Annotated in this window: 109 protein-coding genes and 2 tRNA genes (1 of these 111 only partly in view); 42 read left to right on the top strand and 69 right to left on the bottom strand. The window is 55.0% G+C overall.

From position 1 onward, the window contains the following. A protein-coding gene (locus PHA01_RS01120) for a beta-ketoacyl-ACP synthase III (protein WP_271892788.1) crosses the window boundary here: on the bottom strand, positions 1–937 show its 5' portion. Its footprint begins 188 nt before the window's first position; the window shows 937 of its 1125 coding nt (coding positions 1–937); its start codon is at positions 935–937; the stop codon falls past the left edge of the window. A 200-nt stretch (positions 938–1137) separates the two neighbouring features. On the opposite strand from PHA01_RS01120, the gene PHA01_RS01115 reads away from it, so the two are divergent. After that, positions 1138–2739, top strand: a complete 1602-nt coding sequence (locus tag PHA01_RS01115) for an inorganic phosphate transporter (protein WP_271892787.1) — start codon at positions 1138–1140, stop codon at positions 2737–2739. A gap of 97 nt (positions 2740–2836) precedes the next feature. Here the strand turns inward: PHA01_RS01115 and PHA01_RS01110 are convergent, their stop codons facing one another. From PHA01_RS01110 to PHA01_RS01100, 3 genes are all read right to left on the bottom strand, one after another. Then, on the bottom strand, positions 2837–3679 hold the full coding sequence (locus PHA01_RS01110) for an oxidoreductase (protein WP_271892786.1): 843 nt from the start codon (positions 3677–3679) through the stop codon (positions 2837–2839). 224 nt (positions 3680–3903) lie between these two features. Continuing rightward, positions 3904–4653, bottom strand: a complete 750-nt coding sequence (locus PHA01_RS01105; RefSeq protein WP_271892785.1) for an SDR family oxidoreductase — start codon at positions 4651–4653, stop codon at positions 3904–3906. A 36-nt stretch (positions 4654–4689) separates the two neighbouring features. Further along, positions 4690–6165, bottom strand: coding sequence for an aldehyde dehydrogenase family protein (locus PHA01_RS01100; RefSeq protein WP_271892784.1), 1476 nt, complete (start codon positions 6163–6165; stop codon positions 4690–4692). Between the two features lie 155 nt (positions 6166–6320). On the opposite strand from PHA01_RS01100, the gene zwf reads away from it, so the two are divergent. The 5 genes from zwf to PHA01_RS01075 all read left to right on the top strand — a co-directional run bounded on the left by zwf (position 6321) and on the right by PHA01_RS01075 (position 11133). Next, the gene (zwf, locus tag PHA01_RS01095; protein ID WP_271892782.1) at positions 6321–7793 is read left to right on the top strand and encodes a glucose-6-phosphate dehydrogenase; all 1473 of its coding nucleotides are present in this window, start codon (positions 6321–6323) and stop codon (positions 7791–7793) included. Positions 7794–7802: 9 nt separating this feature from the next. Continuing rightward, on the top strand, positions 7803–8507 hold the full coding sequence (pgl, locus tag PHA01_RS01090; protein WP_271892780.1) for a 6-phosphogluconolactonase: 705 nt from the start codon (positions 7803–7805) through the stop codon (positions 8505–8507). Positions 8508–8574: 67 nt separating this feature from the next. Further along, positions 8575–10401, top strand: a complete 1827-nt coding sequence (edd, locus tag PHA01_RS01085) for a phosphogluconate dehydratase (protein ID WP_271892778.1) — start codon at positions 8575–8577, stop codon at positions 10399–10401. A gap of 58 nt (positions 10402–10459) precedes the next feature. Then, positions 10460–10702, top strand: a complete 243-nt coding sequence (locus PHA01_RS01080; RefSeq protein WP_271892776.1) for a type II toxin-antitoxin system VapB family antitoxin — start codon at positions 10460–10462, stop codon at positions 10700–10702. Continuing rightward, complete coding sequence (locus tag PHA01_RS01075) at positions 10702–11133, top strand: type II toxin-antitoxin system VapC family toxin (RefSeq protein WP_271892773.1); 432 nt, start codon at positions 10702–10704, stop codon at positions 11131–11133. Before PHA01_RS01080 ends, PHA01_RS01075 begins: the two co-directional genes overlap by 1 nt. Here the strand turns inward: PHA01_RS01075 and PHA01_RS01070 are convergent. Both PHA01_RS01070 and folD read right to left on the bottom strand, forming a co-directional pair. Continuing rightward, positions 11127–12089 (bottom strand): GlxA family transcriptional regulator, encoded by a 963-nt coding sequence (locus PHA01_RS01070; protein WP_271892771.1) that lies wholly within the window; start codon positions 12087–12089, stop codon positions 11127–11129. The two genes, PHA01_RS01075 and PHA01_RS01070, sit on opposite strands and share 7 nt — an antisense overlap. A gap of 38 nt (positions 12090–12127) precedes the next feature. Continuing rightward, positions 12128–13027 (bottom strand): bifunctional methylenetetrahydrofolate dehydrogenase/methenyltetrahydrofolate cyclohydrolase FolD, encoded by a 900-nt coding sequence (folD, locus tag PHA01_RS01065; protein WP_271893897.1) that lies wholly within the window; start codon positions 13025–13027, stop codon positions 12128–12130. A 340-nt stretch (positions 13028–13367) separates the two neighbouring features. On the opposite strand from folD, the gene PHA01_RS01060 reads away from it, so the two are divergent. Further along, positions 13368–14624: a sarcosine oxidase subunit beta family protein gene (locus tag PHA01_RS01060; protein WP_271893896.1), complete on the top strand. Its 1257-nt coding sequence runs from the start codon at positions 13368–13370 to the stop codon at positions 14622–14624. A 208-nt stretch (positions 14625–14832) separates the two neighbouring features. Here PHA01_RS01060 and PHA01_RS01055 read toward each other — a convergent pair whose 3' ends face one another. The 3 genes from PHA01_RS01055 to PHA01_RS01045 all read right to left on the bottom strand — a co-directional run bounded on the left by PHA01_RS01055 (position 14833) and on the right by PHA01_RS01045 (position 17843). Next, complete coding sequence (locus tag PHA01_RS01055) at positions 14833–17124, bottom strand: Wzz/FepE/Etk N-terminal domain-containing protein (RefSeq protein WP_271892769.1); 2292 nt, start codon at positions 17122–17124, stop codon at positions 14833–14835. Between the two features lie 117 nt (positions 17125–17241). Further along, positions 17242–17520, bottom strand: coding sequence for a helix-turn-helix domain-containing protein (locus PHA01_RS01050; protein ID WP_271892768.1), 279 nt, complete (start codon positions 17518–17520; stop codon positions 17242–17244). Further along, positions 17517–17843, bottom strand: coding sequence for a type II toxin-antitoxin system RelE/ParE family toxin (locus PHA01_RS01045; protein WP_271892766.1), 327 nt, complete (start codon positions 17841–17843; stop codon positions 17517–17519). Before PHA01_RS01045 ends, PHA01_RS01050 begins: the two co-directional genes overlap by 4 nt. Before the next feature lie 209 nt (positions 17844–18052). On the opposite strand from PHA01_RS01045, the gene PHA01_RS01040 reads away from it, so the two are divergent. After that, positions 18053–19306 (top strand): lipopolysaccharide biosynthesis protein, encoded by a 1254-nt coding sequence (locus tag PHA01_RS01040; RefSeq protein ID WP_271892765.1) that lies wholly within the window; start codon positions 18053–18055, stop codon positions 19304–19306. A gap of 131 nt (positions 19307–19437) precedes the next feature. On the opposite strand, the gene PHA01_RS01035 is transcribed toward PHA01_RS01040, so the two are convergent. From PHA01_RS01035 to PHA01_RS01025, 3 genes are read right to left on the bottom strand one after another with little or no spacing between them, the layout of a single operon-like run. Beyond that, entirely contained in the window at positions 19438–20301 is an 864-nt protein-coding gene (locus PHA01_RS01035; protein ID WP_271892764.1) for a DUF6492 family protein, read from the bottom strand. Further along, positions 20298–21062 carry a WecB/TagA/CpsF family glycosyltransferase gene (locus PHA01_RS01030; protein WP_271892762.1) on the bottom strand — a complete coding sequence of 255 codons (765 nt, stop codon included), beginning with the start codon at positions 21060–21062 and terminating at the stop codon, positions 20298–20300. Before PHA01_RS01030 ends, PHA01_RS01035 begins: the two co-directional genes overlap by 4 nt. Beyond that, entirely contained in the window at positions 21059–22249 is a 1191-nt protein-coding gene (locus PHA01_RS01025; RefSeq protein WP_271893895.1) for a glycosyltransferase family 4 protein, read from the bottom strand. The genes PHA01_RS01030 and PHA01_RS01025 overlap by 4 nt, the downstream gene beginning before the upstream one ends. Before the next feature lie 123 nt (positions 22250–22372). Between PHA01_RS01025 and PHA01_RS01020 the strand changes: the two genes are divergently transcribed. From PHA01_RS01020 to PHA01_RS00995, 6 genes are read left to right on the top strand one after another with little or no spacing between them, the layout of a single operon-like run. Next, positions 22373–23368: a glycosyltransferase family 2 protein gene (locus PHA01_RS01020; RefSeq protein WP_271892760.1), complete on the top strand. Its 996-nt coding sequence runs from the start codon at positions 22373–22375 to the stop codon at positions 23366–23368. After that, entirely contained in the window at positions 23337–24662 is a 1326-nt protein-coding gene (locus tag PHA01_RS01015) for an O-antigen ligase family protein (protein ID WP_271892758.1), read from the top strand. The genes PHA01_RS01020 and PHA01_RS01015 overlap by 32 nt, the downstream gene beginning before the upstream one ends. Positions 24663–24713: 51 nt before the next feature. Next, the gene (proC, locus tag PHA01_RS01010; protein WP_271892757.1) at positions 24714–25526 is read left to right on the top strand and encodes a pyrroline-5-carboxylate reductase; all 813 of its coding nucleotides are present in this window, start codon (positions 24714–24716) and stop codon (positions 25524–25526) included. A 37-nt stretch (positions 25527–25563) separates the two neighbouring features. Further along, complete coding sequence (locus PHA01_RS01005) at positions 25564–26397, top strand: urease accessory protein UreD (RefSeq protein ID WP_271892756.1); 834 nt, start codon at positions 25564–25566, stop codon at positions 26395–26397. Positions 26398–26428: 31 nt separating this feature from the next. Then, positions 26429–26731, top strand: a complete 303-nt coding sequence (locus tag PHA01_RS01000; protein ID WP_106715462.1) for an urease subunit gamma — start codon at positions 26429–26431, stop codon at positions 26729–26731. Positions 26732–26741: 10 nt separating this feature from the next. Next, positions 26742–27047, top strand: coding sequence for an urease subunit beta (locus PHA01_RS00995; protein WP_271892754.1), 306 nt, complete (start codon positions 26742–26744; stop codon positions 27045–27047). Positions 27048–27142: 95 nt separating this feature from the next. Here the strand turns inward: PHA01_RS00995 and PHA01_RS00990 are convergent, their stop codons facing one another. Then, a complete protein-coding gene (locus tag PHA01_RS00990; RefSeq protein WP_112526131.1) occupies positions 27143–27526 on the bottom strand; it encodes a hypothetical protein in 384 nt (127 codons plus the stop codon). Positions 27527–27704: 178 nt separating this feature from the next. On the opposite strand from PHA01_RS00990, the gene ureC reads away from it, so the two are divergent. From ureC to ureG, 5 genes are read left to right on the top strand one after another with little or no spacing between them, the layout of a single operon-like run. Then, positions 27705–29417, top strand: a complete 1713-nt coding sequence (gene ureC, locus PHA01_RS00985) for an urease subunit alpha (RefSeq protein ID WP_271892751.1) — start codon at positions 27705–27707, stop codon at positions 29415–29417. Between the two features lie 13 nt (positions 29418–29430). Continuing rightward, positions 29431–29943, top strand: a complete 513-nt coding sequence (locus PHA01_RS00980) for a DinB family protein (protein WP_271892750.1) — start codon at positions 29431–29433, stop codon at positions 29941–29943. Beyond that, positions 29943–30440 carry an urease accessory protein UreE gene (gene ureE, locus PHA01_RS00975; RefSeq protein ID WP_271893893.1) on the top strand — a complete coding sequence of 166 codons (498 nt, stop codon included), beginning with the start codon at positions 29943–29945 and terminating at the stop codon, positions 30438–30440. Before PHA01_RS00980 ends, ureE begins: the two co-directional genes overlap by 1 nt. Further along, entirely contained in the window at positions 30376–31095 is a 720-nt protein-coding gene (locus tag PHA01_RS00970; protein WP_417020885.1) for an urease accessory protein UreF, read from the top strand. Before ureE ends, PHA01_RS00970 begins: the two co-directional genes overlap by 65 nt. Continuing rightward, the gene (gene ureG, locus PHA01_RS00965) at positions 31092–31715 is read left to right on the top strand and encodes an urease accessory protein UreG (protein WP_224512159.1); all 624 of its coding nucleotides are present in this window, start codon (positions 31092–31094) and stop codon (positions 31713–31715) included. Before PHA01_RS00970 ends, ureG begins: the two co-directional genes overlap by 4 nt. Here ureG and PHA01_RS00960 read toward each other — a convergent pair. The 7 genes from PHA01_RS00960 to PHA01_RS00930 form a co-directional block, all read right to left on the bottom strand. After that, entirely contained in the window at positions 31698–32717 is a 1020-nt protein-coding gene (locus tag PHA01_RS00960) for an LLM class flavin-dependent oxidoreductase (RefSeq protein WP_271893891.1), read from the bottom strand. The genes ureG and PHA01_RS00960 overlap by 18 nt on opposite strands. A 95-nt stretch (positions 32718–32812) precedes the next feature. Then, positions 32813–33016 carry a hypothetical protein gene (locus tag PHA01_RS00955; protein ID WP_112526143.1) on the bottom strand — a complete coding sequence of 68 codons (204 nt, stop codon included), beginning with the start codon at positions 33014–33016 and terminating at the stop codon, positions 32813–32815. A gap of 343 nt (positions 33017–33359) precedes the next feature. Next, the gene (locus PHA01_RS00950; protein WP_271892748.1) at positions 33360–33716 is read right to left on the bottom strand and encodes a hypothetical protein; all 357 of its coding nucleotides are present in this window, start codon (positions 33714–33716) and stop codon (positions 33360–33362) included. A gap of 448 nt (positions 33717–34164) precedes the next feature. Continuing rightward, entirely contained in the window at positions 34165–34383 is a 219-nt protein-coding gene (locus tag PHA01_RS00945; RefSeq protein WP_271892746.1) for a hypothetical protein, read from the bottom strand. Between the two features lie 133 nt (positions 34384–34516). Further along, a complete protein-coding gene (locus PHA01_RS00940) occupies positions 34517–35788 on the bottom strand; it encodes a glycerate kinase type-2 family protein (RefSeq protein WP_417020884.1) in 1272 nt (423 codons plus the stop codon). 5 nt (positions 35789–35793) lie between these two features. Further along, positions 35794–36105, bottom strand: coding sequence for a Dabb family protein (locus PHA01_RS00935; RefSeq protein ID WP_271892744.1), 312 nt, complete (start codon positions 36103–36105; stop codon positions 35794–35796). Positions 36106–36218: 113 nt separating this feature from the next. After that, on the bottom strand, positions 36219–37517 hold the full coding sequence (locus tag PHA01_RS00930) for an amidase (RefSeq protein WP_271892742.1): 1299 nt from the start codon (positions 37515–37517) through the stop codon (positions 36219–36221). A gap of 220 nt (positions 37518–37737) precedes the next feature. On the opposite strand from PHA01_RS00930, the gene PHA01_RS00925 reads away from it, so the two are divergent. Further along, the gene (locus tag PHA01_RS00925) at positions 37738–37881 is read left to right on the top strand and encodes a DUF1127 domain-containing protein (protein WP_112526153.1); all 144 of its coding nucleotides are present in this window, start codon (positions 37738–37740) and stop codon (positions 37879–37881) included. A 68-nt stretch (positions 37882–37949) separates the two neighbouring features. Here the strand turns inward: PHA01_RS00925 and PHA01_RS00920 are convergent, their stop codons facing one another. From PHA01_RS00920 to PHA01_RS00905, 4 genes are all read right to left on the bottom strand, one after another. Beyond that, positions 37950–39284 carry an HlyD family type I secretion periplasmic adaptor subunit gene (locus PHA01_RS00920; RefSeq protein WP_271892740.1) on the bottom strand — a complete coding sequence of 445 codons (1335 nt, stop codon included), beginning with the start codon at positions 39282–39284 and terminating at the stop codon, positions 37950–37952. A 21-nt stretch (positions 39285–39305) separates the two neighbouring features. Continuing rightward, positions 39306–41462, bottom strand: a complete 2157-nt coding sequence (locus tag PHA01_RS00915) for a type I secretion system permease/ATPase (protein WP_271892739.1) — start codon at positions 41460–41462, stop codon at positions 39306–39308. A 30-nt stretch (positions 41463–41492) separates the two neighbouring features. Beyond that, a complete protein-coding gene (locus PHA01_RS00910; RefSeq protein ID WP_271892738.1) occupies positions 41493–43499 on the bottom strand; it encodes a hypothetical protein in 2007 nt (668 codons plus the stop codon). A gap of 105 nt (positions 43500–43604) precedes the next feature. Continuing rightward, entirely contained in the window at positions 43605–44528 is a 924-nt protein-coding gene (locus PHA01_RS00905) for a hypothetical protein (RefSeq protein ID WP_271892737.1), read from the bottom strand. Positions 44529–45193: 665 nt separating this feature from the next. On the opposite strand from PHA01_RS00905, the gene PHA01_RS00900 reads away from it, so the two are divergent. From PHA01_RS00900 to PHA01_RS00890, 3 genes are all read left to right on the top strand, one after another. Beyond that, on the top strand, positions 45194–46003 hold the full coding sequence (locus PHA01_RS00900) for a helix-turn-helix transcriptional regulator (protein WP_271892736.1): 810 nt from the start codon (positions 45194–45196) through the stop codon (positions 46001–46003). Between the two features lie 6 nt (positions 46004–46009). Beyond that, a complete protein-coding gene (locus PHA01_RS00895) occupies positions 46010–46492 on the top strand; it encodes a hypothetical protein (protein ID WP_271892734.1) in 483 nt (160 codons plus the stop codon). Between the two features lie 676 nt (positions 46493–47168). Further along, positions 47169–47429 (top strand): hypothetical protein, encoded by a 261-nt coding sequence (locus PHA01_RS00890; RefSeq protein ID WP_271892732.1) that lies wholly within the window; start codon positions 47169–47171, stop codon positions 47427–47429. Positions 47430–47815: 386 nt separating this feature from the next. On the opposite strand, the gene PHA01_RS00885 is transcribed toward PHA01_RS00890, so the two are convergent. From PHA01_RS00885 to PHA01_RS00860, 6 genes are all read right to left on the bottom strand, one after another. Continuing rightward, a complete protein-coding gene (locus tag PHA01_RS00885) occupies positions 47816–48556 on the bottom strand; it encodes a TfuA-like protein (protein ID WP_271892730.1) in 741 nt (246 codons plus the stop codon). A 9-nt stretch (positions 48557–48565) separates the two neighbouring features. Next, positions 48566–49822, bottom strand: coding sequence for a YcaO-like family protein (locus PHA01_RS00880; protein ID WP_271892728.1), 1257 nt, complete (start codon positions 49820–49822; stop codon positions 48566–48568). A gap of 778 nt (positions 49823–50600) precedes the next feature. Then, a complete protein-coding gene (locus tag PHA01_RS00875) occupies positions 50601–50843 on the bottom strand; it encodes a hypothetical protein (protein ID WP_112526165.1) in 243 nt (80 codons plus the stop codon). Positions 50844–50880: 37 nt separating this feature from the next. After that, positions 50881–52905 (bottom strand): BTAD domain-containing putative transcriptional regulator, encoded by a 2025-nt coding sequence (locus PHA01_RS00870; RefSeq protein WP_112526167.1) that lies wholly within the window; start codon positions 52903–52905, stop codon positions 50881–50883. Positions 52906–53321: 416 nt separating this feature from the next. Continuing rightward, positions 53322–53570, bottom strand: coding sequence for a hypothetical protein (locus PHA01_RS00865; protein WP_112526170.1), 249 nt, complete (start codon positions 53568–53570; stop codon positions 53322–53324). 89 nt (positions 53571–53659) lie between these two features. Then, complete coding sequence (locus PHA01_RS00860) at positions 53660–54442, bottom strand: helix-turn-helix domain-containing protein (RefSeq protein WP_271892727.1); 783 nt, start codon at positions 54440–54442, stop codon at positions 53660–53662. A 392-nt stretch (positions 54443–54834) separates the two neighbouring features. Here PHA01_RS00860 and PHA01_RS00855 point away from each other — a divergent pair, with 392 nt between their 5' ends. Genes PHA01_RS00855 through PHA01_RS00835 form a run of 5 tightly spaced genes read left to right on the top strand, consistent with a single transcriptional unit; the run spans position 54835 to position 59437 of the window. Beyond that, the gene (locus PHA01_RS00855) at positions 54835–56010 is read left to right on the top strand and encodes an MraY family glycosyltransferase (RefSeq protein ID WP_271892725.1); all 1176 of its coding nucleotides are present in this window, start codon (positions 54835–54837) and stop codon (positions 56008–56010) included. A 26-nt stretch (positions 56011–56036) separates the two neighbouring features. Next, entirely contained in the window at positions 56037–56870 is an 834-nt protein-coding gene (locus PHA01_RS00850) for a glycosyltransferase family 2 protein (protein ID WP_334311988.1), read from the top strand. Next, entirely contained in the window at positions 56867–57541 is a 675-nt protein-coding gene (locus PHA01_RS00845; RefSeq protein WP_271892723.1) for a YdcF family protein, read from the top strand. Before PHA01_RS00850 ends, PHA01_RS00845 begins: the two co-directional genes overlap by 4 nt. Continuing rightward, positions 57538–58830 carry a hypothetical protein gene (locus PHA01_RS00840; protein ID WP_271892721.1) on the top strand — a complete coding sequence of 431 codons (1293 nt, stop codon included), beginning with the start codon at positions 57538–57540 and terminating at the stop codon, positions 58828–58830. The genes PHA01_RS00845 and PHA01_RS00840 overlap by 4 nt, the downstream gene beginning before the upstream one ends. Positions 58831–58843: 13 nt before the next feature. Next, positions 58844–59437: an LbetaH domain-containing protein gene (locus PHA01_RS00835; RefSeq protein WP_271892719.1), complete on the top strand. Its 594-nt coding sequence runs from the start codon at positions 58844–58846 to the stop codon at positions 59435–59437. On the opposite strand, the gene PHA01_RS00830 is transcribed toward PHA01_RS00835, so the two are convergent. From PHA01_RS00830 to PHA01_RS00820, 3 genes are read right to left on the bottom strand one after another with little or no spacing between them, the layout of a single operon-like run. Further along, a complete protein-coding gene (locus tag PHA01_RS00830) occupies positions 59431–60639 on the bottom strand; it encodes a glycosyltransferase (RefSeq protein WP_271892717.1) in 1209 nt (402 codons plus the stop codon). The two genes, PHA01_RS00835 and PHA01_RS00830, sit on opposite strands and share 7 nt — an antisense overlap. After that, positions 60636–61883: a glycosyltransferase family 4 protein gene (locus tag PHA01_RS00825; protein ID WP_271892715.1), complete on the bottom strand. Its 1248-nt coding sequence runs from the start codon at positions 61881–61883 to the stop codon at positions 60636–60638. Before PHA01_RS00825 ends, PHA01_RS00830 begins: the two co-directional genes overlap by 4 nt. Continuing rightward, entirely contained in the window at positions 61880–63139 is a 1260-nt protein-coding gene (locus PHA01_RS00820; protein WP_271892713.1) for a glycosyltransferase family 4 protein, read from the bottom strand. Before PHA01_RS00820 ends, PHA01_RS00825 begins: the two co-directional genes overlap by 4 nt. A 384-nt stretch (positions 63140–63523) precedes the next feature. On the opposite strand from PHA01_RS00820, the gene PHA01_RS00815 reads away from it, so the two are divergent. Further along, positions 63524–64525 (top strand): GDP-L-fucose synthase family protein, encoded by a 1002-nt coding sequence (locus tag PHA01_RS00815; protein ID WP_271892710.1) that lies wholly within the window; start codon positions 63524–63526, stop codon positions 64523–64525. A gap of 79 nt (positions 64526–64604) precedes the next feature. On the opposite strand, the gene PHA01_RS00810 is transcribed toward PHA01_RS00815, so the two are convergent. The 6 genes from PHA01_RS00810 to PHA01_RS00785 form a co-directional block, all read right to left on the bottom strand. Next, positions 64605–65879: a polysaccharide biosynthesis/export family protein gene (locus PHA01_RS00810; protein ID WP_271892708.1), complete on the bottom strand. Its 1275-nt coding sequence runs from the start codon at positions 65877–65879 to the stop codon at positions 64605–64607. Positions 65880–65887: 8 nt separating this feature from the next. Beyond that, positions 65888–68056, bottom strand: a complete 2169-nt coding sequence (locus PHA01_RS00805) for a GumC family protein (protein ID WP_271892705.1) — start codon at positions 68054–68056, stop codon at positions 65888–65890. A gap of 45 nt (positions 68057–68101) precedes the next feature. Next, positions 68102–68893 carry a response regulator transcription factor gene (locus tag PHA01_RS00800; RefSeq protein WP_112526193.1) on the bottom strand — a complete coding sequence of 264 codons (792 nt, stop codon included), beginning with the start codon at positions 68891–68893 and terminating at the stop codon, positions 68102–68104. 423 nt (positions 68894–69316) lie between these two features. Next, on the bottom strand, positions 69317–69976 hold the full coding sequence (locus tag PHA01_RS00795; RefSeq protein WP_271892701.1) for a PIG-L deacetylase family protein: 660 nt from the start codon (positions 69974–69976) through the stop codon (positions 69317–69319). After that, positions 69973–70785: a sugar phosphate nucleotidyltransferase gene (locus PHA01_RS00790; protein WP_112526197.1), complete on the bottom strand. Its 813-nt coding sequence runs from the start codon at positions 70783–70785 to the stop codon at positions 69973–69975. Before PHA01_RS00790 ends, PHA01_RS00795 begins: the two co-directional genes overlap by 4 nt. Then, the gene (locus tag PHA01_RS00785; RefSeq protein ID WP_271892697.1) at positions 70782–72077 is read right to left on the bottom strand and encodes a class I SAM-dependent methyltransferase; all 1296 of its coding nucleotides are present in this window, start codon (positions 72075–72077) and stop codon (positions 70782–70784) included. Before PHA01_RS00785 ends, PHA01_RS00790 begins: the two co-directional genes overlap by 4 nt. Before the next feature lie 317 nt (positions 72078–72394). Here PHA01_RS00785 and rfbC point away from each other — a divergent pair, with 317 nt between their 5' ends. Beyond that, positions 72395–72934 carry a dTDP-4-dehydrorhamnose 3,5-epimerase gene (gene rfbC, locus PHA01_RS00780; protein WP_271892694.1) on the top strand — a complete coding sequence of 180 codons (540 nt, stop codon included), beginning with the start codon at positions 72395–72397 and terminating at the stop codon, positions 72932–72934. On the opposite strand, the gene PHA01_RS00775 is transcribed toward rfbC, so the two are convergent. The 5 genes from PHA01_RS00775 to PHA01_RS00755 form a co-directional block, all read right to left on the bottom strand. Then, positions 72898–74259, bottom strand: coding sequence for a DUF4910 domain-containing protein (locus PHA01_RS00775; protein WP_271893890.1), 1362 nt, complete (start codon positions 74257–74259; stop codon positions 72898–72900). The two genes, rfbC and PHA01_RS00775, sit on opposite strands and share 37 nt — an antisense overlap. A 27-nt stretch (positions 74260–74286) precedes the next feature. Next, positions 74287–75357 (bottom strand): NAD-dependent epimerase/dehydratase family protein, encoded by a 1071-nt coding sequence (locus PHA01_RS00770; RefSeq protein ID WP_114428215.1) that lies wholly within the window; start codon positions 75355–75357, stop codon positions 74287–74289. Positions 75358–75520: 163 nt separating this feature from the next. Then, positions 75521–76858 (bottom strand): glycoside hydrolase family 140 protein, encoded by a 1338-nt coding sequence (locus PHA01_RS00765; RefSeq protein ID WP_271892690.1) that lies wholly within the window; start codon positions 76856–76858, stop codon positions 75521–75523. After that, positions 76851–78221: a glutamate-1-semialdehyde 2,1-aminomutase gene (locus tag PHA01_RS00760; RefSeq protein ID WP_271892688.1), complete on the bottom strand. Its 1371-nt coding sequence runs from the start codon at positions 78219–78221 to the stop codon at positions 76851–76853. Before PHA01_RS00760 ends, PHA01_RS00765 begins: the two co-directional genes overlap by 8 nt. A 99-nt stretch (positions 78222–78320) precedes the next feature. Further along, the gene (locus PHA01_RS00755; RefSeq protein WP_271892685.1) at positions 78321–79535 is read right to left on the bottom strand and encodes a glycosyltransferase family 4 protein; all 1215 of its coding nucleotides are present in this window, start codon (positions 79533–79535) and stop codon (positions 78321–78323) included. 113 nt (positions 79536–79648) lie between these two features. On the opposite strand from PHA01_RS00755, the gene PHA01_RS00750 reads away from it, so the two are divergent. Continuing rightward, positions 79649–81088 (top strand): polysaccharide pyruvyl transferase family protein, encoded by a 1440-nt coding sequence (locus PHA01_RS00750; RefSeq protein WP_271892683.1) that lies wholly within the window; start codon positions 79649–79651, stop codon positions 81086–81088. Here PHA01_RS00750 and PHA01_RS00745 read toward each other — a convergent pair. After that, positions 81057–82070, bottom strand: a complete 1014-nt coding sequence (locus PHA01_RS00745; protein ID WP_271892681.1) for a glycosyltransferase family 2 protein — start codon at positions 82068–82070, stop codon at positions 81057–81059. The two genes, PHA01_RS00750 and PHA01_RS00745, sit on opposite strands and share 32 nt — an antisense overlap. A 37-nt stretch (positions 82071–82107) precedes the next feature. Beyond that, complete coding sequence (locus PHA01_RS00740) at positions 82108–83553, bottom strand: oligosaccharide flippase family protein (protein WP_271892680.1); 1446 nt, start codon at positions 83551–83553, stop codon at positions 82108–82110. 426 nt (positions 83554–83979) lie between these two features. Between PHA01_RS00740 and PHA01_RS00735 the strand changes: the two genes are divergently transcribed. Both PHA01_RS00735 and PHA01_RS00730 read left to right on the top strand, forming a co-directional pair. Next, positions 83980–84276, top strand: coding sequence for a hypothetical protein (locus tag PHA01_RS00735; protein WP_271892677.1), 297 nt, complete (start codon positions 83980–83982; stop codon positions 84274–84276). A gap of 3 nt (positions 84277–84279) precedes the next feature. Then, positions 84280–85386, top strand: a complete 1107-nt coding sequence (locus PHA01_RS00730; protein ID WP_271892674.1) for an NAD(P)/FAD-dependent oxidoreductase — start codon at positions 84280–84282, stop codon at positions 85384–85386. A gap of 193 nt (positions 85387–85579) precedes the next feature. Here the strand turns inward: PHA01_RS00730 and PHA01_RS00725 are convergent, their stop codons facing one another. Both PHA01_RS00725 and PHA01_RS00720 read right to left on the bottom strand, forming a co-directional pair. Next, the gene (locus tag PHA01_RS00725) at positions 85580–86695 is read right to left on the bottom strand and encodes a porin (RefSeq protein WP_271892672.1); all 1116 of its coding nucleotides are present in this window, start codon (positions 86693–86695) and stop codon (positions 85580–85582) included. A gap of 558 nt (positions 86696–87253) precedes the next feature. Continuing rightward, a tRNA-Phe gene (locus tag PHA01_RS00720) sits at positions 87254–87329 on the bottom strand. Positions 87330–87518: 189 nt separating this feature from the next. Between PHA01_RS00720 and PHA01_RS00715 the strand changes: the two genes are divergently transcribed. Beyond that, positions 87519–88604, top strand: coding sequence for a Gfo/Idh/MocA family protein (locus PHA01_RS00715; RefSeq protein ID WP_271892669.1), 1086 nt, complete (start codon positions 87519–87521; stop codon positions 88602–88604). Here PHA01_RS00715 and PHA01_RS00710 read toward each other — a convergent pair. From PHA01_RS00710 to PHA01_RS00665, 10 genes are all read right to left on the bottom strand, one after another. Next, on the bottom strand, positions 88601–89740 hold the full coding sequence (locus tag PHA01_RS00710) for a Gfo/Idh/MocA family protein (protein WP_271892666.1): 1140 nt from the start codon (positions 89738–89740) through the stop codon (positions 88601–88603). The two genes, PHA01_RS00715 and PHA01_RS00710, sit on opposite strands and share 4 nt — an antisense overlap. A 68-nt stretch (positions 89741–89808) precedes the next feature. Next, positions 89809–90015, bottom strand: a complete 207-nt coding sequence (gene yacG, locus PHA01_RS00705) for a DNA gyrase inhibitor YacG (protein ID WP_224511991.1) — start codon at positions 90013–90015, stop codon at positions 89809–89811. 14 nt (positions 90016–90029) lie between these two features. Beyond that, complete coding sequence (locus PHA01_RS00700; RefSeq protein WP_271892663.1) at positions 90030–90656, bottom strand: Maf-like protein; 627 nt, start codon at positions 90654–90656, stop codon at positions 90030–90032. A 32-nt stretch (positions 90657–90688) separates the two neighbouring features. Further along, positions 90689–90907 (bottom strand): translation initiation factor IF-1, encoded by a 219-nt coding sequence (gene infA, locus PHA01_RS00695; protein WP_008122731.1) that lies wholly within the window; start codon positions 90905–90907, stop codon positions 90689–90691. Between the two features lie 127 nt (positions 90908–91034). Next, positions 91035–91511: an arsenate-mycothiol transferase ArsC gene (locus PHA01_RS00690; RefSeq protein WP_271892651.1), complete on the bottom strand. Its 477-nt coding sequence runs from the start codon at positions 91509–91511 to the stop codon at positions 91035–91037. An 8-nt stretch (positions 91512–91519) separates the two neighbouring features. Then, positions 91520–91999, bottom strand: a complete 480-nt coding sequence (locus PHA01_RS00685; RefSeq protein WP_271892649.1) for a UPF0262 family protein — start codon at positions 91997–91999, stop codon at positions 91520–91522. A gap of 7 nt (positions 92000–92006) precedes the next feature. Next, on the bottom strand, positions 92007–93299 hold the full coding sequence (gene hisD, locus PHA01_RS00680) for a histidinol dehydrogenase (protein ID WP_271892646.1): 1293 nt from the start codon (positions 93297–93299) through the stop codon (positions 92007–92009). A 12-nt stretch (positions 93300–93311) separates the two neighbouring features. Further along, positions 93312–93749 (bottom strand): DUF2948 family protein, encoded by a 438-nt coding sequence (locus PHA01_RS00675; protein ID WP_271892644.1) that lies wholly within the window; start codon positions 93747–93749, stop codon positions 93312–93314. A gap of 132 nt (positions 93750–93881) precedes the next feature. Continuing rightward, positions 93882–95171: a UDP-N-acetylglucosamine 1-carboxyvinyltransferase gene (murA, locus tag PHA01_RS00670; RefSeq protein ID WP_271892641.1), complete on the bottom strand. Its 1290-nt coding sequence runs from the start codon at positions 95169–95171 to the stop codon at positions 93882–93884. 119 nt (positions 95172–95290) lie between these two features. Beyond that, complete coding sequence (locus PHA01_RS00665) at positions 95291–95485, bottom strand: hypothetical protein (RefSeq protein WP_271892638.1); 195 nt, start codon at positions 95483–95485, stop codon at positions 95291–95293. A 236-nt stretch (positions 95486–95721) separates the two neighbouring features. Here PHA01_RS00665 and PHA01_RS00660 point away from each other — a divergent pair. Continuing rightward, positions 95722–95796 (top strand) — tRNA-Thr (locus PHA01_RS00660). Between the two features lie 5 nt (positions 95797–95801). On the opposite strand, the gene PHA01_RS00655 is transcribed toward PHA01_RS00660, so the two are convergent. From PHA01_RS00655 to PHA01_RS00640, 4 genes are all read right to left on the bottom strand, one after another. Continuing rightward, the gene (locus PHA01_RS00655; RefSeq protein WP_271892635.1) at positions 95802–96719 is read right to left on the bottom strand and encodes a ribokinase; all 918 of its coding nucleotides are present in this window, start codon (positions 96717–96719) and stop codon (positions 95802–95804) included. Between the two features lie 4 nt (positions 96720–96723). Further along, positions 96724–97575 (bottom strand): BtpA/SgcQ family protein, encoded by an 852-nt coding sequence (locus PHA01_RS00650; RefSeq protein WP_271892631.1) that lies wholly within the window; start codon positions 97573–97575, stop codon positions 96724–96726. A gap of 49 nt (positions 97576–97624) precedes the next feature. Beyond that, positions 97625–98335, bottom strand: a complete 711-nt coding sequence (locus PHA01_RS00645; RefSeq protein WP_271892628.1) for a GntR family transcriptional regulator — start codon at positions 98333–98335, stop codon at positions 97625–97627. An 87-nt stretch (positions 98336–98422) separates the two neighbouring features. Beyond that, positions 98423–99325: a LysR family transcriptional regulator gene (locus PHA01_RS00640; RefSeq protein ID WP_271892625.1), complete on the bottom strand. Its 903-nt coding sequence runs from the start codon at positions 99323–99325 to the stop codon at positions 98423–98425. A 129-nt stretch (positions 99326–99454) separates the two neighbouring features. Here PHA01_RS00640 and PHA01_RS00635 point away from each other — a divergent pair, with 129 nt between their 5' ends. After that, complete coding sequence (locus tag PHA01_RS00635; RefSeq protein WP_271892622.1) at positions 99455–100072, top strand: FMN-dependent NADH-azoreductase; 618 nt, start codon at positions 99455–99457, stop codon at positions 100070–100072. A gap of 433 nt (positions 100073–100505) precedes the next feature. Here PHA01_RS00635 and galE read toward each other — a convergent pair whose 3' ends face one another. Next, positions 100506–101498, bottom strand: coding sequence for a UDP-glucose 4-epimerase GalE (gene galE / locus PHA01_RS00630; RefSeq protein ID WP_271892620.1), 993 nt, complete (start codon positions 101496–101498; stop codon positions 100506–100508). 124 nt (positions 101499–101622) lie between these two features. Between galE and alc the strand changes: the two genes are divergently transcribed. Together alc and hemA are read left to right on the top strand one after the other, a co-directional pair. Beyond that, positions 101623–102633, top strand: coding sequence for an allantoicase (alc, locus tag PHA01_RS00625; protein ID WP_271892617.1), 1011 nt, complete (start codon positions 101623–101625; stop codon positions 102631–102633). Positions 102634–102759: 126 nt separating this feature from the next. Continuing rightward, positions 102760–104037, top strand: coding sequence for a 5-aminolevulinate synthase (gene hemA, locus PHA01_RS00620; protein WP_271892615.1), 1278 nt, complete (start codon positions 102760–102762; stop codon positions 104035–104037). A gap of 8 nt (positions 104038–104045) precedes the next feature. Here hemA and PHA01_RS00615 read toward each other — a convergent pair whose 3' ends face one another. Beyond that, entirely contained in the window at positions 104046–105212 is a 1167-nt protein-coding gene (locus PHA01_RS00615; RefSeq protein ID WP_271892612.1) for a pyridoxal phosphate-dependent aminotransferase, read from the bottom strand. A gap of 116 nt (positions 105213–105328) precedes the next feature. Then, complete coding sequence (gene mscL, locus PHA01_RS00610) at positions 105329–105742, bottom strand: large conductance mechanosensitive channel protein MscL (RefSeq protein WP_271892610.1); 414 nt, start codon at positions 105740–105742, stop codon at positions 105329–105331. Positions 105743–105965: 223 nt separating this feature from the next. Between mscL and PHA01_RS00605 the strand changes: the two genes are divergently transcribed. Beyond that, positions 105966–109457 carry a hybrid sensor histidine kinase/response regulator gene (locus PHA01_RS00605; protein ID WP_271892609.1) on the top strand — a complete coding sequence of 1164 codons (3492 nt, stop codon included), beginning with the start codon at positions 105966–105968 and terminating at the stop codon, positions 109455–109457. A gap of 12 nt (positions 109458–109469) precedes the next feature. Here PHA01_RS00605 and PHA01_RS00600 read toward each other — a convergent pair whose 3' ends face one another. Continuing rightward, complete coding sequence (locus tag PHA01_RS00600; protein WP_271892607.1) at positions 109470–110141, bottom strand: response regulator transcription factor; 672 nt, start codon at positions 110139–110141, stop codon at positions 109470–109472. A 226-nt stretch (positions 110142–110367) separates the two neighbouring features. Between PHA01_RS00600 and pip the strand changes: the two genes are divergently transcribed. Then, on the top strand, positions 110368–111318 hold the full coding sequence (gene pip / locus PHA01_RS00595; protein ID WP_271892604.1) for a prolyl aminopeptidase: 951 nt from the start codon (positions 110368–110370) through the stop codon (positions 111316–111318). Between the two features lie 41 nt (positions 111319–111359). Here pip and PHA01_RS00590 read toward each other — a convergent pair whose 3' ends face one another. Together PHA01_RS00590 and PHA01_RS00585 are read right to left on the bottom strand one after the other, a co-directional pair. After that, the gene (locus PHA01_RS00590; protein WP_112526297.1) at positions 111360–111803 is read right to left on the bottom strand and encodes a VOC family protein; all 444 of its coding nucleotides are present in this window, start codon (positions 111801–111803) and stop codon (positions 111360–111362) included. 116 nt (positions 111804–111919) lie between these two features. After that, a complete protein-coding gene (locus PHA01_RS00585) occupies positions 111920–112351 on the bottom strand; it encodes a hypothetical protein (RefSeq protein WP_271892601.1) in 432 nt (143 codons plus the stop codon). Positions 112352–112486: 135 nt separating this feature from the next. On the opposite strand from PHA01_RS00585, the gene PHA01_RS00580 reads away from it, so the two are divergent. Next, positions 112487–112834 (top strand): DUF952 domain-containing protein, encoded by a 348-nt coding sequence (locus PHA01_RS00580; protein WP_271892599.1) that lies wholly within the window; start codon positions 112487–112489, stop codon positions 112832–112834. Continuing rightward, positions 112831–113919 carry a quinone-dependent dihydroorotate dehydrogenase gene (locus tag PHA01_RS00575; protein ID WP_271892597.1) on the top strand — a complete coding sequence of 363 codons (1089 nt, stop codon included), beginning with the start codon at positions 112831–112833 and terminating at the stop codon, positions 113917–113919. The genes PHA01_RS00580 and PHA01_RS00575 overlap by 4 nt, the downstream gene beginning before the upstream one ends. Here PHA01_RS00575 and PHA01_RS00570 read toward each other — a convergent pair. Further along, positions 113916–115271, bottom strand: a complete 1356-nt coding sequence (locus tag PHA01_RS00570; RefSeq protein WP_271892594.1) for an MATE family efflux transporter — start codon at positions 115269–115271, stop codon at positions 113916–113918. The two genes, PHA01_RS00575 and PHA01_RS00570, sit on opposite strands and share 4 nt — an antisense overlap. Between the last annotated feature and the right edge of the window lie 72 nt (positions 115272–115343).

Raw genomic sequence — 115343 nt, 5'->3', positions numbered from 1 at the left:
CCTTGACGCCGATCAGGTCATTCATGCCCTTGTTGGCCTGGTGCAGCCAGAGCCGCGACAGGTGCGCGGGCGCGATGTTTTCGTCGGCGAGATGGGTGAGGATCAGATCGGAGACGATCGGCACCACCTGCTTGAATACCTTGCGCCCTTCCTGCTTGAACAGCATGTCGCGCCGGTCGGTCATGTGGCCTTCTCGCGTGCGGCGCAGGAAGCCATTATTGTTGCGGATGTTGTTGGAGAACTGCGTCAGGCAGCGGGTCGAGACGATCTCGAAGCGGTCCTTGGCGGTGGCCAGATCATCGCGCTCGAGCAGCACGGCGGTGCAGACATCGCCAAAGATGAAATGACAGTCGCGGTCACGCCATTCGAGATGCGCCGAGCAAATCTCCGGGTTGACCATGAGGATCGCGCGGGCCGAACCGGAACGGATCATGTCAGCGGCCGCCTGGATACCGAAGGTGGCCGACGAGCAGGCGACATTCATGTCAAAGCCGAAGCCTTCTATGCCCAGCGCCTGCTGCACCTCGATGGCAATGGCCGGATAGGGGCGTTCGTGATTGGAAGCGGCGCAGATCACCGCATCGACGTCCGACACATCCCGCCCGGCTTTGGCGAGGGCAAGACTGGCGGCATGTACGGCGATCTGTGCCATGACAGACAGATCCTCGTCTGCGCGCTCGGGCAGGACCGGGTGCATGATCTCCGGATCGAGGATGCCGGATTTATTGAGGACATAGCGGTTTTCGATACCGGACGCGCGGACGATGAAATCCTCCGCTGACATGGTTATCGGCGCGCGTGTTCCTGCGGTGATCTCGTCGGCGTAGAGCTCATTCTGCCGCGTGGCATAGGTGTTGAACGCCTCCACCAGTTCGGCATTGCTGATCGACTGTTCCGGCGTGAAAACGCCCGTACCGCTGATGACGACTTTATGCATGGCGCTTCCAAAATTTTGTGTTTGAAAAGCGATAGTGTTTCCGGGCGTTTCGCGCAAGTTGTCATAGCGCTCCCCCTCTCCGTCATGACGGAGGAGTAGGCGGTCTACAACGAAGGTAGTCCGAATTGAGCCTCGTCTTGTCATCAAGGGTTCACGTGAGGGTCATAGCCTTTCGTCATTAACCATTTGGGGATCTGGTCATGACGGTAAGTAACGCAACTGATGCCGGTCTGCGCGCTGAGCATCCACTCGACAAACCAAGCAGTCTCGGTCAATGGCCGAATTATGCTGTAGTTGCCATCCTCCTCGCCGGGCTTGTCTATGTCGGTTATTCCCTCACCAATGAGTTGACGAGCTCGGTTGCGGTGCCGTGGATACTTCTCGGTCTGGCGCTGCTCATCGCGCTCGGCTTCGAGTTCGTCAACGGCTTCCACGATACGGCAAACGCCGTGGCGACGGTGATTTACACCAATTCGCTGCCCGCCGAACTTGCTGTGATCTGGTCTGGTTTCTTCAATTTCCTCGGCGTGATGACGGCGAGCGGCGCTGTCGCTTTCGGTATCATTTCGCTGCTGCCGGTGGAACTGATCATGCAGGTCGGCTCCAGCGCCGGTCTCGCGATGGTGTTCTCGCTGCTGATCGCTGCGATCCTGTGGAACCTCGGCACCTGGTATCTGGGCATTCCTTCTTCAAGCTCGCACACCCTGGTCGGATCCATCGTCGGCGTGGGTCTTGCCAACCAGTTTCTGGCTCCGGCTGGCACCGTGACGAGCGGCGTCGACTGGTCCAAGGCGACCGAAGTCGGCATGTCTCTTTTGATATCACCGCTCGTTGGCTTTGGCGTCGCCGCGCTGCTTCTGCTGGTGATGAAGGTCCTCGTCAAGAGCAAGGCGCTTTATGAGGCGCCGAAGGGCAACACCCCGCCGCCCCTGTGGATCCGGGCTCTGCTCATCTTCACCTGCACAGGCGTTTCCTTTGCCCATGGCTCGAACGACGGCCAGAAGGGCATGGGGCTGATCATGCTGATCCTGATCGGCGTCGTTCCGACCGCCTTTGCCCTGAACCGCACGCCGGACGTCAATTATCTTGAAGCCTATAAGGCCGCTTCCACAGCGGCGAGCACGGCGTTACACAAGTACGCCAAGCCGGAAATTGCAGTGACCGATGCCCGAGAGGTGGTCAACAATGCGGTTCGCACCAAGACATGGAGCGACGAGATGTCCGCCGCATTGCCGCGCTTCATCGATGAGACGAGCGCGTCGATCTCGCCCTACGGTTCGGCCGCCAACGTGCCAAACGGCATGGTCAGCAACACGCGCAATGACATGTACCTGATCGGCGAGGCGCTGAAACTGGTCGAGAAACAGAAGCCCCTGCCGCTGCAGGATGCAGAAATGACGGCCGTGAAGTCCTATCACAAGGCCATCGACAACGCGACGAAGTTCATTCCGACATGGGTGAAGGTTGCCGTGGCGCTAGCTCTCGGTCTTGGCACCATGGTCGGCTGGAAGCGCATCGTCGTCACTGTCGGTGAAAAGATCGGCAAGACGCACCTGACCTATGGGCAAGGCGCATCGGCAGAACTCGTGGCGATGGGGACGATCTTTACCGCGGATAGTCTGGGCTTGCCGGTGAGTACGACACACATCCTGTCGTCGGGCGTTGCCGGTACGATGGTCGCCAATGGTTCAGGGTTGCAGATGTCAACCGTGCGAAACCTGGCGATGGCGTGGATCTTGACCTTGCCGGTCTCGATCGCGCTGTCGTTCACGCTGTTCCTGATTTTGCGGCATCTAATCTAGGCTCGCGCTGACAGGAGTTTCAACACACCCAAGAAGCAGGCATTAAAACAAACTGGCCGGCTTTCGCCGGCCATTTTTTTGCCTACCCGGTCGTGGCTCAAGCGTCCGGATAATCCGCACCCAAGGTCACCTTTTCCCAAGCGCCGAAATCCTTCTGAAGGTCGGCAATCTTGGCATGGGCGTTCTGGAAAGCCTGTTTGCCGAGCAGCAGGCGCAACGGCGGATCCTTGGCTTCGACCGCCTGGACGATCGCCTTGGCTGCACGGACCGGATCACCCGGCTGATTGCCGCTGATGTTGCGGATCATCTCGGCACGCTGACCGGAGGTGGCGCGATAATCTTCAATCGTGTGTTTGGCTTCATTGGCGGAGCGGCCGGCCCAATCGGTGCGGAATGGACCTGGCTCGACGATAAGCACCTTGAGCCCGAGGGGCGCGATTTCCTTTGAAAGAGCTTCCGACAGAGCTTCTACGGCGAATTTGGTCGCAGTGTAGAAGCTGACAGCTGGGTTGGCCACCAACCCGCCTTGCGAAGAGATATTCACGACAGTGCCCGAGCGCTGTTTGCGCAGGGTCGGCAGGACTGCTCGCGTCATGTTGGCAAGACCCCAGACGTTGATCTCGAACATCTGACGCACTTCTTCCATCTCGCTCTCCTCGAAGGAGGCAAAATAGCCGATGCCCGCATTGTTGACGAGCACGTCGATGCGGCCAAAACGCTCTGTCGCGGCCTTGACGGCGTTTTCAATATCCTCAGGCTTGGTCACGTCGAGCTTCAGCAACAGCGCGTTGTCCTCATGGCCTTTGGCAATGTCTTCGATCTGTGAAACGTTGCGGGCGGTGACAACGGTCGGATAACCAAGCTCAAGCGTATGGCGCGCAAGTTCGCGGCCAAAGCCGGTTGAACAGCCAGTGATGAACCAGACAGGTTTCGATGTCATGTTGATGTCCTTGAAAGATGGAAGCGCCACGGGGGTCCGAGGGGGCCAGGGCAGCACAGGGGGAAATTCGGCTACACTGGAGCAATTTCGTTTTTCTTCGAAACACGGAATTGCTCTAGTCCTTTGTTTTGCGCAATTCCGGACGGAAAACCGCTTCGCACTTTTCCTGGACTTGCTTTGATAATGTAGCCCACCTAGCCCATGTTTCAAGGTTTATCGTTCGATCAGATGCAGCGCCCGCCATCAACTTCCAGTGCAACACCGGTAATAAAGTCTGCCTCGCTCGAGGCAAGCCACAATGCGGCATTGGCGACGTCGAGCGGGGTGGACAGGCGGCCAAGCGGAACCGTCGCCTTGAACTGCGCACGCTTTTCCGGCGTGTCTTCACCCATGAACAGGCCGAGCATCGGGGTTTCGCCCGCGACCGGGCAGAGGCAATTGACCCGGATATTCTTCGGTGCAAGTTCGATCGCCATGGATTTGGTGGCGCTGATCGCCCAGCCCTTCGACGCATTGTACCAGGTGAGACCAGGACGCGGGCGCAGGCCCGCTGTCGAGGCGGTCGTGATGATAGAGCCACCGCCCTGCCTTTCCATGATAGGCACCACGGCGAGCGCCGCGTAGTAAATCGCTTTCATATTGACACCGGTGATGAGATCGAACGTTGCCTCGTCGACGCCGAGCATCGAGCCATTGCGATGGGTGAAGCCGGCATTGTTCACCATAATGTCGATCCGGCCAAACGCGTCCATCGCGGCATTTACCATGGTGTCCACCTCTTCCTTGCGCGTCACGTCGGCATGAACGGCAACGGAGGTCTTGCCGATATCCGCGGCGACCTTTTCGGCACCCACAAGGTTCAGATCAGCAACAACGACATTGGCCCCTTCCCCGGCAAAGCGCTTGGCCATTGCCTCGCCAAAGCCGGATGCTCCTCCGGTGATGATTGCTGTCTTGCCTGCCAAACGCTTCATGTCTTCTCCTCATACATGCTTCATAGGTGGATTTGATCAATCGTGACGGAAGATGATCGTCTTGGTCGCGGACATGTCGTAGAGGGCCTCGAAACCCTTTTCTCGACCATGACCGGATTTCTTGAAGCCGCCAAATGGTAGTTCGACGCCACCGCCCGCGCCGTAGGCATTGACGAAGACCTGACCCGCACGCACGCGCTTGGCAACGCGATGCTGGCGCGCGCCATCCTTGGTCCAGATTCCGGCGACGAGGCCATAGTCCGTGTGGTTGGCGAGCCTTATGGCCTCCTGCTCGTCGTCAAACGCGAACAGCGTGAGCACCGGGCCGAAAACCTCCTCCTGGGCGATAATGGCCGTCGGATCGACGGCACCGAACAGTACTGGTGCCACATAGTAGCCCGTTGCCGGGGCGTGGACGTCGATAGAACCTTGCGCAATGACATCGATGCCTGCTTCGGCAGCCGACGTGACGTAATTTTCAACCCTGCGTTTCTGTGCCGGATTGATCATCGCCCCAAGGTCGAGATCGGCATCGTGCGGGCCGGCAACGAGCCTGCCGAAACGCTCGCCCAGCGCTGCGGCGACCTGATCATAGATCGGACGCTCGATAAGAATGCGGCTACCGGCCGAACAGGTCTGCCCACCGTTCTGGATGATTGCATTGACGAGAACCGGGAGCGCCTTTTCAATATCCGCGTCGGCAAAGACAATCTGCGGTGACTTGCCGCCAAGTTCCATCGTAATGCCGCGATTGTTCGCGGCAGCGGCCTGCTGGATGGCTGTGCCAGTTGCGGGAGAACCGGTGAATGTCACATAGTCAACATCGGGATGTGCTGAAAGAGCTGCACCGGCTTCGCGGCCATAGCCGGTGATGACATTGAGGACGCCATCCGGGAAACCCGCCTCGATGGCAAGTTCGCCGATACGGATCGTCGAGAGCGATGCGTCTTCGGCTGGCTTGATGACCAGCGTGTTGCCCATGGCAAGCGCCGCGCCAACCACCCGTGCCATGATCTGCATCGGATAGTTCCACGGAATGATCCCGGCAACGACGCCGTGCGGTTCGCGCAGGGTCAGCGCCGTGTAGCCATCGAGAAACGGGATCGTATCGCCATGGATCTTGTCGGCCGCACCGCCATAGAATTCATAGTAACGCATGGCAGCAGCAACATCGGCTTTGCCTTGGCGAATTGGCTTGCCGGTATCGCGCGATTCGAGCGCGGCAAGTTCATCACCGTGCTGTTCGATCAACTGTCCAAGCCTGGTCAAAAGCCTGCCGCGCTCGAAGGCTGGCATCCTTGACCAGGGACCATGATCGAAGGCCTCGCGCGCGGCGCGTACGGCACGATCCACATCCTCGGCATCGTCAGCCGGGATGGTCGCGAAGGGCAAGCCATCGGACGGACACAAAACAGTGATTGTTTCCTGGCTTAATGCGGCGACAGGTCTGCCATTTATGATATTCAGGAAGGTCTTATCCTGTGCGACAACTCTGGATAGATTATGTACCATGATGACATCCCATTCGTTGCAAGACTATTGGAAAGGACACGAATTGGAAATGCATTTTGACGCAGTTTGTGCTTCAGGACTGGTCATTTTAAATCGATTAGATTATACAACCCGCATTTACGAATGCGCAAAGTCAGGCATAGCGAGACTCTCCCATGACAAGTCAGATCATCCCGGTTGACCCCTTTGATTGCATCGTGTTCGGAGGTACCGGCGACCTTGCCGAGCGCAAGCTGATCCCGGCGCTTTATCAACGCCAGCGCGGTGGCCAGCTTTCAGAACCGACCCGCATCATCGGCGCCTCCCGTTCGCCCATGTCAGACGACGACTACCGCAAGTTCGCGGAAAACGCGATCAAGGAATTCGTGAAGCCGACCGAATTCGACCAGAAGCAGGTCGATCAGTTCCTGGCACGCTTGTCGTATGTCGCGGTCGATGCCACTTCCGACAATGGCTGGGAAGAGCTGAAGACTGAAATCGGCAATGATACCAAACGCGTCCGCGCCTTTTATCTTGCCGTCAGCCCATCCCTCTTCGCCGATATCTCGAGCCGCCTGAAAAGCTACAAGCTGGTCCATGACCATACGCGTATTATCGTCGAGAAGCCGATTGGCCGCGACCTTCAGTCAGCCATCGCACTCAATGATACGATCGGCCACGTTTTTCACGAACAGCAGATTTTCCGCATCGATCATTATCTCGGCAAGGAGACCGTGCAGAACCTGATGGCGCTGCGTTTTGCCAATGCGCTGTATGAACCTCTTTGGAATTCCGCTCATATCGACCACGTGCAGATTACCGTTGCTGAATCTGTCGGGCTGGAAAATCGTGCTGGCTATTACGATACGGCGGGTGCACTTCGCGACATGGTGCAAAATCACATCATGCAGCTGCTCTGCCTCGTAGCGATGGAGCCGCCGGCATCTATGGATGCGGATGCGGTGCGCGATGAAAAGTTGAAGGTGCTGCGTTCGCTGAGCCCGATAACGTCGAAGAACGCCGACGAGCTTACTGTCCGCGGCCAATATCGCGCTGGCGCTTCTTCCGGCGGCGCGGTGAAGGGCTACATACAAGAGCTGGAACACCCCAGCAACACCGAAACATTTGTCGCCATCAAGGCCGAAATCGCCAACTGGCGCTGGGCCGGGGTGCCGTTTTATCTGCGTACGGGCAAGCGCCTGGCATCACGTGCTTCCGAAATCGTCGTGTCGTTCAAGCCAATCCCGCATTCGATCTTCGGTGAGGGTGCCGGCCGCGTTGTCGCCAACCAGCTCGTCATCCGCTTGCAGCCGGACGAGGGCGTCAAGCAGTGGATGATGATCAAGGACCCTGGTCCGGGTGGCATGCGCCTGCGTCACGTTCCTCTGGACATGACCTTTGCCGAATCCTTCACCGCGCGTAGCCCCGATGCCTATGAACGGCTGATCATGGACGTGGTGCGCGGCAACCAGACACTGTTCATGCGGCGCGACGAAGTGGTCGCGGCGTGGCAATGGGTCGACCCGATCCTGAAGGCGTGGGCCGAAACCGAACAGCCGCCGGCAGGCTATACCGCCGGCACATGGGGCCCATCGGCGGCCATCGCTCTAATCGAACGCGACAATCGCACATGGCATGAACCTGAGTAAAATGATTCAATGACAGCAGATCCGCGACTGAACAGTTTTGCCGATGGCAATGCGCTTGCCGAAGCCCTCGCTTCGACCGTCGCGGCACGGCTGGTGGACGCAGTGGAAGCGCGCGGCAAGGCTGTGCTGGCCGTATCGGGCGGCACAACCCCTGCCCGCTTTTTCAAGGCGCTGTCACTCAAGGATTTGCGGTGGGACAAGATCACGATCACGCTGGTGGACGAGCGCTTCGTACCGCCGACCAGCGACCGTTCAAACCAGAAGCTCGTGACCGAAATGCTTCTGCAAAACAAAGCCGCCCAGGCGAATTTCACCAGTCTCTACAATGAGGCGCCGGATGCCGAAGAAGGTGCTAAAATAGCAGCAGAGGCGATCGCCAAGCTTGGACAGCCATTCGATGTCGTCATTCTCGGCATGGGTGGCGATGGTCACACCGCGTCGTTCTTTCCTGGTGGAGACCAGTTGAGCGACGCGATTTCGCCGGATCAGCCGGCGCTGGTGCTGCCGATGCATGCGGAAGGCGCAGGCGAGCCAAGGCTGACGCTGACGCTACCGGTGATCGTCAATGCACGCTTCGTGGCGCTGCATATTGAAGGTGCGGGCAAGCGTACGACCCTTGAGGCGGCTCTCGGACGTGGCGCGACAACCGATATGCCGATACGTGCGATATTGCGATACGAGCCGATCGAGCTCGAGATTTTCTGGGCTCCCTGAGGCTCGGAGCGTGTGATTGCCGGGAAGGCTCCCAAACTTCCTGGCAAACGCCATAAGGAGACATGATATGACCGTTCTTCAGCGGGTGAAAAGCATTACCAACCGCATTTGTGAGCAGTCGAGGCCGACGCGTGATGTCTATCTCGATCATCTTCGCGAAGCTGCATCGCGCAAGCCAAAGCGTTCGGCACTCGCCTGCGCCAATCTCGCCCATGGGTTTGCGGCCTGCAGCCCTTCCGACAAGGCGGCGCTCGCTGGCGATGTAATAGCCAATCTTGGCATCATCACCTCCTATAATGACATGCTCTCGGCGCATCAGCCGTTTGAGACCTATCCCAACCTGATCAAGGCCGCAGCGAAGGAAGCTGGCGGCGTAGCGCAGGTTGCGGGCGGCGTTCCCGCCATGTGCGATGGCGTGACGCAAGGCCAGCCTGGCATGGAGCTGTCGCTGTTCTCACGCGATGTCATCGCCATGGCAACCGCCATTGGACTGTCGCACGACATGTTTGACGCGGCGGTCTATCTCGGCGTCTGCGACAAGATCGTGCCGGGCCTCGTGATCGGTGCGCTGACGTTCGGCCATCTGCCAGCAGTGTTCATTCCTGCAGGCCCGATGACCACCGGCCTCCCCAATGACGAGAAGGCCAAGACGCGCCAGCTCTATGCGGAAGGCAAGGTCGGCCGCGAAGAGCTGCTCGAATCCGAATCCAAGTCCTATCATGGACCCGGCACCTGCACGTTTTACGGCACAGCCAATTCCAACCAGATGCTGATGGAGATCATGGGCCTGCATATGCCGGGTTCGTCCTTCATCAATCCAGGCACGCCCTTGCGCGACGCACTGACGCGTGAAGCCGCAAAGCGGGCACTTGCGATCACGGCGCTTGGCAATGAATACACGCCGGTCGGTGAAATGATCGATGAGCGCAGTATCGTCAATGGCGTTGTCGGTCTGCACGCCACGGGTGGCTCGACCAATCATACGATGCATCTTGTCGCCATGGCTGCCGCTGCCGGCATCAAGCTGACCTGGCAGGACATTTCCGACCTTTCCGACGTTGTGCCGTTGCTGGCGCGCGTTTATCCCAATGGTTTGGCCGACGTGAACCATTTTCATGCCGCCGGTGGCATGGGTTATATCATACGTGAGTTGCTTGATGGCGGCCTCTTGCACGAGGACGTCAAGACGGTCTGGGGCGGAACAGAGGGTTTGCGCGCCTATACGATCGAGCCGAAGCTCGGTGAAAACGGTACGGTCGTGCGCGAGCCGGTCGCCGCGGAAAGCGCCGACAAAAAAGTGCTGTCGACCTGCAAGCAGCCGTTCCAGGTTACGGGTGGTCTCAAGATGCTCAAGGGCAACCTCGGCACGGCGGTGATAAAGACCTCCGCCGTCAAAGCCGACCGGCACATCATTGAAGCGCCAGCAATCGTCTTCGATAGCCAGGCAGCGCTGCAGGATGCCTTCAAGGCCGGGAAGCTCGACCGCGATTTCGTTGCGATCGTGCGGTTCCAGGGGCCTCGCGCCAATGGCATGCCTGAACTGCACAAGCTCACCCCTGCCCTCGGCGTGCTGCAGGATCGCGGCCATATGGTTGCCCTGGTGACGGACGGACGCATGTCCGGCGCATCCGGCAAGGTTCCGGCGGCAATTCATGTGACGCCTGAAGCGCTCGATGGCGGCATCATCGGCAAGATCCGGGATGGCGATGTTGTTCGGCTCGATGCGGAAATCGGTACGCTCGACGTGCTGGAGGATCCGGAGGTCCTCGCAGCGCGCCCGACGCCGGACGTTGATATCAGCCACAACAGCTACGGCATGGGGCGCGAGTTATTCGCAGCCTTCCGCAATGTTGTTGGAAAGGCGGAAAACGGCGCTTCGGTGTTTGGCCTTTAGTCGTATTGTACTCGTGTGTAGACGCTCCTATATTGCTGTCTACACACGAGGGTTTGTCATGCCATTGAATATTCGCAACGAAGAGGTGAACCAGCTTGCGGCAAAGCTCGCGGCCCGTAAGCACATCACCAAAACCGAAGCCGTGAAGCTCGCGCTGGAAAGGGAACTGCGGCTTACCGACAAGGAAGTTCCGCTTTTGGAGCGTATAAAAGTAATACAAGACAAGATAGCGGCCTACCCTGACAGGGATGGGGTTGTCATCGACAAGGCATTTTTTGACGAACTCAGCGGCGATTATTAATGTTTGTCGATGCATCGGTTATGGTCGCTATCTTGCTGAACGAGCCGGGGGCGGAAACGTATACGGGACGTCTTAAAGATACAGACTCACAGCTCATCACATCGGTTATAGCGGTGTGGGAAACCACTGCTGCCCTCTTCGGCAAGAAGGGCATCGCCATGTCGCAAGCTCAATCGCTGGTAACAGTATTTATCAATGAAACGAACATCGAGGTTGTTGCTGTCTCAAATGACGACTTGTCATCCGCGTTACAAGCATTCGAGCGTTATGGGCGACACCATAACCCAGCCACCAATCGCAACAGCGCGTTGAACCTTGCCGATTGCTTCCATTATGCATCTGCAAAATCGCATCGTGCGCCGATCCTGACAAAGGATGCCGGCTTTGCCCTCACCGATCTCGAAGCCATCGGCCCCGCCAAGGATCAATAGGTTGTGCGGCGCTCGTCCGAGGGTGAGCGGCCGAATTGTGCCCGGTAGCTTTGGGCAAAATAGGAATGCGACGTGAAGCCCGTCGCCAGCGCCACATCCAGGATAGGCGAATGGGTCTGGCGCAACAGTTCGCGCGCCCGCTCGAGGCGCAGGCTCATATAGTAGCGCCCCGGCGTCATGTTGAGATGGCGCAGGAACAACCGCTCCACCTGCCGGACCGACAGGCCAACAGCCTTGGCAAGACGCACAGCTGATTTCGGTTGTTCGAGATTGTCCGCCATGAGTTCGACGATCTTGCGCAGCTTTTCCGACTTGCCGGTGAGATCACGTTCGGGGCCGACGCGCTGGCGGTCGGTCTGCGAGCGAATGCGTTCATGATGGAACTGGTTCGCCACTTCATTGGCAAGAGCCGGGCTGAAGTCCTGCTTGATGATCTCCAGCATCAAATCTATCGAAGTCGTGCCTCCGGCGCAGGTGTAGCGCTTTCGATCGATTTCGAAGACATTACCGGTGCACTCGATCTGCGGAAATCGCTCCTGAAAACCAGCGCGATTTTCCCAGTGTATGGTGCAGCGATGCCCTTCCAACTGCCCCGCCTCCGCCAGAATGTAGCTACCTACATTCAGTCCGCCGAGCACGGCACCGCGACGTCCCAGAGTGCGCAAGGTGGCGATGACCTTGGCCTTGTCGTCAAACTCGGTCGTCAGCCCGGCACAAATGAAGGTGATGTCGGCGCTGGGCAAATCCGCCAGCGCATATTGCACATTGATCTGCAGTCCGTTCGAAGCGGTCACCGCTGCACCATTGGCGGAGACGGTAGTCCAGGAATAGAACGCCTCCTCCGACATGCGATTGGCCGTGCGCATGGTATCGATGGCCGCTGCAAGGCTGAACATCGGGAATCTGTCGACGAGCAGAAAGGCAAAGGTTCTGGTGACTTTGAGGGCTTCTGGCATGCGTTGTTCTAACCGGATTCCCTGTAAGAGCAAATGGATCAGAAGCGCGGCGGCACTTCGCCGACCGAGCGATAGGCGGCGACAAGCGTGTTGGCCATCAACATGGCGATAGTCATAGGCCCGACACCGCCCGGAACTGGCGTAACAGCACCAGCGACCGTTGACACGTCGGCAAAGTCCACATCACCAACGAGGCGGGTCTTGCCCTCGCCTTTTTCGGGGGCTGGAATGCGGTTGATACCGACGTCGATGACTGTTGCGCCGGGCTTGACCCAATCGGCCTTGACCATTTGCGGCCTGCCGACGGCAGCAACCAGAATATCGGCAGTGCGGCAAAGGGCGGCCAGATCCTCGGTCTTGCTATGGGCAATGGTCACGGTGGCATTATGGGCGAGCAAAAGGTTGAACATCGGCTTGCCGACGATGTTGGAACGGCCGATGACCACCGCATTGAGGCCGGAAAGATCGCGTCCCAGGATACGCTCGATCAACAGCATCGATCCGGCGGGGGTGCAGGGAACGAAAGCCGTCTCGATTTCGCCGGTGCCCAGCTTGCCGACGTTGACGAAATGGAAGCCGTCAACATCCTTGTCTGGCGAGATGGTCTGGATGATACGGCCGGAATCGATATGTTTCGGCAAAGGAAGCTGGACGAGGATGCCATGAATCAACTGGTCGGCATTGAGCTTTTCAACCAGCGCGACGAGCTCGTCCTCTGAAGTATCTTCCGACAAAGTGTATTGAACGGAGTGAAAACCGCATTCACGCGCCTTCCTGCCCTTTGACGCAACATAGACCTGACTGGCCGGGTCCTCGCCAACGATAACAACGGCGATGCCGGGTGTGATCCCGCTGGTTTCGATCAGATCGGCGGCAGAAGCTTTGACCTTCGAAACCACGTCCTCGGCAATTTCCTTGCCATTGATCGTCACTGCCATGTGCTGCTCCTGGAAGTTCACGGTTTTGAGCGCCATTCTGTTGATTTTACGCGCCAACAATACCGTCATAACGGCGTTCACTGACGCAATAGCGAAAGCGTCTCTATAGAGCAATGCGATGATACGACGCTCGGAGCCCATGTGGAAAATCTACTGCGGCGGTCATCTGATGTGATTTTCTGCGCTTCCGGTGCTCACGTACCTTAACGTACGCTGCGCTCCGGTTCTCGAAAACCACGCCATGTGCCTCGCCGCAGCGACTTTCCAAACGGGCTCTTAGGGCTTGGCGAACGCGATGAATCCGAGCATGATCGCGAAATCTTATTCGAATCCGGAATTCATGATGCGCTATTCAGCTTTCAGCCTTTTGAAAAATGCCCTCAACGGCAACAAGGACTGGAAACCCGCCTGGCGCAAGCCCGAGCCGAAACCAGCCTATGACGTGGTGATCATCGGGGGCGGCCATGGGCTTGCTACCGCCTACTATTTGGCCAAGGAACACGGCATGCGCAATATCGCCGTCGTTGAAAAGGGTTGGCTCGGATCCGGAAATATCGGCCGTAACACCACGGCCATCCGTTCCAACTATCTTCTTTCAGAGAACCAGCATTTCTACGAAGCGTCGATGAAACTATGGGAAACCATGTCGCACGACCTCAACTACAATGTGATGTTCTCGCAGCGCGGCGTGGTGAATCTCGCCCACACACTGCCGCAGCTCGATGTCTACGCACGGCGCGGCAACCAGATGCGGCTCAACGGCATCGATTGCGAATTGATGAATCCGGCGCAAATCAAGAAGCTTATCCCCGGACTGGACATCAGCAGCAACGTGCGCTTCCCCATTCTTGGCGGATTGATGCAGCGTAGTGCCGGAACTGCACGGCACGATGCGGTCGTATGGGGTTACGCGCGCGCCGCTGACCAGCTCGGCGTCGACATCATCGAGAATTGCGAGGTCACAAGCTTCCTGAAGGACGGCGATACGGTCACAGGCGTCATGACAACACGCGGGCCGATCAATGCCAAGAAGGTTGGGTGTGCCGTCGCCGGGCATACCAGCGAGCTCATGCGGCGCGCTGGTGTCGACCGCCTGCCACTTGAATCGCATGTGCTGCAGGCTTTCGTCTCGGAAGCGCTGAAGCCTGTGGTCGATACAGTGGCGACGTTCGGTGGGGGTCATCTCTATTTCAGCCAGTCGGACAAGGGTGGCCTTGTCTTTGGCGGCGACATCGACGGCTATAATTCCTACGCGCAGCGCGGCAACCTGCCGGTGGTGGAGGATGTGATGAGCGAGTTCGTTGCCCTTATCCCGGCGCTGGCGCGCGTCAAGCTGCTACGCTCATGGGGCGGGATCATGGACATGACCATGGACGGCTCGCCCATCATCACGACGGGCCCGCTGCCGGGCATGTATCTCAACACCGGCTGGTGCTACGGCGGCTTCAAGGCGACGCCGATCTCAGGAAAATGCTTCGCCTGGACAATCGCCAAGGATGAGCCGCATCCGCTGTCTGCACCCTTTACGCTGGACCGGTTTTATCGCGGCTATGTCATTGATGACAAAGGGCAAGGCCCGACACCAAGATTGCATTAAGTAATGCGCAACGGCTGATGGCGATTATCTCTCCCCTTGTGGGAGAGAAAGGATTTTCCTGGATTTAGCCTCTTCGCTAAATCCTTGGAAAATCCAAGTGAGGGGGTAGTTCAGTGAAGCAAATCCCCTCTCTTGCGATTTCTAGCACTTAGCAAAGAGGCTAAGATGCTGAAATCGCTTTCTCCCCCGCAAGGGGGGAGATAAGAACTCAGCCGGCACGTCGATTCAGGACTTCGCGCAACTTGGCGATCTCGGCCAACATTTCCTCGATGTTCGAATTGTCATGATGGCGTGGCTCGGTCAGCGCGTCAGCATGTTCGTAGAGAAACTCGGCAATTGCCGCCTCGTCATCAGCGGAATGCGCTGAATTCTCGATTTCGGATTTATCCGACATCATGGACCGTGTTTGTGCGCGCCGGATTGCTGCGCCAAGCCGCGATTCAGCAGGCACTGCGGACACAGGACCGGCGCTTTCCGGCGAAACGGTACGCTTCGTACCGGATGGCGGCACCGGATCGACTGGCGGTTCATCTTCGACATAAACAGGCGTGCGATTTCCGGCACGGAAGCTTTCGATCATGCCGAGCAACACGGCGATACCGAGACCGGCCAAAAGTCCGCCGAGCAGGCCGCCAATTGCAACGAGCTTGCGCGAACCGCCTGTGCTTTCAAGCGCCGGACGCGCCGGGGAAATGACGCGGATATTGGTGGTGTTCATGCCTTCGAGTTCGCCAGTTTCTTTTGCGCGCAACAGGAAGGCTTCATAGACTTCGCGCTTGGCGGTAACTTCCCGTTCGAGCTCGCGCAGCTTGACCATGTCTTCGTTGTTGGTGGCGGTACGCGTTTTCAGCTGCGCCAGCCGTGACGACAGGTCCTGTTCCTGCTGGGTGGCACGCTGTAGTTCCACCTGCACCGAAGATGCAATACGGCCAAGCTCGTGACGGATTTCGTTGCGAACACCGGTCGCTTGGGACTGGGCCTGAATGAGTTGCGGATGGCGCGGTCCAAGCTTGGTGGCGAGGCCATCCGCCTGTTGCTTCAGTGCGCCATATTGCGAGCGAAGGGCGACGATGACACCGGAGCGGAATTCTTCCGGCAGTGTGTTGCCGAGGACGCCTTCGACGGAAGTATTGCGGATAGAGTCGGCCTGCGCCTTAAGGCGGATTGTCTGGTTGCGCGCCTGCGTGAGTTCGTCATTTGTGCGCGTGATTTCATCATCGCTGATCAACCTGCCCTGTACGTCGACAAGGTCATTTTCCGCCTTGAACTTCTGCACGGCATTCTCGGCATCCTGAACGCCTGCGCGCAGATCGTTGAGGCGCGCTGTCAGCGACTCAGTGGCCTGCCGTGCAGTATCGGACTGAATGTTGCCCTGCTCTTCGCGGAAAACATCGGATACGGTATTGGCAATCAAGGCCGCCTTTTGCGGATCCCTTGATTTCACAGTGATATTGAAGATGAAATTTTTGGTGCTTCGCTCCACCTCAAGATGGTCGTAGAGATTGCGCAGGAGAACGGTTTCACGCGTTGTCTCATCTGGCGTGCTATCGGTAGAAAAAAGCTCCTGGATCGACGCAAAAAGGCCTCGCTCCTTGAGGTCACCATTGAATTCCGGATCTTTGGCAAGTCCTGTGCGATCGATCACCTTGGTCAACACACTGCTCGACTGAATGACGCGCAATTGGCTTTCGGCGATAGCCAGCGAAGCGTCGACGGGCAGCTGGCTCGACGAAATTTCCTTGTCGACGATCTTGAGATCCCGCGGATCGACAAGCACTTCAACGGTCGACGCGTAAAGCTTCGGCAATGTCATCGCATAGCCAACGCCAAGGAGCGTACCGATGATTGTGGTTGCGATAATCAGTCCCTTGGAACGGCCAACGCGATTGAGAACGATACGCGGGTCAACGAGTGGCCGCCATTCATCGCTTTGATATTCGACCGACTGTACTTTGCGCGGAGCAGGCCGGTGCACCGGCGTCGGTATGACAGCAGGTTCAGGGTCCGGCTCCACCTCTTTGTTTTTACGCAATTCCGGACGGAAAACCGGTTCCAATTCTTCTTGAAACTGCTCTATCGGCTCGGGTTCAGATCGTGCTGTGGCGATTGGAGTTTCCAGCTCGGCACGGACTGGTTCTTCAACCAACGGCAAAGATTCTTCGCGCTGGGGCGTAATTTGCTCGGCCGCATCGACGCGGCGGTTGAGCTCTGCCTTGATCGCGGCCATGTCGGCACGCATGCGATTAACGGCATCTTGCTCGGCTTCTTCGGAACTGAGGTCCTCCGTAATATCACTCAATGATGGTTGCGAGATTTCGCTGCCGGCTGCCAGGCGCAAAGCGCGCATGCGATGATAGTGATCGAGATTGTCTTCGCCGCGAATGGATGTGATTAAGGGTTCGGGATCGACATGAGTCTCTCCCGCCGATTCCGGCTGACTGGCAAACGAGAGAAGCGAGCGCCGCGGCCGCTTTGCCGTCTCGTTTTCGCGATTACTCATTCCCACTTCAACTCCACGATCGCCCAACCAACGCGATTCAATTGCGGCACCACACCCACAGTTAATTCAACCTAAAGTTCTATGGAAAATAAAACGTTAATTATCAGAGCCATGCCCTTACATCCGTGTAATCTCAACATGCAGTCTCGACCCGGTCGCTTCCGCATAGCGTCGCAATGTAGCAATTGAGGGTGAAACCTTACCACCTTCTAGTCGCGCTATAGCGGATTGTGTAGTATTCATTCGCTTCGCAAGCTCTTCTTGTGACATTTTTGCTTGGGTACGGGCACGTATCAAGAGTTCAATTATCGAATATTCCAGATCCGCTTTATCATACTCTTTGCGGAATTCCGGATCGTTCATGTATTTCTTTTTCAGTTCTGCAAGCTTGGTCATAAGATCACTCTTTTCATTCGTTCCTGTGCCATGGCAAGCGCTTTGGTTGGTATTTTTTGTGACTTTTTAACGAAAACATGGTGGATAACGACTTTCCTCCCCTTTACCGTCACATACAGACCTCGAGCGATGCCCTCCGACGCTTTCACCCGCAACTCCCACAATTTACCACTCAAGTGTTTGACGTGCGGCTCCCGCAACCTTTCAAGACCAACGTTTTCGATTGTTTCCATGAGACGAACGAGCCTTGATCGTAGTGCTGGAGGCAATTCCTCAATCTCGGCATCGACAGTTGTATCAAGCGTTTCCACCATCCAATTCATATAAATATAGCCTAAATGATATAATTTGAAAATACGATTCTGTGAAATGCAATGATTGTTAGAAGTCGTGCAATGAAGTCCTTCATAGCACGCCCTCGACCTGAGAATACAAGCCGTTAAGTCTTTTGATGTAGAAATCCGGCGAAGTCACGCTTGAGACAGTGCTTTCCCCGCAGCCTTGATTCAGGCATATCCGGCAGGACATGGAATTGGTTGCACGCCATCTGAAAGCCAATGCGGGGCTTATCCGCGATTATTTCTCCGTGATCAGTGGATCGGCGGGACGGCTCGTCATTTCGCTCGCCTATTTCGTGGCCCTTGCCAATACACTTTCGATTGCGGAGTTCGGTCTGTTTGCCACGGCATCAGCAACCGGTGTCGTGCTATCACGCCTCGTCTCCTTCGGCTTTGTTTCACCGCTTTACCGGATTTCCACCGTGAAGCCGCAATTGATTGGCGCCTATACGGGTGGCTTTCTCGCGGCGGTCGTCGTGTCGTTGCCGATCTTCATTCTTGCGGCCTATCTGATGCATCTGGTCTTCTTCGGTGCAGATCTCGCGCTTGGCACCTTTGCAGTGATCGTTGCAGCGGAAGCATTGCTTTGGCGGTCGCTGGAAGTCGTGGTCATCGTCAATAACGGCATGAACCGCTTTGGTCGGGCAGCATTGCTGGTCATTATCGGTACGGCATTGCGGGCAGCAGCGGCAGTGCTGTTCGCGTTCTCAAGCGTGACCAACCTCGCAATATGGAGCTGGTGGTATGCGGGGGCGAACGGCGTTGCGCTTCTTGTCGCAATCATCTTCTTCTACCCGCGCGTGCGGCTGCGGCTTATTCCCAAACTCTACCGTCGCAGGCTGGCGGATTCCTTTGCCGTCACAGGTGCCGAGGTACTGTTCTACGTCCAGTCCGAAATGGACAAGCTGCTGGTGCTTGCAGTCGGCGGACCACAGACGGCGGGTGTCTATGCGATCATCATGCGGCTCGTCGATTTGACCGCCCTCCCCGTCCGCTCATTCAACATGATGCTGGTACAAAAGTTGATGCGAACACCGGACATGCTGAAATCGCTCAAAATACGGGGCGGCCTGGAGCTTGGAGTATTTTTGGTTTCGACACTCGGTCTGGCGGCGCTTGCAATCTTCCTTGCCATTTTCCCGCGAGCGCTTGGAGCGAATGTTGCCTCGGTCGTTTCGCTGCTGCCCTTGGTCCTGCTCGTACCGGGACTGCGCAATCTCATCGAGTATCAGGCGGAAATCCTTTATGCGCGTGGCCAATCTGGCTTGCGTGCGCTTAATCTCGCGTTGCTCGGCATCGCCAAGGCTGCACTGCTTTCGTGGATTCTTGTCGTGTTTCTCGATACCCACGACTGGATGATCTGGCTGAATGCCATGTTCGCCGTGCTGTATCTGCTATCGGCATACCTGACCTATCGAGCCATCAAGAAGCCGGCCCGACGCGTCTGAGAATTGATCCTGATGGCTATCTGATGCGACTTTCTGCGCTTCCGGTGCTCATGGACGAAAATGTCCACTGCGCTCCGGTTCTCGAAAGCCCCACCATATCCCTCATCAGGATCAGTTCTTCCAGAGACCTTCTACGTCAATAATTTCCGGATGCGGGCCGTATCGTCGCCGATGAAGGATTGCATGCCGATCGCGATCTGTTCCGGTGTCATCGCTTCAACGAACGCAAGGAACTCCGCGTCCGTTGGCGCAGGCGCAAACCAGTAGACCCGGCAGAATTCAGCGGCGTCATGATAGTGCCCTTCGGCCATCAGCACTTCATCGGCATAGCGGCCGTAGATCATGCATTCGGAAAACCGGCGCGACCGCCCGATCGCCGCGATCCAATGGCGGCCGGTGATCCTCTCGATGTGGTTGCACATGGTCAGCAAGGCTTCCCGCCGCCAGGCGATCAAAGTGCCGATATAGTCGTGTCCTGCTAGGCTCACCGGGATAAGCCCGAGAACCTGGCCCGCATGTTCAGACCAGATGAGTTGATCACCGGGCACAGGACGCAACAGATCGCCATCGCGGCGGAACAGCCTCAGATCTTTGCCACGCCATACCGAGGCACAATCGAAAGGCTTCAGGAAAGCGACATCGGAATCGATGTAGAAGAAAGCGTCCTCATCCGTGTGTGCTGCAATGGCGATACGGCGAAACTGCTGCACGTGCCAGCCGCGCAATGGCATCGTCCTCGGCGATAGCCAAATGCGGCGGCGACCGAAATTGCTCGGATCGGGAAACGGCCTGATCCAGCGGGGCAATAGATCGTTCTCGTCGATCACAATACGACGCGGGTTTTCCAGCTGCTTGAACAGTGCAACGTCGCGGTGCTCGACCAAAATATAGTGTCTGGTGTAGCCGGTGACGAAACGATCAATTGTTTCGCAGAGCAATCTGCAGCGCTCAAAATCGGGCGCATAACTCGCCGTAACGAGTGCCGTTTTCGTCATGCGCCCCCGCCGACTTTGAATTTCGCCCGTATGACGCGTAGCAGAAAAAGTGGATTGCCGACAATGTACCGATACCACAACCGGCCGGGTTCTTGAGCAAGGCGATAGAGCCATTCAAAGCGCAGCTTCTGCACGATCAAGGGAGCCCGTGGCACAGCACCAGCCATGAAATCAAACAGCGCGCCAACGCCAAAGGCCAAGGTGCAATGTTCGGCCGTCAAGTTCTTCGCCATGAACATCTCCTGCCGCGGTACACCCATAGCGACGAGCAGGATATGCGGATGATATTCTTTCAAGACACGCAGAATGTATGGCTGATGCTCGCTTTTAAAGAAGCCATCACTGATCACGCGGATTTCATGCTGGGGCGTAAGTTGCCTGAAGCTCTCCGCAGCCTTTTCGACCACTTCACGGCGGGCGCCAATGAGGCCGACACGCAGAGGGTTGGTTTCTGCCTCAAGTAGGGCGGGCGTGAAATCCGTACCGTTGAGATTCGCCGGAAAAGGTGCGCCATGCAGGAGTTTCGAGGCAATATCGACCCCGAAGCCATCGGGGAGAACGAGGAATTGGTTCAAAGCCTGACGGAAATCAACATTCTCCTGCGCAAGATTGGCGTTGTGGGCATTGAGCCAGGTGACCAGCGCGAAGCGTTGCTGTGCGATACGCTCCCGCATGACTTCGATGGCGTCCGCCCAAGGCAACGCGACAACGTCTACACCAAGGATAGAACGACGTGGAATATCCGTTTCGCCCAAACTCATGCGGCTTCGCGCCCATTCGCAATCCGGGTTTCAAGCCGGTCCAGTCCCAATCTTATCTGCTGGTCGAAGCGTGCCAACTGCGCGGCGCGGAAGGCGTCCCCCTCGCGTGTCAAATCCTCACCTGCGCGCACGCGTGGCACCATGGCGTTTACCGCCTTGGCAAAGCCGACGGGATCATCGGTGACAATGCAATTATCCGGAATATCTGCGATGCCCCGTACAGAAAGCGCGGTGGCGACGCTAGGCAGACCCAATTCGAATGTTTCGATCGTCTTGAGCTGGACGCCGCTCCCGGCGCGGCTGATCAACGGGATCACGGCACAGCCGCAGACGAAATCCGTAGCGTCCGCCACACGACCGGCGAAATTAACATCAGGCCATGCAGCTTTGAGATCGGCCGGGGTACTTCCAGCAACGGTAACGCCGATGTCTTCGTCAAGGTGCGGTGCGACCTCGCGAAGGAACCATTCAAGGCCAATACGGTTCGGCTGCCATGTCCAAGTCCCTATCAAGCCAAGATCGCGTTCTATCTTGCGTCCTTTGCTCTTCGCCGTATCGGCGCCGGTCACGAGAGGAAGTGCCGCGGCACGTCCGGTTCCGGATAGACCCAGCGCATCGATATCATCATCGGCGAGCGCGAAGACGAACGATGCCCGGCCGCACAGTCGCTTCTCAAGGCCCATCAGAAGCCGGGACTCCCGGCTGAACAGATATTTTTGTACCGGACTAGTGGCCGCTTCGGCATTCTCGCGCGCCGAGCGATGTTCGACATTGTGTGCGATGAAGATTTGCGGCTTGTCGTCGAAACAGTCCTCAAATGCCCCGGGCAGTGGCACGCCGTTCAGCACGTAAGCGTCGAAGGGCTCCACCGAGGCGATTGCGGTACGGAACGTTTCCTTCGTGACGACGCGCAGCTTTACTGAGGAAACCGTGAGGCCCGACATCATTGCTTTGCCGAACCAAAGCAACTTCTGCGCAAAGTTCGCGGTGTCGTTGCGCACATCTACTTCACCGAGGACGATTGTGTTGTCCGGATCGAGCGGCTTGCTCCCGGGCCAGACAAATCCGATCACGGTGACGCGGGCGCCGGCACGCACAAGGCCATCGATGATCGCTTTGTTGGCAATCTCATAGCCGGTCGTCGGCTTACCATCCGGTACCAGCGATGTTACGAACAGCAGATGCAAAGGCTTGAAGCTCTCCACGACGATTTATTTCTCAATATTTGATTTGATCGCAGAATGTAATGAAATGTTGAATAACCAACTCTTATAAGTTGTCACCATGGATAACGGATAAATACTCCGGCAATGAATCTTGACCTTCCAGAAAATATCACCGTTGCGGCGCAGTCGCCCGGCCTCAAGCCGGAAACGATCGATGTCGTGGTGACGTTGCCGACGTTCAAACGTCCGGAACATCTGTTGAAAACCCTGCTGTCGCTCAAAGCCCAGGTGACCGCGCGGCGCTTTGCCATCGTCGTCATGGAGAACGAAACCGAAAAACGTGAGGGAGCGGAAGCAGCAAAACCGCTGTTCGAGAGTGGCGAACTTCCGGGCCTGCTGATCATCGCGCATGATCGCGGCAATTGTAATGCCTACAACGCAGGATGGCTGACCGCGCTGAAGGCCTTTCCAAATTTCACGTCACTGCTGGTTATCGACGATGATGAGATCGCCGATCCGAATTGGCTGGAGAACATGTGCAAGACGCGCGAGGCCTATGGTGTCGATTTTGTCGGCGGGCCGCAACTTCCGGTCTTCGCCAAGCCGGAACACACGAAATGGTCGACACACCCGGTTTTCAGCCCCCATCATACCCGCACAGGTCGCGTGCCGATCATTTATTCGTCCGGAAATCTGCTGGTCGGGCGCAACGTGCTTGAGACCATGCCGTTTCCGTTTCTCGATCTCGCTTTCAACTTCATGGGCGGCGGAGATTCGGATTTCATCAGCCGTAGTGTGGTCAAAGGCTTCACCATCGCCTGGTGCGCGGAAGCACCCGTTTACGAAACCATCCCGGCGAGGCGCGTCGAGGCTGACTGGATCCGGGCACGGGCACTGCGCAATGGCGTGATCTCTACCTTGATTGAAAAGCGCAAGCGTGGCGGTGAACCTTTTGGCGCAGCGAAGACAGTCCTGAAGAGTCTGGCACTTCTCGCCGTCTCGCCGCTACGGGCCGTGATCAAGGTGATGCAGACAGGCTCTCTGTCCATCGGCACTTATCAGATCTATGTTGGTGTTGGCCGCATTCTGGCGGAATTCGGATATTCGAATGAGCAGTATCGACAACCTGAAAAGAACTGACGCGGTATCCGCGATCCCAATGCGACTGGTCGCCGGTCTTGTTGCGGCGATCATCCTTTGCGTGCTGCTGATCTCGTTTCGCCCATTCCAACCGGCGAGCACAGCAATCGCCGGGAGCGGCGGCGATCTCGTCAATCAGCTCGGTTTCGGTGCCTTGGGCGGCATCTCTGTGCTTGCGATGATAGTGCTTGCCAACCCGCGTACGCTTGTTGCCCTCATCAGCCCGATGTGGATCGTCATGTTCGGCTTTCTTTTCCTGTCGACATTTGTTGCCATCGATCCCGGAGCCGCTCAACGCGCTGTACTCTTCACTGTGATCGCCGCGATATGCATGATCGCGGTGCTGGCGCTGCCACGCGATGCCGATGGATTTTCGCTGGCGCTGGTGATCGCAGCTTTTGCCGTGCTGACACTCTCCTATGCCGGTCTGGTTCTCGTTCCGGACCTTGCCAAGCATACCGCCAATGAGATCGAAGCCGAACATGCGGGACTTTGGCGCGGTATCTTCGCGCATAAGAATATTGCCGGACCGGTCATGGCGGCGTTCTCTTTCGGCGGTATCTACCTGATCCGTCGCGGCTGGCGCGGGACCGGCATTGTTCTGCTGGTGCTCGCGCTCTGGTTCGTTGCGCACACAGGTTCGAAGACCGCGACGGCGCTGGTGCCAATCGTGATTTTCCTCGTCATGTTCCCCGGAATCTTCGGCTTTCGTATAGTGACTGCCGTGCTGATCGCCGCAGCTTTGATCGGATTCTTTTTCTTTACCATAGGAACACTCTTCTTCCCGGCAACGCACGATCTCCTCGTTCAGCTCAGTGCGGACACCACGTTTACCGGCCGCACATCCATCTGGCAGTTCGGGCTGGAAAAGCTCGCCGCAACACCGTGGCGCGGATATGGTTTTGAAAGTTTCTGGGAAGCGCCGGTCGTGCGGCAGGCGGAAAATCCGAGCTACTACCTCGACTGGGACGTACGCGGCATTGTGCATGCGCATAACGGCTATCTCGATATCGCCATCGCCATGGGTTATCCCGCTATGATCTGCGCGCTCATCGTCTTGATCGTACTGCCACTTGTCGACTATGCGCGCTGCCTGAAAAAGCGCGAGAACGTGTTCATGGCCGACTTTTTCATGATGTGCCTGACATTTTCGCTGATGAACGCTTTTCTTGAGAGCTTCTTCTTCCGGCGTGCAGATCCCGTGTGGCTGCTCGTGGTCATGGCATGTTTCGGTCTACGCATGACCGCCCGCGTTCCCATGCTCACGCGCATAAATTCCCACAAGACCAGTTGACCGGGCGCACCGGGCCAGATCAAAGTGCCGCGACATTAGCGGGAGAATGAAATGGATAACGTGGTTCTGGTCGGTTGCGGCAATATGGGCTTTGCCATGCTCAAGGGCTGGCTGGACGCAGGAATATTGCAGCCGGATCAGGTCACGGTGGTCGAGCCAACCGATGCGCTGCGTGAACGGGCGGCAACGCTTGGTGTTCATGCGCATGCCAATGCAAGCCGGCTCGAAGACGATCTGTCGCCGCGCATTATCCTCATCGCGGTCAAGCCGCAGGTGATGCGCGACGTGCTGCCCGCCTATGAGCGGTTCGCCGCCGGGTCAACGTTCGTCAGTGTCGCCGCCGGCGTCAAGGTCGCGTTGTTCGAGGAATTCTTAGGTGAAAAGACCGCGATTATCCGCACCATCCCGAATACGCCTGCAGCGATCGGTAAAGGCATGATCGTCACATTCCGCAATTCGAACGTGAGCGACGAGGACGCCGAATTTGTCGATACCTTGTTGAAAACCAGCGGAAAAGTTGCAGCCGTAGACGATGAAAAACTGATCGACGTGGCAACCGCGGTTTCGGGATCCGGACCTGCCTATGTTTTCCATTTCATCGAGTGCCTGACCGAAGCGGCTGTTGTGGCTGGCCTCGAACGAAAGACCGCGGAGCTGCTGGCAATGCAGACCGTCTACGGCGCTGGCGTCCTCGCCGCTTCGAGCGAAGACACGCCAACGACGCTGCGCGAACAGGTGACGAGCCCGAAGGGTACCACCGCCGCCGCGCTCGACGTGTTGATGGGCCATGACAAACTCAAGCGGCTTATGATCCGGGCTGTTTTCAAGGCACACCAGCGCGCTATAGAACTTGGCACCTATTGAGCTTCCGCAAGCTGGATCATTGCGATAGCGTGCCGCAATGAGCGTGCCCCCATCTTCTGATCGAGCCGTCGAAGCAAAACCGCAACGTGCCTTTGGCTCGGCGCATCTCGCTGTAAAAACCGGCAATGGCCGTACGCGTATCGACACACTCTATCAGGAAGGCTGCGCCAAGATTCTGTTGCCCGAGATTGATGATCGGTCGCTTGAGGCGGTGATGATCAACACATCAGGTGGACTGACGGGGGGCGACGAGATGCGCTGGAGGTTTGACGTCGCGGACGACTGCCGGGCGCAGGTCACCACTCAGGCATGCGAGCGCATCTACAAGGCGTCTGCCGGCACCGCTGACGTAGCAAGCATCTTGGAGGTGGGGGAGCGGGCCTCGCTCGCATGGTTGCCGCAGGAGACGATTTTGTTCGAGGGCTCGGCACTGAAGCGAACCCTTACCGTCGATCTTGCCGAGACTAGCCGTGCCTTGATCGTGGAGCCAGTCGTGTTCGGTCGCAAAGCGATGGGTGAGGACGTGCAGAACTGTCTGTTCCGGGATCGCTGGCGCATTCGCCGCGAAGGCAGACTGATCCATGCGGAAGATTTCACAATCGGACCCGACACGGCATCGATGCTGAGCCGCCCTGCACTGCTCGGAGGGATGCGCACCATGGCCACTGTCCTACTGCTCGATGCCGACGCCGAACGTCATCTTGAGCCGAGCCGAGAAATAGTTGGCACAAAAGGGGGTGTTTCCTTCTGGTCTGGCAAGCTTCTTGCGAGGCTCGTCGATGGCGACGCCTATTCATTGAGGAAACGGCTGGTGCCATTGATAGAACTGCTCAATGAAAAGGCAGGCGTGCCTAAAGTCTGGTCAATCTAGACGCAAAACTGAGTATGACTGAAGGAAAAGCATGAACCTGACACCACGCGAGAAGGACAAACTTCTCATCTCTATGGCGGCGATGGTCGCCCGCCGCCGACTCGAACGCGGCGTCAAGCTCAATCATCCGGAAGCCATTGCATTGATTAGCGATTTCGTCGTCGAGGGCGCCCGTGACGGCCGGTCAGTCGCCGATCTGATGCAGGCAGGGGCACATGTCATCACCCGGGAACAGGTGATGGAAGGCATTCCAGAGATGATCCACGACATACAAGTCGAGGCGACATTTCCGGACGGCACAAAGCTCGTTACCGTGCACGAACCGATAAGATAGGAAACCGCAGATGATCCCCGGCGAAATCATTACGGCCAAAGGCGAAATCGAACTGAATGCCGGTGCCATCAACATTATGCTGAAGGTGGCAAATACCGGCGACCGTCCGGTGCAGGTCGGGTCGCACTATCATTTCTTCGAAGCCAACTCGGCGCTGGTATTCGACCGCGATCAAGCGCGCGGCATGCGTCTCGATATTGCTGCCGGAACGGCGGTCCGGTTCGAGCCAGGGCAGGAGCGTGATATTACGCTCGTGCCGCTCAGCGGGAACCGGACCGTTTACGGGTTTCAGCAGAAGATCATGGGAAAGCTGTGACCGCTCCGCTTGACCTCATTTCCACGACAACAAGCGACCGGAGAAACACCGATCGCTGCGCATATCCCAGATATGGGTCAGGTAGGGCTTGCCTGTCAGCTTGGCTTCTTGGTCACGAGGGTCAGCAGGCCTTTGGAATCGAGACTGGCAATGACCACCGCTGCGGATGTCAGCCCCTTTTCCTTCAGGGCGGCGGAGACTTGTGGCGACTTGTCGATCGACGTGCGCAATTTCTGCATGTCGGCGTCGCTACGCTTGGCAAGGGCGTCGTTGACTTGAGTCTTGGTCGCATCCGGCAGTTCGTTGATATCCACGATATTGATGGTGGTAATGGCCGTGGCACCAGGCTTGGCTGGAGTCTCGCTCTTTGGAGCGGGCTGCTCGGCGCTCGGAGTCTGCGGCGCCGCGGACTGCGCATAGGCAGCCGAAGTCGCAAGCGGGAATGCCGCACAGAGCGCGAGGGCTATCATCTTTCGCATCGTTTTTCCTTTCACGAGATTGGCGAACGATCATCTACTGATGACGCGCGCACTTCACATGCGGAATTCGATCTCAAGCGGTCGCTGATCGGGTTTTTCCAAGGCAATATCGCGGCAGAAATGTGGCAGCAGGCACCCGCTGTCGCCTATTCGACTATTCATACAAGAGGGAAATTCCATGCCCGCTAAAATCACCCGCGCGGCCTATGCCCGCATGTTCGGGCCAACGACCGGCGACAAGGTGCGCCTGGCCGACACCGAACTCTTCATCGAGGTGGAGAAGGACTTCACCATCTATGGCGAAGAGGTGAAATTCGGCGGGGGCAAGGTCATTCGCGACGGTATGGGCCAGAGCCAGATTGCCCGTGCAGATGGTGCCGTCGACACGGTGATCACCAATGCGCTGGTTGTTGACCACAGTGGTATTTATAAAGCCGATGTCGGTTTGAAGGATGGGCTGATTGCTGAAATCGGCAAGGCCGGCAATCCCGATACGCAATCCGGCGTGACGATCATCATTGGTCCTGGCACGGAAATCATCGCGGGCGAAGGCAAAATCCTGACGGCCGGCGGTATGGATGCCCATATCCATTTCATCTGCCCGCAGCAGATCGAGGAAGCGCTGATGTCAGGCGTTACAACAATGTTTGGCGGCGGCACAGGACCAGCCCATGGGACACTGGCGACCACCTGTACGCCAGGGCCATGGCACTTGGGCCGGATGATTCAGTCTTTCGACGCCATACCCATGAACATCGGCCTTTCAGGCAAGGGCAACACATCGCTGCCGAAAGCTCTGGAGGAGATGATCCTTGGCGGGGCGTGCTCGCTGAAACTGCATGAGGATTGGGGTACGACACCGGCGACGATCGACAATTGCCTCTCGGTTGCCGATCAGTACGATGTGCAGGTGATGATCCACACCGACACGCTGAACGAGAGCGGCTTTGTCGAGGACACGGTCGCCGCCTTCAAGGGTCGCACAGTTCACGCTTTTCATACGGAAGGCGCTGGCGGTGGACACGCCCCGGACATCATCAAGATTTGCGGGCTTCCCAACGTTATTCCATCTTCGACCAATCCGACGCGGCCCTATACGAAAAATACCATAGCCGAACATCTCGATATGCTGATGGTGTGCCATCATCTCTCATCATCGATCCCGGAAGATGTGGCGTTTGCCGAAAGCCGTATCCGCAAGGAAACGATCGCGGCGGAAGATATTCTGCATGATATCGGCGCGTTTTCGATCATTTCCTCGGACAGCCAGGCCATGGGCCGTGTTGGCGAAGTGCTGATACGCACCTGGCAGACCGCCGATAAAATGAAGCGCCAGCGCGGGAGCCTGCCGCAGGAGACCGGCGACAACGATAATTTTCGCGTCAAACGCTACATCGCGAAATATACGATCAACCCGGCGATTGCACAGGGTGTTTCCCGGCACGTGGGGTCAATCGAGGTAGGCAAGCGTGCCGATCTCGTTCTGTGGAACCCGGCCTTCTTCGGCGTCAAGCCTGACATGGTCCTGCTTGGCGGCTCGATTGTTGCCGCACCGATGGGCGATCCCAATGCCTCGATCCCGACACCGCAGCCGGTCCATTATCGCTATATGTTCGGCGGCTATGGCAAGAATGTCAGCAACTCGTCGGTCGTGTTTGCCAGCAAGGCTTCGGTCGAGGCAGGCTTGCGCCAGTCGCTCGGTATCGACAAACAACTGGTCGCCGTCGAAAACACACGCAGCGGCATTTCCAAGGCTTCCATGATCCACAATGATGCCACACCGCATGTGGAGGTCGATCCGGAGACCTATGAGGTTCGGGCGGATGGCGAATTGTTGACGTGCGAGCCGGCAACGCTGCTACCGATGGCACAGCGCTACTTTCTGTTCTGAGGGGGAGAACACGATGAAGGATCAATTCAGGCGGCTCGCCCATTACAACAAATGGGCCAATGGGCGGATTTACGCGGCAGCCGGCGCCCTCGACCGCGAAGACTATTTCGCAGACAGACGTGCGTTCTTCAAATCGGTGCATGGGACACTCAACCATATCCTGGCTATCGACAAGCTATGGTTCGGTCGCTTCACGGGGAACCTTTATGCCATCCCTTCCCTGGATGTCGTTCTGCACGATAATTTCAATGACTTGCACACAGCGCGCACCGCCCTGGACGATCACATTATCGATGTGGTCAACAATATGGATGAAGCATCGATCAATGGCGTCCTTCACTGGATCACCACCGAAGGCCAGCCATATACCTCGACCTTGGATCGTGCTTTGACGCAAATCTTCAACCACCAGACGCATCATCGTGGTCAGGTACATACGCTGCTTTCGCAAATGACCGGCGACGCGCCGCCGATCGACTTCTTCCTGTGCATGAACGATGATTTTCATGAGAAAGGCCAAGCGTGATGAAGCGTGTTACCAACCACAACCACGCCGGGCATTATCATGGCACGCCGTTCGATCGCATTGTACTGGCCCATGACGAACGGCATTTGCGGCGCAAAGTGCTGACACTAGAGCAGGGTGAACAAATCCTTGTCGATCTGCCCGAGGCTATCGCGTTCGAGCATGGCGACGTGCTTATTCTTGAGGATGGGAGGATGGCCGAGATCGTTGCTGCGGATGAAGCGCTCTACGCGATCACGCCACGGGATCGCCCGCATCTGTCGGAACTCGCCTGGCATCTTGGCAATCGTCATTTGCCGGCGCAACTCGAAGAAAGCCGCATCGTCATCCTGCGCGATCACGTGATCAAGGCGATGTTGCAAGGTCTTGGGGCGAAGGTTACCGAGATCACTGCGCCGTTCCATCCATTGCACGGCGCGTATCATAGCGGACATGGCCATTCGCACGCGCATGACCATGGCCATGATCATCAACACCTCGATCACGCCCATGGCTGACCTTGCCCCAAACACCGCGCTTGTGCGCCTAATGACATGGCTTTCTCCTGCTTTTCCTGTCGGGGCGTTTTCCTACAGTCATGGCATCGAGCGGGCCGTGCATGATGGTTTGATCAACGACAAGACGTCATTGCAGGACTGGCTTGTTGATCTCATGAACCACGGTTCGGTCTGGAACGATGCGGTTTTATTTGCCGCAAGCTGGAGGGATACGGGCGGCAGATGCGTGGAAGAATCAGAGCTCGGAGAGGCGATGGCAGGTTCGAAAGAGCGGCACATGGAAACCATGCTGCAAGGCAATGCTTTCCTGCAGGCCGTTGAACATTGGAGCAACGCAGAATCAAGCGTGGCGAGAGAAATGCCCTATCCTGTCGCCGTCGCCATGGTTGCGGCCCGGAACAAGGTTGCATGTGAGCCAGCGCTTGCCGCCTATCTTCACGCCGTCGTTTCCAACCTCATTCAAGGCGCCGTCCGGTTGGTACCGCTCGGACAGAGCCATGGCGTATCGTTGATGGCGGCAATGGAAACGCAAATCCTGGCGGTCACCGAGCGTGCCGCGCGTTCCAGCCTTGATGATCTGGGCTCGGCTGCCATCATGTCCGACATCATGGCCATGCAACATGAAACACAATATTCGAGGGTATTTCGCTCATGATTTCGCAAAACGGACCGCTTCGCATCGGGATTGGCGGGCCGGTTGGCTCCGGCAAGACCACCGTCACCGAAATGCTGTGCAAAGCGCTGCGTCACCGCTATTCCATCGCTGTGGTCACCAATGATATCTACACGAAGGAAGACGCGCTGATACTCAACCGGCTGCAAGCCCTGCCCGAAGACCGGATCATGGGTGTCGAGACAGGCGGTTGCCCGCACACGGCCATCCGTGAAGACGCGACAATCAATCTGCAAGCCATCGCCGAGATGAACAAGCGCCATCCCGATCTCGACATCGTCTTTATCGAGTCTGGCGGGGACAATCTGGCCGCGACTTTCTCACCTGATCTCGCCGACCTGACCATCTACGTGATTTCGGTTTGCCAAGGGGAAAAAATACCGCGCAAGGGCGGGCCGGGCATCACGCGCTCGGATTTGCTGATCATCAACAAAAAGGACCTTGCTCCCTATGTCGGCGCTGATCTCGATGTGATGGATGCGGATACCAAGGTTCAGCGTGGAGCCAAACCCTATGTGTTCACGGACATGCTGCGTAGAAACGGCCTCGACGACGTGATCGCCTTTATCGAAGCCGCAGGCGGTCTACGCGAGGCGGCTTAGCCGCGCAGCTTCAGGTCGCTTGATCATGGTTCCAGCGAGAATCTCGTAAGAGCGGATTCTCGCTGGATGATCGAAGATCTGGCCTGTCACCATAATCTCATCTGCGCCCGTGCGCACAATGAAATCCTGAACGCCGGCTTTGACGGTCTCCGGCGACCCGACGACCGAGCAGGATAGAGCCTGACGCAAAATCGCCTTCGCGTGGAGGTCGAGCGTTTCCTCATAGCCTCGTACTGGCGCGGGCAATGGTCCGGGATTACCGGTACGTAGATTGACGAAGGCCTGCTGCTGTGAGGTTTGCAGAAGCTTTGCCTCGTCATCGGTTTCTGCGGCGAAAACATTGAGGCCCAGCATCACATAAGGTTTGTCGAGATATTCGGATGGTTCGAACCGGGCGCGATAGATCTCGATCGCCCGCTCCATTTCAGCCGGTGCAAAATGCGATGCGAAAGCGTAGGGCAGGCCGAGTGCCGCCGCGAGCTGCGCGCCGAAGAGGCTGGAGCCCAAAATCCACACAGGCACTTTCGTCCCAGCGCCCGGAACAGCTATGACGCGCTGGCCCGGCTCGGGATCGCGGAAATATCCCATCAACTCAACCACATCCTGTGGAAAGCCGTTTATGTCCTGATCAAGATTGCGGCGCAATGCCTGGGCGGTAATCTGATCCGTGCCCGGTGCACGGCCGACGCCGAGATCGATACGGCCCGGATGCAAGGAAGCCAGCGTGCCGAAGGCTTCTGCCACCATCAAAGGTGAGTGGTTCGGCAGCATGATACCACCGGCGCCAAGCCGGATTTTCGACGTGCCAGCCGCAACATGCGCGATGACAACGGCTGTCGCCGCGCTGGCAATACCGCGCATGCTATGATGCTCGGCAAGCCAAAGGCGGTTATAGCCTAGTCGCTCGGCGTTTTGCGCAAGATCCAGCGAATTGCGAAGGGACTGTGCGGCATCGCTGCCGGCGACAATCGGTGAAAGGTCAAGGACAGATAGCGGGGTCATTGCCTTCATATAGGCGATCGGCGAAAGCGCACAATAACAGGGTGCGATTTCGTGATTCACAAAAATTGAAGCTTGATTGAATAAGGGGGTGAGATTCAGAGGTGGCGGGAGCGGGACGATTCCAGGCGTAGTTCCATGCCGACCACGGCGCGGGTTTCCTGCGACAACTGCTCATCGGATTCACGGATCGCAGTTTCGATGAAATAGGCAATCATCTCGAAACCTGCATTGTCCGCCAAGGTGCACAATTTTGAGAGTTCTGTTTTTAATACTTCGAGTGTTTGTGCTCTCTTGTTCATGCTGTTCTCTCCATATCCCGTGAACCGCAATAGTGAGTTGTATCCCACTAAAATCTTCTCGCATTAGTGCAAGGACAAAAGCCATGCGACCAATGTGCTTATCAACAAATTCCCCGATACTTCCGAAGAAATTTCCAGCGATGGTTAATTGTGTTTGTTGATTCCACCAAGACTGCGCTAATGACATTAATCTCAAAATACGCGAATTGAAAAGCCCTTTAATTACTACAAATATTCGTGAATAAATGGCGTTAATCTATAAATTTATTCTAAAATTTTACCGATCGATTTACAAGCAAATGAATGCATTGAGCTATTTTATTCGACCACCAAATAATCTCGGCTAAAAACCAGAAAGTTGCACTTTGGCTTTGCCGCATATTTCTTTCGATCCGGACTCTTCTGCCTTGTCGATGTGGCCAGAAGCGAGATCAGAAACGATTTCGACCGCTATATCTTCCGGCAGTCCGGTTTCCCGCATCCCTGCTTTCATCGCCGCTTCGCTGGCTTCGTCGGTTCCGCAAATATACGCTCTGGCCTCAAGCAAGGCAGCCCGTTCGAATTGTCTGTTGCTGACCTCGCTAACATCCTCCGGCACTTCTGTCTGATTTTTGATATTGAACGCATTGGCCGGCAATACGGCAGCCGACGCAAACAGCGCCGCTGCGAGAATGGGTATCGATGATTTGTAGAAGCGCATTTTCCTGCCCCTTCCAACCACATCTGGAGGCCAGCGTTTATCGCCATATAAGCCTCGTTCATGGATTATTAACGGATGGGGACTGGTTCCGTTCCTAATAGATAGTCAATTGGCCGTGATCGGAGCGTGACGCTTCGACGATGAGATTGCTGCGTTGCACAAAATGCATTGCTGCTATGCAATATTGTCTGTATTAAATCAGGACAGTTGAGTTACTCTCAAATCAGGAATTTTCGACAGCGCCACCTCCTCCCGGCCCTGTCGAAACGGATGGCCTCTTCTCCTCCCAGAAGGCCCTCCATAACCAACGAAACCCACCGCACCTCCTCCCGCGGTGGGTTTTGTTGTTTTAAGCCCTATTCTCTTCTCCAGAATTGACCTGCCGTATAAATGCAAAACGCCGCCCCGACGCATGTAGTCGGAGACGGCGTCGGTGGGCAAAAAGTGGTTACTGCGCGGCAGTAGGCTTAGCTGCAGCCGCGGTGGCAGACTCACTCAGGCTGGGCTCCTTGGAGGGAGTTGCGCGCTGTGTCAGGGATTTGGGTGGCGGGACAAAATGCGTATCCTTGGCAGGTGAAGGCCCCGCGGGAGTGGTCGTCTTTGGTGTCGTTGTACAACCCGTGACGATCATGAGAGACAGAGCGATCAGGGACAGTGCTATCCGCATTCGACTTTCCTTTGGATGTTGCGCCGGGCGATGGCGCGGATCGTTGTATTGCATGCTAGAGCAAGCTCACGCTGGCACGAATCGGCCACTGTTGACCACCCAAAGATGGCGATTAAGCGTCCATCAGTGACATTCAGCGAATGAGAATGGCCCGCAGATCATTGACATTGGTGCCGGTAGGACCGGGGACGTACAAATCGCCGATCGCATCAAATGCTGTCCAGGCATCGTTTTTGTTGAGCAAGGACGATGCGTCATGCCCTTTGGCAAATAACCGCGCAATGCTGGTGCTATCGGCAAATCCACCGGCATTGTCTTCGGAACCGTCGATGCCATCGGTGTCGGCCGCAAAGGCGGTGATCCCCTCTGCTCCATCAATATCGATCGCGAGCGATAGAAGGAATTCGCTGTTGCGACCACCCTTGCCCTTGCCCCGCACTGTCACAGTCGTCTCTCCGCCGGAGAGTATGACGACGGGCTTTTTGAAAGGCTGATTCTTGACAAGGACCTGTTTCGCCATTGCCGCATGGACGTGTGCGACTTCACGTGCTTCGCCCTCGATTGCATCGGAGAGTATGACTGCCTCGACGCCTAAATTGCGAGCAGCCTTCGCAGCTGCCTCAAGCGACACGCCGGCCGAGGCAATCACATGATGCTCGTGGCCGGCAAAAACCGCATCGGAGGGTTTGGGCGCATCGGCCTTTGCGGAGTGTAGATGCGCGAGGGCTGCTGCTGGCAGGTCAAGACTGTAGCGCTCGACGATCTTCAAGGCATCCTCCCGCGTTGTTGCATCGGTCACGGTGGGGCCGGAAGCCACGAAGGCGGGATTGTCGCCGGGAATGTCCGATACGATGAGCGAATAGACACGCGCCGGATGAGCCGCCGCTGCCAGACGCCCGCCTTTTATGGTCGATAGATGCTTGCGTACGGCATTCATGGCCGCGATAGGCGCGCCAGATGCAAGGAGCATCTTGTTGACGGCGATTTCATCATCAAGCGTCATGCCTTGCGGCGGAGACGGCAACAGCGCAGAACCACCGCCAGAGATCAACGCGACCACGAGATCGTCTTCTGTCAGCCCCGACACTATTTCAAGCAGGCGCTTGGAAGCCACCAGACCTGCAGCGTCCGGAACCGGGTGCGACGCTTCGATGATCTCAATATGTTTACACGGCGCACCGAATCCATATCGCGTGACGACAAGACCTTCGAGCGGAGTATCTCCATGTTTCGCGGCCCACGCTTTCTCGAAAGCGCTGGCCATTTGCGCCGAGCCCTTGCCTGCGCCAATGACGATGGTCCGTCCTCTTGGCTTCGGCGGGAGATGCTCCGTAATGGTTCGCTCCGGATCCGCCGCTTCGACTGCAGCCTGAAACAGCTTTGTGAAGAATTCCTTGTCCTGCATCGGTCTCAAACTTCCATATCGAAAACGAAAACACCGTCAGTGCCACCCGCGGCCGAAGCAACGATCCGCCCGGCGATTTCCTGATGTTCCGCATGAACAAGATAGGCGTCTCGCACTGCCGCATCGGCAAAATCGAGGATAAAGCCTTCAGAAAAACCCTTGTCCATACCCTCCTCAGGGCTGAAATTCGCCCCGGACGTGATCGTCAGCGCGCCCGGCAGCTTTGCACACAAAGTTTGGAGATCACGGTAGATGGATTGGCGGTTCAACGACGACACGTCGTCACGAAAACGCAGAAACACACAATGTCGGATCATAGAAGTAACTTTCCTTGAAGGCGTGGCGCATCCTGACGAGATTCCCGGAAATTGCGAGTGCTATTTCGAGTTGTTTCATGATTATCATTTCAAATGGGGGTCGACTATATAGCTCAGGATAGAAGCTGTTCCACGGACAGAGCCATGGCCAGCAGCCGTCTGTCCGCACCATGTTGAGCGACAAGCATCAGTCCGCCCGGCAAGGTCAGGCCCGGCATCGGCAGACTGATCGCCGTCAGATCGAACTGATTGGCGATCTGCGTATTGCGCAGGAGCAGCGTCTCAGCCCGCTTGTAAACGGCGTCGTCCCTGACCGAGGCGATCGTCGGCGCGGCAATAGGTGTCGTCGGAAGGGCGAACAGATCATAGGCGGAGATTCGTTGATCCATCTGCCGCACGAGCGCCTGCCGCTTCTGCATCAACTTGATATATTTGGATTCGGAAACACCAAGACGACGCATGAGCGGACGCTGGACGCGCTGATCAACGTCGAGTGTCTCATCATGCAGCCACTCAGCATGAATCCGGCTGGCTTCAATGCCAGCGATGGAACCGATCGACGTCGCCTGGGCCAACGCATCGATCAGATCATCAACCGAACAATCGACAATGATCGCTCCCGCTTTTGCGCAAGCCTGCAGGCATTGTTCGAAGGCATCGGCAATTGGCTTTTCCGTCTCCGCAAACAGCCGCCCTCGCGGCACACCTATCCGAAGTCTTTTCAGGGAAATTGGCTCGGGGACCGGAACGGCCTCCTCGGTCATAACTGCATCGGCAATCGCACAATCAGCAACCGACCGCGCCAATGGCCCGACGGAATCGAGACTTGGCGATAGCGGGAAAGCACCTTGCAGCGGCACACGCTTGGTTGTCGGTTTAAATCCAACGACTCCATTCAGCGCTGCGGGAATACGAACCGAACCACCAGTATCCGAACCTATGGAGATTTCGCTGGTATCCTCCACAACCGTTATGCCTGCACCAGTGGACGATCCGCCTGCTACGCGATCCGGATCGACGGCATTCGGCGCTATCGGATAGTGCGGATTCAGGCCGACAGCAGTGAAGGCAAATTCGGTCATGATCGTCTTGCCGATGATCACCGCCCCGGCAGCACGTAGTCTTTCAACGATGAGAGCGTCGGCAATTGCTGGATTGGCGGTACGCCGGATGACCGAACCGGCCAGGGTCGGCTCGCCGGCGACGTCGAAAAGATCCTTGATCGACACGATCCGCCCGTCGAGCGGTCCGAGAACCGCGCCTTCGCGCCAGCGTCGATCGGCAGCATCAGCCTCGCGGCGGGCAGTCTCAGGGTAGAGCTTGACGAAGACGCGCTCATCTTTGTCGCGTGCCGTCAGACGCGCCAGTCTTTTCTCAAGTCTGTCTCGAGTGGTCGTTACCGGCTGTGACAATGGTTTATCCTGAACAGACAGAAGGATTGTGCTCTTCTGTGTATAGCCGCAAGTATCTGTCGATGAAAAGCCCCGCATCGACGGCTGACAGCGAGCGCTCATATCGGCCCTTTACCGCTATGCACCATAAGCAATGCTGCTCTGCAACATTTGCAGTTTTAAATCGATACAAATCGAAGCATAGTTGTTCTCAGGGAGGGCAATAAAAGGGGTAAGACCAATGAGCCTTCGCAACCGTATTCACAAATATCGTCAGTACCGGCAGAACCTTCACGAACTGCGTTCGTGCACCGATCGCAACCTTGCTGATCTTGGCATCGCACGCACCGACATTCGCCGTATTGCCTGGATGGCCTGCATCTGATCAGACATTCGTGCCGTTGAATTGACAGCGCCGCAGCCCATAGCTGCCGGCGCTGTTTTCATTAGCACTCAGTATTCCCGGAACGCGCGTGACATGCTGTCGATAACCGGCTTGGCCAGGTATTCGAAGAAAGTGCGCTCGTGCGTTTGAATAAGAATATCCGCGGGCATGCCCGGTGTCGGGGTAAAGCCACGGATGCGGGCGAGTTCGTTGGCGGGGATGCTGATGCGCGCCAGATAGATGTCCTGCTTCTGCGCGCTCGTGGTATCTGCCATGGAATCGGCCGACACATAGTCGACACGGCCATTGATGATAGGTGTGGTGCGCTGGTTTAGCCCACTTAGTCGCACGTGAGCTTCCTGGCCTTCCTTTACCTCATCGATCTGCATGCGAGGAATCTGCGCTTCGATGATCAACGGGACACCTGTAGGCAATATCTCGACAATCGGTTTGCCGGTTTCGATGACGCCGCCGGACGTGTGGTAATACAATCGAATGACGGTACCGGATACGGGCGCCTTCACCACCGTGCGGTCCAAAACGCTGGCGGCTTGCCGCGTCTGTTCACGTATCGTGTCGAGCTCGGCTTCTGCACTTTGAATTTCATCGAGCGCCGCCTGTTTTTCCGTATCCTTCGTCTGGATCATTTCCTTTTGAAATTTCTCGATCTGGGCGTTGACCTCCATGATCTCGGCATCAAGCCGCGCCATGGTGCCTATTCCATCAGCGACGGCACGCTCGAGCACGCTCACCTCGGAGCGAGCCATCAGACCCTTTTTGAACAGCGAGTATTTCGCCTTGTACTCATTCTTCAGCAGCTCGACCTGAGTCTTGGTGGCGTCAATCTGGGCGTTACGTCCGATCCGGCGAAATTCCAGAGCCGAAATGTTTCGCTCCATCATTTCCAGTTCATTGGCGTATTTTGCATGGGCGGCATCAAAATTATCGTCCTGACTGTCGTTGACCGCGCGGATCTCTGGATTGGCCAGGTTATCCAGAATTATCTGTGGCGGTTGATAGCGCGCCTCACCCTTAACGACGGCATGGAGCCGGGCCAGTATCGCCTCGAGGCGCGCCTGCCGCAGGAACAGCTGCTGTGAGTTCGCACGCGCCGCCGTTTCATCGAGATGGACGAGTTCGTCCCCCTCCTTCACGTGATCGCCTTCCCGAACCAGAAGGTCCTTGATGATTCCGCCTTCGAGATGCTGCACGACTTTGTTCTTGCCAGTAGCGACGAAACTACCGGGCGCAATAACTGCTGCGGCGAGCGGCGCGGTGGCAGCCCATGTTCCGAATCCGCCGAAGCAGACAAGGATCAAGACGGCTCCAAACTTGCTGTAAGGCTTGATCGATCGTGGAACATCGTCATACCAGTTAAGATCGTTCAATACGGTGGTGGCCATACTCAAGCCCTCTCGTTAATTCTATTCAGCCGCCTGGATGTTTTGAACCGGCGCTTGAGGTTTGTTCTTGCGTGAAAGAGCTTCCATCACCATGGCGCGCGTGCCGAACATGGTGACAGTCCCATTGTTCAAGACCATGATTTTGTCGACACAGCTGAGGAGTGCCGGACGCTGTGTGATCGTGACAACGGTAATGTTGTGTTTCTTGGCGTGGTACAGCGCTTTGGTGAGAGCCGCGTCGCCTTGTGAGTCCAGGTTGGAGTTCGGCTCGTCCAGAACGACAAGCGTCGGATTGCCGAAGAAAGCCCGTGCAAGCGCAATGCGCTGTTTCTGCCCACCGGATAGCGGAGCACCGTCTGCGGCGACCATGGTCTCATAGCCCTGCGGAAAGCTGGCAATCAACTCGTGGACATCAGCGAGAACGGCAGCGTCGAAGATCGATTGATCGCTGACGTCTTCGCGCATACGAGCGATATTGGCCTTGATGGTCCCGGGGAACAGCTGCACATCCTGCGGCAGATAGCCGATGTTTTCACCGAACTGGCGCTGATCCCAATTGCGAAGGTCCATCAGGTCGAGGCGGACACTTCCCGATGTAGGCAAAATAGAGCCAACCAGCATTTTTCCGAGCGTGGTTTTACCTGCACCCGAATTTCCAATGACAGCCATGGATTCGCCTGGCATCAAGGTAAAGGAAATACCGTTGAGGATGACCTTCTTATTGGGAGGCGGAACGTAAAGGATGCGCTCGACGTCGAGACGCCCCTGAGGGTCAGGCAGTCGCAGCCGTTCGAAATTCAACGGAGAGTTTTGCAGAAGGTTGCGGATCCGGCCAAAGGCCGAACGGAACTGTATGAAGCTGTTCCAACCTTCGATTGCGCCTTCAATTGGCGCCAATGCACGGCCGGCAATGATCGACGCTGCCACGACCATGCCGCCGGTCATCTGGCCGTCGATGGCAAGATGCGCGCCCCACCCGAGCATTGTCACCTGCGTCAACAAACGCGAGCATTTCGACAGGGTGGCAAACACGATATTTCGGTCTTGCGCTTTGACTTGCGAGCGCAAGGACCCGGCCATGTCGCGTCCCCAGATACGCACCGCTTCCGGGATCATGGCGAGGGCGTTGATGATCTGCGAATTGCGCGACATTGAATCGAGATGAAGCATCGCGCGGCTTTGGTAGCTGGTGGCCTCGGCAAAGGAGGCGGCGGTTGCGCGCTGGTTAATGAAGGCAATGCCGACGAGGAGCAGCGACGAAACAACGACGATATAACCAAGGTGCGGGTGGACAAGGAAGACCGCCAGAACGAACAGGGGGGCAATCGGCGCGTCGAAGAAAGATAGCAGCGTGCCCGAAGTGAGGAACGCACGGAGCTGCTGAAGATCGCCCAGCACCTGATAGTCCTTGCCGTTGCCGTGCAGGGATGCACGCGCTGCAGCGCTAAGGATCGGTGCACCAAGCTGGACGGCGACTTCCACGGCGGTTCGCATCAGGATGAAGCGCCGTATCGCATCGAGAATCACCTGGACTATGACTGCACCGACGATCACCAGTGTCAGCATGACGAGCGTATCTGTCGATCGGCTGGTGAGCACGCGGTCCGATATCTGGAAGAGATAGATTGGAATGGCCAGGACAAGTATGTTGAGAAAAATAGTGAACCCCATGGCGATCATGAGGTTGCGGCGAACCGCATTGACGCCATTCTTGAAGCTGTCGCTGAAACTGACCGCGGTGACACGCTGGTGGAAGCCACCACCACCGCCATTATCATTGACGGCTACACCGTTTCCCGAACCATTTCCGCCAGACACGGGCGCGCGCGCCTTAACCGGCCCCCTGTCCCCTTCGATTATCTTCCCAACTTCAGCGCTCGCGGGAGGGGGAGACAATGGGCTCTCCTGACGCACTTCCACGACGGGCTCAGTGACAGGTTCAATGATCTCCATGGGAGCGGTACCGGGTTGCGCGGTGTGCCGCGGATTGATCTCGGCGGGTTCGACAACCTCGGATGAAGGTGCTGTCTCGACTTCCCGCCGGAAGAGCGAAGAGATCGTGTTTTCCATCTCCGCGAGCAGATCGTCGAACTGAGCCCGTTCTTGCTCTCGCCCGACCAAGGCTTGACGTGAGTGTTGAGAGATGACCCGCAAGTCCGCCTGTTCATCATATTTCATAATACTCTCGCTCCCCGAGCATTCTTCTTATTATGCGAGAACCGTTTGCATGACATCGACCGAGTGGGACGTGTCCGGAACATGAAGGGTCGAACCGTGACCATCGTTGGTCGGCGCATCTGCGTCATTATCGAGAAATGCCACAACTTCATTGGCCAAGGGCTGACCTTGGCCAGGAGCGGGTGCTGGATGCGAATCGACGAGCTCGGCCTGGATGAGGATTGCGTCCGAATATACACCACCGCCAACATAGGAACTGCCGCCGTGGGTATCGTTGTCAACGATCGTGGCGGCATTAATCAAGGCATTCGAGCCGGTGCTGATATCCCAGACGGTATCCGATGAGCCGGTCAACGCATCTTCGTAATGCGCCACATAATCGGCATCACCGAGGACGTTCACCTGCTGGACGTAGTTGAGATCGTAGACATTGCCGGAGATATAGAGGACACGCAGACCTTCGATTCCCTCCAGGATCTGATCCCCGTGAAATCCGTCCGGCATGTTGTAGTGACCATTGGCAAACCCGTTCATGGCCTCCAGATAATGCGACGGAAGACCGGTAACCCAGTTGGTGGTATCGCCACTTTCGATGCTGGCGGAGTTCCACAACAGGTTATCACTCGAGGATAAAGCCCCGTTATATTCGCCAGCGCCGCCGCCCGTGGTGAATTTGTCATTGTCGTACAGAATGTTCGTCTGGAAAATGAAGTTGCCATCGTAAAGATGGCCGCCGATCATCACCAGGTCGTAAGACTTGCAAAGATCGGCAAAGGATGCCGAATTCGCCTGCATATTGCCGCCGGTGACGATGGACGTATAGACACCGCTGGACGTGAGCACATGCGTGTCATTGTCCGACATGAAATTGTACTGGGAGATCCAGTTCATCTGGATCAGATCGCCACTAACGACGGTGATCTGCCAGTTCTGTGGAAACACCGGTGCTTCACCTGATGCGTCGGCTGGTTGCGCACTATCTAAATGATGGGCGAAACTCGCGACGTTCATGGCATTTGTCGATGGCAGGGAAAGGGATTGCATCCCTGCGAAGCCATTTTCGAAGGTATCTGTATCACTGTAGGCGTTCGTCTGAACGATCGCATCGATGTGATAGTAATTGCCTGCAACTGCAAAATGCGCGCCAACCGAATTCACGCTGTTCAGGACGACCTCATTCACCATGAGGTTGCCGCCCGCGTGAACGGTCACTGACCCGACAATATCCTCGCTACTGATTACTGTAGGCTCAGTGGTGGTGATTGTTCCTGGAGAATTGGCGGCTTCACCAGGCTTCAACAGATTCGGAATGTAGTCATCGAACACCGGTGCTGCTGTTGTCTCAACGCCATTGACATAGAGGCCATCTATCGAGGGCGCGGCAATGACAGTGATGCCTGGGGTCGAGGCCAGCGGGCCATCCGCCGCTGTGTGAATGTTCGCGGTTTCGTTGGCGAAGAATTGCGCCATGTCGCCCACACCCGGCACATGATCTGTTGTAAACGCCTCGGAGATCGAGAAGGCATTAGCGGAGAGGTGCGCGAACGCCGCGTCGTCGGCAAAATCGAGATTGACGGGCACTTTTGTGCCCATGATGACGACGTCGTTGTCCTGCAGATGGCTTGTCTGCTTGAGGACGACCGAAGTTTCCGATGGACCCTGACCGAAATAAGGGCCCGGCTCGCTGGCTATGCTGAAACCAGATCCGGAAGAATGCAAATGCATATGATGATGTGGCAACCTGACCACGTGCGGATCGACTTCTATCGAATCAACGCTCACCCACGGCATCATGACTTGGCCCACAGGCGACCATGGCGTTGGCGTATAGTGCAAACTAGGCTGGTATGAACCGGGATCGAAATGTTGAGCCGGTGACGTTTCAACGGTCAAAATACGGTTGAGATTCGGACCACCCTCTGGTGCCGCCTTGAATTCGCGATATTCGATGCGCGCTCGCGCTGCTTCGATCGAAGTGTGAAAATAGCCCACGAAGTGTGCGATGGATTCTGAAATCTGATCGCCAAACCCAAGCATCTTGATAGTTCCCCCGCAAATCATCTGCTCTGCTCTGACATGCTGGTCTGCGCAAGTTTTGCGCAGACCATCGTCAAAGCTGGCAGTTTCGCCTTGTTGTTATTTTTATACGGAGTCGCTGTCGCCGACGGAGGTGTGTGTGTAGTCGCCATTGATGACGGTTGCATCGAAGGCGTTCTGTTGCAGATTGGCACCGAGAACGATTTCCTGCGTAAAGGCACTGGATGCGAGTTCTGCACCTGCACCCGCGGAGCTTGCCCCAGACAGATCGTCGCCAGCACCAAAATCGCCGGAACCACCGGAACCGTGGCCACCGAAGAAGCTGCTTTCAAGGCCGCCCCAGCCACCGTCGTCCGTGCCGATGCCATCGCCGGCATGTGCGATGCCGCCAGTTGCCCCTGCATTGACACTGCCGGAATTGGCTTGGCTTACACCGGAGAGAGAATCATTGTCGACGAGATCGACAACCTGGTTCAACGCAAAGCCGGTGTTTGTGCCCGCACCGTTAAATGCATTGTTGAAGACGTTGTCGAAGTGAACGTCGTTGCCCGGATCGAAATTGATGCTGCCCGAATCTGTCAGGAACAGGTTGTCGAAGCTGTTACCTGTAAGGTCGAGATCGGCAAAATCGTTATCGGTGGGCAGAAAGCCGTCCAGACCGAGATCGACCGATACATGCACATCCGTAGTTGATGTGTTGGAGTTGGCATTGGCGTTAGCATTGGAGTTGTGATTGTCACTCTCGTTGAAGTTACCGTTGGCATTGAGATTGCCATTAAGGTTACCATTGAGATTGCCGTTGCCATTGCCGTTCAGATTAAGATTGTCTGAACTCGAATGCTGGTCCTGGCTCTGGCCTTGGCCCTGTCCTTGACCTTGTGCTTCCAACTGTCCCTGGCCCTGGGCCTGCAACTGGAGAGCCAGCGCTGCAGCTGCTGCTGATGCAGCGGCATCTGAATCGGCCGATGCCGATGGATCGCCATTGTTACCTGGGTGCCAGTTGTATTGATTGTTTTTGTTTCCACTCATGATTATTTCTCCGATTTTTGATCGGAGCGAGCAAAACCTCTATGCATTTCAAACGAGGTTACGATGCCTGCTCCATATGCCTTCAGATACAAGCAAACAAAAGCCGTCGATGCAGGATTTTGCGATAGGCAAAATACTTGATATCGAGATACGGTACTTATGTTTACTGGTTGATACTTGGACTACCCCAAACTGCTATTATAAAATCCAAGCCAGCGGACGATATGCCGCGAAGGCTCCAATCGAAAGCTACCAATTTTGCTTAGACCCCTGGCTGCGTCCCGATGCGCGAGTTGCTCCTCTGCCTAGTCCTTAAGTTATGAGCGTCTACGGTCGTTTTTTCTAAGCACGGCGCCACAAATGGGCGCAAAGAAGGGGCAACTACAAGTTCGGTGTAATTAATATTGGGGAGGCCAAGGCCCGGACAACCACTGTCTTTGCACGCGAAATCGGTTTCAAGAGTTCGAATCGGCCCAGCATTTACTCCCTGCTTATGTCACGACCGCGTCACGCGGCATTTATTAATCCTCTATTAATCAACACGGGTAGCGGGGGCTTACTGTCAGGTTGAGGCAAATGAATAAAAGAACTTATTGGACTAAGCGAAAACGCAAATAAATCCTGAAGAGAAATACTCTTCTCATCAAAGGGCGTAGGGAACTATTATGAGTGGAACAACACCTGACCATATTCATTATGCATCGAAGATTGAGGGCGACTCAAAATTCAAAAGTGGCATATTCATCTATGCCGAATCGGGAGTGGTATTCCAGGGCCTGGTTCAATCCCTGGAAAGAACATTTCCCGACATCGATGTTCACCTTTCCAGCAAATTCGTCGAATTCGAAAAATTTGATGAAGATGTTGGTCTCGTGCTTATTCACAGCGGCTTCGTCGCCGATGTAGGCGAGTGCATCGCACGTTTCAAAAAGCGCTTTCCCAGCGCCTCGATCACGATGATGATCGATGAAAACAGCGCCGGTTTACAGGAGTTGAACAGCCTGTTCGACAACCGACAGGTCCAGGGACTTCTCCCTTTCAGTCTCAAACTCGATATCTGGCTGGCAGTGATCTGGTTGCTGCTGAATGGGGGTGAATATTATCCTTCGGCTATCATACGTTCAATCGAGAAGAACGCCGGCGGTCACGCGAATGCTTTCGGCAACCAAGGAAAAAATAGTTCCGGTGTCGTCAAGCAGATCAAGACGCTGACACTCCGCGAAACTCAGATCCTGGAGCTTCTGTCGGAAGGTCTGCAGAACAAGATCATTGCGGATCGGCTGTCGCTCTCCGAACACACCGTCAAGGTTCATGTGCATAATCTTATTCGCAAGCTTCGGGTTCACAATCGCACCCAGGCTGCAGCGGTATACCGGAACAGCATGGACCAGGAGGCGTACCAGCCCCCTTTTAAAGCGTACGGTACGGGGATGGGTCGCGTGGACGGCTCGCTTGAGATGGCCCGGGCCGTATAAGTCAAAATGTCCCGCATTAATGACGTATTGATGCTGGTGGGCAAACTTAACTATACGTGGACGAACACCGAAAGCCTGTTCATCTACCTAATTGCCCACCTGCTTAGCACCAACAAGGAAGCTGCAACCGTCATCTTCCTGACCTTGAACACGACGAGAGCCCGTATCGATCTGCTGGAGCGTCTGGCAAAAATTCGCTCAACAAGTCCGGAAACCAAAAGTGCCGTACTTACGATAACCAGCAGAATGACGCGAGAGCAGCGTCTGCGCAACAAATACAACCATTGTATTTATTCTTTTGACGAGACAGGCAGCATTGCATCGACCCAACTGATGCGAATCGTCGATATGGACGACAATTTGAAATATGGAAAAGTCGAAGCGCTGGACGATGCTGAGATGAAGCGAATTCAAGCGACAATCGACGCTGTCATCGACGTGAATAAATCGATCTGGGCATTCATAAAGCTCAAAAATATCCAAGTCTGATGGGCCAGGCGCACAAGCGCCAAAAGTAATATCTTGAAATTGATCGTTCACTTCAAACGCGAAGGGGTCTGTTTCTGGAGCTATAATAATTATTACTATGGTTTCGCTAGTACTGTTAATCAATTTTAATTATTGACGAAAAGTCAATATACTATAACTTATTTGTCAAAAGCGAATCAAAAAAACTACAAAACAAAGAAGAGCTATAAATACAAATAAAGTATTTTATCCGGATGTCCGCATTTGTATTGTGTTGTAACTATGGGTACTTCTTGGTGGGACAAGGGGAGCGCAGGTTATATGGCATATAACCACGATATTGTAAGTAATGCCTTGAGTTTTTCGGAGCTGCCAAGGCAAATAGAGAAATGAATGGGGTCGTTGGGGGGCCCGAGTTATGCCGTATAGAAGAAAACCGCTGAACGAACAGCGGAGAAAAAACACGATGGGAACAGGCCGCCTTCTCCATGAGATGGCGTCCTTTATCCCTGCGATTGCCGGGCTCACCGTCCAGTTCCCGGCATCGGCCAGAACTTTCCTGGCCACGCGTGGCAAAGAGTTTCTCCGTTGCGCATCCCGATCTGAGGCAGAAGGCAGTTGCCGAGCATAGCGCCGGCCCTGCCCCAGGCCAACGAACAGGAAAAGCAATCTCACGCAACATTTGCCAAGGGTATTCATGCGAAATCGCCTGCAGACATTCTGCCCCTCAAAGACAGTGCATTCACGCATCGTGAACGCACTGTGGATAGAGTTTGGCGGAACCCCATGGAACATGCCGCCTGATTGGGAGCCCGAGCGTGCGTGGGCGCGACAGCTTGACCTGACGCTGATTCCCAATCTCGGTCCGATGTCCGTCGCAATTCTCGATCAATGGCTTGCCGCCGACGAAGATGACGAAAACGACGATGACACCGAACGGCCCGGCGGTGCAGAGTAGAACTCTTCCTGGAAAATTTTGAGCAAGGCACCAAAGAAAAACGCGCCCTGGAGGGGGCGCGCAATGCGTGGCTTTCACCTGTCGTTTTCTGAACTTTATTTTATAACTAAACCCCCAACTAGACCAGTGCTACGCCGAAATTCTGAGTTTACTGTTTATATAATATTTAGAATTCCGGCGTAGGTCCCCCACTGACTGCCCGCTTGCTCCCACACGCTTGAATGCTTTTTTGTTTTGTTTTCATGCGTTAAACTTGCGACCATGGGATGAGATTATGTTTCACACCGTTACGCAAGCGTGACTCAAATGCCTTTTTGGGGTGTTTTTTCAAGAAGTCCGGTAATTAATTGGGGTTAGGCGCAATCAGGACGAAATAATCAATAGGTTCAAGCCCGAAGCCTGCTCCATTGCGTGGTTTCGTTGAATTGCCATCCGGCGAAATCAGGCTGCAGCTCTCTGACTGGGGTAGCGCTTTTCCGCTCGAGAAGAACGTCGAGCAGCCTCGAGGCGTCTTCGCGCTTGATATTGCGGATATGCGGTTTCAATCGTTCAGCCGCGCGATCGATCTCGGGCGAGACAACCTCGAATACCCGCCGCCAAGTCCGTTCCTTGAAAAACACAGAATCGGCGCGCGCGCGGATGAGAGCGTATTCCCCGGCGTCGATTGTTCCGGCGGCAAGCGCCGCATCAAGCGTTGCGTCGATGGTTACCATGGCTTCGCTGAAGGCGACATAGCCGAACTCGGGGGGCGCGTGAACCTGCGCGACGGCCGCATCGTCTTCCAAGCCGCCAAAGGCATAACGTTCGAACACTTCGCCGATGCCGATCATGCCAAACGGATGGCACTCGGCAGCGCGCAAGGCGCCCATGCTGGCTGCGCCGTAGACAGTGGCTCCGCGCGACAGCGCATAGAGAATTTCCTTATGCCAGACCGCGGCAACATCTTCGAATCGCCCGTCGACCAATGCGATGACGCGAAAGCCTTGATCCACTGCATGGGTGATATCACCGCATTTGGCCGGGCCGCGGCAGGTCAACCCATATTCCGGCAGAACGCGGTCTTCACCGCCTCGCACAGGCACAAATTCGGTTCCGGAAAGACTTGGGCCCGCGAACAGGATCTTCATCGCCATCTCCTATTGCCGAAGCATGGCGTTGAGCGCACGCCCGCCAAAGCGATGCTTGCGGATACCGGCCGGACTTTCCAGCTCGTTGACCAAAACGCGGCAGACTGACATCCCGTAATCCTCGCCGCCCATTGGCACGACAACAACGCTGCCGATACCGCGCCGGCGCAAGGGTTCGAGATAGGTTTCGAGGCTGGCGCGGTCCGCAGGTTCTGGCTCGTCAAATCGCCAATGATCGGCCGGTTCGGCGTGGATGTAGACGCCGAGATCCGGCGCAAGGCGCTGCGCATATTCGGAGGGGTCGAAATCATCGCGCGCGCCGGAAATATTGGTGATTCGCGTCTGCGCCGCTTCGGTTATGGCCCTCATTGCCGCAACGCGCGGCGACAGATGACAACCATAACCGGCGGCGAGATCGAAATGCAGATACGTGCCATGCTGTGTCGCCGGGCTGATCGTCGCCATGAAGACAGGCAGGCCGATATCCGACGTTACGTTGAACAGCCGCAGGACAAAGTTTGCCGCACCGATCCGTTCGGCCAGCCCGTCAATGCCGCTATCGTCGAAAACTGCCGGATCGACACAATGTGCCTGCACACCAGCGTCGCGCTGAAAACGCCACAACTCGGTAGCATCGCGTTCAACACGCTCGCACAATCCGTGAATGACCGCTTCCAGCAGGCAATTGCCCGAGGCAAGGCCATCGGTCGACTGGCAATAATGCCAGGATTGCCGTGCCGAGGTGAAATCGAGCGAGACGAGTTCGCGGGGCACAAAAACCGGCTTCTGTTTCAAAAGGTCGAAGCCTTCGAGCCAATAATCGTTTTCATCGGCCCCGGCCTCGTCCGCGCCACGCATCAACAGCACGCGCCCGTCAAAAACATCGTGACCGGCGTCACTTAGCTCGCGGCGGCTGGCGGCAAAGGAAGCGAGCGGAATGTCTTCGGCAATGGCGATTTCGGCGGCCTCCATCACAGCGGAAGCGCGGGCATGGGCGGCGCTGATGCCTTTGCCCTGGCTGACAGCCAATGTCCGGCTGTTGGGGCGCACGGCCATCCACACGGGAATGCCGATCCGGTCGAGGCCGGTCACCTCGGCCATCCGGACGATGCCCAAACGAGGAAAGTGCGGCCGCAACCGGCTAACGGTTTCGTCCGCATCGATCAGTCTTGTCGATGACAATTCTCCCGGGCGGAAAGCAGAACGAAGGTTCGCTTCGTCTGCCGCCAGCCGGTCGAGAACCGGAATCTCGGCCAATGGTTTCATTGCCACTCCATCAGGCCGCAAAGCACGCATTTATTGCAAACTATCCAAATGCTGGATAACGCGCTTGCAACTGTGTTTAGTTTATTGCCGCTGGCCCAGCGGAATGCGCCCGTTCCGACGGATTGCTGCGGTACCCACTGGCCACAACCGGACCAGCGGAATGCGCACGCTCCGATGGATTGCTGCGGTACCCACTGGCCACAACCGGACCAGCGGAATGCGCACGCTCCGACGGATTGCTGCGGTACACGCTGTCCACAACCGGACCGGCAGAATGCGCACGCTCCGATGGATTGCTGCGATACCCAGTGGCCACAACCGGACTGCTCGAGTGAGCACGATCAGATGTTTCATCCCGTGCGTTCACTGTTAAGAAGATCTCTGCTTCTTTCGATGCAGGACCAAAGAAATGCGCGCGGTCCGACGGATCATTCCGCCTGCCCGCCGTCATTACCATACCGCTAGAATGAGCGCGGCCAGTAGCGTCACTCCGGCTTGCATCGGCAGCAATGATATTTCCGGGTCGATTGGCAATCGAATCAATGAATTCACTGCCAGCCAGTCCGGAAGAGGCGATTAAATCACGATCGAGAGGCTCGATCGTTTGAGTTTCAGAGTCAACGAGCCAGAGCGCGTTCGTCTCTGGATCATTCAAGATGTAAAAAGTTGCCATGCGAATAACCTTTCTATGAAGGAGAGCCCACATGGCGAACGTATGACGATTTTATTTTAGATCAAGAAGAAGTATGAAAACGACCCCTTTTTCTCAAAATTTAACTTACTTTTTAACTGGGGCTGGATCAACAATATGCGATTTCGTTGCGCTATCGGATCTATTATTGGTCGCAATCGCAACATCCACACCTTTTATGGTCGTTATTCCTTGCTTTCTTGCGGTCTCAATGACCTTGACCAAACCAGCGTCGCCGGCTCCCGCCGCCGGCACAACTGTCCCATTTTCCACGTCAACCAGCCAAAGCTCAGCCTGCCCGGCTTCGCCGAGGATAAAATATTTCGCCATAGTATGGTCCCTTTACTTGAAGTTCGAATGTTGCTGATTATTGAAAACCTGCTTCCCGGAGCGAGTCTTCGTATTTCTGACGCTGTTCCGGAACTCTCAGGCACATGCCCTTGATCCAGTCATCAATTCTAAAGTTTGGATTGTCCTCTAGTGCTTGATCTCTGCATTCGAACGCTTTCTCTTTTTCGCCAAGCATGGCCCAGCAGGCTGCCATAGGACGCGCAGCAACGCGCGGGTTCTGCATGCGCTGTATAAAGTCGATGGCCTCAGAGTACCGGTCGAGGTCGTGAAGCGTGCCCGCGCCTACCCAATAATAGTAGTCAGGGGCCAACGGGTTCAAAGCGATGGCCTGCTCAATCTTCTCAAATGACAGCTCGAGATAGCCGTAGTGGTTGAGTGCGTCAGCATAGTCGGCCAAGAGATCGGCGTGCTGCGGATTAATGGACTCGCCCTGGTCGAAATATTCGAGACTGTCGTCGAATTTACCAAGATACATGCTGATGGTGCCAAGTTCGCGCAAAGGCCGTTCATCATCCGGGTCGGCTGGTGCGGCACGCTTGGCGATCTGCTCACCCTCAAGCAGGATATCCTTCTCGCTTCGAGCACGCATCAACCATTCCTTCTGCATCGTTCGCGCGATGCCACTTAAAGCCGGCACGAAATCTGGCGAAGCCGTCAGGGCATTCTTGAAGGCCTGGCGCGATTGATGCAATTTGGGGAGGTCGAACTTGTCTATTTCCTTCTTGCCTATGAGATACCAGTAGTAAGCATTCGGGTCCTGGTAAAGCTTGTTGTAGCGGTCGAGTTCGGACTTCTCGATGACCGAAACAACGGAGAGTATGATGCGGATCGACAGCTGGCGGTATTGCTGCTCGGGCAGGACATAATCGAACTTCTGCTTTTCGGCCCAGACGATTTCCTGCGTAGCAACATCGACCAATTTCACCGACAGGAAACAGAAACCATCGCGGCGCACGATCTTGCTGTCGACGGCATAGTTGACTCCGAATTGCGCATTCAGCCCTTCGAAACTGTCAATGGGAGATTCGGAGACGACCCTCTTCGATGTATAGGGCGCAACAACCGACAGCGTACGCAGACGGCAAAGCCCGATGGTAATATCGTCTACGAGCGAGGCTGCAAGCTGCTCCATCGGATCCGCTGCATTGTGCGGCATATAAAGGACCATGACTCGCGGCAGGCCAGCCCTTTTGTTCTGCTCAAGCTGGGTTGTCGCCAGGATTGATTGCGGGGTCTGGATTTCCACGCCATTGGCAACGAGCGGAGGAGCCGGCTGCGGCAGGATAAGGGCTCGCGTTGTCGCTGGTGAAAGTTTGGGCAGCAGTTTCTGGTAAAGCTCGATCGTTTCTTCTTCCGGATCGACATCGAGGTCGTCACGGAGCTTCTTGGCGCATTCGCGGAATGTTCGCTCGACCTTCGCGATCAAACCCAGTTGCGATGCGGTCTGCATCAAAGTGCGATAGCCGACCTCCTGATAGGGATCGATCTCGATCAGCTTGCGGGCGCATTGGCGCTTTTCGTCGATGCTGACGCCAACCGGCTGGTTGACCATCCTCAAGAGCGTCGTGATCAGATCATCGCGCAGCTTGACGCGCTGGACATCCAGCCATTCATCGAAATCGGAATTCTGTGGCTCGTTATGTGCGAGCAGATCGCCAGTATAAAGGCCGGCAAGGCTGAGGACAGACTCTATATCGCCCAACTGCGCAAACTCCAGATACTCAAGAAGATCGATGCTGAGCAGCTCTGCTCTCACCTGCGACAGGTTAAGATAGACATATGTGGCGTCGCCCTGGACAAGGTTGAGGCCGTACTGTTCCTGAAATTTACGGATGCGCGCCAGGCTCTGGCGCAGATTCATGGAAGCATGGGCCTGATCCGTATCGGACCAGAAAACCTGAGAAAGCTTTCCGCGGGAAACGGAATGATTGGAACTCTCGAGAAGCAGATAGACGATTATGCGAAGAAAATTCGCGGGTACGCGCGGGACGAGTTGCCCGCCCAGACTAACAGTTGCCTCTCCAAAAACCGCCAGCTTCATTCCGCCTAAACCCCGGGTTTTATTTGATTTTCTGAATACGTAACCCTGTCAACCGATAAATGCCGTTCTGTCTTGCCATTAACTCTACTATAGCTTCAAATAGTTCACTAGAGGGAGTATTAGCATAAAGTCTAATAACTATGGATTAAGGCACTCCTCATGGCAAGCGCAATGACCCGATAAAGCGCTGAAATTCGAGAGTTTGCCGTCAATTTCCCTCCTCACGCGGCCATGGCTGCGGTCATTCCGAAGAGAACTGATTAGTAAATAATAAATTCGATTGAGTCACTAAAATACTACAGATCGCAATATTCAAAAAGCTATACACAAGAGAAATTCAAGTGGAGAAATATAAGAGAATGAAAGCACTGTCATGCAATAGTCATGATGGCCGCTGATCCATTTCCAATGGTCTTTTAGAACGCGCGCTTGATTTCGAATATGGCTTTGGCGATCGCGATGTCGGCTTCCGAACCGGCGCTCTCAGCTGTGGCCTGGACCAGCTGTTCGCCAAGTTCGGACAAAGCGAGGGAAACCTCATACCTGTCCCAACCGGCGGTCAACGCGTCATCCACCAGTTCCTCAAATGCTGCCCGGAGGGCGTTCTTGCATTCGTTGGTTCTGTTCGATTGATCATCGAATCTATGTGGCTGGAATAGCGTCATGCTATGATCTTACATCCGGTATAAGACCGTACAAGCCGCCAATTTGAGGTAGAAGACCTGCATTAGAGGTAGTTGGACTGACCGTTGGGTCAGTGCACAACCGTTGTGTCGAACGGTTTCATTCCATGATGGTTCATGCTGTTGCGATAGATCGCCGTCGCTTGCGTGCGGTTGTGCGCCCGCAACTTGCGGATCAGATTATGCACATGAACCTTGACCGTGTGGATCGAGAGAGTGAGGCGATCTGCAATGATCTTGTTCTGCAGGCCTTCCGACAAAAGCTGCAGGATCTCGTGTTCCCGCAATGTCAGCGTTTTAACGGGCCATGCCCTGTTGGAAGCACTATCTGGCTGAGTATAGAGCTGCGGTACCTTACCAGACACGCTGGGTGACTTTTCCATCGAACGGATGATGGTGGAGGGATAATAATCGCCCCCGTTAAGCAATAGCCAGACGACCGCGAGCCAAACATCAAGTTTCAAGCTGAAGGGCAGAAGGCCCTGGATGGTTTTGCTGTCAAAAAGACCGGTGAGTTCCTGGGTGGAAGGGCTGTTCTCATCGATCATCAGCGTAACCGATGCATTCGGGAAGCGCATTTTGCAACGGGCAATGCAGTCGACCACGTCAGAAGCAAAGTCGGCGTGAAGCAGCACAAGGCCTACATTGGGATCGGGTGTGCCCGTGTCCCCAACGTTATTCGAGAGGCTGACCTGAATATCCGGGAAGGTTCTTTCGAGAGATTGCATCAACCCCTGGAAAACAACTCCGGCCTCGGCATGAATAAATATGCCACCACGGAATTTCGATCCGCCGTCAACCGGGGATCCTTGCTGAATAAGGTCAGTTCCCATACGCGCAACTGTTACACTCATGTTCATACCCTACGCCACCTGGTGAAAGAAGTATTCCCCTTGTACTTGTCTTATTTCGAAAGGAATTTTTGAAAGGCTACTTCAATTCTGTTTTATGCTGCAAATACTTGCGGATCAGCAAGGCTATGTAACCAAACGTGACGCGACCGTGACACGGAGTAACGATGGCAGCCTGACAGTACCCAATTTACCCAGAATAGCCCTTTATACGCGCGATTCTATTAGTCCAAAGGGACACAGCGGGGCTCATCCTTCAGGAGGAACTGCTTCTCACTTCTCCTAAATGGTGCCGCGTGAATGGCAGCGGTATTCTCCATGAAAAGCATTCCGTACGGCCGTGACGAGGTGAAAACATCTTGCACGAGGGATGCACAATCAGCTGGAGGTGTGTCTTGTTTGTTTGGATCACCAATTGTCTAGCAGCTATGGCAGTCAGTGCCTTGCTGATCGTTGTTTTGAAGAAGGTGTCGCACGCCTGTTCTCTCGTCGATTATCCTGACAGGAGAAAATTGCATGATGGCGTCGTGCCGCTTTGCGGTGGAATCGCGATATTCGCCGCCTTCGCAATGGTCATGCTCGTTCAGGGAAATGAGCCGCTACTCGCCCTGAACTTCTGGGTCGGCCTCCTCATCACGATTATTGTGGGCGTGATCGACGATCGTAGCGAACTCTCGGCAACGAAGCGCCTCGCCGCGCAATTTGTTGCAGCAATTATACTGGTCAATCCTCTGTCAGGATCGACCATTGTGACCGGTATCGCACTTCCGCCTGCCCTTCTCGATATATCCTTCCTGCTCCTTACGGTCGTGGCTATTTTGTTCGTAGTTGGCCTGATCAACTCCTGGAACATGATCGATGGCATAGATGGTTTGGCGGGCGGGAGTGCGGCCGTGGCTCTTTTCTGGCTCGCTGTGGTCGCGGGATGGAAAGGCGCGGGCGAATTGGTGCTGCCGATCGTCGTTCTGTTGGCTGCCGTCAGCGGTTTCCTTGCATTCAATATGCGCAGCCCCTGGATCGCGCGTGCCAAGATATTTCTGGGAGATGCCGGCAGCACGACGCTGGGCGCTGCCATCGCCTATTTGATAATCCGCTTGTCAACCCATACACACATTGCGTTTTCCGTACTCCTTTGGATCGTCGCAATTCCCGTGATCGATACGCTCAGCCTAATTGTCCGGCGACTTTATGCGGGCCGCAGTCCATTGGCGGCTGATCGCTCGCACCTCCATCATCTCTTGCTCGACAGGTCGATTTCGCCACGGACGACGACCAATATCATTCTTGCAGCATCGGCGCTCTGCGGTGCGATCGGATGCTTCGGCATCATTATCGAAGCTTCGAACTATCTGATGACGGTTGCCCTGCTGATACCACTCGCAGCGCATTCCGCCTTCGTGTTTCTCTCGAGCGAGACGGGCACAGATTGGGTGGAACAGTCTCGTTCTGCCGCCGTCGCCCAGTTGAACCCGATGCCGCCTGCCCCGATTCGCGCCGAAATAGGCATGGCCCATACGCCTCAGCCGCCTAGTGCCAACAATAACGCCGGCATGTTTTCAGATGCCGTTTAAGCTAGCCAAAAGTGTGGAGTAATCCCTTGTCAATATCCGTCCTGATCATGACCTTGAATGAAGAAGAGAGCTTGCCGGCATGTTTGGCATCGCTGACATGGTGCGACGATATCGTTGTGCTGGATTCGTATAGTACCGATAGAACCCTCGAAATTGCCAAGGCCGCCGGCGCGCGCGTCTATCAACACAAGTATGAGACCGAAACAAAACAGCGCATGTATGGACTGAAGGAAATCGAATTCAAGCACAAATGGGTCTATATGCCCGACGCTGATGAGATCACTCCCGAGGACCTGCGCGACGAAATGCTGGCGATCGCTGAGGATCCGGACAGGCCCGAAGCAATGTTCAGCGCTCGCTACAAGAACATGTTCATGGGTCGCTGGATCAAGCATAGCAGCCTTTATCCCACGTGGATTACGCGCCTCGCCCGACCGGAACGTATCCAGTATGAGCGCGAATGCCATTCGCGTCCCGTTGGCGATGGTCCGACCGGGCGTCTGCAGTCGCATTTCGTTCACTACAGTTTCAACAAGGGAATGACCGCCTGGTTCGACAAGCATAACCGCTATTCGGGTTTCGAGGCGCGCGAGTCCCTGCAGATTCTGCGCAGCAAGAAAATTCCGTGGACTTCTTTCTTCAGTGCTACGCCAGAGGCCAGACGGCGTGCACTCAAGGAGTTCTCGTACCGCCTGCCATTTCGTCCGGCTGCCAGATTCGCCTATATGTATTTTCTCCGCGGCGGTTTCCTCGACGGCTGGCAAGGCTATCACTACTGCCGGCTCATCGCGTCATATGAATACATGATCGTTATCAAGATGAGAGAATTGCAGCGGCGAGAACTCGGCCTTTCCGTATGACACGTGCCCAAACCCACCCTGGATTGAACATTCGGCAACGGCGCGCTCGCAAGCGATCGCGCAAGTGGTTCTTCGCCGGCCTTGGTCTCGCCGCGGTGCTGGCGATATCCGCCGCCCCCTTGGCGCTTTTCCTCGCCGACCCGCTGCTGACGATTCGCGATCCAATCGGCAAAGCAGACGTGATCGTCGTTCTTGGCGGAGATGGTCCCTCACGGGCCACCAGAGCTGCAGGCTTGTGGCAGACGGGTGTCGCGCCAAGGGTCTTGGTCAGCGGTGATGGCGACTGTTACTGGATACGGGAGGCAATGATCGACCAAGGGGTCGACAGAAGCGCCATTGCCGTCGAGTGCCAATCGGGAACGACTTGGGAGAATGCGCTTTTCACATCACCGATCCTCAAGCAAATGAATGTCCGCAGCGCCGTTCTCGTGACGAGCTGGTATCACTCGCGCCGAGCCATAGCGAGTTTTGAGGCTGCGTCCGAAGATATCCGCTGGATGTCGGTTCCAGTGGAACCACGCCAGCCACTCGAGAAGGTCGCATTTGGTCCCGATGGAATTCAGATCGTGAAAGAGTATCCAAAGACGGTTTGGTACGCCATTCGCCATTTTCTCGGCCTGGAATCCACCCGCATTCCGGCGCCATTCCCGTCGCGGGAGGCGAGAACATGAACTGGCTTCTGACATGGCTAATGCTGGGAACGGTGCTCATGCTACTCCTGTGGGGCATGCTGAAGCCCGAACGCATCTATCAGTTTCCTTTTCCGGTGGGCGTGATCACTTTCGCTTTCATTCTGCCACAGATTCCGGCACTGGCGGATGATCGTTTTCTTCCGGAAGGCGGGTATGCGAAGACGATCGCTTTCACGATCCTTTGTCTTTCAATGTGCTGGTTGGGATGGTCTTCAAACGCCCGGCCCTTTGCCTTTTTTCGCTGGGATTTCGATGAAAAACGCCTGCTGATCGCGGCTTTTTTTCTTTCTCTCACAGGCGCGTACTTTTACTACAAGCTCAGCCGGTTGCCGGGTGAGATGATGGTTGGCGTGCAGATCAGCGGCGCGCCGGTCGCGTGGCTCTTTTTCGCACGATTCATGAGCTATGGCATGGCCATCGCCGTTCTGTGCTTTGCCCGCCGCTATTCGTGGACCGCTGCATTTATCATTGGCGTCGATCTGATATTTTATTTCGACCGGATTGTCGTTACCGGAAAGCGCGCAGAAGCAGTCGAGCTAATCATCATTTTTGCGCTGGCATTCTGGTATTATAAGGGGTGGGTCATACCGCGAACCATCATGCTGGCGGGCGTTCTTATCGGTACGGTCCTGCTGAATAGCATGGGTGATTATCGCACGATTACGAGGGCCAATTCGGCACCCGTGTGGCAGGACATCGCTCAAATCAACGTCGCCGCCAATTTCGATGATTTGTTGAAAAATGGTGGTCCGGAAATGCGGAATGCCATTTGGCGCCTCCATCACACAGAAGAGACGATGGACTTCGACTATGGCAAGTTCCACTGGAACAGGCTGGTCTTCAATTATGTACCAGCACAGCTCGTCGGAGCGAAGTTCAAAGAGTCACTCATGATGACAATGCCTGTCGCGGCACGCGATTACGATCCGCTGACAGGTACGACTGAAACGGGTATGGCCGATGCGTTTCAGTCCTTCTGGTATTTTGGCGCTCTGAAGTTTCTTCTCCTCGCCTATCTGATGAGCCGCTTGTGGGCCTCGGCGAAGAGCGGAGAGATGTCGGCGCAACTCGTCTACATATTTTCGATCGTACCCGCCATTCATGCCATATCACACCAGACGGACTGGGTCCTGACCGTCTGGGTTCATATGCTGATATTCTTGCTACCAACATTGGCGTGGTGCCGGAGTCGTTCGCCAGATCTCCATCCGTACTATTCGAGCGGAATGTTGCTTCCTGCTAACTTTGGCGTGGCAACGGCCCGATAAGGAAAGTCATATTATGCGATCACGCTACAGCGATCCAACATTCGACAGCACGGCGCAGCCCCTGCCGCGCTTGGGCGGTGCCACGTTTGCATTTCGCTTCCGACTGATGAGACTATTCTGGACGATCTGCTGGATATTGCTTGCAGCCTGGACGCCATCGTTTTTATATCCGTGGAGAGGCTGGCTCCTCCGGCGGTTCGGCGCGCGCATTCATTCGACGGCAATCGTGCGGAGCAGTGTGAAGATATGGTGGCCCGGAAACCTCGCCATGGGGCGGCACGCCTCCATGGGACCGGGTGTTATCTGCTATAACGTCGCGGAAATCACGCTTGAGGACTTCGCCATCGTGTCACAGCGTTCTCATCTGTGCACGGGCAGCCACGACGTTAATGATCCAGGATTTCCGTTGAAGAGCAGGTCCATTTCAATTGGATCCAATGCCTGGATCGCAGCCGAAGCGTTTGTGGGACCCGGGGTCGTCGTTGGCGAGGGAGCGGTGCTCGGTGCCAGAGGAGTTGCCTTCAGCAAGCTCGATCCATGGACGATTTACGTTGGAAATCCGGCAAAAGCTGTCAAAGGGCGCAACCGGGATGCTGCAGCTCAGTGATCCGTAGCAGCCACAAGTCTACTTGTACTAGATAGAGTCTTTGGATTGTGATTGGGAGCATATCCCTGGATCGTCAATTCGGCGATGCGCGGCCATGTGTAATTCTCGCGAACAAGCCGTTGACCATTCCGCCCCATGGTCGATGCCATTTCCGGATTGTCCAAGACACTTGCGAGTGCTGAAGCAACGTCGGCCGGATCGAGTGGAACCACCAAGCCAGCATTTGCCGTTCCAACTTCTGGAAAGTGACACGCATCGCTAACTACTACTGGCAGGCCGCAAGCCAGAGCCTCGGTAATAGCGACGCTGAAACCTTCTTGGCGGCTCGGAAGACAAAAGCAGCTGGCATCCACCAACGCGCGCAGTTTGTCTCCACCATAGATGGGGCCGATCAAATGAACCCGATCCGCGATATGCAGTCGATCGATCTGGGATACGAAACCTTCCCGGGCTCCGCCATCCGGGCCAGCGACAACAAGATCGACGTCTGGGTGAGACCCGGCGACCAGCTTGAAAGCATCCGCAAGAATGTCCAAGCCCTTCTTGGTATGGAGTCTGGACAGGAAGAGAATGACACGCTTTTCACGGGCAAGAGAAAGCCGCCTGTGAAAGAAGCCGGCCGCTGGGAGATCAGCGAACTCTTCCAAGAATATGCCGTTCGGGATCGTGAGAGTCGGTGCTTTAAGGCGAAGTGGCTCAAGCAGCCGGGATTCGTCGGTATTGAGCGTCACCAAAAATTTTGCCTGATCAAGCATCTTGCGATACCCAAGAAGCAAAGCGATCCGCTTCTTCAATCGTTTTTGCTTCATGCTCCAGGCATCAAGCATACCGTGTGGCTGGACGCAGTACGGGATGCGGCTCGATCTTGCCGTATTTGCAGCACTTCTGAGAATAGGCTCCCACACGCCATGAATGTGGACGAACGACGCGCCCTTCAACACCTGGCGCAACTGGCGGGAACCTTCGACGCACAATATCTGTTCCATCCGGTCCGGATCATCCAGCAAGTGCCAATGAACAAGCGCTACGAATGGAACGTCTTGAGCAGATTTGAATGCTCGCTTTTCAACTTCCGTGCCACCATAGCTAATGATGTGAACGTCGTGGCCCAGTGCAGACTGGGCAGCTGCCAATCGCACACAGCCACTCTGCGGGCCTCCTTGGGCAGGATCGATCGAAGATATGACATGGACTATTTTCATGCGACACACACGGGCGCGCGCTGCTCGGTAAGGCCAGATAGTGCGGAAAGCAAACGTTTGCCGTAACGGTCAACAGTGAAGTCCGCGGCGCGCGCCACAGCGCTTTCCGACATTGCCGCGCGCATCCCGACATTGTCTGCCAACGTAGTGATCGCTTTTGCTATCGCCGTGCCGTCGCGAATGGGAACAATGAAGCCATCGATGCCATCTCGTACCACGCTGCCCGCATTTTCCGTGCAGACGACGGGGAGTCCGGCGGCAAGCGCTTCATAAACAGCAGTTGCCGATCCTTCGCAAATGGAGGGTAGAAGGAAGACATCGGCCCATTCATATTCTGCAGCCATCTCTGCACGCGGGACGATTCCCCGGAGTTCGACATGCTTCGAAAGGTGCGCCACGACACGCTCAGGAAGGCTGCTCGGACCAGCCATCCGAAAGATCGCGGATGGGCCGAGTAAACGCGCTGCCTCCGCGACATAAGGAGAACCCTTTCGAAGACCGACTTGTCCCACGGTCAACACGCGCAAAGGCCCGCCAATTCGAATAATGTCCTGAGGCGGGTATTGCGGATCTATGCCATACGGAACGACCACACATCGTTCAGCTTTTCCGCCGCGTGCAATGACGTTGCGTCGGACGAATTCCGAAGGACATATGATGATGTCCGCGAGCTCCCACTCGGCTTTCTCACGCTCTGCAAAAATCTTTGCATGTGCATTGTCAGTATGTGGTCCGGCCCAATCAGGAAAACTTTGCTGCTCGCTCCCAACGAGCTCTTCAACAACTTCACGCGGGGCAATCATCTGTTCGACTGCAGTCCACATGCCTTGCTGTTTTGCCGCAACCATTTGCTCCAGCGCATCGCCGGCAAAAGCGTAAAGGCCCGCGGCGCCATGAAAGCCGCTTGAAACCACCAAACGCGAAAATTCGGATCCGGCCCACACGGCGTGTTCCGTTTCCTCGACGACGTTCGCAAGGCGAAGCCTGCGGACCGCCGAGCGGAGACCGAAACCAGGAAAGGTCGAGATCAATTCCGGTGCTACACCTTTTGGGACGCGTCCAACGAGGCGTTTAACCGAAGAGGGAAGGAGGTTTTTTGGAAGACCATTGACAAGGCGCGGCCAGCTTTTGGTTGCGCAGATGTCAGTGTAAAAATGTGCGAGCTGATTTTCGGATGCAAAGATGCGGGGCACGGCGTAATGCATGCGAGCACCCAGCTGGCTAACGACAACAGTACCACTCATTCTGCGGGCTCATAAACAGAAGATTTTGATGGAAGCCCCGTCGGCCTATCGAATCTGAGCATGACGTCCGACCATGCAGCTACGGCGCTCTCCCGTGAAAACAGGGTCTCCAGGACACGTCTTGCGTTTTGACCGTTCTCTAAACGACGTTCGGGGGAGTTTCTCATCTCGAGGATGACATCCGCGAGTCTTCTTCCCTCGCCAATTTCCACAGCCGCGCCGCAGTCTTCAGCGGCCACCACGCGCGCTACCTCGCCGTTTGGGTCGCCGACGAAGAGAGTTGGCCGGCCAGCCGCCAGGATCCCATAAAACTTGCTCGGTACGATGCAATGTTCGAGCCGAGGCAAGAGTGACACGATATGAGCATCGGCTGCACTCAAGCTTTCAGCGATACGTTCGGCCGGCTGAAGTGGCTTGAAAACTACATTCTTCAAATTACGATTCCGCACGACCTCTTCGACGTGGGCCCTCTGCTGGCCGCCACCAATCATTAGAAACTGAATATCGTCATGCCCACTCAAAAGCACCGCCGCTTCCAACAGCGTCGAGAAGTCGTGGGCGCGACCAAAGTTGCCCGAATAGCCAACAACGAACTTGTCCTGCAAACCCCAACTCGCCCGCAGGCTGTTGGATGCGGGTTCTACGGGATAGATCTCATCGCCATCGGACCAGTGGTGCATGACAAAAACCTGTTTCTCGGAGAAACCGCGGTCGGTGAGATAGGCTGCCATCGTGGCAGTCGGACAAACGATCATGGCCGATTTGCGCATCGACCAGTTGCGCATTGATCGGCTGACCGTCCCCGACAAGCTTTTATTCGACAGCATGCCAAGTTCCATGGCGACTTCAGGGAAAAGGTCCATGATCCAATTGACCATTCGCGCGCGACGCAAGCGAATGGGCAAGGAGGTGGTGACGGAGAGCAAGGGTGGATCGGTGCAGACGACACAAACGTCGCCGCTCTTGAGGTTCCACAAACACCAGAGGAATGCAGAGACATGGAAAGTGAGATAATCGATAGCCCGTCCGAGAACATTGCTCCGTCCGAACCGTGTAGCCCATAGACGGCTTACCTTAACCCCTGACACCATTTCTTCCGCTGGCAGTGTCACGTCAGGTTGATCGTGCGGTGTGCGACTAGCGATTGCCGCGACTTCAAAACCGCGACGCGCCAATGCGAACGCCAACCCCGATACCATGCGGCTGGTCGCTGATTGATCAGGTGAGAAATAGCGATTTGCAAATACGATCTTCATTTGTTGATGCCTCAAGCTCGGGCCGTCTGTCAGACACAGATTCTTGGTCTTGATTGTCGCAGTTCGCAGTTGGCGAACAAGTTCAACAAAGGCACTACGGCCCTCCGCGACCGATCATCCTGCCTACTCCTTCCGGAGAGGTTGCGGTCGATTTCCACCCCTTTTAGAGGCTCTATCCCGCCCGATATGCCTTGTATTCCCTAAGGTTGGGAGCCGATCTTATCCCTATTGCCGAAGTGTATCGCGCTGTGCGCCATATATACTGGAACCCAATAACTCGCTTCCTCCGACTGCATTTCAAGAGTGTGCAATGGACCATGGTCACGGCCCACATTCGATGAGCTGTCTTCGAAAAGCGAAACATCGTGCACGAAGAAGGGCGGAATGATCTCCATGGTTGAGTCGGAAAATCACCACTTCGATCTCCGGGGTAAACGAGTATGGGTAGCAGGGCACACCGGCCTTGTGGGCTCGGCGCTGACACGGCGCCTCCAGTCCGAAGGCTGTGAATTGCTTGAAGTTACCCATGATGATCTTGATCTGACGCGACAGCTCGAAACCGAAGAATGGATGGCTAGCGCGCGTCCTGATGCCATCTTCATCGCTGCGGCGAGAGTTGGCGGAATCATTGCAAATTCGACATACCCGGCCGATTTTCTCTACGACAACGCGATGATCGGCATGAATATCATGCACGCCGCCCACAGGCTTGGCGTCCAGAAGTTGTTGTGGCTGGGATCAAGCTGTATTTTCCCCAAATATGCCGATCAGCCGATCCGGGAGAGTTCCTTGTTGACCGGCGCGCTGGAGCCAACCAACGAAGCCTACGCGATTGCAAAGATTGCTGGCCTCAAGCTTGCCGAAGCCTATGCGCGGCAATATGGACAGAATTTCCTGACCGCGATGCCGACAAGTCTCTATGGCCCCAACGACAATTTCGACCCACAGAATTCCCATGTTCTTCCGGCCCTCATCCGCAAAATGTATGAGGCCAAAATCTCGGGGAGCCCCACAGTCGTCGTGTGGGGTACGGGGACACCGAAACGCGAATTCCTGCATGTCGATGATCTGGCCGACGCCTGCGTATTCGTTATGAAGCAGTATATTGGGCCTGAATTTATCAATATCGGCTCGGGACACGAAATCTCGATTCATGATGCCGCGATCTTGATTGCGAAGATTGTTGGCTATGAAGGGTCCATCGTGTTCGATACATCGAAGCCGGACGGTACACCGCGAAAGCTGGTCGATCCTACACGTTTGCAGGATATGGGCTGGAAGCCGAGCATCGACCTCGAGACCGGACTGACCGATCTCTATATGCGTTGGCAACAGTCGATGCTCACATCAACCAATATCGCGCCGATTGCTTCGGCCGCACGTTAGACTTAACGCCAAGGAATAAAAAGCAGCCAGGTCAAAACCTGGCTGCTTTTTCATTTACAAGGATCGCTCCTGGATTGGCCTAACCGGGCGGGTTGATGCTGTTTGCTGCCACATCTTTCGGAACTGCCAATTGGGCCCGTAGAATATCGCCCGCCTTGATCGGATCGTGTTCAGTCAACTCCGATTCCTGATACTCACCATTTACAATCCGCGCGACGGAAAAGGTGAGCCGAACCGACTGATCGCGCGTTGTAGCGCGCTGCGCAGTCGCACCAATCTCAGCCATCGTCTGGACGATGAAGGCCAGTCGCTTTCTCAGGCGAATGAGATCCAGCTCAATGTCACGCAATTGATTGGCGGCGTCGTTTGCCCGCTGCTCGTTCAGAGCTAGCAGACGCTGCCCGATAGCGTTTTCGTTTTGCCGGGCACGTGCGAGAAATGAACCGAATTCAAGGGCATCGCGGCGCATGGCGGAAAGTTGCCTTTGGCTGTCCCTCAATGTCGACTGTGCCGTGAGCCCCTGCGATACAAGCTTCTCGGAGGATCCTACATTCTGTTCCAGAAGAGAAATTTCCTCGTTACGAAGCTTGGTACTTTTTTCTAGCGTATCAATCTCTTCGCGATAATTCTGTTTCTGGTCCTGAAGAGCTTGTTCTTCGCTGTGCAAGGCTGCCAAACGCAAATCGAAAACCCGACGCTCGGAGTCGACCACCTGTTGGCGGGCCGGCAAATCATCCGTGATGGTTTCCTTGTCCAGAACGTATTCAAACGGCTTTTCGTCGAGTTCCGCCTGGAGGCGCGCACGTCTCACGTCTTGGGCGAACACTTGCAGAGACGTGTCCGAATAGTCCTGGCGCGCAGTGACCAGCTGGGTCCCTGCTGTGTCCATCTTGTCCGACGCCTCTTTCAAGCCACCGCTCAGTGCAAACAGTTCGAGCGCAATCATGCCTGGGCGAAATTCATATTTACCGGGCTTCTGGACATCGCCAATGACAAACACTGGCGCATATTCCTTCATTGCCACGGAGACCGAAAGCCCCGGAATGTGTTGAAGCAGCTTCTGGCTGATGGTGCTGCTGATTTCCGCAATGGTCTGATCTGCAACGGGAATATTGCCAAGAATGGGATATCCTATCGTTCCTTCGACGCTGACGGGAAATGTCCCTGACAGTCCAGTATCGCCATAAACGGTGATCAGGAGGACATCGCCCGATGCAACTTTATATGGCTCGTCCGCCCACGCCGCCGAAGCCATTGGCGACAACAAGAGGATCGAAGAAAACGCACAAGCGGTCATCAGCCTGTTGATCCGGTGAGCAAATCCCGGGCGGCTATTTTTTTGTTTGATCAACATTGTCGACCTCATGCCTTTGCAGTGGAAGAGCGGGGTTTTGCGTAGTCAGCAAGCTCCTTGACTACACGCCCGGAGACGAGTTTGGTGGGAGCAAGCGGAGCGCTCAAGGCGACCGGGCCTCGGCTTTCGTGGTCGCTGTTGAGAACGATACCGCTGACTTTCCGGCCGTCGGCGCGCAGTTTCGTAACGGCGGTCACGACGTCCTCCATCCTGGCGACGTCACGGCGCACGACCAATACAGTCGTGTCGGCAAGCGACGCCGCACGTATGGCATCCGCGCTGTTGGCGATAGCTGGCGTATCAATAAGAACGATGTCGTACTGTCGCTTAAGCTCTGCGATCATTTTCGCGAATTGCTCGTGGCCTAGCAAGAATTCTGCCGGAACCTGACAGGTCTGCGTCGCCACAAAGTCGATTGCGGATTCCGCGTCGTGCTGCACCGCCGCTTCAAGTGTATGCCGGCCGCGGATCACTTCTTCCAGATAGGGACCGAATTGATCGCCGAACTCATGGGCCACCATCGGATTCCGGAAATTGGCGTCCACGACGACAGTCCGTATCCCTGTAGCTGATAGTGATCTCGCAAGGCCTGCTACGATCAGCGTCTTGCCTTCCTGGTCGCCAGCGGAAGTAATGGCAATTGCCCGCGCAGCCTTCGTCGATGCCGACAATAATAGCTGTGCCTGGAGGTCGGCGATCGCACGACCAAAGCCCGAATTGCCGTCGGTAACCATTCGCGCGGCTTCTTTCCGCTCCCGAACTGACAATTGTGGTATCCGGCCGATAATGGGCAGCCGCACCGCTGTTTCGAGAGCCAAGCTCGATCGGATGGATTTATCACGCAATTCCATAAGAAACGCGCCGGCCATGCCGAAACAGATGCCGCCAATTCCACCCAAGGCAAGCCATGACGAAAGACGCGGACTTACCTTCGATCTTGCCGGAACAGCACGCGAAATCATACGCGCTTCGGCGGTGGCGATACCGTCCTGCTCGATCGTTTGCTTGTAACGTGTCAGGTAGCTTTCATATATCGCGCGGTTTGCTGAAGCTTCGCGATCCAGCTGATCGGCCTGGACAGTGGCTTTGTTGGCCGTCGACATGCTGTCTTGTAGCTCTTTGAGATTTGCCTCAACCGACGCTTGCTGAAGATGCGTGACATTTATCTCGTTGCGGAGACTATCCAGAATTTGCTGAACCTCCACACCGATCTGGCCCTTCAGCGATTCAAGCTGCGAGTTAAGCTGTGGAAGCTGGACGCTTTGAGTTGCCCCGCTCTCCTTGATTTGCTGAATATTCCTCTCGATCCGGGATTGTTCCGTCCGCAGTGCCAAGATGGCCGGCGAATTGAGAATCTCCGACAAAGCCACGCCAGAGTTATTCTTTGACGCCTCGATTGCGGTTGAGAGCCGGGCTTCAGCACCTGCAAGTTTTCCCCGCAGAGTCGCGAGTTCCGCATTCAGCGCAGCAATTTGCTGCGACTGCAGCGTCATGCCGTTGGCCTTCACTAGTCCTGATTGCTCGCGAAAATCGGCGGCGGCGCGCTCAGAGTGTTCGAGCGTTGCCCGCAGGCTAGAGAGCTTTCCGCCAAGCCAATCGCTAACACGGCGCGTGGCCGAGGTTTGCAAATCGATTTGATAATTGAGGTACGCTTCACCGAACGCATTCGCGACAGCAGCGGAATATTCCGGATTATTCGCACGGTAACTGATGTAAATCGTGTATGATCTGCCGTCGTTGAGAACATTAAGATTTGACAGAAGCTCGTCAATTCTTGACCGATCGGACGGCGTTTCCTCATCTGTCGCGACAAGATTTCCTTGGCCGGGCACAATGATTTTGCCCTTGGAGTCAAAACCTTGACGGTCCAGGTCGGCGAGTACCTTCTCGGCCATGGAGCGCGAGCTGATAATGTCGAGTTCCGTCCGCAAAACCGGACTTTCCTGCGGAAGCGGTGAAACGACCGATTCATTTGGAAGCGCCTGCAATTTGCGAACGTTCAGGGCCAAGATCGCTTCGGAGCTGTACTTGGCCGGGGCGGTCATATAGCCCACTATCGCCAGCCCCATACACACAATAATGGCTGATAGAACTGTAAGCCATCTGTTCATCAGGAGCGAAAGGATTCGCGACAATGGCATTCCGCCCTGTGGGGGCAAAACTTCAGAAACGATCATGATCAATACCTCTGAAAATCAGATATCGGTTAGCAGGTAGGCCGTTCAGAATCTGGATTCATGCGGAATCATGTCGCTAATTTTGTACGCAACCTCCGTCCGATTGGTGGCACCCAGTTTCTTCATGATATTGCGAATATGGACCTTTACCGTGCTTTCGCAGAGGTTGAGCTCATAGGCGATGATCTTGTTTGCCTTGCCACGACGAAGACCCTCAGCAACGGCGGACTGCCGTGCTGTAAACGAAGTGGTGATGTGACGAAACTCGTCGCTTCGGCCGCCAAGGAGCTTACGCAAAGTTAGAACGCTACTTGCCGGTACGAACTTTCCACCGGCGATTGCCAGTTCAATTGCCTGCATGCAGATCTCGATACCAACCGTTGTCGGGATGTATCCACGAACGCCGAGTTCCAATGCCTTCAGAATAAAAGTCAGATCATCATTGTCGGCAACGACAACGACAGCTGCAGTCTGGAAAGTTGCGACAAGCTCGCTGATTTCAGCAGTTAGATTGGCATCGTCCAGGGTGCGATTGCCAGTGTTGATCAACACGGCGCGCAAATTGGATAGTTCTTTTTTGGAGGCTTGCCATTCTTCCAGGCTACCGAATGTAAATACTTTGAGGCCTATGTGATGGTTGATCAAAGCCTGAGCGAGACATTCGCGTTCCAAAGCGCGCTTGTCGACGATAGCCAAGTAATCTTCTGTACTGTATTTTTGGAATTGACGATTACCGTTGTATTTGTCGTTAGATTGTTGGCTGTTATTTACAATGATCTCGCGATCATATGGCTCTTGTTCATTGTTGCCCAAACGGGATGGATGAATATTCTCCATTGTATTAACCCCAATTTTTATCTTTTGTTGCGAGTTGATCTATTGAACGCACCTAAACACGTCCAGCCGCACTTCTTTTTCACGAATATTAATTTACGCTCTTTATTTGTTAGTGTCTTTAATCCTCTTATAATTCCTTCGATGGTAAAAAATTTGACGGTGTAGCCAGCTATAGCCCGATCCCATAGGCTGGATTAATTCGTCGAGGATGCCTATTAGTTCGTTTCCCCCGCATCTGCCGCCGAACTAAACATATAAAGAAAGGCTTATACTTGGGATTTATGCTGCGTAGAACGGTAAACGACGCGAACGCAGTGATTCGCATCGCTTTAAACACGTGATTCGTTAGATTCTAAAATGTGGTCAGGAGGGAAGAACGGCATCCTGCATGTTTGAATGCAGAGCGGCGCGAGTGACCGAGGGTTATCCTATAGTCAAGGCCAACTTGCGATTTGTGAAGGCTTCGGCAAAGCGCTCTTCAGCACGGCATTCCATGCCCCGTAGTCGGGCCAGGCCTTTGAATGTCAATTCATCGAACCAGTCTTTCGAGCGCTGCGTCCCGAAGTGCTCGAGAAGAAGTTCGGTCTTCCGGTCCATGATCCTGGACGGCAAGGGCATATAGGTGTTGTGCTGCATGAGATCCCCGTCCCATTTTGGAATTTCATATTCGAGCACAAAATGATTGCGGAAGACATTGGTTGTCAGGCGGTTCACCTCCCTGTGATCCTGGTGGCCGTCGTCGCGCGAGTGCGTGAAAATCACGTCGGGTGAGACGCGTTCGCGTACAGCATTGAGCCATTGTTTGATCTCGCGGGACTGGCTGGGGAAATAGCTGTCTTCAAACTCGGCAAGTTCGATATTGCTCGTGACGGCGCCTTCAAGAAAAGCAACAGCTGAAGCATTTGCTTCACCCGCACGGATCCCGGGTGCGCTTAGCACACACCAATGTACATCAAGCAGAACACCATCGGCAATAAGACGCAGGATCGTCCCCCCTGCACCTATTTCGATATCGTCCGAATGCGCTCCCAGGCAAAGGACAGAAAGACGCTCTCCGCGTCTCGCCAAAGGCAATTGCTTCATAACGCCTTGACCAAACGGATGTTGGAGCCGTCTTTCAGTGCGCCATGAGCTGTCCAAGGCATTTCACCGCGCTCAACCATTTCCTGGAGAGCCTGCCAATCGCGCAGTGTATCCATTGAACGCCAGAAGCCTTCGTGCTTGTAGGCCATCAGCATGTCATCTGCGATGAGCCGGCTGAAGGGTTCGAGTACGAGTTCCTCGGATTCCCGCATATAATCGAATATCTCGCCGCGGAAGAGGAAGTAACCACCATTTATCCAGATGTCGGAACGGTCAGAGGAGCGGAACTCGCGCACACGTCCATCTTCGGCTATGTCCGCCAGATGATAAGTAAGTGGCGGACGAACGGCAAGAAAGCATGCGATTTTGCCGCTGGCTTCAAACTTTTCTATCATGTCGTCCAGATCGACATTGCTCAGGCCGTCACTATAGTTGGCGAGAAATATCTTTTCGTTTCGGACTTGATTGCGTACCGCCCAGAGGCGCTCGCCGATGTTGCGCCAGATACCCGTGTCGATCAGGGAAATACGCCAATCTTTTTGCGACTCACCCAGCACCTCGACATTGCCATCACCCGTGACCACACAGTCCGAGAACGTCTGCGGGCGGCAATTGAGGAAAAAGTCCTTGACTACGTTGGCTTTGTAGCCAAGGCAAAGGATGAAATCATCATGTCCATAGTCGGCATAGTACTGCATGACATGCCGCAGGATCGGTTGAGAGCCAAGCGGGATCATGGGTTTTGGAACGTTTTCCGAATATTCGCGGATGCGGGTGCCCATGCCACCACAGAACAGAACAACTTTCATGGCTTGAGCTCCTTCGGGTCGATGACGGCGACACCTGGAATGGGAACAACGAATTTTGCGCCCCATTCCTGGACATGCCGCATTTGTGCAACGATCTCGTCCTTGAGATTCCAAGGCAGGATCAGGATGTAGTCTGGTTTCACCAGATCGATGGCTTCAACGGGTTCGATCGGAATATGCATGCCAGGTGTGTAGCGGCCGTGCTTGTAGGGATTCCGGTCCACGGTGAAATCGAGAAAATCGGTTCCGATACCGCAATAATTAAGCAGCGTGTTGCCCTTACCGGGTGCGCCATATCCGCAGATGGTCTTGCCGGCCTTTTTTGCTTCAATCAGGAAAGATAGAAGCTCACGCTTTACCTGGCGGGCATTCTCTACGAACGAGGTGTATATCTCGATCCTGTCGAGGCCTGCATCGATCTCATTCTTCACAACTCGGGCCACACTTGGCTGAGTCGGACGCTCGCTAGCCGCATGCGCGAGGTGAACGCGCAACGAGCCACCATGCGTACCGAGTTCCTCTACGTCGATGACCTTCAACTCATGCCGTTCGGCCATAAGTTCGATGGTGAGAAGTGAGAAATAAGAAAAGTGCTCGTGATAGATCGTGTCAAACTGGTTTTCGGCGATCAGTTTCTCGATATGAGGAAACTCCAGGGTGATAACACCTTCGGGCTTCAACAGGATTTTCATGCCGGCGACGAAATCGTTGAGGTCCGGTACCTGCGCCAGTACGTTATTGCCGGCGATGAGGTCTGCGCGCAGTCCTTCATTCACCAGCGCCTGAGCATATTTTTCACCGAAGAATTCAACGCGTGTCGGGATACCCTTCTCAATAGCAACCTTGGCAACATTGGCCGCCGGCTCGACGCCTAGCACGGGAATGTTCAACGGAAGGAAGTGCTGAAGCAGGTAACCGTCATTGCTGGCGAGCTCGACGACAAGACTGTCACGACCAAGCTGGAGTTGCTCGGCCATCTGATGGCAGTATTTCTTCGCATGCGCGACCCAGCTGGTGGAATAGGAAGAGAAATACGCGTACTCTTCAAAAATGGCCTGCGGGCTGACATATTCGCTTAATTGCACCAGCAGGCACTCTTCGCAAACGTAAGCGTGGAGCGGATAGTATGCTTCCATAGAATCGATCAGTTCGCGCGGAACAAAGCTCTCACAGGGAGGCGACATTCCGAGATCGATGAAAGTGTACTTCAAACCGGTGCCGCACAGGCGACAGGAATGTTTTTTGTCGCTTGGGCGATTCGCCAATAAGAGAGTACTGGTTTGAATATTCATGCCTTGGCTCCTGATCACCACGTGTGTTCCCCTGTCCGCATGAGATTCTCGGGACAAGCGGCATCCTCAGGCTATGAAGTTACGGCCTTCAACACGCGCGGGCGATATGACAATGCGATCAGTGGGCTCATCCGAACGGTGGAACGTCTCCATATGGTGTCCGTCAAACGGAGTGTGGCCCTTGCCGCTCCGCAAGCGTTCAATCCACGTGGCAGGAACATCGGCGATGAGTGGCCTACGTCTTATTGTGACTTTCGCGTGTACGCGGAGTTTGACAAAATTGGCCGTTCAGAAATGGTCGAAATGAGGCGAACAGAATGAGATTTACCGAGACAGAACTGAATGGTGCATGGCTTGTCGAGACGGTTCCACTCTCGGATGCACGCGGATCCTTCGCACGAACGTTTTGCGTAGACGAGTTCAGAGAACATGGACTCGAAACAACATTTGTTCAGCACAGCATGTCGCATTCGGTAACCAAACATACTCTGCGAGGTATGCACTTTCAGACGGCACCGCACGCTGAGGTGAAGATCGTTTCCTGCATAAGGGGCGCCATCCTGGACGTCATCATCGATCTTCGTCCTCACTCGCCTAACTACCGGCGTTGGGCTGCCTACGAACTTTCCGACAGCAATTGCCGCCAGCTCTATATTCCGAAGGGATTTGCGCACGGTTTCCAGACGCTGCGCGACGACGCGACTGTCTCCTATCTCATATCGGAGTTTTACAATCCGCAGGCCTCGACCGGTGTTAGGTGGAATGATCGGGCATTTGCAATCGACTGGCCAGCGAAGCCAACCGTCCTGTCTGACAAAGATCAAGCTTGGCCGCTGCTGGACGCCTCACCCGCCTGATCTTGTTCCGGCGCCTCGGCAAGCAGGCCGTTTGCGAGCAGCAACTGCGCGGCACGGGCGATATCGCGGAAGGACATGTTGGATTTCTGTGCGATATCGAGCAGCGTGTGATTGCCATCTGCCAGATTGAGCACCCAAAGGTACCCCATGGCGGTTTCTCCGGCAGACTTGTCGCCACCTAGTGCAGAATAAAGACCACGCCTGCCCAGTTGAGGCTCGCCTTTCGGGAAAAGATTAATCGGCGTCCAGTTCATCTCCAATATATCGATCGCATCCATGATCATCCGATAGGACGAGCCCAGATGCTCCGGCGAGATGAAATCCAGATTGTCAGCAGATGTGTGATATTCAGGAAATGTTCCAAAGGCACTCCGTTGGAACAGCCCAACCGGGAGATTGAATCCGGGCGAACAGTATTGGCGTTCATCATAGCCGTAAGGGCTGAAATCGCTAATCTTACCCTGTCTGCCGTCCGCGTTCAGCACGTACTGCATTGCCTGATCGATGAGGGTATTGCCCCGACGGCTTCGCTTGTAGTTGGGTCCGCCGCCATCGCCGACACAAGAAACGATCAGTCCATGGTCGATCCGGGATATTTTGTCTTCATTGCCGGCAAGCCACGTGAGCGCACCGATCGTTCCGGGCGCGAAAAGGAAGCGATAATTGTAGCGTGTTTTGCGTGTACGTAACGCTTTGGCCAGACAAGCCAATAGTGCCAGGCCGGAGCAATTATCATTGGCCAGTGATGGATGACAGATATGGGCGGAAAGCAGCACATCTCTATCTGACTGACCCTTGTGGACATATTCGCCATAGGTCAAATGTCCGTCACGCTTCTCGGAATCAATCAGAACTTCGTATTCACCGTCCTGCAACTGAAGGAGTTCGTTGTGCGCCATGCACAGGCCCCATTGCTCGCTGTAGTAAGACGTTCTGTAGGGAATAAGGTCCGGCTGTTCGGGCAAGGAATGGATATGGGATTTAAGTTCGCTGAGGGGCATCGTCTGCCGCGCAGCCGCGCTGTATCCCAGGACGTGCAGATTATTGTCAGCGAAGTCGAGAACCTTCCGGCCAGATGGGTCCTTGATATAGGCGTCGCGGATATTCCATTCCTGGGGCACTGTCCAATCAAGCACCTGCGTCCCGGTCGGGACCTCGTATTGTGTCAGATCGACATGCTGGCCGAGGATTTGTAGCGTTTCACGCACGCCGTCCCCGGTTATGCTTCGGCAGATCGGAAAAAGCCGGGCGGCGAGCGCGTAGATGCGGATCCCCACATCAACCTCGACGTCGCCCGTCGTCCTGATCGTATCAAACGATACCATAAAGCTGTTCATGGCAGACACGGATGGTCATATGACGGCATCGGCCAAGGCCGGATGCCGAGATGACGATGGAATACGGCGTAGGCTCTGGTTCAACGTGCCCTCGTCCAGCGACTTCCGGATGTTGCTGATGCGTTGATAACGAGGACCCTCGAATTCCTGGAGGGTCAATCCGGCACTCATGTAAGCCGCATGCAACTGCTCTGCACCGGCCTTGGCATCCCAGACCGGTTTGAATGCTGGCAGAACCCGGGCGATTTTTTCGAAACTTACACGATAAGAACGCGTGTCTGGACCCGCATCATCTGCAAATTCAAGCCGGCAACCGGGCACGACCTGCGCCACGATCTCTGCAATTTCCCGAATGCGGTAATTATGCGCCGACTGACCTACATTAAATGCTTCGTTGTGTACCTTGTCCTTGGGCGCTTCCATAGCAGCGAGGAAAGCGCGCGAAATATCTTCGATGTGGACGATCGGACGCCAGGGCGACCCATCGGATTTCAGCAGGATGACACCTTCAGTGACCGCCCAAGCGACAAGATTATTCAGGACAATATCAAATCGCAGCATCGGAGACAGACCATATGCGGTCGCAGGCCTCAAATAGACAGGTGTAAAATTGTCGTCGGCGAGCTTTGCAATGTCTTTCTCGGCGAGCACTTTGGACGAGCCATAGGCCGTAACGGGATTGAGCTGTCCGGTCTCGTCTATCATGCCCTCGCCCGACTTGCCGTAGTTGCTGCATGACGAAGCAAAGAGAAACCGGGAAACTCCAGCCTTCTTTGCCGTTTCAGCAAATTTCACGCTGCCGCGATGGTTGATTTCATAGGTGATATCCGGATTGAGATTGCTGAGCGGATCATTCGACAATGCCGCGAGATGAATAATAGCGTCGAAGCCTTTGAGGTCGCTTACCGTCACGTCACGTACGTCCTTGCAGACCGCGGGAATGTCGGCGATGGGGCCCCCTGGGGCGTAGGAACAACTGCGATAGAGCTCGGCGTCGTAGCCGTGAACCTCATGGCCGGCTTTCATCAGGAAAGGCGCCATGACCGTTCCAATATAACCGCGATGCCCTGTCACAAGTACTTTCATTGTGTATCGTCCTTCTACGCATAGATGTTTTTCTGGTAAACGGTACTTGCGGGCGGGCAGAACGGCGAGAGAGGAGTTCGGAGGATCATCATCGATACGAACTACACTTTCGGCAAATGTGCTACGCCTTTTGTCCGATGCAATCGCCTGAACGCTGACGCACTCAGTCGGTATCGCTCAGCAGAAGGAGCCAGTCCGAAGAACCCGCCAAATTTTGTGCCTGTGGGGACTCGAATGCGATGGTGTTTGCCTTGGGGTCAATTTTCGCGACCGCTTCACTGAATTGCCCGGATGAAGGATCAAACCAGCGAGCATGTTGCTTTGTTGGCGCTAGCGCTGCTTTGTCGAGGATGACGCTGCTCCGGTCGGACAGGTAGATCACTGCAAGGTTACCCTTCGCCGAGCGACTGCCAATAACATACCCGGGAAGCGGTGGATCCGGCGCGACGAGAAGTTTCCCCTGCTCTGGTTCGAGCGTCCACCAGGCGATAGCGTCGAAGAACGCCTTGAGATGACTCATACTTTGGGCACCGCGGCTGGAAAGGGCTTTCTGCCAGGTTACCGGGCGTGGGAAAAGAGCCGGACCAGCAAAATGCCAGACCGGATTATTGCCAAACACCTGGCCGGCGGCTCCTGAAAGAATTGCGCCATACGCGATCTCCCGAATGATTTGTTGGGTTGTGTTGTGCTCTCCTTCATATAAGCCTTCGATGAAAAAGAACGGGCGAGTTTGTCCCGAAAGATAGCGTCTCAGAGTGGCAGTGCGGGCATCACCATAGGTATAAATCGTATCGAGGCCGAGCCATTTTTCGTCCCAATTGTGAAGGACATCCGTGTCCCGCCCCGCATGCACCGTTTGGAGGGCTTCAGGATTTGTCTCCTTGATTCCCTGTGCAAGAGCATCCACCAAGGTTTTTGTGGGCGGGTCCCAATCGCCCCCCTGAACCCAGATAATATTATCGAAGTGGCGGTAGCGCTGGCCGAGATAACGCCCGTATGATCTGAGTGCATCCGCACCCGCATCGTGCATTTCCTGATACCAGCCCTCGTCACCGCCATTTGTTCCAAGGTACGCTGGTGTCAAAAGAACCAGAAATCCCCGTTCTCGAGCGCGTTCCAGAATCCAGTCTGCATCGGCAAAATAAGCCTCGTTTGGCTTTGTGAAGTTTCCACCGGAAGCAAACGGAGCATGTCTATAGTAGTTTTGTGGTGCATTTCGACTAAAGCGATGCTCGATCAGTGAAACCAGTATCGTGTTAAAACCTCGACTCTGACGATTGGCGAGATACATGTCCGCGTCCTCGCGCGACAAGTCTCCAATCAACGACCACGCGGTATCGCCTGTCAGGAGAAAGGGGCGACCTGATGCGTCCTGGAGATAGCGATGGTTTTCGGATATCTGCAGGGGAAAGGCCGGCTGCTGCGCTTGGGCGACGAACGAGCAACACATCGCCGATACAAGAAACAGCCAGAAGAATCTTTTTTCGGCCCAGTCAGGCATTGCCCGCTAGTTCCAGCGCGCGTTCGGCGGCCGGCGGTCTGTTAAAACGCCGGAATACGACTTGCGATGGCTTGCCTACGAGATAGTTGTCAACACCGTTCTCGAGAGCCTGCTTGTAGATACCAAGCGCCCCATCGACGGCGTCGAGCGTGCGCGCAACGTCTTCATCGCTGTGCGTATAGCTGACTACCAGCGACGGCATAAGCACGCCCCGCTTGATGGTCTCCTGCAGGAACAACGTCCGGAATGCTTGAGACGGTGACTTGGCTTGATCCAGCGTCGCATAAGCGAGGCAGCAGGATCGGCCGGTGACCCGGAAATATTCATTAAGACTGTGACGAGCGACAACTTGAGTTATGCCCGTTCGCAGAGCGTCACCTTGACGGTGCAAGTGTTCGATGACGGGCTCATCTTGATAGATGCGCATCGTGGCAATGGCGGCTGCCAATGCATGCGTTTCTGCGCCATGAGTTGTGGAAAGCAGGAACACGCGCGGACTAGCCGTTTGTTCAAGCCCACCAAGTTCCATGTATTCGCGTTTGCCAGCAAGCGCAGAGACTGAGAATCCATTACCCAGTGCTTTGCCGAAACAGGACAAATCGGGCTCGATGCGATACAGCTGCTGAGCGCCACCTTTGTGCCAACGAAAGCCTGTGATCATTTCGTCCAGGATAAACAAGGCTCCGTTGCTGTGGCAAAGGTCACGCACCGCATGAAGGAAATTATTCTTCGGGTCATCACCGCGCGACGGCTCAAGGATTAGCGCTGCGATTTTCCCCGGAAACCTGTTGAACAGCGCGCGTACGCTATCGAGGTCATCGTATTTGAAACTGACGGTGAGCTTCTGCACGGCATCAGGGATGCCTGCATTCATCTCGGTGTCACCGATGAACCAGTCGTCTGTCGAAAAAAATGGATGATCACCGCAGCGTGCGATCATATCTCGCCCGGTTACCGCTCTTGCCAACCGGACCGCGCCGGATGTTGCATCCGATCCATCTTTGCAAAACTTCACCATCTCCGCACCGGGGATGGTCTCGAGAAAGGTTTCAGCACATTCCACTTCTATATCGGCGGGGCGGGTGAAATTGCAGCCGAGCTGCAACTGACGTGTCGCTGCCTCCAGAACGGGAGCGTATGCGTGGCCTAGCCCAACGGAACGGTTTCCCATTCCGTATTCTATGTACTCATTGCCATCGACATCCCACACGTGGCTACCGAAACCTCTGGCTATGAAGCCCGGCGATAGCTGCGGATATTGATCGTCACCCTTGGCATAGGTATGTGCCCCCCCGGGAATTACATGGTGGGCAAGTGCGCGGAGGCGGCTTGATTCCTCGAAATTGTTGATAAACTCTGTCATCTGCCCAACCTTCTCGACATGTCGGCCAGCACAGCTGGCGATAAAACGCTGAGCGAAACTATGGGGGTTTTAGGCCATATTTTCACTTCGGCAATTCAGTTACGAGAAAGAGCCAAAAGGCGTATAGGGGTACCGCTCTCTCATGACACGCAACCAGTTTTTCACCGGACGTGGCACGTAAGTACGCAAGCCGGAACGAAGCCCGCGCGGGAACGCCCAGTCATTCAGATCAAGCGGAGCGGCTATAGCTGGCCTCGTGGCAACAACACGATCAATGACGTGATAATATCGCTTGGCCATTCCTTCGAAAGTGAATGCATGTTCGGCTGCCTCTGTCGCCGCAAACGAAGCGCTGGCGAGTTTAGCTGGATCGACATTGAGCTTTGAGATTATCCGTGCTGCCTCAGCATAGTCACCGACCGGAAAAAGAAAGCCGCTTTTCTTATCAGCAACGATAGTATCCGTCACACCTTGTATAAGCGAAACAATTGGCACGCACCCTGAAGCCATCGCCTCGATAAGGGTCATCGGGTAGCCCTCGAACCGGGACGGCATGATCAGAACATCGTGATCGAACAACAGTTGTGGAATGCGATCCGGTTGAATCGCCCCTAGAAAGGTTACCCTCTCTTTGTGATGGGACAGCTTTCTTTTCAGTTGCTCAAAGTCTGGTCCATTGCCAGCAATCGTCAGGCTCACCGATGCGGGCGAGTTATCCATAATACCGGGCAGCCAGAATACACCCTTGGACGCGTCCTCAATACGGCCGAGAGAAAGCATTTTAAGGCCATGTGTCCCGTGAGAAACGCGTTTGAGAGCCGTGAATGGTTCGATATCGATAGCGTTGGCGATTACAAACGTGCGTTCCTTGTCAAATCTGTACTTCTCTATCAGATCGTGGCAACAGCGCTCTGATACGCCAATCGTAGCGTGGACGTGATCCTTGATCGCTACAGCCGCCGCATAGGTTCCCGGAGTGATATTGTGAACGATCATGATGCGCATGATATCGGCAGGCAAGTAGCGCGCGATGTTCATCTGGATGCGTTCAGTCAGAACGTTGACGAATACGCCATCGAATCCACCATTCTGTACAGCAGAAGCGACCAATCTCGCCTGTTCCTGTTCATCTGCCGCCTCACTCGCATCCACCATGGTGCCGAAGGCCGTCTCAGATTGCCATTCTGGTAATAGAGGATCGCCGAACCCGAGCCAATGCACGTCTATCCCGTGCATTGCCAAACCTTTGCGCAATTGCTTGAACACGGTGTAGGTGCCGCCGAGGTGCGGACGAACAAAGTACGCGAACTTCATGGGAATTGACCTCAAACTGTCCCGACGCCTGCCGCCGAAACCCCAATTGAATCATCATAGAGCCAGAAGCCTACAGAGCAGAATGCGCCGTGAAGGGTAATAGGTGCAGCCTTTTGGAGGAGAACCCTCGTCGTTCGGTTGTTGCTGATATTCCAATGGCCATGTGTCGTTTGTCAGCAGATGGCAGCAAGATCAAAGTGACAAGTAGATCGGCTCGCGTCTGCGGGCGCGTCCGACAGCTTGAATCGAGTCATTGTAATGAAGCGTTGTCCTGTACCAAATCAAACAGGTCGATTGAGAGGCCTTGGATGAAAATCGCCTTGCTGGGTCAGTTCGGCAGCGGAAATACGGGTAATGACGGCTCACTTGAAGCCATGCTGGACTTTCTGCGTTCGTCAAAGGTCGACGCGGAGCTCCTCTGCATTTGTTCCAATCCGGAGGCCATTGCGAAAAAATATAATATTGAAGCAATAAGCATCCGCGTAATTGTCGCGAGAGGCCGCTGGTTCAATCGCTTCAATCGAATACTCGGTGATATTCCCCGACAAGTGATCGGATTCTATACCATCCTCGCTCAGCTCAATGGGCTGGATCTGATGATTATCCCAGGAACAGGGATACTGGACGATTTTCAGGAGACCGCATTTGGCTGGCCATTCGTGATCCTCAGGTGGTGTTTAGCCGCCAGACTGAACCGCATGCGCATTGCCTTCGTCAGCATCGGCGCCGGACCAATCAGACTGCCTCTGAGCCGCCTGTTCTTGAAAACCGGAGCGCGGATGGCACACTACCGTTCCTATCGCGATAAACTATCGCGAGATTTTATGAAGAGCATCGGTTTTGACGTTAGTCGCGATCCACTTAGCGCCGATCTCGCTTTTGGTCTTCCTGCCGCAGCGGAATCCAGTCGTGAGAACCCGACTGCGGTCTACGTTGGGGTTGGCGTAATGGCTTATTACGGTTGGAAGAAAGCCGACGAAGACGGAGAGGCCATATATCGCACGTATTTGGACAAAATTGCCGAATTCATTTCCTGGCTGCAGGAGCGCGGACTGAACGTAAGATTGTTGACTGGAGATATCGTTGATCGTCGGGCCGTTGTCGACATCATGAAGATGTTTCCCGAGAATGAGGCCAATAGTGGCAGCAAGCATATTGTCGCGGAGGAGATGACCTCCCTACACGACGTGATGGCGCAAATCGCGCATACCGATATCGTCGTTGCAACGCGCTACCACAATGTCGTCTGTGCGCTGCGAATGGGCCGCCCGGTGATCTCACTAGCCTACTCGTCAAAAAACGACGCGCTGCTTAGTGCAACCGGCCTTGAAGAATATTGCCACTACGTCGAAACATTCGACGTCGAAGTCTTGAAATCCCAAGTTGAGAAAATGCTGGCCGATCGTGCACGTCTTGTATTGGAAGTGAAAAAAGGCGTCGCCGGCTTCCGGGCGCAACTGGCCGAGCAAGAAGCCACCATTCATGCAACTCTGTTTGAAATTGCAGAACAGCGGGGCGAAATCAGGGACGTGAGCCAGCTTCCCCAATCCTGAAACGTTTCGTTCCACGCGCCCACATGTCGACGAGGCGCTGGAGGCGACGCAGTGTATCGGGCCTTTGGAGCAGATATCCGACAGGTGGCAGAAACGCTGTTACAGGACGCCAGCGGAAAGCGAGCTTCAACAACTCGCCCACACCCTTTTCTCCGCGAAGAAGATGGGAGATCGCCGACCAGTAGGCACGCTCAGCGAGGCCTCGGCGCGCGAGGCGATGCAGATATTTGGCGTCGGGCATTTCGCCACCCTCATGCGCGAAAAAGCATTCGGCCGCATCGGCAGTGTGCAAAATATGCAAGATCTGACGCGCCCACAAATCGCTGGAACGATTTGTGCCGTGCGTGCGAATGCCCGCCTGGATGCAATCGAGCTCGGCTACACTGCCGTGTAGCGCCAAGCGTAGCCACACGTCGTAATCGTCGCTGTGCGGAAGCTCCGTGCGATAGTAACCGGTGCGTTTTTGCACGCTGGTCCTTATGACAATCGACGGTCCGGGTATCTGGAAAACCCCTAACCGACAGAAGCGCTCGATGAAAGAACGGCTGGTATCGAGCCGATACGGTGGTTGTGTCTGCTGCCCCGCTATGCTGGGAATCGGGGAGTCGCCCTGGATGTCCACATCCCGACCATAGGTATAAGCAATATCGGGATTTTCTTCCATGATTGTGACGGCACGGTTGAGCGCGCCCGGTACCAAAAAATCATCCGAACACAATATCAGGAAATAATCCGATTCCGCCCAGTCGATCCCCTCGTTGAACGACGCGTGCGGACCCAGATTTGTTTCGTGCAGCCGCAACTCGACCCTCGGATCCATCGCGGCTAGCTCTCGCGCGACTTCCGGACTGTCGTCGGTTGACGCGTTGTCGACGATCAGGACGCGCAGTTTCTCGATATCCTGCGACAGCACACTATCAACGCACGCCCGCAAATAGCGGCCGTAGTTGTAGTTTGGTATAACAACATCAACGGACTTCACAGCATGTATCCCCACGCTTCCAACAACTTCGCATTATTCATTCGGCAGGCACTCCCTGCTTGTTCGGCAGAAGCCGCGGCGCAAACAGTCCGACAATTCGGACAAGCTCTTCGAGGAATGGATGCTTGACTATGACCAGAGCCGCCACCCAACCGATTGCCGAAAATAGGCCGGCAACAAGTGCCTGTAGAATGGAAAGATCAAACGCAAAGCCATGAGCGGCAAGAACACCCAGCGGTCCCAAAATCCCCCCGAGGGTTACGACCGCACTTTTGGCGAGTATGGCGAACAACTCCTGCCAGTGGAATGGCGCATGCCGGCGAACATAGGTGAGCGAAACTAGCATTTGGAACGGCAGGGCGATGAATTGACTTAGCACCAGCGCATACAATCCAAAGAAGCTTGCGGTACAGATGACAATTATCGACATGCCTCGTCCGATAAAATTTGCTCGAAACGCTTCCCGGTTCGCGCCAAGCGCAACCAATACCGGAAACGTCAGTATATTAGGAAACCAGAAGAGGGCCGCGACTGACAGGATTTGCACAAGCGGAACTGCAGCATCCCATGCCTGCCCGAGCGCAACATGCACTATCGGATGCGCAAGAATAGCAACGACGAGAACGGCTGGCCAATAGAGTGCCGTAATATAGCCGATGATTTTCAGATAGGCGTCCTTGACGCTTCGTTGCGCTCTGGCTTCGGCTGCAAAAGCCGGAAATGCGACCGAAAAGATCGCGGACAGCAATATCTTGTCGGGGAGTCCGCAGACAACATTCGCGCGGTTGAAGAGACCGACGGCCGTCATTGGCATGATGCGCCCCAGCACCAGCTGGGGCAGCGCCTCATATGTCCTGTCGAGAACGGTCGAAGCACCCTTATAGCCACCGAAAACGAAGAATTCGTGCCAGCCTTTCAGTCGAGGATTGAACATCCAGAAGATCGGTCGAGCATGGAACCCAAGAACCATTCTGACCAATGCAGATGCCAGTGTTCCCCAGGCAAAACTCATAAAGCCAAAGCCGAACCATGCAAACGCGATCGTTACCAGGGCGTTGACAATGCTCCCTAGTGCGTTGATGCGTGTGAGGTTGCCAAATTCCATATCCCGGCGCAGCAGTGCAGCGATGGTACTGACTGGTGCATCAATCACACCGGAAATTGCCAGAACACAGACGAATCCGCTAAGGCCGGCCGCGGAATAAAAACCCGCGAACCAGTGAGCCAGGAGAATAAGAAACGAGCCGATCGCAACGGAGAAGCCGAATATAAGAGTAAAGCCAGTGCGAATATCTTCTTCCGAAACATCTTCGCGTTGAATGAGATATTCCGATGTCACGAACTCTCGGAAATTGAACGCAATGGTTCCTATCCCTAGGCCGATGACCGCAAGCCCGATCTCCGTGCTGTCCAGTAGACGAGACAGAACGGCAATCATCGATATGCTGACAATCACCTGTGAATATTGTTCCAAGGCCGCCATAAAATATGCCCGGCGAACATTCCCCACCTAGATACCCCCGCGTGTATTGGACCCAGCCAACGCCTGATGAATGCAAAAAACTTCGGTTTTGAACTATTATTCAAACGCACAGAATCGCACAGGACGTCGATCTCATCGTGACGATAACTGCTCCCGTCATTTCATTTAAGCTGACCAATGAGATGAACGGTAACATAGCCATTTGACGTAATCACAAAGGGCAATCAAACATACTTGAATCAATCCGAGGTAGCCCGGTTCATCCTGACATCGCTCAAATGTGGAGCGCACCAACATACTCGTTGTTAAGCAAGCACGTATGATCCGCTTTTGGATGTGCCCTATGTCTCTGAAGCCAATTGTCAATTTTGCTTGTAAGCGTCTTTAGTTAGACGGCTGTACTGACTGCATCGGACCAGAGAACCCATGATTGAAGACGAACAAATCCGGATTGAACTCATGGCCACACAATTCTGGCTACGCGCTCTGTTCATGCATATGGCCACAGGGACGCCCCCGACTTCCATCTCCGTCCAGGAATATCTGACCGAACTCAAGAATTCGGCACCCCAGGATTATGGCAGCAGCCTTTCCCCCGCGGATTGGGACAAAGAACATCTCTTGCACTATCCTTGTTATGAGCGGGTCGGGCTTCAGATTATCGAAACCCTTCAAAGCCTTGAAAGGAAGCTCGCACCTTTTGCCGTGCATGGAGGGCGCTGACAATTGGAACGTGTGGAGTGCCTCGTAGCGGGCGGAGGTGTCGTCGGGCTGGCAATCGCTCGGGCGTTTGCGCGTCGCGGTATCGAGACTCTGATTGTCGAAGAGGCCGAAACAATCGGAACGGGCACGAGTTCGCGCAACTCCGAGGTTATTCATGCCGGCATCTACTATCCACAAAACAGCTTTAAAAGCAGGTTATGTATCGAGGGTCGAAATGCCCTTTATGCCTTTGCAGAAAGGCACGGAGTTCCATATTCCCGCTGCGGCAAGCTGATCGTAGCCACAAACGAAGTTCAAATTCCGATATTGAGTACCATAGCGACAGGAGCAGAAACATGCGGTGTTTCTGATCTCGAGTATTTGTCGGAGCTGGAAGCGCGCAGATGCGAGCCTGACCTTACGTGTACCGCCGCATTGTTTTCGCCCTCGACGGGCATCATAGACAGCCATAGCTTGATGTTGGCGCTGCTGGGTGACGCGCAAGACCACGGCGCGGCGATTTCATTTCGGACCGCGATAGTTTCCGCTGAAACCAATGCCGATGGTTTGCGAATAGAAACAATCGAAGCCCACAATGGACGCACGTTTGAGCTCCAGGCATCCATGTTCATCAACGCGTGCGGCCTCCAGGCACCGGTCATCGCTTCTTCCATTGCCGGATTACCGCGACAGTTCATACCCGACAGGCGATTTGCCAAGGGCAACTATTTTTCAGCGACAGGCAAGACACCGTTCACGCACCTGATCTATCCAGTTCCGGAAGAAGGGGGGTTAGGCGTTCACCTCACGCTTGACCTGGACGGCCGGATGCGGTTCGGCCCCGACGTCGAATGGGTGGAATCGATCGAATACAGTGTCGATCCTAAACGGGCAGACCGTTTTTACGACGAAATCCGTAAATACTGGCCGAACCTCGCCGACGGTTCATTGCAGCCCGCTTATAGCGGCATCAGGCCAAAGCTGACCGTCGGAGGCGAATCCATAACGGATTTTGTAATCCAGGGTCCGGCCACACACGGTGTCAAAGGTCTTGTAAACCTTTTTGGTATTGAAAGTCCGGGGCTCACATCCTGCCTTGCGATCGCAAACCATGTATCGAACATGCTGTGACGTAACCTCTGGACGCGGGATAGTGGGATAAAACGAAAACGGTGAGCCGCGGGGCCCACCGTCTCGTGAGAATGAGGCGACTGGAGATCACATCATCACACTCTGGCGGTGCAGTCCTTCTACAACGCCAAATCAGATTTTGATCGCAGATAAAAACCGGGGGCATGAGCCCCCGGAGAGTTGATACCGGCGCTTAGAAGTTGCGCTGGAAACGGATCATGCCGCCGAATGCATCGTCGTCGCCGCCGTTATCAATGGAGGCAGCTTCACGTGCACCGTCGAACTTGGTGTAGTTGATTTCCGGTGTGATCGTGAAACCAGGAACCAGTTCGTAAGCTACGTTAAGAGCGAGAGCATATGTGCCTTCATCTTCCCAAGCAGCCTGCGCGTTGATGGATGCCTTGTCGGTAACCTTGGCGGTGATACCGCCCCAAGCTGCCCAATCGCCTTCCCATGTGCCGAACCAGTTACGGCTGTCCTGATCGACTGCGCCCGTGACCGCATCGAAGTCGTTGTCATACCCGGACTGATAACCGCCCATCAAGAATGCGGAGAACATCTCGTTGAACTTTACGTCCAAGCGAATCTTGCCAGCGAACTCTTCGACGTTGGAGTCGTAACCGACAACACCGGAAATGCCACCCCAAGACTGTTCGAACTTCGCACCAGCAAGAACGTGTGGCATGTAGTCTTCGATGACATAGTTGCCGCCGAGGCCTGTAACACCGTCCGAACCCTGTTCAGCACCGACCATCGCGGAGAAACCATTGCCGCCAGTGAAAGTGTAGCTGACCTGGTTGCTCTGGCCGGACTGGTAGTTGATCACGTCGTCGTTGATGACGTTGCCGGCATAACCGGTCCACGAACCGAAGAGTTCGTCAGCAGTACCGATGCGGAAACCGCCGAGTTCGATCCATGCCTGTGGCAGCGAAGCGCCATCATCTCCACCGTTGGTGTACTGGAAACGGCCCTGGATGTACGAACGCAGAGTGCCGAGTTCGGTTTCCGAGCGGGCATCGAAACGGACTTCACCGCGTGTACGCTTGTACCAGGTTTCGTTACCCTTGGCACCAACGTTCCCACCGCTATAAACGTCGTCGCCACCCTTAGCATCATAACGGACATAGCCGCTGATCTTCAGGCAGGTCTCGGTCCCCGGAATGTAGAAGAAGCCAGCGCCGTATGCGTCGCAAACGCGGACGTATTCGACGGGCTCTGGTTCAGCAACAACGACTGCATCTGCAGCGCGTGCCCCCGAAACTGCAACCAGGGCTGCAGCGGAGCCGATAAGAAGGCTCTTAATGTTCATTGTTGATCTCTCCATATGTGTCTTGTTGACCCGGCGATCTAACTTAACTTTGGCAACAGGGTCAAAGAGCTTATGACCCAAACCGCCAATCTTGTGCAACTTAAGGTTACAGTGTTGCTGTTTTATCACGAAAACGTGAGCCAAGCGTGAGTCATTGCTCATAAGATGTTGAAAACGAATCATTATTTGCGTGAATCTTTGTGATTCTTTAAAAGTTGTTTAATCGCATTAGCCTTCGAGATTTCGGTACTCTACAATAACTATTTAATTCAGCCCAACTGTCACAGCAATGTCATTTTCTGAGACAGGCTCTAAAAGTGTAATTGCTTACATCTGTTTTTTTACTTTACGCATAAAACTAAGGTATAAAGAAAAATACTTGATATCGTGGATAGTGCCGGACGGCTTATGACGTCTGTCTACAACTCTGCACATCAAATGCCGCACAAGATGCGAGCCCGCGGGGGGTAGACTGTGGAGAGCAGGGCACATGAAAGCGCAATTTTGCCGTAGCCGGTCACAAGCGCTAGCAATACTGTCTTTTTATTGAGAGAAAAGTGGTGCCCAGACGCGGATTCGAACCACGGACACGCGGATTTTCAATCCGCTGCTCTACCAACTGAGCTATCTGGGCACTTCGTGGCGTTTCCGTTATCCGGCAAGCCTTGTCGACGGGTTGGTTTTCCGTCAGAAGCGCGTGGGTTATAACACTAAAAATCGTGCTGTCCAGCATCAACTCGCGAAATTTTTGCCGTTTTTCTGCCTCTTGCAAAGGGCATGCATTGGTGCGTTTGTTGAGGCTTGTAGACGGGATTCGTATTGCATGGATGAAACGGGGGAGAAGACAACCAAAGACCAGGTCTTTGGTTGGGGGATTATTGGCAGCGGCGAAATTGCCCGGCGATTTGCGTCGGACCTGATGCTCGTGCCTGATGCCGCGCTTGTTGCTAATCACTCTCGGAGTGCGTCCAACGCACAGGAGTTCCGTAGTGCTTTTGGAAGCCGCCACGCTTATTCGGATCTCGATTCGTTTTTGAGCGACCCGTCCATCGATGCAGTCTACATTGCGACGCCGAATTCCCTGCACCTGCCGCAGGCGCTGAAGGCCATACGAGCCGGCAAGGCAATTCTTGCGGAAAAGCCTCTCGCCCCCTCGCATACGGAAGCCTCTGTCATCCAGCGGGAAGCAGCGCGGGTGAATGTCTTTGCCATGGAAGCGATGTGGACGCGGTTCCTGCCGGCCATAGTTGCAGCTAAAGCGAATATCGATGCGGGCGAGATCGGCGCTATTCGCAAGATAACGGCGGAACTGGCCTATGCACACCAGTATGACCCAGAAAGTCGCTATTTCAGCCGATCGCTTGGCGGCGGCGCCAGTCTCGACCTCGGTATCTATTGCGTATCGCTCGCTATGTACTTTCTAGGCCAGCCACAGAAGGTTTCAGGCCTCTGGTACCCTGCGCCGAATGGCGTTGACATGAGTTCGGAAATAACGCTGCACTACGACGAAGCGGAAGCGCAACTCGCGAGCGGTTTCGACCGTGATGGCGCTAACCATTTCGTCATCGAAGGCACAAAAGGTGTCCTCCGGTTGGATGCGCCCTTCCTGAAGGCGCAGCGACTGACGGTCTATCACGGCTTCGCGCAGCGCGCGCCCTTTGGCCCGCTGCAAAGGCCATCCGGGCTTGTCGGCAAAGTACTCGATCGACTTCCACTGCCCGGACGAAGGGTGGAAGACCATCCCTTCGAGGGCAATGGCTTACAATTCGAAGCGATGGCTATGATGAACGCGATGCGTAAAAACGAAAAAACCTCGACAGTCATGCCGCTTTCAGACAGCGTCAACGCCTTGCGTGCCATTAACATCGTCTTGGCGCAACCAGCGACAACGCGCATCATCAAGCTCTAGAAAGTGCTTCGCATCTTGTAAGGCTGGGGCAGCGAACCGGCGTTGTTCAACGCGAGCGCCAACTCGGTGATGTGAAGCCCGGCCTTGCCCGACGAAAACAGCGGCGTGCCTTGTTCGATGGCGTCAGCCTGCGCGGCAATGCCCCCGGCAAAATCGATCTGCGACGGATAAGCCGGGAGCTTCGCACGTCTTGCGGAATTGTCATAAGCGAGTTTGCGTCCCGGCAATGGCTTCCAGTGCAGGAAGCGCTTGAGATGCACTTCCATAAGATCGACAATCTTGGTGCGTACCGTCCGGCCTTCGACGGCAGTTTCAAGATAGATTGCTGATCGGTGATCCCAAAGATCCTCCGCCGTCAGTGTTCCCCTATCACCGAGAATCATCAACGATCGGTCGCGCGGCGCAGCAAGACCGCAGGTGAGACGAGCGATGACACCGGAATGAAACTGCAGGCAACCAACGGAAAAATCGGGCGCCATCTTGATTGCCCCGGTTCCAGGTCCCTTGTCCGGAAATGTGAGCGTCGAGAATGCGGCAAGGCTTTCGACAGGACCAAACAGAGAAACCAGCCAAGATAGCGCATAACCGGCGTGTTCGAGCGTACTGCCTATTTCGAACTCATGCAGACCGGGCCACCGCGCACCCGAAACGGAACGCCATCTCTGCCAATTGGCGCGAAAAACCGGACCGTCCTCTATCTGGGCATAGACCAGCCGTGGTTTACCGATATGGTCAAGCGACTTGGCGACGAGCCTGTACGCGTCACTCATCGCGTTGGCTGGCGCTGATGCCAGGATAAGATCAAGGCGTTCGGCAAGCGCTACTAGTTCTGCCGCTTCTTCGTAGCGCATGGCAAGCGGCTTTTCGCAATAGACATGTTTGCCTGCTTCCAACGCCCGTTTCGAGAGCAAATAATGGTTTTCAGGTGTCGTCAGATTCACAATGATACTAACTTCGTTGTCAGCGAGGATTGCTTCGAAGTCTGGATAGGTCGCAACCTTATAGTAATCGGCAAACTGTTTCAGGCGGGCTGGATCACGGTCGTAGACGCCACCCAGCACAAGTTGCGGATGGTTGACAAGCGTCGTCATATAATAATCGGCAACGAAGCCGGTGCCGATGATCGCAATCTTCATGGAGCGTTCCTGTCCTGACCAGGGCAGAAATTAGCGGCATCAAATGAAAAGAACGTGAAGCGGCTCAGCTATTCCTGCTCGTCGTCGCTGTCGTCCGCACTTTCGACGGCCGGTAACACATAGGCTCCGGTCAGCCAGCGACTGAGATCGATGTTGCGGCAGCGTGCCGAACAGAAGGGGTAATGTTCCCGTTGCGAAGGGCGCTTGCATTCCGGGCAAGGTCGCGTTGGCCGCAAGGGCGTCACGTTTGCCGTGCTTTTCTTGGTCTCAGTCAATGGATCAGTTCCGTCTAATGTCCTGAAGATTGCCAGTTGGCGTAGACCGGATAGCCTTCCCCATGCAGAAGGCTGGCAGTCTCGTAGAGCGGCAGCCCAACGACATTACTATAGGAGCCAACCAGCTTGACGACAAAGCCGCCTGCAAGTCCCTGGATCGCATATCCGCCGGCCTTGCCGCGCCATTCACCGGAAGCAAGATAGCTCTCCAGTTCCTCGCGCGAAAGACGTTTAAAGCGCACGCGGGTTTCGACCAGATCCTGACGCTGCTTGCCTTTGGGCGTGATGAGACACAGCCCAGTATAGACGCGATGCGAACGGCCTGAGAGCAATCGGAGACACGCAGTCGCATCGTCGAGGATTTCCGCTTTTGGCAGAATGCGCCGGCCAACCGCGACAACCGTATCGGCGGCCATGATATAGGTGTCGCTGAAATCCGCATCGTTCCTCAATTCGTCCGCGATTTTCTCTGCCTTCAGGCGGCACAGACGACGCGCGAGCGAACGAGGATGTTCGGCCCGCAGCGGGGATTCGTCGACATCCGCAGGTAGCAGACGATCCGGCTCGATACCGATCTGGCCCAGCAGCGCCAGACGGCGCGGCGAGCCCGATGCAAGAACGAATTTGTGCTGGTCGCTCATTGACGTCGATATCCTGCGGAACGCGGAGCTGGCTATTTGAAGCGATAGGTGATGCGGCCCTTGGTCAGATCGTAAGGGGTCATTTCAACGAGAACCTTGTCGCCGGCGAGAACGCGGATACGGTTCTTGCGCATGCGGCCGGCCGTGTGTGCGATGATTTCATGATCATTTTCGAGCTTTACCCGAAACATCGCGTTGGGCAACAGCTCCGTCACGAGACCGGGAAACTCCAATACTTCTTCTTTCGCCATGCGTAGTGCTATCTCCGATACGGGAATTTGAGGTCATGCTCGACCGCAATTTTGCGCGGAACCTATAGTATTGCGCACCATTTGTGAACAAGGGAGTTCGATACAATTATGAGGCCTGTACAGACGTTCAGCCGGTTCCGCCGAAACGCTCAAGAATATGGTGTTTTAGATTTTCCCGAACATCACGATAAGCATCCATTATCTGATTGCGACGGCCCCGCACCAAGGTAGGGTCGGGTGTCGGCCAATATTCCACATGTACAGACGTGGTGCGGGTCAACTCAAGTGCCATATGATGGGCTTTGGGCGACAAGGTAATGATCAAATCGAAATAATCATCTTCCAGCTCTTTGAAAGTGCGCGGCTGCGCAGAGATTCGTTTTAATCCCACCTCTTCCAGAACCGCGTCCACAAAAGGATCGGGCTCGCCTTTCTCGACACCTGCCGAGGCGATATAGATCCTTGATGGCAGCAGACTGCGTGCGAGTGTCTCGGCTATCGGTGATCGGATTGAATTCAGGCCACAGATGAACAAGATCGCACTAGGCATCACCGCTTTTGCCGGTTCCTGGTCGTCAGGCAGCTTTTCCGCTCCGATAGTCATTGGTTCGTCTAGCCCCGCCAATGCAGCACACATACCAACGTGAAAAGGCGGCGGGCGGTGTCGAAATCCACCTCGATCTTGCCATTCAAACGGTCCATCAATGCCTGCGAACCCTCGTTATGCAATCCGCGCCTACCCATATCGATAGCTTCGATCTTGCTTGGGCTAGAAGCGCGGATGGCCTCGTAATAGCTTTCGCAGATCATGAAGTAATCCTTCACGACCTTGCGCAACGGTGTCAGCGACAGGATATGCGTGACGACTTCATCGCCATTTTCGCGTGCGATGGCGAATATCAGCCGGGATTCCACCAGCGATATCTTAAGCCGATAGGGACCGCTCCCCTCATCGCCCACCGGGCGAAAACTGTTCTCTTCGATTAGATCGAAAATGGCGACAGCACGCTCGTGCTCGACATCCGGCGTAGAACGGCCGATCGTCTCGTCCAGCTCCACATCAATCAGTCGCGCCATGTCCGTCGCTGTCATTATTTCCCTACAGGTTCAACCGGATTGCAACGGAATTGCCATGGGCATCAAGGCCCTCTGCACGCGCAAGTTCGATCGCTGCCGGACCCAAGGCGCGCAGCTGCTCCACACCCAATTTCAGGATGGAGGTTCGCTTCACATAGTCGAGCACCGAAAGGCCGGAAGAAAATCGCGCGGAGCGTGCGGTTGGCAAAACGTGATTTGAGCCACCCACATAGTCGCCGATCACCTCTGGCGTGTAACGTCCAAGGAAGATCGCCCCGGCGTTGCGAACACCTGCCAGCAATATTTCGGGATCGGCAGTAGCGATCTCGAGATGCTCGGCAGCGATCCGGTTGACGAGCGGCAACGCCGACAGCAGGTCGGATACAAGAATGACAGCGCCATAATCGCGCCAACTAGCGCTTGCAGCCTCCGCTCGTGGCAATGTCAGTAGCTGGCGTTCCACGGCCGCGATAACTGCTTCGGCTAAGGCCTCGTCGTCAGTGATCAGAATAGACTGCGCGGCGCTGTCATGCTCGGCCTGCGCCAAAAGGTCGGCCGCAATCCAGTCCGGATCATTGTCGCTGTCCGCCACAATCAATACTTCCGACGGACCCGCAATCATGTCGATGCCTACCTTGCCGAACACACGGCGCTTTGCGGCGGCGACATAGGCATTGCCGGGACCTATGATTTTGGCGACCGGTGCAATCGTTTCAGTGCCATAGGCGAGCGCCGCAATGGCCTGCGCGCCGCCAACGCGGTAAATCTCGGAAACGCCGGCAAGCCGCGCTGCAACCAGCACGAGCGGATTGAGCTTGCCCTCTGGCGACGGCACAACCATGACGATACGTTCGACGCCGGCGACCTGCGCCGGAACAGCATTCATAAGCACGGAACTTGGATAGCTCGCCGTGCCGCCCGGAACATAGAGCCCGACTGATTCGACTGCCGTCCAGCGCGAACCGAGTTCTACACCCAGCGCGTCCGTGTAACGATCATCCTGCGGCATCTGTCGCGCATGATGCGAATGAATGCGATTGCGCGCCAATTTCAATGCTTCGACCGTTTGTATCGGCGCGGACGCTACGGCTGCGTCGATCTCGGCTGAGGTGATCGCGATGCCGTGTTGCACAAGATCGATCCGGTCAAAGCGTTGCGAATAGTCAATCAGTGCGGCATCGCCCTCTGTGCGGACGCGATGAATTATATCGGCAACAGCGCGATCCACGTCCTCGGAAACCTCACGCTTGGTCGCGAGAAACGTAGAAAACCGCGATTCAAAATCGGGTTCGGACTGTCTCAGCACAAATGCCACGCTAATCACTCCTCAGATTTCGTGTTCCGGTTTGAACGCGGTTTCCCAAGCAGGACCGAGATCGGTCAACTGGGCCTCGATGGCTTCCACTTCCAGCCTCAGCGCCTTGTTGGCGGCGAAGGTCAACTCGACAATACCCGAAGGTGCGTCCGCAACGATGAAATGGATTGCAAGAAGCGACAAGATATCGTCCCCGTGCCGGCGATCAATGCCTGTGGCCCTGACGTTGCGCACCCGATCGAAAAGCAATGCTGTGCGGCGACGTTCGAACGTACGGCGGCGCTTGCCATCGACAGCCTGTTCCCAGACGAATCGATTCACGCCGAGAACAAGTTTCTTTTCAGCAGCCAGATATTCAACGTCATCAACTTTCAACACAGAATCCTGCAGATGCGCTGAAAGGATCTGCAAATCTTCCTCATCAAGCGCGATGAGTTTGAGCGTGTCCATGTCTTTCCTTTGCAAAATTGAGCGCGATCGCGATGCCGGTCCGGCACCACGACATCTTTCCTGTTAGAGGAAAGTGGTGGGAAATGGAATTATACGCTGCGTAGAATCTGTGTTGAAGCTACGAAAGTGGGATCAGTCACTGATACGTTCGACAACCGCGCCGCAGCGCGTCAGCTTTTCCTCTAGACGTTCAAAACCGCGATCGAGATGGTAGACGCGATTGACGACTGTCTCGCCCTCAGCGGCAAGTCCAGCGATGACCAGAGAGACCGAAGCCCGCAAATCGGTCGCCATCACAGGCGCGCCCTTCAGCCGCTCGACACCTTCGATCTTCGCCGTTTGGCCAGATAGTGAAATCTTGGCGCCAAGCCGCGCCAGCTCCTGCACGTGCATGAAGCGATTTTCAAAGATAGTCTCGGTGATGTGGGAGGTACCTTTCGCCTTGGTCATCAAGCCCATGAACTGCGCTTGAAGATCCGTCGGGAACCCGGGGAAAGGCTGAGTCGTCACGTCGACCGGCATGATGCCATGGCCGTTGCGGACGACACGCAAGCCGGAGTTGGTTTCGGAGATTTCCGCCCCAGCCTGACCGAGCGTGGTCAAGGCAGCGCTGAGCAAACTGGCATCAGCACCTTCGAGTATGACATCGCCGCCGGTCATTGCGACAGCCATGGCATAAGTGCCGGTCTCGATTCGGTCTGGGATGACGCGTACGCGAGCTCCAGAAAGACTCACGACACCTTCGATGGTAATTGTCGGCGTCCCGGCGCCGCTGACCTTCGCCCCCATGGCATTGAGACAGTCAGCCAGATTGACAACTTCCGGTTCTTGCGCAGCATTTTCGAGGACCGTCTCGCCCTTGGCCAGAGTCGCGGCCATCATCAATACATGGGTCGCACCAACCGAAATTTTCGGGAAAAAGTAGCGGGTACCGATAAGGCCACCCTTCGCACTGGCCTTGACATAGCCATTCTCTATCTCGATGTCGGCGCCAAGCGCGCGCAGGCCATCGATGAACAGATCCACAGGACGCGTGCCGATGGCACAGCCGCCCGGCAGCGAGACGGTAGCAACCCCCATCCGCGCAAGAAGTGGGCCAACAACCCAGAAGCTGGCCCGCATCTTGGAAACCAGCTCATAGGGCGCCATCGTATCGACGATATTGCGCGCGGTGAAATGGATGGTACGCGAATAAGCGCCGTCCTGGCGTTCGCGGCGTCCATTGACGGAATAATCGACACCATGATTGCCGAGAATACGGATTAGTTGTTCAACGTCGGCGAGATGAGGAACGTTCTCCAACGTCAGCGTATCATCCGTGAGAAGCGACGCGATCATCAACGGCAAGGCCGCGTTCTTGGCACCCGAAATTGGAATGACGCCATTGAGCTTGTTACCGCCAACAATCTTGATGCGATCCATATTGTGTCACTTTCGCGGGAAAGTACCCGTCCTGTCGTTGAGACTCTTTGCAGAGCCGGTTGCTGTAAACCATCACACGAAATGGTTCAAGAAAGGCTTATGACCCTTTTTTGGGCCATTCATGATTCCTCTTGGGAGGAATCGGAAGGCTTTTCGATTGCGGCGACAATGCCTTCGTCGCGTTCATCGGCGTCACCTGCCCGACGCGAGCGTGATTGCTGCTTTCGGCGTGCCAGATTTGCCCGCAATTGTTCGGACCGTCGCTTTTCGCGGTTAGTCTGTTCGGAATTCGGGTTTTTCGACGGCGAAGTCATGTCGTTTCACATATATTCCGAATGAGTTTCATGCCATTTTAATCCCAACGAGCCATCGCTTTTGCCGCATAAAGATAATTTGGCAGAGAGATTGCGATTGCTTGCTTGCGATTTCAGCAATGATATGGCAGAAGTCCGCCGCGTTCGCAAATCGGCTGCAACTCAAGTAGAGCACTTCGTTGAGAGGTGGTATACGGAAACGGGACTTGGTTGCGACCCACACGTGACATGGAAATGCTGTTGTAGCTCAGTGGTAGAGCGCGTCATTGGTAATGACGAGGTCGGGAGTTCAATCCTCCCCAGCAGCACCATCCCTTCACTTCTCGAGACTTTTATAACGTGCTGCCAGCACTGCGAGTTCGTCGCGGCTGGGCAGAGCCGTAAAGGCACCCCGACGTTGCGCAGTCAGTGCAGCGGCGCTTTGAGCGAGGTTGATGGCGGTCACCTGGCCCAAACCCATCGCAAGCACAGCTGCAAATACGCCGCAAAAAGTATCGCCGCAGCCGGTCGTGTCAATTGCACGAATTTGTGAGGCTGGGTAGTGGCAGATCGTTCCGTCGCTATCGGATGTAAGGCACCCGCCTGCTCCAAGAGTGATAATCGCCATGGATGCACCGAGCCGGCACAGGGCTGCGGCGGCTTCGGTTGGTTCGGAGAGTCCGGTAATAGTCTTGGCCTCGCCGCGATTTGTGACAACAATATCGCACAATGGCAAGAGCGGCCCGACTTCCCACCACAGCGGCGCAGGATTGAACAATGTTGTTGTGCCGCGGGTAGTTGCGCTTGCTAGAGCGGCCAAGGTACTGGCCTGTGTAAGATTGCCTTGCAGCAGCACAACATCGGCCGCATTCGCCTTCGCAGAGAAGATTTCTGCCGTTTCCTCGGTTAATGCAGCGGCACAACTTCCCATACTTACAATGCTATTTTCGCCGTCCGGCAACACCATCAAAAGGGAGAAATCACTCGGATAGGGAACGTGGTGCAGCTTGAGTTCCGTCATGCCTTCTAACGCCAAGGCTGCGCCGATTTCTGCGCCTTGAGCATCGTGCCCGATGGCGGAATGGAAGATGACCTGCGCGCCGGTACGCGCGGCGGCAACCGCCTGGTTGAGACCTTTACCACCCGGTGCGCTACCGGCGCTGTCACCGAGCAGCGTTTCACCCTTTTCCGGCAAACGCTGCATCTGGAGCGTCAAATCGAGCCCTGCATTCCCAAGAACGAGCACACGGCCCACGGCGTCAGCTCCGCGCTTTCTTGACAGCTTGCATGAAGACCTGCAGCCGATCCGGGTCGACCGGGTTCCACCAAGCGCCCTCGTGTTTGAGGTAACTTGCAACAATCACGGCGTCAGCAACAGTAAAAATGTCACCGACATTATCCGGTGTAACGCCGGAACCAACGGCAACCGGCAGCGACGTACCGGACGCAATTGTCTGCAGTTCCTCCATCGTGGCGCTATCGCCCGTGCGCTGGCCGGTGGCGATGGCCACATCGGCATCGAAAAACTCATTGTCGCGTGCGAGTTCAGTGATGGTGCGATCGCCTGTAATAGCGTGAGCGCCGTGCTTCACATGCACATCGGCAAAGATGCGAACGGATTTAGCGCGCAGCCACGCCCGATAACGCGCTGCCTCGCCTGCCGGTCCGTCCATCAGACCTTCATTGGCGACATAGGCATTTGACCATTGGTTGACGCGAACGAACGCTGCACCCGCAGCCTTGGCCACTGCCAGCGCCTGAACCGCCCCGTTGGCGAGAACATTGACGCCGATGGGCAGGCCGCTATGGCGGCGAACAGCATCGGTCATGACTGCCATAGCAGCAGCGGTTTCCGGACCAAGGCGATCCGGCTTGGCAAAAGGGATATCGCCGTGATTCTCGACAATCAGACCATCCACACCCCCGACCTTGTAACGCCCGGCTTCCGCCACGGCGAAAGCGACAACATCCTCCATCGGCTCTCCATCATAATTCGGAGAGCCCGGCAGCGGAAGCGAATGAATCACGCCGATGACGGCCTTGCGCCGGCTGAAGATTTCCTGGATGGCGTTCGGCTTGGCGCGATAGATGGACTTGGGTTGCGAGGTCATGGTGATACTTTCTGCATGCGGTTAAAGTGAGGCGGTCGCACCATCGTCGTTATGAACGGGCGAGACCAACCTGGAAGCTGTATCGATCTGCCCGATAGTGCAGGACGACATATTCGACGGGCTGCCTTGCCGAATTCCACGACGTGCGATGGCAAACCAGAACCGCGGCCGGTTGTTTTAGTCCGAGGCTTCTAGCGGTAGTGGCATCGGCAATGGCCCCTTCGATTCGTTCATGGCCGCCGGTCAATGCGACGCCTGCAGCCTCGTTGAGCCAGCCATAAAGTGATCCGTTGTCCAGAGCAGTGACCTTGGGCAGTCCGGACCGTTCGAATGCCACAGGAGCGAGATACGTCAGCGATGTAGCCATCGGGCTTTCATCCGCCAGGAGGATGCGATCTATCTCGAGTACTGGAGAATTGATGGCAATTTTCAACTCCGTTGCCACGAATTCACTCGCCAGCGTAAGTTTCAGTGACCGTGTTCGATAACTGGGCTTCAGGCCCCTCACCCCCATGTCCTCGCAAAAAGATGAAAGACGATTTAGGGGTCGTTCGACGCGCGGTTCAATGACAATCGAGCCGCGACCGGACTTGCGGCTTATCAATCCTTCCGCCTCCAGAAAGTCGAGCGCCGCACGCGAGGTCGTCCGACTCACGCCGAAACGGCGGTTGAGTTCCGCCTCACCCGGCAGCGCCTGGCCCGGCCTGAAGGTGCCGTCCTCGATTGCCCGTCGCAGTCGCTCTGCAATCTGCGACCACATTGGCGTCCGGCCTTCTACAATATCTGTTTCATACCACATAATGCCAAACAACATGACGTCATGACATTTGTCAATGATTGAAACCGATCATTCGAACTTAGCCAATTCCTGCTTGAAGCGGTCAACCAGCCAAGTAGCTGCCGGTCCGAGGGGGCTCTCTACCGGATAGAGCGCAAGCAAGGGATAGGAAGCATCCGGATACGGTTCAAGGTCGAGATGTACGAGCCTCCCTTCGGCGAGATCGTCCTTGACCATCCATTTCGCCAGACCACCCCAGCCCAGGCCCGCCAGCATCAATTCGTGCTTGGTTCCAACGTCGGTCAACCGCCATGTCTTATAGGCGAATACGCCAAAATCCCGGCCCTTCGTTTGTTCGCTCAAATCGGTGACAACGAGTTGCACGTGGTCGCGTATGAAGGAAAGAGGCACTGGTCCCTCGTAAAGAGCGAGAGGGTGATCGGGCGCTGCAACTGGTGTCATCGCAGTTTCCCCGACCTTTACGGATACAAGCTCGTCATAGGCTAGTAACGGCGGACCCCCAATGCCGAAATCGGCCTGCTTTTTCAGCACGAGATCCCATACCATGCCAAGTGCACCAACGTGCAGGCGCAAGCTCACGGTTGGGAACTGCAGTTGGAACGACTTGAGTACTGCCGTCAGAACAGGCGAAGGCAGCGTGACGTCGACGGCAACCGCCACTTCTGACTCGAGCCCCTGCTTCAATCCCTCGACCCGCGCGCGCAAGCTCTGCAAGACCGAAACCATGCGTCGCGCATCCTCGAGCATGGCTTTTCCACCTTCTGTTAGCCGCGGTTCGCGGGTTCCACTTCGGTCGAAAAGTTGCAGCTCCAACTGCGCCTCCAGATTGGCGATCGTATAACTGACGACGGACTGCGAACGATTAAGCCTCCGTGCCGCTGCCGAGAAACTGCCCGTCTCGGCCACGGCAACAAAGACCTGAAGTTGGTCAAGGGTAGGGTTGGGTTGCATCGCCACACCTATCGATCATTTAGATGGATTAGATCGATATTTTCCCAGTTTTCTAAATGGATGTCGAGAACCAAATTACAGCAATCGAATTGTTGTCAACGAGACAAATCAACTGAAGGAACTTAGGCTATGTCTTCCATACTTCTCGTTACATCGAGCCCACGTGGCGCCGCCTCCCATTCAACTCGCGTCGCAACGGAACTCGCCAATAAACTGCAGGCGAAAACGCCTGGTGCGAAAATCGTTACCCGCGACCTCGCGAGCAACCCCCTTCCCCATATTGATGCTGACTACGCTTCGGGCATCTACACCCCCGTCGAGTCCCGTTCTGTCCAACAACAAAATGTTGTCGGCGTATCTGACGCAGTTGTAGACGAACTCTTCGCTGCTGATGCCGTCGTCATCTCTACCGGCATGATCAACTTCAACATCTCGTCGACGCTCAAGGCCTGGATCGACCATATTGCTCGCGCCGGCAGGACGTTCAGCTATGGCGCCGAAGGCCCGAAGGGTCTCGTAACTGGTAAGAAAGTATATGTAGTGATCGCATCTGGTGGTGTTTACTCGGATGGTCCGGCCGCGGCTTTCGACCATGCGACCCCTTACCTGAAGACAGCACTCGGCTTTCTCGGTATGAGCGATGTCGAGGTAATTCGCATCGAAGGCGTTGCCATGGGACCGGAAGCTGAAGCCAAAGCGATTTCTTCGGCCCTTGATCACACTGATGATCTGGCGCTCGCCGCCTAAGGGTTTGCGCCGGACGTGAAAGAGGCGGGCTTTGGCCCGCCTCTTTTTTCATCTTCTATGTAGCGGCTGCGATTAACCGCGCCGATTCCTTTCGGCTTCATCAAGCCGTCTGAGCTGATCAAGAAGGCTTTCAGGAACTGTCTCGTCGACTTTGTATATCCCTGCAGCGCGAATTGCCGATCTGTAAGACGACTGGGAGATTTGTCGTCGCAAGATCCTTGAAAGTTCTTTTTCGTTGGGCCGGTTAATGCCGTCCATCGTTGCTTAAACTCCAACTTTCTTTCGTAGACTAAACCCATTAACTACGAACAAGTTCCCTTTTCGGACCTTAAGAGGCCTAAAGCAATGTGTCGCTGCGACGCAGTCTTTAGTCTTAGACAGTTTTCCAATCTGCGAAGCCGCCGGAAGCGGAATCAAAGGAAAAGCAGCGTTTTCAGCGACTGGTATTGCGATGCTGAAGAGATTTTTCCCACCGAAGGGCAGATTCAACGATTTTGTCGAGATCATCGAGCTTGGGTTCCCAACCAAGATTAGCCCGGGCCTTGCCGCTATCGGCGACAATGGAAGCCGCGTCGCCGGGCCGCCGACCGGTCAGACGTGCGTCGATGGGCGAACCATGCACGCGCTCCACGCTTTCGATTACTTCCTTCACCGAATACCCGCGGCCGTATCCGCAATTGGCGACCATACTGCTGCCACCTTCCCGCAACCGCTCAAGAGCCAGTCGATGCGCCGCAACGAGGTCGCTGACGTGGATGTAGTCGCGGACGCATGTGCCGTCTGGCGTTGGAAAATCATGACCGAAGATTTCCATGTAGCGTCTCTTTCCAAGGGCTGTCTCGCACGCAACCTTGATCAGGTGCGTTGCGCCTTTGGTCGATTGGCCCGTCCGGCCCTTTGGATCGGCGCCAGCGACGTTAAAATAACGCAGCGCGGTATAATGAAAATCATGCGCGGCCGCAGTGTCGCGGAGCATCCATTCGGACATTAGCTTCGACACACCATAAGGGGACTGCGGCTGAGTCGGAACATCCTCGGTGACCGGAGTCATCCCGCCATCGCCATAGACCGCTGCTGTCGACGAAAAGATGAAATTCTTCACGTCGGATTTTACGACTGATTCGATTAGTGACCGGGTTTTTGATGTATTGTTCTCATAATAGGCAAGCGGATCGCGAACTGAATCCGGGACAACCACGGAACCCGCAAAATGAATGACTGCATCGACGTAGTTGCGTTCGATCGTCTCACGGACCAGGCTTTGGTCGCCGATATCGCCGACAACGAGCTTTGCCTCGCTAGGTATAGCCCAATCGAATCCTGTGGAGAGTCGATCAAGAACGACCACAGACTCACCAGCATCCAGCAACTCCCAGACCATATGGCTACCGATATATCCGGCGCCTCCGGTCACTAACACTGTCATAGCCAAAGCCCCTTAATCTCCATTTATGCCGTCTTGCAGTCATCTTGCCGCATTTAAACAGGTGTGCAAAGCTCGTTACCAACGTAAATCGAGATACAGTAGCTTTTTAGGACGAATTGCAACAATGGTGTCTTCCCACGAAATACTGCCCGAGTTTGCAACGAACCGTATAAATCTTGCCTCTGCCGGGCTAGGTGCCCAAGCCATTTTTGCCACTGACGATTTTTTCGCTCCAGTAGAGCGGATGCTTTTCGATGCACCGGCTGTGTTCATTCCGGACAAATACGATGATCACGGCAAATGGATGGATGGTTGGGAGTCCCGCCGCAAGCGTGGCCCCGGCCATGATTTTGCTGTCATCAAGCTGGCTGCCCCCGGAATCATCCATGGTTTCGACATCGATACCAGCCATTTTACCGGAAATTATCCACCCGCTTGTTCAATCGAAGCCTGCATATCCGAGACTGAGCCGACTGACGCTACCGTTTGGTCCGAACTCTTGCCGCAAAGCCCACTCGGACCGTCGAGCAACCATTTTTTTGTGTGCGCTGACAAGGGCGTCTGGACACATCTTCGTCTGCTTATCTACCCAGATGGCGGCATTGCGCGCCTACGGGTGTATGGCGAGCCATGGCGTGACTGGTTGCAAATTCCCGTCAATGAGGAAATAGACCTTGCCTCCGCTTTAAACGGCGGACGTGTCGTTGCATATTCCGATGCCCATTACGGCGCATTACATCGGCTTTTGTCTCCGGGCCGAGGCATCAACATGGGAGATGGATGGGAAACTCGCCGACGCCGCGAGCCTGGCAATGATTGGATCATCGTCCAACTCGGCCATCCCGGTCAGATAAGCCGCGTTGTTGTCGACACAGCGCATTATAAGGGGAATTATCCAGATCGCTGCTCTATCCATGGAGCCGATCTCGGACCGGTATCCGGCGGGCTTTCCCAGTCGATCGTCACGTCCTCCATGTTCTGGCAGGAAATCTTGCCTGAGAAGAAACTTTCCATGGATGCCGTTCATGACTTCAGCTCAAACGATCTTGTGTCAGCAAACCGAGTAAGTCACGTACGTCTCAATATATTCCCTGATGGCGGCGTCAGCCGTTTACGCATTTTCGGCACTATTTGACCGTTCGCCTGCGCTTTATACAATTAGTGAAGAGAGTTTCGCTGTAACCGTGGCAAATTGCCCATAATCTCGTCATGGATTTTGGCTGGCAAAAACGCTAGTAAGTTCATGATACAGGAGCAATTCATGGACTATCGTCGGTTTTTCGAAGACGCGATTGACCAGTTGCACGCTGAAAAGCGCTACCGGGTCTTTGCTAATCTGGAACGGATCGTTGGGAAATTTCCGCGTGCGCTTTGGCGTGACGCCGGCAATATCCGGGAAATTACTGTCTGGTGCTCCAACGATTATCTCGGCATGGGGCAGCATCCCGACGTCATCAAGGCAATGCATGACGCATCGAGCCGCATGGGCTCCGGTGCAGGCGGCACGCGCAATATCTCCGGCAATAACCACCCGCTGGTGGAACTCGAAATAGAGCTGGCTGATCTACACCAGAAGGAAGCGGGTCTGGTTTTCACCTCCGGTTTCGTCTCCAATGAAGCCTCGATTTCGACCATTGCGCGGCTTTTGCCAAATTGCCTCATTTTCTCCGACGAGCTGAACCACGCCTCGATGATCGAGGGTGTGCGCCGTTCCGGTGCGGAAAAGAAGATTTTTCGCCACAATGATCTCGCCCACCTCGAAGAGCTCTTGAAGGCCGCTGGCAAGGAACGCGCGAAGCTGATTGTGTTCGAATCGGTCTATTCGATGGATGGGGATATTGCTGCTATCGCTGCCATTGCCGACCTGGCAGAAGAATATAACGCAATGACCTACATCGACGAGGTTCACGCGGTCGGCATGTATGGCAATCGGGGCGGAGGCATCACCGATCGCGAAGGTTTGTCACATCGTATTGATATTATCGAAGGTACGCTGGCCAAGGCTTTCGGCACACTAGGCGGTTATATCGCCGGTCCCAGAAGCGTGATCGACGCTGTACGCTCCTACGCGCCTGGGTTCATCTTCACGACAGCACTCCCCCCGGTTATCGCAGCCGCAGCGACGCAATCTATCCGGCACCTCAAAGTATCTCAGGAAGAGCGGCGCAGGCATCAATGTCAGGCACAACTTACCAAAGATGTGCTGGCGCAGGCCAATCTTCCGGTTATGAAATCTGAGACACACATCATCCCAATCCATGTCGGCGATCCTGAATTGTGCAAAAAGGCCAGCGACCGTCTACTGGACCTGCATGGCATTTACATTCAGCCGATCAACTATCCTACTGTACCGCGCGGTACCGAGCGCTTGCGTATCACGCCGACGCCGTTCCACTCGAACGAACTCGTCGTTGAGTTGAAGGATGCACTGGTCGAGGTCTGGACGGCGCTGGGCATTCCTTTCTCAAAGGAGAGCGCACCATCTATTGAGAACAGTGACCGCGTGGTCACGCTCGCTATCTCCAAAGCCGGCGGTTAACGCCAGCTTCAGCGTTTAGATATCCATTCCGCAAGACGGGCGGCAGCCTCTTCGACCTGATCGATCCGTCTGGCAAAGCAAAGACGAAGATAGGCTGCTCCTCCGTTGCCAAAAGCCGTTCCCGGCGCAAGCCCAACTTTTGCCTGGTCGACGATATCGAAGGCCGCGCGGTAAGAATCGGTAATTCCGTCAATGCCGAACAGCAGATAGAATGCCCCAGCCGGCGGCGCCAAGCGCACTCTGCCCGTTGCCGCAAGCTTCGCACAAAGAATGTCCCGCGCCTGATGCGCCCGCTCCACCTGCATGCGGATAAAATCATCGCCCTGTTCGAGCGCCACAACACCGCCACGCTGCATGAATTGGGCAACGCCGGAGGTCGAATATTGAATGAGGTTTTCCAACGTTTTGCCAAGCGAGGGATGTATCGTTAGCCAACCTATGCGCCAGCCGGTCATCGCCCAGTTTTTCGAAAAACTATTGACGAAAATAACGCGTTCATCTGGGTCCATCACATCAAGGAACGATGGGGCACGACGGGCGCCATAGTAGAAATGCGCGTAGATTTCGTCTGCGACGATCCACAAGCCATGATGACGCGCAATGTTCAGGATTTCCTTTAGCGTTTCGACGTCCGCCGTCCAGCCCGTTGGATTGGACGGCGTGTTTATGAATAGCGCCTTGGTCCGTGAAGTGATCGCATCGCGGATCTTCTGGGTATCGAGCGTCCAGCCATTGCTCGTGAAATCCTGTGTAACGGGGACCGGCGTAGCACCGGCAACACCTGCAGCCGCGGCAAAATTCGGCCACGCCGGCGAAAGATAGACAACTTCGTCTCCCGCACCTGCCGTCGCCTGAATGGCAAGCTGAATCGCATGCATGCCGGAGCCGGTAACATAAAAATGCTCAGCGGGAAGGTTTGCGCCAAAATGCCGTTTGTAATAGTCGGAAAGGGCCAGGCGCAGTTCGGGAATACCAGCCTGCCACGTATAGAATGTCTCGCCATTGGCGAGACTATTACTGGCAGCGTTCCGGATAAAGTCGGGCGTTGGTAGGTCGCCCTCCCCGGCCCACAGCGGAATGACACCTTCTTGACGCCGGCCGTGATTCATCACCGCAACGATGCCGCTCTCAGGCGCAACCGCTGCCTCATGTCGCAAATGCTCGAAAAGACCCATTCCGCTACTCCGCTAATATCGTGAAAGGCGTAGCGCAATGGGGTGCTGTTGGCACGCGTATATTTGTGATGTTTCCATCAGTTCGAATGATGGGCCGGCTAGGTGTTCTGGCGTTACTACTTCGATCTGTCTTTGGCGAGGAGATCACGGATTTCGGTAAGAATGAGGATTTCCTTCGCAGGCGCAGGATCGGCCGCCGCTTCCTTCTTTTTGAAGCGGTTCATGGCCTTGACTACCATGAACAAAACCCAGGCTATGATCAGGAAGTTGATAAGAAGCGTAATGAAATTGCCATAAGCGATCGTGGCACCGGCTTCTCGGGCGGCCGCCAATGTTGGAGCGGGTGCGCCTGAAAGCTGGAGGTAGAGGTTGGAAAAATCAATACCACCCGTCAACAGGCCAATGATTGGCATCATTAGATCAGCGACTATCGACTCGACCAGCCTGCCGAAAGCGCCACCGATGATCACGCCGATGGCGAGATCAACCATGTTTCCCTTCAAGGCAAATTCTTTGAATTCCTTCAGCATGATATGCCACTCTCCAGTATTGTGTGTTATTGCAGGCGAAACTGTCCCTAGCGATGCTGTGATGCACGAAGAGACAGTAACAGAAGTTTTTAGAATATTAAGAGAGTGTTTGCTCTTTCTAACAGTATTAGGGGTCGCCTCAGCACATTATGCTAGTTCCGGCTGACCTAAAGTTCATTTGGATGGGAAGCGGCTAACGGAAGATGACGGAAGGTTTTGGCCCATGATGGCCTTGGCTGCATCACTGGTCGTAATAGTTTACTTTTCAATACAGTATTGGGTGATCAAGTCGGCTGATCAACAGACTGAAGCGAAGAGCAACACGTCGCGCCCACTCCTTTATTCCTTGAGTCTGGCTGCGAGCGGCAGCTCCTGGATGTACTACGGATCCACCAGTTATGCCGCGAAGCACGGCATCGAGTTTGCCGGTCTTTATGTTGGCATCGTTCTTGTTTTCACCCTGGGCTTTCCGCTCCTGCGCAAGATCGTCCAGTTAGCAAAATCAGAAGGTATCAAATCGATATCGGACTTCATCGGCGCGCGATACGGCAAAAGTTTTACCGTCGCTGCACTGGTGACTGTCATTACCACCATCGGCCTCATCCCTTATATTTCGCTGCAAATGACAGCGATCCATTACTTGATTGACGTTTTGAGCGGCGTTTTTGATCCCAATGACGTTCTCGATGAGCATAAGCTGCATCTGTTTATTGTCGCAGTAGAGATCGGTGTCGGTCTATTCACAGTCTTTTACTGCGCGCGCTCGCCGCATTTCAAAGAAAGATATGAGGGGCTCATCCACGCCTTAGCTGTTGATACCGTCATCAAATCCGCCAGCTTCGTGCTGGTCGGAATCGCCGTAGTTACATTTCTATTTGGTTCACCGACTGAAATTTTTACCCAACTTATAGCGAATCAACCCGCTATACCTGCGCTCCAGCAACATATGTCAGCCGGCAATTTCATCGGCCTGATATTGATCGGCGCGTCATCCGTCTTGTTGCTGCCCAACCAATTCTACTTGACGATCGTCCAGAACCGAGGCGCTTCCGAACTCACCATGGCTCGGTGGTTTGTTCCACTACTCCTGTTGGTTATCGGCATATTCGTATTACCTATTTCCGCAATCGGATCGATGGTCCTTCCAGCACAAGTATCCGCAGATTTTTACTTTCTTTCGCTGCCTCTGGCCGCAGGACAGTATTGGCTAGCCATTATAGCTTTTGTTGGGGGCATACCCGCCGCAACCACTATGATAGTCGCCCCTTCGATTTTACTCTCGGTCATGATTTCAAATGATCTTATCCTGCCGGTACTACTTAGGCGGGCAAATATCAACTCGCCTGAGATTGCAAAGGATTTCACCAAGATTATCCCCAATTTGAGACGAGCAGCTCTCATAGGAATTCTTGTGGCAGCATTTGCCTATCAGTTCGTTGTCTCTGTTCGTGTCGATTTCGCTGTTATGGCACTGATCTCGGCCATAGCCATGATGCAGCTTCTACCACCGCTACTTGGCGGGCTATTCTGGCGTCGAGGCACTGCAAGGGGCGCGATTTGGGGGATGGTCGCTGGCTTCAGCGTCTGGGCCTACACAATGGTGCTGCCAACCATGCTCGACACCGGATCATCAATTGTCGTAGACGGTCCGTTCGGCCTAGCCGCCCTCCGACCCCACGCCCTGTTCGGCTTAGAGGCCAGCAACTACATAAACTCCCTGTTCTGGAGCTTATCGGTCAACATCACGCTCTTTATCGCCGGCTCGCTTTCCAGAAGCGCCACTCCACTTGAACGCATCCAGGCATCGATATTTATTGCGGACGCCGCTTTGTCGATGAATGCTGTCGGAAGTCTCCAGCCGAGTGTGACCGTTGATCAGCTAAAAATGACAATATCGAAATATAGTGGCAACGAACAAACCGACCTCGCTTTCAAATCCTTTCATAAGCAGGAAAATATCGCACTCGAGGGTGGTGATGCAGCAGATTTCAAGACTGTACACTTCGCTGAGCAGTTGCTATCGGGCATTGTTGGCTCACCTTCGGCGCGTATGATCCTCTCCTTGGCTATGGGCCCCACCGGCCCAGCCCAGCGTCGTGCTCAGATCTTGCTTGATCACGCGACTGACGCGCTAGCGCAGAACCGCCACCTTTTACAAACTGCGCTAGACCAGATGGATCAGGGCATCAGTGTCTTCGATCGACTGTATCGGCTCAGTTGCTGGAATACGCAGTTCCGCCTCATCCTCGACCTTCCAAAAGAGCTGCAACGGATGGGCACTCCCCTTAACCGCATACTCTCGTATCTATATGAGCGTGACGATCTCGCGGACTTTACGAATAAGACCTTCACTGAACAGTTTACCGACATTTCAGCTCCGTGGCGCATCAAGCTTAAAGGAACCGGCCAGACGATCGAAATCCGCTCCAACTCGATACCAGATGGCGGCTTGGTGACAACGTTCACCGATGTGACAAATGCAGTTAACGCCGACAATCTGTTGCGCCAGACCAATGAGTCACTGGAGTTGCGTGTACGCGATCGTACGGCAGAGCTTACGCTGGCAAATCAACAATTAGGAAAGGCTCAACGACGAGCCGAAGAAGCCAATCTCGGTAAAACGCGGTTCCTTGCCGATGCTGGACATGACATTCTCCAACCATTGAATGCTGCCCGCCTCTACTCCTCTTCCTTGATGGAGCAGCTTGGAAATTCGCGCGAAAAGGAGCTCGCCAGCAACGTTGATTCGTCGCTTGAAGCGGTCGAGTCCATCATCAGCGCACTCCTCGACATTTCAAGATTGGATACGGGTGCGCTAAAGCCCGTCATTTCTGTTTTTCGTCTCGATGCGTTATTGCAACAAATTGCGCGGGATTTTGCAGCCACAGCGCGAGAAAAAGGCCTGGATCTGCGGATAGTTGCCAGTTCGGTAGTCATTGCGACGGACCGCAACCTTTTGAGGAGGCTCATTCAGAACCTGGTGTCGAACGCCATCAAATATTGCCGGTCAGGAAAGATTTTGGTTGGAGTGCGACGGCGTGGCAAATCCATTGAGTTGCAAATTCTCGACACTGGTATTGGTATTCCCCCCGGCAAGCTTGATCATATATTCCGCGAGTTTTCGAGGTTGCCGGAAGGGATGAAAGAATCCGATGGCCTCGGTCTTGGGCTTTCCATTGTCGAGCGCATCGCAAAGATCCTTGACCTGTCGATCATTGTCACATCGAGAGTCGGCAAAGGATCGGTTTTTTCAGTTACTATGGTAGCCTCAAACGTGCCGGTTCTACCCACGATCGAAGCAACACAGACGGTAAAACCTTTTAGCGTCCTGACCGGGCTTACAGTCCTGTGCATCGACGACAATGAGCGATCGCTTGCCGGCATGCAGGAACTCCTGACGACTTGGGGCTGCCAGGTCTTGCCCTTCAAAAGCGGAAAGACTTTGCTAACCTATTGCGTCGAAAACCCTGTAGCAATCCCAGCCGTTATTTTGGCGGATTATAATCTGGACGAAGAAAACGGACTCGACGTCATTCAAAGTACCCGCAAGCACTTGCAGCGGCATTTCAAGGCAGCATTGATCACTGCTGATCGCTCGAATCACGTGCGGGAACGCGCGTTGCTAGAGGATATTTCGATTATCAATAAACCCGTGCGCCCTGCTATCCTGCGCGCACTGCTCTCGCATTTCAGTCAGGCAATTGCAGCGGAATAATCCACGGCAAATTTAGTGAAGTCCGGTCGTCGGCGCTTCAACTGGAAGCACCTCTTCTTTGAAGCGCGCCAACCGGATAACGGCCTGAGTCCGACTTTCGACGCCGAGTTTATAAAGCACGGCGGACACATGCGCCTTGATAGTCGCCTCCGAGACGTTAAGTTCATGCGCAATCTGCTTGTTCAACATACCATCGGCCATCATCGCGAGCACCCGACCTTGCTGCGGCGTCAGCTTTCGCATGCACAATATAAGTTCAACGATTTCTGGGTCCAGTTCCCCAACTTCGTCGCCCACCAACGGCGACCAGATTTGTCCCTCAAGTATAGTTTTTACAGCTTCGTTGATGGTTTCGGGGCTGGACGATTTGGAAATGAAGCCTGCAGCGCCGAGTGCCAGAGCAGCACGAATTGTGACCGCGTCGTCGGTAGCAGAAACAATTGCCACCGGAACCATTGGTTGCAGCACGCGCAAGCTGATAAGGCCAGTTAGTCCACCAATGCCGTTCAACGATAGATCTAGAAGCACGAGATCGATGTCTGAAGATCTTTGGATGTATGCTTTCGCGCTTTCCAAATCGCCTATTTCAACGATCTCGACATCATTAGTTTTTGACGTTAACGCGAGCTTTAGGGCGCCACGGAATAGAGGATGATCGTCGACGATGACAAATGTATATTTCATTATTCAAAAGTCCTTAACGTTAAAAAAATCAAAGTTCTAATCCAAAAGCCGTAATGCTAATGACTAAAGCCAAATCGACTGATATATCAAGAGCATTTTAGCGCGCGTCAAAGTTTTGAATGGAGAAAGCTTGCATGGCGATTAAGCTAGTCTATTCAAATGCCTTGGCAAAACCTCATTCCCGAGCGATTATTCGTTGTGGGGATTATTCTTGAAGGCGGGATGAATGATTACAAATACTCTTTACCCTGAGAACCAACCATATCTGGAACAGATGCTTCAAGTATCGGAATTGCATACCATTCACATTGAAGAATGCGGCAATCCTGATGGAAAACCGGTGATTATGGTTCACGGTGGCCCCGGGGGTGGGATCAATCCGACGATGCGACGCCTGCATGATCCTGAACGTTATCGGATCATACTTTTCGATCAACGCGGTTGCGGGAAATCGACGCCGCATGCAGAACTGGATGAGAATACGACTTGGGATCTGGTCTCCGATATGGAGCGCATTCGCGAACATCTCGGTGTCGACAAGTGGCAGGTTTTTGGCGGATCTTGGGGTTCCACTCTTGGACTCGCTTATGCGCAAACTTATCCCGATCGCGTGCGCGCACTGATTCTGCGTGGTATTTTCATGATCCGGCGTTTCGAGATTGAGTGGTTCTATTCGAACGGTGCAAGCATCATTTATCCAGATCGTTTTGAGGCATATCAAGAGCATATCCCTGAAGAAGAACGCGGCGATATGATTGCGGCCTACTACAAGCGTTTGACCGACCCGGACCCTGCAATCCAGCTGGCTGCTGCAAAATTGTGGGCACGCTGGGAAGGTTCGGCCTTGTCATTGTTGCCAGATCCCGCCCGCGAAGAAGCGTTTGGAAACGACCATTTCGCCATCGCCTTCGCCCGCATTGAGTGCCATTACTTCCAAAACAAGGGCTTCTTCGACACGGATGACCATATCCTACGCAATGCCCATTTGATCCGCGAAATCCCCGGTGTGATAGTGCACGGCCGCTACGATATGTGCACGCCGTTACTCAATGCCTGGCATTTGAAGAAGGTCTGGCCGGAAGCTGATCTGCGCATTGTCGAAGATGCCGGCCACGCGGTGAGCGAGCCCGGCATCGTGCATGAATTAATCGCCGCGACCAAACGTTTTGCTGTTTGAGCTTCCTATCTGCAATCGGCTCGTGTGGCGGCCGGTTGCATTCACGCAGCGATGTGCTTACGCCGTGATTTGACAACCCAGAGATGCCCGAACGGATCGGTAAGCACTCCGGCGCGATCGCCGCTATCCAGCGTCTCGATTTCGTTGCGTAAATTGCCGCCCTCTTCGATCGCGTGGTGCATCACGCGATCGACATCATCCACATGAATATCTAGCATGACCGGCGTTGCTCCGATGGCGTGAACAGATCTTGGACCGCCAAGCGAAGCATCCGCATCGCGTTTGGGATTGGCTCCAACAATCATTACCACCGATGCACCCATGCGCAATTCAGCAGCGATCAGTTCGCCATTGTGCAGATAGGGTCGTCCGACTACTTGGGCTCCGAAAACACTTTCGTAGAAATCCAGAGCCTTTTGCTGATCGCCATGGCGCACAAAAAGCCGTATCGATACCTCTCCAATCAGTCTTGGCACTGCAATCATCTCACCGCTCCCAGAGAAGAATTTCAAGCGGTTAAAGTCTATTAAATTATCGAACAAATCAAGAACAAACAACTCTGTGAAGCCTTGCCTCCTGCCAGTCTCCTGTCACTCCGAGATCAGGTTTTTTGCGGTGACTCCGGATTTGCAGGCTTGCTCTTGTCCTCGAATTCCTTGGCAATCCCCATGAAGCGACGCATGAACCTCTCCATGTAGCTCAGTCCTTTTTCAAAATCTTCATCGGATGGAAGAGCATCTCGAACAACTGGCGGCAGCTTGCCCATGCCTGCAACCGTGTCCTCAAGTTTTGCGACTCTCGTCTTGAGGTCGGCAATATCATCTTCATACGCCGCCCGCTCTTCAGCCGCCAACTTGCAGATAAGCTGATCCGACTTCTCCTGACAGATCGACATTTCGCCAGTCTTGTTGTTCATGCGGACATAGCCGTCATCGGTTCTCTGAAGCGTATAAGTCGTCGCTTCTTGTGCCGTGGCGGCGAACGACCATAGGAAACCAGCTAGCGCGATGAGTAAAGTTCGTGTTCCTAACATGGATGAACCTCCAACATTTACGTCTCAGAACCTGACGAAATAATACGCCGAAAATCTGGAGTAAGGCGATATTTCTGTTACGGGCGTTCAGTCTGCCCTTTGCGCATCGGCGTTTTGTGTCTAGTAAAGACGCTTATGACTCAACTGATTTACAAGATTGCTCCGGGTGCTCTTTGGAAAGCCGCAGAAGCGAGGGGCGTATTCGATGGCGCGCCGATCGACCACGCGGATGGCTATATCCATTTTTCCACGGCGGCCCAGGCAATCGAGACGGCCGCCAAGCATTTCGCTGGTCAGGATGACCTTGTGCTGATCGCAGTCGAGGCGGAGAGACTGGGCACCGCGCTTAGATATGAGGTTTCGCGCGGAGGCGATCTCTTCCCGCACCTCTATGCCACACTGCCTCTCGACTCTGTTTCATGGATCAAGCCATTGCCGTTGGGCAGCGACGGCAAGCACAGGTTTCCGGAGTTGAGTGCATGAGTAGGTTGTTCGGATCGATTAGCCGCAAAATGCTGTTTAGGCTCGACCCGGAAGATGCGCACGGTCTCTCGATCAAAGCATTGAAGACGGGTCTTGTGCCAGCATGTTTACCCAACAACGATCCGGCTATGCGGGTCGCTATTGCTGGCCTCAGTTTTCCTAATCCACTCGGCATGGCGGCTGGCTATGACAAAAATGCCGAAGTACCCGATGCATTGCTGCGGCTCGGCTTCGGCTTTGCCGAAGTCGGAACGCTCACACCGCGGGCGCAATCTGGCAATCCGAAGCCGCGCATCTTTCGCCTTGTGGAAGACAATGCGGTAATCAACCGGCTTGGCTTCAACAATGAAGGTCACGACCCAGCATTTCGACGCCTGACCGAGCGGCGTTCGCATGCAGGCATCGTCGGGATAAACATCGGCTCAAACAAGGACTCAACTGACCGCGTCGCGGACTATGTGGCAGGTATAAGGAAATTCCATTCTCTCGCGAGTTATTTTACGGTCAATATTTCCTCTCCAAACACGCCAGGTTTGCGCGATTTGCAGGCGCGAGAAAGCCTCAGAGAATTACTCGAAAAGGTACTCGACACACGGGACGCACAACCGGGCGTCAGGCGCCCTGTTTTTCTCAAGGTCGCACCCGATCTGACCGAAGCCAGCCTCGACGATATTGCTGCCGAGATCGGTTCGCATTCGCTGGACGGGCTCATAATTTCCAACACCACGCTGTCTCGCGCGGGTCTGAAAAGCGGCAAGAGCACGGGTGAGGCAGGCGGCCTCTCCGGAGCGCCACTGTTCGAACGATCGACGATTGTACTCGCCAAGATGCGCCAGCGCGTGGGTACCGATCTGGCGATAATCGGTGTTGGTGGCATTGACAGCGCGGCGACAGCCATTGCTAAAATTCGGGCCGGAGCTGATCTCGTCCAGCTTTACACTAGCATGATCTTTAGTGGTCCCGGCCTCGCAAGCGAGATCGTCAAGGGCATGTCAGCAACCCTGAAGCGCGAGGGCATCAGTACTGTAGCCGCGCTACGGGATTGCGACGTTGACGATTGGGCCACGAAAGCTATCCCCGCCTAGTTGGAAAACTGCATTCGTGCCCGGCTCGGCAAAATCGACAACAAGGAAATGCCGCGCAAACCAAGAAAAAGGTGCAGCGCTAGCCATAGGCCATGATTACCGAAGAATTTCGGCAGGATGAAGTAGGCAGCGAAATAGCCGATCAGCGACAGGATCATCATGTTACGCATGTCGCGCGACCATGTCGCGCCAATAAAGACCCCGTCCATATGGAAAGCCAGCAGACCGACAACCGGCGCCAAGGCGGCCCACGGCAAATAAAGCGACGCCATTTCCTGCACCTCGTCCGATTTGATCAGGAACGCAACAATCGCATCACCAAAGATCAGAAAAAATACAGCCATCGCTGTCGCCAACAACAAGCCCCACAGAAACGACAACTTTATGCCGCGGTCGAATGCCGGGCGGTAATGTGCGCCGACTGCGCGGCCGGAAATCTGTTCTGCGGCAGTGGTTACTCCATCAATCAAATAGCCGGAAATCAGCAGGAAGTTCATCAAAACCGCATTCGTTGCCAACATCACCGCACCTGCTTCCGTTCCAGCGCGGGTGAAATAGGCATAGGCGATCAACAGGAAGAACGACCTCAGCATGATATCGCGGTTGACAGTAAACATGCGGCGAATCTCGTGCGGATCCAACACCCGCGCTCGCGACGGATTCGGTATCGCGCGGAATTGTCGGTAGATTATGAGTAGGCCAACCACGAGCGCAACAGTTTCACCGAGCAAGGTCCCCCAAGCAATACCGGCAACGCCCCAACCCATGACGAGACCGAACCAGATTGTCATCAGAACGTTGACACCATTGAGCAGGAACTGAAGATACAGCCCTTGCATTGCCTTCCCTTGGCCGAGCAACAGACCCAGAACCACGAAATTGCCCAGTGCCATGGGCGATGACAGCAGGCGGATCGAGACATAGGTCGACATGGCGTCCGAGACTGCCTTATCCGGATTCATGAAACTGATCGTCGCTTGCAGGATTAGTGGCGTCGCCGCAATGAAGAGTACACCAGCTACGGCGGCGATACCTATGGCGCGCCAAAAGACTGCTTGCTGTTCCACATTGTCGTGTCTTCCCATTGCCTGCGCTACAAGCCCGGTCGTGCCCGCGCGAAGGAAATTCATTGTCGAAAACAGAAAGTCGAAAACCAGTGCGCCAATTGCAAGGCCGCCCAGCAGATGCGGATCACCGAGTTGGCCAATCACCGCAGTATCGACCAGTCCGAGCAATGGCGTCGTCAGCGATGCCAGCATCACCGGAATCGTAATCGCCAGCATCAACTTGTTGGTCACCTCGAACGGGCGAACAATTTTTGATCCTGACAGAAGGGGAGTTTCGATTGTCATGAAGCACCGGAGATTGCAACCACGCGGCTACTATTGCTCTATGCCATCGACTCGCCGCGGTTTCCAGTGCAA

It is taken from the genome of Candidatus Phyllobacterium onerii, from assembly GCF_028331445.1.
In the GTDB taxonomy this organism is placed as follows: domain Bacteria; phylum Pseudomonadota; class Alphaproteobacteria; order Rhizobiales; family Rhizobiaceae; genus Phyllobacterium; species Phyllobacterium onerii.
Note: the sequence above shows the minus strand (reverse complement) of the source record. Positions and strands in the feature narration are given on the sequence as shown.

Bases quoted from the DNA above. Each gene is read 5' to 3' on its own strand.
- PHA01_RS01115 (WP_271892787.1), top strand. From the start codon at position 1,138: ATGACGGTAAGTAACGCAACTGATGCCGGTCTGCGCGCTGAGCATCCA.
- PHA01_RS01110 (WP_271892786.1), bottom strand. From the start codon at position 3,679: ATGACATCGAAACCTGTCTGGTTCATCACTGGCTGTTCAACCGGCTTT.
- PHA01_RS01105 (WP_271892785.1), bottom strand. From the start codon at position 4,653: ATGAAGCGTTTGGCAGGCAAGACAGCAATCATCACCGGAGGAGCATCC.
- PHA01_RS01100 (WP_271892784.1), bottom strand. From the start codon at position 6,165: ATGGTACATAATCTATCCAGAGTTGTCGCACAGGATAAGACCTTCCTG.
- zwf (WP_271892782.1), top strand. From the start codon at position 6,321: ATGACAAGTCAGATCATCCCGGTTGACCCCTTTGATTGCATCGTGTTC.
- pgl (WP_271892780.1), top strand. From the start codon at position 7,803: ATGACAGCAGATCCGCGACTGAACAGTTTTGCCGATGGCAATGCGCTT.
- edd (WP_271892778.1), top strand. From the start codon at position 8,575: ATGACCGTTCTTCAGCGGGTGAAAAGCATTACCAACCGCATTTGTGAG.
- PHA01_RS01080 (WP_271892776.1), top strand. From the start codon at position 10,460: ATGCCATTGAATATTCGCAACGAAGAGGTGAACCAGCTTGCGGCAAAG.
- PHA01_RS01075 (WP_271892773.1), top strand. From the start codon at position 10,702: ATGTTTGTCGATGCATCGGTTATGGTCGCTATCTTGCTGAACGAGCCG.
- PHA01_RS01070 (WP_271892771.1), bottom strand. From the start codon at position 12,089: ATGCCAGAAGCCCTCAAAGTCACCAGAACCTTTGCCTTTCTGCTCGTC.
- folD (WP_271893897.1), bottom strand. From the start codon at position 13,027: ATGGCAGTGACGATCAATGGCAAGGAAATTGCCGAGGACGTGGTTTCG.
- PHA01_RS01060 (WP_271893896.1), top strand. From the start codon at position 13,368: ATGATGCGCTATTCAGCTTTCAGCCTTTTGAAAAATGCCCTCAACGGC.
- PHA01_RS01055 (WP_271892769.1), bottom strand. From the start codon at position 17,124: ATGAGTAATCGCGAAAACGAGACGGCAAAGCGGCCGCGGCGCTCGCTT.
- PHA01_RS01050 (WP_271892768.1), bottom strand. From the start codon at position 17,520: ATGACCAAGCTTGCAGAACTGAAAAAGAAATACATGAACGATCCGGAA.
- PHA01_RS01045 (WP_271892766.1), bottom strand. From the start codon at position 17,843: ATGAATTGGATGGTGGAAACGCTTGATACAACTGTCGATGCCGAGATT.
- PHA01_RS01035 (WP_271892764.1), bottom strand. From the start codon at position 20,301: ATGACGAAAACGGCACTCGTTACGGCGAGTTATGCGCCCGATTTTGAG.
- PHA01_RS01030 (WP_271892762.1), bottom strand. From the start codon at position 21,062: ATGAGTTTGGGCGAAACGGATATTCCACGTCGTTCTATCCTTGGTGTA.
- PHA01_RS01020 (WP_271892760.1), top strand. From the start codon at position 22,373: ATGAATCTTGACCTTCCAGAAAATATCACCGTTGCGGCGCAGTCGCCC.
- PHA01_RS01015 (WP_271892758.1), top strand. From the start codon at position 23,337: ATGAGCAGTATCGACAACCTGAAAAGAACTGACGCGGTATCCGCGATC.
- proC (WP_271892757.1), top strand. From the start codon at position 24,714: ATGGATAACGTGGTTCTGGTCGGTTGCGGCAATATGGGCTTTGCCATG.
- PHA01_RS01005 (WP_271892756.1), top strand. From the start codon at position 25,564: ATGAGCGTGCCCCCATCTTCTGATCGAGCCGTCGAAGCAAAACCGCAA.
- PHA01_RS01000 (WP_106715462.1), top strand. From the start codon at position 26,429: ATGAACCTGACACCACGCGAGAAGGACAAACTTCTCATCTCTATGGCG.
- PHA01_RS00995 (WP_271892754.1), top strand. From the start codon at position 26,742: ATGATCCCCGGCGAAATCATTACGGCCAAAGGCGAAATCGAACTGAAT.
- PHA01_RS00990 (WP_112526131.1), bottom strand. From the start codon at position 27,526: ATGCGAAAGATGATAGCCCTCGCGCTCTGTGCGGCATTCCCGCTTGCG.
- ureC (WP_271892751.1), top strand. From the start codon at position 27,705: ATGCCCGCTAAAATCACCCGCGCGGCCTATGCCCGCATGTTCGGGCCA.
- PHA01_RS00980 (WP_271892750.1), top strand. From the start codon at position 29,431: ATGAAGGATCAATTCAGGCGGCTCGCCCATTACAACAAATGGGCCAAT.
- ureE (WP_271893893.1), top strand. From the start codon at position 29,943: ATGAAGCGTGTTACCAACCACAACCACGCCGGGCATTATCATGGCACG.
- PHA01_RS00970 (WP_417020885.1), top strand. From the start codon at position 30,376: ATGGCCATTCGCACGCGCATGACCATGGCCATGATCATCAACACCTCG.
- ureG (WP_224512159.1), top strand. From the start codon at position 31,092: ATGATTTCGCAAAACGGACCGCTTCGCATCGGGATTGGCGGGCCGGTT.
- PHA01_RS00960 (WP_271893891.1), bottom strand. From the start codon at position 32,717: ATGACCCCGCTATCTGTCCTTGACCTTTCACCGATTGTCGCCGGCAGC.
- PHA01_RS00955 (WP_112526143.1), bottom strand. From the start codon at position 33,016: ATGAACAAGAGAGCACAAACACTCGAAGTATTAAAAACAGAACTCTCA.
- PHA01_RS00950 (WP_271892748.1), bottom strand. From the start codon at position 33,716: ATGCGCTTCTACAAATCATCGATACCCATTCTCGCAGCGGCGCTGTTT.
- PHA01_RS00945 (WP_271892746.1), bottom strand. From the start codon at position 34,383: ATGCGGATAGCACTGTCCCTGATCGCTCTGTCTCTCATGATCGTCACG.
- PHA01_RS00940 (WP_417020884.1), bottom strand. From the start codon at position 35,788: ATGCAGGACAAGGAATTCTTCACAAAGCTGTTTCAGGCTGCAGTCGAA.
- PHA01_RS00935 (WP_271892744.1), bottom strand. From the start codon at position 36,105: ATGATCCGACATTGTGTGTTTCTGCGTTTTCGTGACGACGTGTCGTCG.
- PHA01_RS00925 (WP_112526153.1), top strand. From the start codon at position 37,738: ATGAGCCTTCGCAACCGTATTCACAAATATCGTCAGTACCGGCAGAAC.
- PHA01_RS00920 (WP_271892740.1), bottom strand. From the start codon at position 39,284: ATGGCCACCACCGTATTGAACGATCTTAACTGGTATGACGATGTTCCA.
- PHA01_RS00915 (WP_271892739.1), bottom strand. From the start codon at position 41,462: ATGAAATATGATGAACAGGCGGACTTGCGGGTCATCTCTCAACACTCA.
- PHA01_RS00910 (WP_271892738.1), bottom strand. From the start codon at position 43,499: ATGCTTGGGTTTGGCGATCAGATTTCAGAATCCATCGCACACTTCGTG.
- PHA01_RS00905 (WP_271892737.1), bottom strand. From the start codon at position 44,528: ATGAGTGGAAACAAAAACAATCAATACAACTGGCACCCAGGTAACAAT.
- PHA01_RS00900 (WP_271892736.1), top strand. From the start codon at position 45,194: ATGAGTGGAACAACACCTGACCATATTCATTATGCATCGAAGATTGAG.
- PHA01_RS00895 (WP_271892734.1), top strand. From the start codon at position 46,010: ATGTCCCGCATTAATGACGTATTGATGCTGGTGGGCAAACTTAACTAT.
- PHA01_RS00890 (WP_271892732.1), top strand. From the start codon at position 47,169: ATGCGAAATCGCCTGCAGACATTCTGCCCCTCAAAGACAGTGCATTCA.
- PHA01_RS00885 (WP_271892730.1), bottom strand. From the start codon at position 48,556: ATGAAGATCCTGTTCGCGGGCCCAAGTCTTTCCGGAACCGAATTTGTG.
- PHA01_RS00880 (WP_271892728.1), bottom strand. From the start codon at position 49,822: ATGAAACCATTGGCCGAGATTCCGGTTCTCGACCGGCTGGCGGCAGAC.
- PHA01_RS00875 (WP_112526165.1), bottom strand. From the start codon at position 50,843: ATGGCGAAATATTTTATCCTCGGCGAAGCCGGGCAGGCTGAGCTTTGG.
- PHA01_RS00870 (WP_112526167.1), bottom strand. From the start codon at position 52,905: ATGAAGCTGGCGGTTTTTGGAGAGGCAACTGTTAGTCTGGGCGGGCAA.
- PHA01_RS00865 (WP_112526170.1), bottom strand. From the start codon at position 53,570: ATGACGCTATTCCAGCCACATAGATTCGATGATCAATCGAACAGAACC.
- PHA01_RS00860 (WP_271892727.1), bottom strand. From the start codon at position 54,442: ATGAGTGTAACAGTTGCGCGTATGGGAACTGACCTTATTCAGCAAGGA.
- PHA01_RS00845 (WP_271892723.1), top strand. From the start codon at position 56,867: ATGACACGTGCCCAAACCCACCCTGGATTGAACATTCGGCAACGGCGC.
- PHA01_RS00840 (WP_271892721.1), top strand. From the start codon at position 57,538: ATGAACTGGCTTCTGACATGGCTAATGCTGGGAACGGTGCTCATGCTA.
- PHA01_RS00835 (WP_271892719.1), top strand. From the start codon at position 58,844: ATGCGATCACGCTACAGCGATCCAACATTCGACAGCACGGCGCAGCCC.
- PHA01_RS00830 (WP_271892717.1), bottom strand. From the start codon at position 60,639: ATGAAAATAGTCCATGTCATATCTTCGATCGATCCTGCCCAAGGAGGC.
- PHA01_RS00825 (WP_271892715.1), bottom strand. From the start codon at position 61,883: ATGAGTGGTACTGTTGTCGTTAGCCAGCTGGGTGCTCGCATGCATTAC.
- PHA01_RS00820 (WP_271892713.1), bottom strand. From the start codon at position 63,139: ATGAAGATCGTATTTGCAAATCGCTATTTCTCACCTGATCAATCAGCG.
- PHA01_RS00815 (WP_271892710.1), top strand. From the start codon at position 63,524: ATGATCTCCATGGTTGAGTCGGAAAATCACCACTTCGATCTCCGGGGT.
- PHA01_RS00810 (WP_271892708.1), bottom strand. From the start codon at position 65,879: ATGTTGATCAAACAAAAAAATAGCCGCCCGGGATTTGCTCACCGGATC.
- PHA01_RS00805 (WP_271892705.1), bottom strand. From the start codon at position 68,056: ATGATCGTTTCTGAAGTTTTGCCCCCACAGGGCGGAATGCCATTGTCG.
- PHA01_RS00800 (WP_112526193.1), bottom strand. From the start codon at position 68,893: ATGGAGAATATTCATCCATCCCGTTTGGGCAACAATGAACAAGAGCCA.
- PHA01_RS00795 (WP_271892701.1), bottom strand. From the start codon at position 69,976: ATGAAGCAATTGCCTTTGGCGAGACGCGGAGAGCGTCTTTCTGTCCTT.
- PHA01_RS00790 (WP_112526197.1), bottom strand. From the start codon at position 70,785: ATGAAAGTTGTTCTGTTCTGTGGTGGCATGGGCACCCGCATCCGCGAA.
- PHA01_RS00785 (WP_271892697.1), bottom strand. From the start codon at position 72,077: ATGAATATTCAAACCAGTACTCTCTTATTGGCGAATCGCCCAAGCGAC.
- rfbC (WP_271892694.1), top strand. From the start codon at position 72,395: ATGAGATTTACCGAGACAGAACTGAATGGTGCATGGCTTGTCGAGACG.
- PHA01_RS00775 (WP_271893890.1), bottom strand. From the start codon at position 74,259: ATGGTATCGTTTGATACGATCAGGACGACGGGCGACGTCGAGGTTGAT.
- PHA01_RS00770 (WP_114428215.1), bottom strand. From the start codon at position 75,357: ATGAAAGTACTTGTGACAGGGCATCGCGGTTATATTGGAACGGTCATG.
- PHA01_RS00765 (WP_271892690.1), bottom strand. From the start codon at position 76,858: ATGCCTGACTGGGCCGAAAAAAGATTCTTCTGGCTGTTTCTTGTATCG.
- PHA01_RS00760 (WP_271892688.1), bottom strand. From the start codon at position 78,221: ATGACAGAGTTTATCAACAATTTCGAGGAATCAAGCCGCCTCCGCGCA.
- PHA01_RS00755 (WP_271892685.1), bottom strand. From the start codon at position 79,535: ATGAAGTTCGCGTACTTTGTTCGTCCGCACCTCGGCGGCACCTACACC.
- PHA01_RS00740 (WP_271892680.1), bottom strand. From the start codon at position 83,553: ATGGCGGCCTTGGAACAATATTCACAGGTGATTGTCAGCATATCGATG.
- PHA01_RS00735 (WP_271892677.1), top strand. From the start codon at position 83,980: ATGATTGAAGACGAACAAATCCGGATTGAACTCATGGCCACACAATTC.
- PHA01_RS00725 (WP_271892672.1), bottom strand. From the start codon at position 86,695: ATGAACATTAAGAGCCTTCTTATCGGCTCCGCTGCAGCCCTGGTTGCA.
- PHA01_RS00715 (WP_271892669.1), top strand. From the start codon at position 87,519: ATGGATGAAACGGGGGAGAAGACAACCAAAGACCAGGTCTTTGGTTGG.
- PHA01_RS00710 (WP_271892666.1), bottom strand. From the start codon at position 89,740: ATGAAGATTGCGATCATCGGCACCGGCTTCGTTGCCGATTATTATATG.
- PHA01_RS00700 (WP_271892663.1), bottom strand. From the start codon at position 90,656: ATGAGCGACCAGCACAAATTCGTTCTTGCATCGGGCTCGCCGCGCCGT.
- infA (WP_008122731.1), bottom strand. From the start codon at position 90,907: ATGGCGAAAGAAGAAGTATTGGAGTTTCCCGGTCTCGTGACGGAGCTG.
- PHA01_RS00690 (WP_271892651.1), bottom strand. From the start codon at position 91,511: ATGACTATCGGAGCGGAAAAGCTGCCTGACGACCAGGAACCGGCAAAA.
- PHA01_RS00685 (WP_271892649.1), bottom strand. From the start codon at position 91,999: ATGACAGCGACGGACATGGCGCGACTGATTGATGTGGAGCTGGACGAG.
- PHA01_RS00675 (WP_271892644.1), bottom strand. From the start codon at position 93,749: ATGGACACGCTCAAACTCATCGCGCTTGATGAGGAAGATTTGCAGATC.
- murA (WP_271892641.1), bottom strand. From the start codon at position 95,171: ATGGATCGCATCAAGATTGTTGGCGGTAACAAGCTCAATGGCGTCATT.
- PHA01_RS00665 (WP_271892638.1), bottom strand. From the start codon at position 95,485: ATGACTTCGCCGTCGAAAAACCCGAATTCCGAACAGACTAACCGCGAA.
- PHA01_RS00650 (WP_271892631.1), bottom strand. From the start codon at position 97,575: ATGACCTCGCAACCCAAGTCCATCTATCGCGCCAAGCCGAACGCCATC.
- PHA01_RS00645 (WP_271892628.1), bottom strand. From the start codon at position 98,335: ATGTGGTCGCAGATTGCAGAGCGACTGCGACGGGCAATCGAGGACGGC.
- PHA01_RS00640 (WP_271892625.1), bottom strand. From the start codon at position 99,325: ATGCAACCCAACCCTACCCTTGACCAACTTCAGGTCTTTGTTGCCGTG.
- PHA01_RS00635 (WP_271892622.1), top strand. From the start codon at position 99,455: ATGTCTTCCATACTTCTCGTTACATCGAGCCCACGTGGCGCCGCCTCC.
- galE (WP_271892620.1), bottom strand. From the start codon at position 101,498: ATGACAGTGTTAGTGACCGGAGGCGCCGGATATATCGGTAGCCATATG.
- alc (WP_271892617.1), top strand. From the start codon at position 101,623: ATGGTGTCTTCCCACGAAATACTGCCCGAGTTTGCAACGAACCGTATA.
- hemA (WP_271892615.1), top strand. From the start codon at position 102,760: ATGGACTATCGTCGGTTTTTCGAAGACGCGATTGACCAGTTGCACGCT.
- PHA01_RS00615 (WP_271892612.1), bottom strand. From the start codon at position 105,212: ATGGGTCTTTTCGAGCATTTGCGACATGAGGCAGCGGTTGCGCCTGAG.
- mscL (WP_271892610.1), bottom strand. From the start codon at position 105,742: ATGCTGAAGGAATTCAAAGAATTTGCCTTGAAGGGAAACATGGTTGAT.
- PHA01_RS00605 (WP_271892609.1), top strand. From the start codon at position 105,966: ATGATGGCCTTGGCTGCATCACTGGTCGTAATAGTTTACTTTTCAATA.
- PHA01_RS00600 (WP_271892607.1), bottom strand. From the start codon at position 110,141: ATGAAATATACATTTGTCATCGTCGACGATCATCCTCTATTCCGTGGC.
- pip (WP_271892604.1), top strand. From the start codon at position 110,368: ATGATTACAAATACTCTTTACCCTGAGAACCAACCATATCTGGAACAG.
- PHA01_RS00590 (WP_112526297.1), bottom strand. From the start codon at position 111,803: ATGATTGCAGTGCCAAGACTGATTGGAGAGGTATCGATACGGCTTTTT.
- PHA01_RS00585 (WP_271892601.1), bottom strand. From the start codon at position 112,351: ATGTTAGGAACACGAACTTTACTCATCGCGCTAGCTGGTTTCCTATGG.
- PHA01_RS00580 (WP_271892599.1), top strand. From the start codon at position 112,487: ATGACTCAACTGATTTACAAGATTGCTCCGGGTGCTCTTTGGAAAGCC.
- PHA01_RS00575 (WP_271892597.1), top strand. From the start codon at position 112,831: ATGAGTAGGTTGTTCGGATCGATTAGCCGCAAAATGCTGTTTAGGCTC.
- PHA01_RS00570 (WP_271892594.1), bottom strand. From the start codon at position 115,271: ATGACAATCGAAACTCCCCTTCTGTCAGGATCAAAAATTGTTCGCCCG.